Origin of the sequence: Vreelandella hamiltonii, from assembly GCF_014651795.1 — a bacterium.
Classification (GTDB): Bacteria; Pseudomonadota; Gammaproteobacteria; order Pseudomonadales; family Halomonadaceae; genus Vreelandella; species Vreelandella hamiltonii.
The window spans coordinates 1-114023 of the sequence record NZ_BMXO01000011.1 but is presented as its reverse complement, the minus strand read 5'-3'; the positions used below and the strand labels follow the sequence as shown (position 1 = coordinate 114023).

The following is a 114023-nucleotide window of genomic DNA, read 5'->3' as shown; positions in this document are numbered from 1 at the left end:
AAGCGTTAACCTTCGAGCCAAAGGGCTTTGAATTAATGGCTGTCAGCGGTACGCCTGACCTCCAACTTGTTATCTCCAGCCTTGAATCGACGCTCAGCATCGGTGTTTCTGGCAAGCTCGACTTTATTGATGCCTTGGCGATGGCTGTTTCTCCGGTGGCTCCAGCCATCCGTGAGGCGCGTGCACGTATGGCCGCCGGGGAGTATGTCACGGGAACGCTTGATGCTTATCTCGAGATGGCCGCCACGGGCAGTTTGCGGCATTCGATTGATAGTGGAGTACGTGTTGTCATTCCGGCCAACGGCAGCATCGATACCACCTACGCCAGTATTCAGCAGCAGTTTGGTGGTGAGTTCAAGATCAACGGGCAGGCTGAGATTGCCATAGAAATCGAAGCCCAGGTGTGGGTCTTTAGTGCCAGGGCTGGAGCCAGTGGCTCGCTGCATACCGCCTGGATATGGGCTATGCGCATGCAAGAAGGCGAGCGACAGAAGCGCTATGAGTTCGAGGGCGTAATTGTGACGCTAACGGCGTATGCGGAAGTGAGAACACGTAATAATGAGGATGAGAACGTCAGTCAAACCGGCCCCGAGTTAGGCGGTTCGCTTGAGAGGGCTGCTCAGGCCAGTGATTTTTTCACGCAGGTAAGGGGCGATATCGCTTCATCGCAAGCGGCAGCAGAGACGATGGCAAACCAACGCCCAGAGACACCCCCGCAAGGTAGAAATTTTTCAATATGGTCACCCGAGGTAACAGAATGGCAAGCGTACTGAGGTTTCTGGTTTTCGTATTTCTGACAATCATCGTTTGGCAAGGAGCAGTAATGGCTAACAATTTTGAGTATCGCTATAGCGCCTATATCCACACCCGAGAAGTAGCTTGGTCGCTGCGGGTCAATGATATCTTCGTACGCGATAATCATAGAGTGGCCTATGCAGATTATTCGCCCAATATCGGCATGAATCTGCAGCAGGGTGAAAACACCCTTTCCCTGCTGTTTTCACCCATCACTGAACAAGATCCCGAGACAGGTGAGTATCTCTACGCCTTGCATGACGGTGTCGAGATCGATATCGCCGTTGGGCGTAATCAGTGGACCACCCAAGAGCGCGAACGTATTCACCTGGTGCGCATGCGATTCAATGAAGAGGAGGGTAAGTTCGAACACTTGGACACCACCGCAGGTGAAGAAGAACGAGTTGCTCACCAAGCGCACCTGCGCACCGATGCACATCCTCAGCTTTCTGAGATCGATAATATCATCTTCGGCGGTGGCTGGACGGCCGATGGTTATCGGCTGGACATAACTTTTACCGTTGATGACCCCATCCCGCCCTTCCATTGGGAAAGTGACGCGGTGGTGCTAGAGGATTCCCCTGAGCTACGTCGGGAGTTGCGCGAGGCCTACCGCCATCTCCACGGGTTGATAGAGCGTGATAATACTGAGGCTATCTTTGAGGAGCTGGAGCCAGTATGGGCACGTACGGCGTATATGCTTACAACACATGACTCTGCTCGACAGTTTATCGATGATACCCGTCATGGGTTATCTGGATATGAGCGTGTAGGGGCAGAAGGCGAAGTTTTACAGCCGTTGTTTTGGAGCGATGCTCCGCAGGATGATCAGGTCGAGTTTCTTGCCGAGGGACGGCTGGTGCGCATTCAGCCCACTCCAATTCTTTGGGAGCACCCACCGAGCGGTAGTGAGCGCTATGCCAGTTTTCCGGTCGTATTCTATAAATCTCGCGACGGTCAGTGGCGAGTGGCGGATGTGTTGACCGGCATATGAAACCCATTGCCCGCAAAGGCGACCTCCATCGCTGCCCCATCCCCGGCCACGGCACCACGGAAATCGTCTCCGGTTCGCCCTCTCAGGTAGAGGGCCAGCCCGTGGCGCGGGTAGGCGACAAAACCGGCTGCGGGGCTACCATCATCGAAGGCTCCAGCCACTCTAGTCATGATGGAAGGTCCACGGCTTACCTGGGCTGCAAGACCGATCATGGTGGCGAGATTATTACGGCCTCTGCTCAGGCAAAGGTAGAGCCTTGAGCGTCTTTGCAGGTTCATGACCTCCCCAACCTTTAGCGCATGAAGATGCGGTTTCCTTGATATCGAATCCATTGAGCTGGTGCTGAGAGGTGTGCATGATGGATTGTGCTACGGCGCGATCAATGCACCAGTTCTTGCTGAATTTTATATTCAAGGATTACACATGCTTAGCCAGCGTGCGCTGTTATATCTAAACGAGGTGGTACGCCGTGGCTCATTGCGGAGGGCCGCCGCGCATATCAATGTGGATGCCTCTGCACTCAGCCGACAGTTGAAAGCCCTGGAGGAGGAGCTGGGTGTGCAGCTATGCGAGCGTCACGGTGGCGGCATGCGGGCTACCGAGGCAGGGCGGCTGCTCATTCAACACTATCATGCTCAGCGGTTGTCGGAAGAGGCCGTGCTGTCCCAATTGATGGCCATTCAGGAAATGGCTCGAGGTGAGGTGCGCATTGCCGTCGGTGAAGGGTTTATTGCTGACCTGATTGCGGCGCCCCTGGGGGCGTTCATGTCGCGTTTTTCGGGTATCAAGGTGGAAATTCGCATGGCGGGCGTCAATGAAGCCATGACCCTGGTGAAGGAGATGGAGGTCGACCTGGCGTTACTCTATGCGCCCCCCGTAGACCCGCAGATACATTGCCATGTGGAAACGCGGCAACCGCTGGACCTGATCGTGCCACCAGAGCACCCCCTTGGGCGCCTGTCACGGGCTGCCCACTTGAGCGATATCGAGCCTTGGCCGTTGGCCCTGATGGATAACCCGTTTGGTATGCGTCAGATGGTCAACATGGTAGCCCATCAGGAGCGCCGTTATCTGGATGCTCGCCTGCACACCAACTCAGTGTCGGTTCTCAAGAACTTCGTGCGTTCAGGCATCGGGGTGACCTTCATGCCTGAATTGACGGTTGCCGATGAAATAGCCAGAGGCGAGATCACTGCACTGCCCATGGCCTATCCGATCATGAGCGGTGCGCGGGCACAGATCGTGAGTCTGGAAGGCCGCCAGCTGACCGTCGCCGCGACTACCTGTGTCGAGCACCTGCGTCGGGGCATGCGTTTTTTCTCTGCCGATGCCCCTCGCTTGTGTTAACGGATGTGACGTCGCCAGCGGTTTTCGATGGTATCGAGCTCTGCCGGACCGTAACGGGCGTGCGGGTGACCTCCATAATGAGCCCATAGCTGGTCACCCAGATCGAAGTGCCACCATTCGCTGGGCAAATTGGTGAAGCCTTGTTGGCGCATGGCATGGTAAAGCAGCCGACGGTTGTCGCGTACGTGCCTTTGCTCTGTGGATGACGTGTCGAGGTGCTCGTAGTGGTCGGTATGTGACGCGGGCACTGCTTCGTCGAACAGCGTTCCCATGTCCAACGGGATGCCATCGTCATCGCAGAGCGTGACATCCACCGCGCCTCCGGTGAGGTGGGGGCTAGGCGCAGCAGGGTCACGACTGGGCAAGGAAACGAATTCACGTGTTCGGGTCAGTAGCTCTGCCTCTTCTGCCTGAGGGTGCTGATGCCGAATCGCTTCATGCAGCGTATCGAACAGGTATTGCTGAACACGCCAGGGTCGCCATCCATCGAGCACCAGTAGCTTGATGCCCTCAGGGAGAGAGCGCGCCACGGCTAGCAAGGCTCGATATACCCCTTCACGTACGAAGCACTCAGGAATGGCGCCGGGAATGCCCAAACGGGCGTAGGCGGGAAATACCACGATAGGGGAAGGTGCCAGGCTCATGGGAAGCAGCCGTTCGTGACACTCCTGAATAGCAATACGGCTGACGGTGCTCCAGTCGGGTGAGGGCTGACCGGGAATGGCCGTCAAGGCCGTCGAAGCAGTGGCTGAAGCAGTGGGCATCTCGGTTATCCAAGTAGTCTAGGCAGAAGTAACGTCAACGATGGGAAAAAAATCAGTAGCAGCAATACGGCAATGGCAGTGAGCACGAAGGGCCAGATGGTTTTAAACAGCGAGACGATTTCCAGTCGGCTCACGGCGGCTGCCACAAAGACGCAGGCACCCATGGGTGGGGTGATGAGCGCAATCGTGATGTTCAGCGTGATGATGACCCCAAGGTGCACCGGATCGATACCGGCCATCATGGCGACGGGGGCAAAAATGGGTGTCAGCAACATGAGGGCAGACACTTCTTCCATGAACATGCCCGTCATGAAGGTGATGGCGCTGAGCAGCAGCAAGATGATGACTGGGCTCTCCGCATAGGGGGCGAGCAGCATGACGAACTGCTGAGGCACCTGGGCGTAGGACAATAACCAACTGATCGTGGCCGAGGCGGCCATGATCAGGAAAATAGCCGAGGTCAAACGGGCGGTATCCTTGATGGCTTGCCAGCACTGAGTGATGTTCAGCCCGCCTAGCACGACACCGCACAGCGCCACGTAGAGCGCAGTGAGTGCTCCAGACTCCGTTGGAGTGACGATCCCCAGGACGATACCCGCCACAATGATCACCGGTGCGATGAGCGCTGGCAGCGCGACGAGCGTGGCCAGACCAATCGCTTTGACGCTGGGCAGTTTGCCGCTTTTCGGCAGGCCCACTTGCCAGGCGTACCAGGCGTTCATGCCCATGAAGGCGGCGCCGAGCAGCAGGCCTGGAATAATGCCCGCCAGGAATAGATCACCGACAGAAGTATTCGTTAGCGACGCATACAGGATCATGAAAATACTCGGAGGGATGATCGGCCCTATGAGCGAACTACCGGCGGTGAGGCCTGCGGCAAAGGCGCGTGAGTAGCCCTCTTTTTCCATGGCGGGCACCAACAGTGAACCGAGTGCCGAGGTATCCGCGACCGCAGAGCCATTGACGCCTGCAAAAAAGACGCTGGACACCACGTTGACATGCCCCATGCCTCCGCGTAGGTGGCCGACCAGCAAGCGGGCCAGCCCCATCAACCGCTCGGTCAGGCCGCTGGCATTCATCAGGTTGCCGGCCAGGATGAAAAGGGGAATGGCCATGAGAGAAAAGGCATTGATACCGCCAAAGAATTGCTGCGGCATCATGCGCGGGATCATGGTCGGGTCAACGAATAAAAAGCCGACCAGTGCCGTCGTGAGCAGCGCGATGAACAGCGGTAGCCCGAGCAGCACGTGTACCAGAAAGACGCCCAACATGGCCAGAATCATGACGGTTCCCCTGCATCGATTTGCTCTTGGGGAGTGGGCTCCAGAAGGCCTGGCAACGGCGCGGGCCCATACCAAAAGACGTGCCAGGCCAACAGCGAAAACCCAATCGGCATGGACATGAGCGGCAGGGTGCGGCTTACGCCTAACCCTGACGTCGTAAACATGCTGACCGACTGCGCATAGCGATAGCTTACCCAGGCAGCCCCTACGGCCACGCCCAGGGTCAACAGCCATTGATAGAGGTTGAGCAAACGTGCCAGTGGTGCAGGCAGCAGGCGCTCCATCAATGCGACACGCATATGGCTGCCTTCGACCCACACGGCCCCGGCAGCGATTAGTACCGTACCAATGATGAGAAAGCGGGAAAGTTCGTCAGTCCAGATGGGGGCTCCACCGACGAAGTAGCGCATGATAACGCCATAGATGATGACCCCCAGGTTGGTGAGCAGCAGCAGGGCAGCCACCGTCAGGGAAAGCGGGCGGGTCACCGCCAGCATGCGAGTTCGAAGCGCGTGCATGAGAGTCTTGTCCGCAAGGTGAAGTCAGCGAGGACGGCTTGACCATTGTCCCCGCTGAGTGGATGAGCGCAGTACGAGCGGCTAGTCGAGTAGCTCTTCTTGCCCGGCATCTTCCAGAGCCAGTGCTATCCAGTGCTGGTCAATGCCGCGTTCGCGGAGCCATTCGAGGTAAGCGGGCTGACCAATTTCCCGAAAGGCCAGCAGCTCTTCCTCCGAGGGGCGAATGACTTCCATGCCTTGCTCTTCCAGGTAGGCAATGCGTTCTTCGACCTGGGCCTCATTATGCTCGCGAGCCTGCTGGTTGGCTTCCGCGACGGCTTCCAGGAAAGCGTTGCGCGTCTCTTCCTCCCAGCCCTCGATCATCTGACCGTTACCCACCAGAAACTGATTGGAGTACTGGATGTTGGCCAGCGTGAGGTAGGTTTGTACCTCATGCAGGCTGCCCAGAATGATGTACATGGGGGGATTCATTTGGCCATCGGCGACGCCCGTACGCAGCGCCATATACACTTCAGTCCACGGGATGGGGGTGCCGGATGCGCCAAAGGCTTCGTACAGGGCGACCTGGCTGGGGTCCATGGCTCTAAAGCGCAGACCTGCGAAGTCATCAGGGTGAGAGATAGGCGTCTTGTTGTTGGTAAAAGCTAAAAAGCCGCCCTCTTCAACGACCGCCAACATGTCGATGCCTGAACGCTCTTTGACGACTTTCTCGACTTCCTGCCAATAGCTGCCTTCATCGAAGAAGTCGCGTGCAGCATCGAAGTCATCGAATAGAAACGGGATGGCACTGACAAAAATTTCATCGGCAATCGGCGACACGCCTGCAAAGGACGCGATATTCAGCATGGGCGAGCTCATGGTCTGCTCCATGCGCTCCTGCTCTTCACCCAACATGCTATTGGGGTAAAGGCGAAGCTGGATCTCGCCATTGGTTTTCTCTTCGACCAGTGATTGCAGGTTGGTGGCAAACACATGCACCGCATTTTTATCGGGGTCTGGTGCGCCGTTGTAACCCAGGTTGATGGTGGTTTGCGCCATGGCCTGTGTGGCCATCATGGCGCTACCCACCAGGCAGGCAGTGGCTAGTGTTTTGATCGACTTGCGAGATGCATCAAACATCATGTTCGTCTCCTGTGTTCCCGTGCGAGATGACGACGGGAAAGTTGTTGTGACGCTGTTTTTTTAATAAGTCATGAGCCGAGTAAACTGCTGTGAGTTGTCAGTTAAACGAATAGGCTGGCAGTCACGGGCCTCTCAAGCAGCGTAGAGGTTGTCGTGTTGACTATGCAATCCTGAAAGTGTTGTTTTAATTGCAACGAAAGAGTGCCCTTTCCACGCCTGGAGACGATTCTGGTGACGCCTATGACCCTTCTCGATAAACGGGCCTTCTACCTGCTGGAAGTCAGTAGCTGCGGGGGGATTCGCGCGGCGGCCGAGCATCTTCAGCTGAACCCTTCCGTGGTGAGTCGGCAGGTGCGCTCGCTGGAGCAGGCGTTGGGTATGGCGCTGCTAGAGCGCCAGGGACGTCATGTGATGCTTACCGAGGCTGGCCAGTTGGTCGTGGAAGGCTTTCTGGCCCAGCGGCGCTTGAATGCCGAGCTGACCGATACGCTGGCGCGGCTGCGCAATTTGCAGGCGGGCAAGGTCGTGGTGTCGGTGGGGGATGGGTTCGTGGACAGTTTCATCAATCACGTGATGCGGCGCGCTGCCGAGCATTACCCTGAGGTGCTGATCGAGATCAAGACCGGCATCTACTACCCGCGTGAACCCCATGACATGGTGGCGAACGATGAAGTGGACATCGCCATTACCTATGGCCCTATTTCGGACCCTCGGCTGGTGGTGCACTCGTTCGAGCGGGGGCCGCTGTGTGCGCTGGTGGCGCCGTTTCACCCTTTGGCCAGGCAGTCCAGCGTGAGCGTGGCAGAGCTGTTGCAGCAGAAGTTGATCTTCCTGCCGGAGGTGTCCGGGTCGCAGCAGTTCGTGAATGCCCTGTTTGCAGCAGCGGGGCAGCCAGCCACGCCTGCGTATCGCTGCAATTTGCATTCGGTGGCCCGGCGCATGGCCAGTGCGGGGGTGGGTGTCGCGTTCATGACGGCGGCGGCGGCGCGCAGCGAGATCGAGGCAGGGTTGCTGCAGGCGGTGCCCATCGATCACCCCATGGCCGCCCGCAGCCAGGGCAATCTGGTACGTCGCGTCGGCAGAAGGCTGTCGCCCGCTGCCGACTATTTGTGGAAGCTGATGAAAGCGATGCAGTAAGGCTAGTTCGCCATCATGTAGACCCCTGGGCCGATGGGCCAGCCCATCATCAACCAGAACATCAGAAACGCCGACCAGGCTAGCAAAAAGCCCATGGCCAAGGGCAGCATGGTGGCGATCAAGGTGCCTAGCCCCATGTCCGGTTTGTAACGCTGCATGTACACCAGTGCCACCGAAAAGTAGGGGCTCATGGGCGAGATGATGTTGGTGCTGGAGTCGCCGATGCGGAACATCGCCAGCACGAAGGCCGGGTCGAAGTCGATCATCATCAGCATGGGCACGAACACCGGTGCCATCAGCGCCCACTGGGCCGAGCCGCTGGTCATGAAGATGTTGAGGGTGGCGCTCATGACGATGAACGCGCCCACCAGCGGCAGCCCGGTGAAGCCCGTGTTCTGGAGAATGTTGGAGCCCTCGATGGCGATATACTGCCCCAGTGCCGACCAGCCGAAATAGGCGATGAACTGGGAAATGGCAAAGAACAGCACCAGCGTGGGGGCCAGGTCGCTGGCAGATTCGGCCATGCGCTGCGGAACGTCGCGACTGCTGGTGATCTTGCCCGTGGTGATGCCATACACCAGGCCAATCGTCACGAAGTAGAGAAACATCAGCGGAACGAGAGAGCTCAAAAACGGCGAGGGAATCAAACCGCCGTCATCGTTGCGCAGCGGTGAGGCCTCCGGCAACACGGCCAGTAACACCAGCGCGATGTACGCCAGCGTTGCCAGCCCCACGCGCTTGAGGCCCCGGCGTTCCGAAGCGGTCAGCTCAGGGGTTACCACGTCGGTCTTGAAGTCCTTGCTCATGGGCAGCGTGCGCTGCAGACGGGGCTCCACGACCTTGTCGATCAGCAAGGTGCCGACCATCGCCAGCACGAAGACCGAACAGGCAACGAAGTAGTAGTTGTCGACGGGCGAGACATACGCCTCTGGGTCGACCAGCCGCGCTGCTTCCGTGGTGATGCCCGCGAACAGCGCATCCCCGACGGTGATGAACAGGCTGGCATCGAAGCCAGCCCCGGCGGCGGCATAGGCCGCCGCGGCTCCGGCCACCGGGTGGCGGCCAACGGAGTAATAGACCATGGCCGCCAGGGGAATCAAAATCAGGTAGTTGGCATCTGATGCAATGCTGCCGCAAATGCCTGCCATGAAGACGCAAAACGTCAGCAGCGACGGGGGAGCCTTGGCCACGCTGACCTGCATGAGCGTCGACATCAAGCCCACCTTGTCGGCCAGGCCGATACCGAACATCACCACCAGAATCAGCCCCAGCGGCGGAAAGTTCACGAAGTTGCTGACCACGCTGGTCAGCATGAACTCGACCCCCTCGGCCGATAGCAGGCTGCGCACGACGACCTCGTCGCCGGTTTGGGGGTTGATGGCCGAGACGCCCAGTGCCGACAGCAGGGCCGAGACAACGACCACCAGGGCGGCGAGCACAGTAAACAGAATAAAGGGGTGCGGCAGCTTGTTGCCCACCCGTTCAATGGAAGTCAGAACACCTTGCATGAGTGAATCCTTGTTGAGACGTTGTTATTGCAATCGTGTTGGAGGTGTCGCTCAACGGCGCTGGAGCAGTGAACGGGCCAGCGCCACGAACATCCCGGCGGCCACCGGCAAGATGGCATCGTTGAAGTCGTAATGTTCGTTGTGGAGGTACGCGCTGTCGCCATTGCCCACGAAGAAGAAGCAGCCAGGCACCTCTTGCAGGTAGAAGGCAAAATCTTCGGCGCCCATGGTGGGCATGTAATCCAGCTGTTGGATGTCTGGGCTGACCCCCTGCTCGGTAGCGATGGCCAGCACCTGCCGTGACCATTCGGCGTCGTTGACCAGCGGCGGAATCTGGTGCTGATGCTCCATCGAGAAGTGGGCGCCGTGGGCGGCACACACCCCGGCCACCACTTGTTCCAGTTTGCCCACCAGGGCGTTGCGTGAGCTTTCACGGTCGCTGCGAATATTGACCAGCAGCTCTGCCGTGCCCGGAATGACATTGGCGGCATCGCCCGCATGAAAGGCGGCCACGGTGATCACGCCAGCTTCCAACGGTGATTTGTGGCGGCCCACCAGCCCTTGCAACTGCTGCACCAGCGACGCCCCCACATAAATGGGGTCGACCGCCAGATGCGGCATGGCAGCGTGGCCCGATACGCCCGACAAGGTGATCTTGAAGGTATCGTTACCGCCCATGGCCGGGCCGGGTTTGACGAACAGCTGCCCTGCGGGAAAGCCTGGGCGGTTGTGGTAGCCAAAAATGGCCTCTACCTGCGGGTGCTGGAGCACGCCGGCCTTGACCATTTTATCCGCACCGTTGCCGCCCTCTTCACCGGGTTGAAACAGCAGCTTGATGTAGCCGCAAAGCTGGTCGCGCTGGGCGATGATGGCTTCTGCGGCCAGCAGCAGCGTGGCGGTGTGCCCGTCGTGGCCGCAGGCATGCATCAGCCCGTCGCGCTGGGAGCGGTGCTCGAACGCGTTGGCTTCCCTGATGGGCAGGGCATCCATATCGGCCCGAAAGGCGATCACGGGGCCGGGGCGGCCGGTGTCCAGCTCGGCCATGACGCCGGTGGTCGCCAAACCTTCGGTCACGTGATACCCCAGGTCGCGCAAGCGCTGGGCCACGAGGCGGGCGGTCTGCGTCTCCTCGAACTTCAGCTCTGGGTGTTGGTGCAGCTGGTGCCGAATGGCAACCGCTTTTTCGACCTGTGCGTCATTGAAAAAGGGGGTATAAGGCATTTCCTGTCCTCTGGTGCCGTTGTCTGTGTCGTTATGGGGCTTCTATAACGCTAAGCGACTTGATGTGCAGGAACGAGTGCCTGGCAGGGTGAGTTTGTTGCCTTGAAAGCAACACTCGATGATAGCGAGCGGCTGGATGTCTGACTGTCAGTCAGCCGCTCATGTCATGAGGCTGCGGGAGAGGGTCGTTCAGAACGAGTAGTGGAACGAGGCTGTGACGCTGCGCTCGGCACCGAAATAGCAGAAATTCAGGTCGTAGCAGGAGGCCACGTACTCTTTATCCAGCAGGTTGGTGGCATTGAGCCGCGCTGACATGTTGTCGAGGCCCACGCGACCCAGGTCGTAGCCCAAGGTGGCATCGACCAGGGTGTAGTTGGGCACTTTTTCGGTGTTGGCATCATCGGCCTGGATATCTGCGTGGTAGCGAAGGCCAAGACCTGTGTCCACACCCGCCAAGGCACCTGACTGGAAGGTATAGTTGCCCCACACGGCCAACTGGTGTCGGGGAACCTGATTACTGCGGTTGCCTTCATTGGCATCGTCGGTCTTGGCTAACGTGACATCGGTGTGGCTGTAAGCAGCCTGCACGGAGAGGGCGTCGGTGAACCGATGGTGCGCCTCTAGCTCGACGCCACGGGACTCGATTCTGCCGGTGGCGCGATGGAAGGTTTCATTGGGCAGTTTGGTGGCCACATTCTCTTGGGTGATATCAAAGAGGGCAATGCTGTACTGGTCGCGAGTGCCAGGAGGTTGATACTTCACCCCCAGCTCCACCTGCTCGCCTTCGGACGGGGCCAGCAGGTCGCCGTTCTGGTCGGTGGTGCTGTTGGGGCTGAACGATGGGGTATAGCTGAGATAAGGCGCGACCCCGCTGTCGAAGCGATACAGCAGCCCGGCGCGGCCACTCGACTGGGTATCATTCAGTGAACTGGTGTCACCGCTGTCCTGGTCGGTATTGGTGATGTCGACCCAGTCGTGGCGCAGGCCCAGGTTGGCGTGCCAGTGGCCGTAGGACATCTGATCTTGTAGATAAACGCCGGTTTGCTCCAGCGCACGGTGCTGGCGCACCTCTGGGTACATGACGCTGGGGCCTGCGCCGTAGGTTGGGTTGAACGCATCGATGGTCGGGAAGGCGCCTGAGGTCCAGGTCACGTCGTTGTCGCGTTGCTGATAGTCCAGGCCGAACAAGAGCGTATGGTTCAAAGCACCGGTGGACAGCCTGGCTTCCAGCTGGTTGTCGACGGTGAGGGCATCAAGCGACTCGTCGCCACCAGAGTAGTAGCGCGCGAGTTCGGTGGCCGAGGCCCAGCCAAAGGCATATACCTGATCCAGCTCGACATCGGTTTCGGTGTAGCGCAGCCGTTGGCGGGCGCTGAGTGCATCGTTGAAACGGTGCTCGAATTCGTAACCGACCATGGTTTGATCGCGGCGGAATTTTTCAAAGGTATCCTCGCCTTCGAAGAAGGCATTAGAGATACGTCGTCCGTTGCGGTCTACCACCGTGCCTTCGTAAGGAAGCCCAGAGTGATAGCCTCCTTCAGGGTCTCGCTGCAAGTAGGCATGGAGGTTCAGGCTGGTATCGTCGCTGATATCCCAGCTCAACTGCGGAGCAATGGCATAACGCTGCTCTTCGACAGGGCCGAACTGCGTGTCGGAAGCCCCCGCCAACCCCGTCAGGCGGAAAGCGACACGCCGTTCGGCATCCAGTGGGCCAGTCACGTCAAATGCGGCGCTGCGCTGAGCGTTATTGCCCACGCGCAGTCGTAGCTCGCCACCTGGTTCGAATTCGGGTCGACGACTGGTCTGGGCCACCAATCCCCCAGGCGAGGCGCGTCCGTAAAGCACGGAGGCAGGTCCCTTGACGACTTCGATGGCCTCTAGAAACCAAGGGTCGATGGAGAGTGAGCTATAGGAGCCCCCATCGCTCATGACCTTCAATCCATCCAGGAACGTGTTGTTGATACTGCCGTCGGCGAAACCACGCAGCACCAGGTAGTCGTAGCGGTTGGAAGCACCGATCTGGTTGGTGAAGACGCCAGAAGTGTAGTCGGCTGCTCGCTGAACGGTTTCTGCGCCACGGGCCTCCCAATCGTCACGCTCGACCCGCGAAACCGCTTGTGGCGTCTCGATGAAAGGTGTGTCTGTCTTCGTGGCAGCGCTGGCGGTCACGGTGAGGGTTTCCAGCGATGTATCGGCCTGAAGCTGCATGGAAAGTGTGACGGAGGCCATGGCGACGGCTAGGGAAAGGCGATTTGACGGGGGCATGGATAATTCTCGACGTGAATTATTTTGGTAATGAGAATTATTTCATTTAAACGTCCCGTTGGGTTATGCAAGCTGAGCAATTCGTTATGCACAGCCAGCAGGCGGCGCTCAAGGTGAGGGTTTCGTCAGAGCGCTTGGTGAAACGCCAAAAGCGCGCCGAAACGCGGTCGTAAAGTTGCTGGTATGACGATAACCGCTCAAGTGTGCTGCCTGCTGGATGGTGTGCCCATCGAGCAACAGTTTGCGGGCTCGGTTCAGGCGCAATCGGCGCAGGTAGTCGGTGGGTGAACAGCCATAGGCCAGCTTGAAGTGACGCACTAATGTACTGGGGCTCATGGCCGCCCTGGCGGCTAATACCTCTAGTCGATGCTCGTGTTCGGGGGATTCCTCCAGCAGGCGCCGAATAGCCGCTAAGCGGCCAGGAGAAGCCGTGGCCTGAAGCGGCGCTTGGTGGGGGCGGGAGAGCCCCTGAGCCATTAGCTGTAGGGCCAGCCCTTGGAAGAATAGGCGTCGGGCATGGCCCGTCAAGGGCGACTGAACGCCATGCTCCAACGACAGGTGCAGGGCAGGCGGCAGAGACCAGGTGATGGACTGGGTGGGCAGCGGCTCGCCGCACCACTGCTGCAAAGCAGTGGCATCAAGGGAGAGCGAGAGGGTGCGAAGCCTTTGCCCTTCTGGCTGGTAGGCGTCGAGAAAATGTTGGTCGCTCAGGCAGACAGTATGGGCTTGTCCTGCGGTCAGCCAGTGCCGTTCATTGTCGGTTCCCAGGCGTACACGCCCTTCGATCACGACGATGACCAGACATGCAGCCGTGCCCAGAGAGTGAGAGGCATAGGGGTGCACGACCTCGATGTCAGAGAGCACCAGCTTGACGCCAGGAAACAGCAGGCTTTCCTCGACTCGCCCTTGGGCGACAGGCAGCTGGCCGGCTCGCTCCAGTGGGTATGCCAACGCAGGAAAGCGGTATTCGATACAGTAGCGCTGGCCGTAATCGAGAAAATCCGCAACGGTGATCCGATCGATGGCAGCCCGGGTCATCTCGCTGTCTCCTGTCGGGGGCGATGCTTACCTTGGTCGAGAGGGCCAATGACGGCAGTCTGGTCGGCACGTGTCATGGTGGGCAACGGATGAGGGCCACGCCCACGAAGCGATGGGAACGCATCGTCCGTAATGATTCACCGATATTAATATTAATGCCAATCATTAACAATAACGACTGTTTTGCTTGTGCGGTGGGCCGAGGATATTTTCTCGTGGCAGGTGGTGGCTCGTGAGAAACAATCGTTCACGATTTCGGAGTGTCCATCGCCATTTCGTTATGTAACGATGGAACGGACGAGAGTATGAACGATGGCGGGCATGACCGGCTGGAAGGTGGATCAGGCCCTGGAGTGACCTTTGGTATGGCACGGTGTGCCACCAGGTGAGGACCTATGCTGACCAAAGAGCGGGTGGTGTTTCGTAATAACGTCAAGATCCTGGGAAGCGGCGACACCACGCTGATCCTGGCCCATGGGTTTGGCTGCGATCAGAACATGTGGCAGTACCTGGTACCCAGGTTGAAAGATACCTATACCCTGGTGCTGTTCGACTACGTCGGGTCGGGGGATTCGCTGAAATCCGACTTCAACGAGGTACGCTACAGCACGCTGGATGGCTATGCCCGAGATGTCATTGAAGTGTGTGAAGCGCTGGAATTGACCAACACCGTCTTTATTGGCCACTCCGTCAGCAGCAATATCGGTTTGCTGGCCGCCGCGCAGGCGCCTGAACGCATTACCCGGCAAGTGATGGTGTGCCCTTCGCCGTGCTTTTTGAACATGCCCCCCGACTATTTCGGTGGGTTCGAAAAGGCCGACCTGGATGCGCTGATCGACTTGATGGAGAGCAGCCATACCGGCTGGGCCGAGTATTTGGCGCCTATCGTGGTGGGGGAAGAGGGCACTGAAGACCTCGTCGGCGAGCTGTCGGAGAGTTTCTGCTCCACCGATCCGACCGTGGCCAAGACCTTTGCCGTGGCAACGTTCTTTTCCGATTATCGTTACCTGTTGCCCATCTCGGAACACCCGACGCTGATTCTGCAAAGCGAAGATGACAAGCTGGCCAGCGTGGCCGTGGGCGAGTTCGTGCATCAGCTGATGCCCAACAGCCAGCTTTGCGTCATGCCGACCAAAGGGCATTGTATTCACATGACCCACCCGGACGCCGTCGCCGAGCAGGTCATTCGCTGGCTGAACAAAGCTGCCTGAGCGATGGCCCAGGCGGCTTTGCCATCACTTGACGGGCTTGGAAGCCGCCAGCGTGTAGAGGAATTCCAGCCCTAACGTGGCGGCGGCCAGCGAGGTAATGTCGCCGTGATCATAGGCCGGATTGACTTCCACCAGGTCCATGCCCACCAGCTCCATGCCGACCATGCCGCGAACCACCTTGAGCATCAGGTCCGTGGAGAGACCACCGCACACGGGGGTGCCGGTGCCGGGCGCAAAGGCCGGGTCGAGGCCGTCGATATCCAGCGTCACGTAGGCGGGGTGATGACCAACCCGCGCGCGAATGCGCTCCAGCACTGCCGCTGGGCCGTGGTCGTTCACCCAGTCGGCGTCCAGCACCTCGTAAGGGTGGTTGTGGCGGTCATAGCTGGTACGAATACCAATCTGCAGTGAATGCTCCGGGACGACCAGGCCTTCCTTCAGCGCATGATGGAAGATGGTGCCATGATCATAGCGTGTGCCTTGCTCGTAGGTATCGGTGTGAGCATCGAAATGAATCAGCGCCAGCGGGCCGTGTTCACGGGCATGGGCACGCAGCAGCGGCAGGCTGATGTAGTGGTCGCCGCCCAGCGTGAGCATCTTTTTACCCGCTTTCAGCCAGCGCATGGCGTGGCTTTCCAGGTTGTCGATCAGGCTTTCTGGTTCGCCATAGGCGTAGCCCAGGTTGCCGGCATCGCACACCCGCAGGCGCTCTTCCAACGCAAAATCCCACGGCCAGCGCTTGCCTTCCCAAATCAGGTTGGCCGTGCTTTGGCGAATCGCATTAGGCCCCATGCGCGTGCCCGAGCGGCCGGAGCAGGCCAGATCAAACGGCACACCGCTGACCACGACCTCGGCATCGGTAGCGCTTGGATCGGAGGCTTTGGGTACCCCCATGAAGGTGGAGATGACGTCACCAAACAGGCTCGGCATGATCTGCGATGGGTTCACCTAATGTGTTCTCCTATCAGCGTGCAGCGGGGGAAACGTGGGTTCGCGAGGTGAGAAAGCGCGACGATAAGGAATTTTTGGCGATGAATGAAATGAATGTTTAGAATGAAATCATTCATCTTGTGGATGGTGTGCTCTCATGCGCTCATTACGCCATTTTGACCTGAATTTGCTGCTCGTCTTCGAGATGCTGATGCGCGAGCGCCATGTCACCCGTGCGGCGGAAAAGCTCCATTTGAGCCAGCCCGCCCTGAGTCATGCGCTCAAGCGCCTGCGTGAAGCGCTGGATGACCCGCTGCTGGTGCGTTCCGGGCAAGGGCTGCAGCCGACCCCTCGTGCCTTGGCACTGTTGCCGGTCGTGCAGCAATCCCTGGCCGCCCTGCAGGCGGGGCTGGCGCCCCCCGCGACCTTTGCCGCCGCCACCAGTACGCGGCGTTTCACCCTGGCCACCACGGATTATTTCGAGGAGGTCATGTACCCGGCGTTTTTGAGCCAGCTGCTGCGCAGTGCGCCCGGTCTCAGTTTTTCGATAGAGCTGATTACCCCCGACGCGCTGAACGAGGCGCTGGAGCAGCGTCAGGTGGATATGGTGGTGGGGCTGGATCGCCAATCGTCGTTGCCCAGTGGCGTGGTGCAAACCCCCTGGCTGCATGAGGAGTTGGTGTGCCTGGTGGCGCAGCACAACCCCCACGTGGGGGATGCGCTGGCGCTGGAGGCGTTTGCTCAGCTGGCGCACGTCGAGTTGGCCGACATCAGCGGCTTGTTGCCCAGCCCCATCGAGAACTGCCTGGCTCAGCACGGGTTGACGCGCCGTGTCATCTCCAAGAACTTGAACTACATTGCCGCTGCCCGCGTGGTTGCCCTCACCGATGCCGTCATGACCCTGCCACGCCAGATGGCCGAGCGCTTCGTGGCCATGCTGCCGGTACGCATGGTGACGCCGCCCGCCGCGCTGCCCGCCCTGACCATGACGCTGATCCAGCACAGTCTCTACGCCAATGCGCCTGCCAATGTCTGGCTTTACAACGAACTTACGGCGTTTGCGGCGCAGGTCAGTCGGCACCGCAGCGCTGACTAGCGTTTACGCCCTTGGTCGTGTGTGTGATGACGCCGCTTCAATAAACGCTGTGCGCTTAGTAAGGTGCAGGTAAGCGCTCCCTGAATAGGCCAATAACAATGATCGCACGCTATAAACTCCTAATTGCCGATGATCATCCGCTGGTACGTGAGGCGATGGCTCGGGTGATCCGCGAAGCCTACTCCGACGCTGAGGTGATTGAGGTCGAGGATTTCGACGAAGCACTGGCCTATGCCCAGCAGGACCCCGACCTTGATCTGATTTTGTTGGATCTGAACATGCCGGGGATGAACGGATTGACCGGATTGCTGCATCTGCGTAACGAGCAGCCGACGATTCCGGTGGTCATCGTATCCGCCGAAGAGGATAAGCAGATTATTCTGCAGGCGGTTTCCTGCGGTGCGGCGGGGTTTATTACCAAATCATTGCCTCGTGACCAGATGCGCCACGCCATTGCCCAGGTGCTGGAAGGCAATATCTTTCTACCTGCTGATGCCATGCGTGCGCCGGACAGTATTCGTAAACGTCGCCATCAGGATCAAGGCTTTACCGCAGAACAGCTGCGCCTGTTGACCCGCAAGCAGCTGCAAGTGTTAGAGCACATGACCCGCGGTGAATCTAACAAGATGATTGCTTATCATCTCAATATTGCGGAAACCACGGTGAAAGCCCACGTGTCGGCGATTTTACGCAAGCTGGGGGTAACCAGTCGCGTACAAGCGATTTTATCCGCCAACGATATCGATTTTTCCCAGTTCCTCAATCGTTGACTCGTTAAATTGATAGTGACCAGCGCTATCCAGCCAGTGGGTTTGCCAGCGGCCAACGCTGTTTATTTGGGTGAGCAAGTCGCCAAGCGCCTGTGAATGGAGGCTTTGTTGCCCAAGCCGATGCAGTGGCTGACGGGTACCTGCCAAGAGGCTTTGCCACTGGAGAATCAGCGCAGCCAGTGGCGTTTCAGGCGGTGTTAGCGTTGGCAGGTGCGCCTGTAGAACGCCATTCGACGTTTTCCAGAGGGCATCAGTGATTGCTATTAGCTTTTCTTCTATCCGTTTTTCCTCTATCTCCTTTATCAGCTTCCCCCCTGTGGAGACCGCTTCTTTGCTGATTTCCCCCACATTGCTGACTTGCCCCGCATTGCTAGTTTGTACGACATAGCCAAGTGAGCAGGGCGCGCCGTCGCCCCTGCGAACCGCTGCCACATAGCCCAAGTGATGGTCATCACGTGCCTGCTGAAAAAAAGCCGCGCTGTGATGCTGCTCCGCAAGTGCTAATAGTAATCGCTGGCTGGGAGTGCCCGGTAGGCTCAGTGTCCGCATGATGGCGGTGCTGGATGGTAAGTCGGCGAGAGAAGCCTGCACCGTGTGTTTTTCAATGCGACTCGCCAAGTTCGCTAGTGCGTTGCAAACGACTGCGGCTTCTGTGTCATGGGAAACCCATAGCGCAGGTGTGGCAGGCAGCGGCGCTAAGCGCTGAACCAGCTGCTGAGCCAGCAGTCCTTCATGAGCGTTGGGGGCAGCTAATGTGGCTTTTTCTAATAGCGCCACCATAGCGTGATTGGCTTGACTCCCCATCACTATTACCCAACTACCATGGGGCGAGTTCTCTTGCTTGAAGACAATGCCCTGAAGCGCCAGCCGCTGAGCGATGAGCGGGCTGGGGACAATCATTGCTCCCGGCACAAAGCAGGCCGCCCAGGCGTTATCGGCAAGTGCACCGAAATCCTCATCAACAGCGTACTGACCGCACCAACACTGCACGTTGGGGAAAGGCGTTGGGGAAGCATCAACAGCGCGAGGTGAAGCCGATGTAGGCGCGTTACCGATTAGCCAACGGACGTTGTCAGCGGAGAACGGGCTTGGGGCCGGTTGATGTTCAGAAGGCGGCGTAGCGAAACGACGAGCAAGCGTTTGGCGGCGGGCGTGTGCAAACCAAGCAGGGGCTAACTGCACCGTATCAGCGGGTGGCTGCCAAATAGTGTCGTGATCGTTAGGTGTTGTCCCGGGCAGGGGTGTGAAGAAGGTTGCTAAGCGCTCACTTAGAGCAGCCGCAAGGGCTTTCACCTGTTCTTGTGTTGCAGTGCCACTTAACAGTAAGCCAAAGGCGTCTGTCGCCCCGCTAGGTGCCAGAGTTGCGCGGTAGTCGGTAATCGAATCAGGAAATTGTTCTACAAAATAGCCTTGCTGTACCGCATCAGCTAAGCCGCTAAGGGCGATAAGCTGATGACGTGCAATGGCCGATGGCAACGGCCACAGTAGCTCAACGGTATTGCTCGTACTGGCTACCTTCGCGCTGAGCTGGCGGCTCCAACGGGACGCAATAGCAAGCGAAGGCGCGTTGGGTGGTGATGGACTAAACCGCGCTGCCATGTGTTGGGTAAGGCGCGTCATGTCTACTATCTCCCAGGGGCTGATAATGGCGATGTTAACGCGGCCGCCATGGTAATAGGCGCGATGAAACGTGGTGAGCGCTTTAAGTAGCAGCGCCGTGTCACTGCCTAGGGTTTGCGCGTTGCCATGGCGGCAGCCTGCACCAACATGCTGTGGGTCAGCAAGTGCCGCGAGGGCATCCAGACGTTGCATTTGGGCGCTGTTCTGACGGGCATTCCACTCGGCATTGATCGCCGCCACTTCAGCGCGAATAGTCGATAAGGGCAGCGGTGGCTTGGCGAGCTGACGGGCAACGGTGAGCGCCGCTGCTTCTAGTTTGTTTGCTGGTATCGAGAAGTGCACATCAGTGACGTAGTCATCAGTATGGGCATTCAGGCTGCCCTGGTGCTGGGCAAGCCAGGTGAGCAGGCTGGTGTTAGAAGAGGCTTCCAGTGGCGCTGTGGTCAGCACGTGCTCTAACAGGTGGGCCAGCCCAGGTAGGGCGGGTGGCTCATCCAAATAGCCTGCCGCAATGGCGATGCTAACGTGAGCGCGGGTTAACTGGGGCGCCTGGGCCAGCACTCCCTGCACCCCGTTAGGTAGGGAGATACAGGGTTGTTGGAAACTGAGCTTAGCCATTGAGCAGGCTACGCAGCAGCGCGCGCAGTTTGCCGGGTCGTACCGGCTTGTTTAGCTGCGGAACGCCTGCATGACGCAGCCGCCTCTGCCAGTGGTCAGAGCGGTCGGCACTGAGAATAGCTGCTGGCAAGTGCGGGTCGTGCCAGTGCTGGCGAAGTTGGCGAATAGCCTCTAGGCCAGTGACGTTATCATCTAGGTGAAGATCAACTAACAGCATATCCGGTGCCTCCTGGCAGGCTTTAGCGGTATCGACATCCAGGGCGGTATCACAGCTGATCTGCCATTCGCTGAGCAGCAGCGCCATGCCTTCCAGAATCGTCGGCTCGTTATCCAGGATCAGCACGCGCAGCCCTTCGAACTCGGCGCCAGCGGAGGGCGGCGTGCTAGGGGCGGGGGCTTGGCTAAAGGAAATGCCGCTAGCACGGGGTACCTTAACCGCAAAACAGGAGCCTTGGCCGGGTGCTGAGCGCACCGAAAGTGGGTGCTCTAGGCGCTGGCTAATTCGCTCCACAATGGCAAGCCCTAAGCCCACGCCCTGGCGGTCACGCGCGCGGGTGGCGTTGAGTTGGTGAAACTCGCGGAAGATCAGTTGGTAGTCGCTTTCGGGAATGCCAATACCGCTATCAACCACCTGCACGGCAAGGCTGTCGTCACTATGGCGGCGAATGCCTAGGCATATCCCGCCACGCTGGGTGTAGCGACAGGCGTTAGCCAGAAAGTTACGTACAATGCGGCTGAGTAGATAAGGGTCACTGGTCACCGCCTGATGAGAAGGGACGTAGCGCAACGTTAGTCCTTTACGTTGTGCCACCGGGGTAAATTCATCAGCCAAGTTGCTGAGGATATCGTCGAGCTTAAAGTGGCGCAGCTGAGGCTGCACCTGACCATGGTCCAGGCGGGAGATATCAAGCAGATCGGAAAGTATCGCTTCGGCACCTTCCAGCGAGTTTTGAACGCTCTCAACCAGGGCTAAATTATCGCTGTTAATCAGCCGCTCCTGTAGTGACGCTACTAACAAACGTGCTGCATTCATAGGTTGCAGCAGGTCATGGCTAGCGGCGGCTAGATAGCGGTCTTTACTCTGGTTCGCAAACTCAGCGGCATCACGGGCGTTTCTAAGCTCCTCGTTGAGTCGTTCAAGCGCTTGGGTGCGGTCAGCAACCCGCGCTTCCAACTGGGCGTTGAGCGTCTCTAAATGCTGGCGGGCGCGTTCACGCTCGGTAATATCGGCAACAAAACCTTCAATTAGGTCTTCGTCTCCAGCCAGCTCGGCGGGCTTTTTTATCAGCGTAATAGCAACAGGCACTTGGCGGCCAGAGGCTGCCTGCAGCAAGGTGGTATGGCCCGTTACGTGGCCGTGGGAGAGCAGTAGGTCGCGCAGCTGCTGGCCAGTTGTGCGACTGGCAAATAGAGCATCAAAGCGCGCGCAGCGCTCTAACGTATGCGTCACGCAGGGTTCGTCGAGCATGGCGGCAAGCGCCGGGTTGGCGGCGCGCAGCTTGCCGGAAAGCGACGCCTGAAAAATACCGTGTAGTGCGTTTTCAAATAGCCACTTATAGCGGTTGCGCTCAACTTCCAGCTCTTCTAAACGCACGGAAAGCTCGCGATAGTAGCTTTTACGCGCTGACTGCTGACCTAGCCCGAGCAGGTCGCTGACCGAAAAGCCCGAGGGGTCGCTAGCTTTTTTCATAGGGCCTCTTCGTAGACCACCGCCACGTCACGTGAGTTGGAGCGACGAGGGTTAGTCAGAATGCAGGGATCGCCCAGCGCATGGTTGGTGAGAAACGGCACATCGCTGCGTGAGACACCCATTATCCCTAGGGTTCCGCCCAATCCAACCGCATGTTTTAAATCAACCAAGTACGTAAATAGTGCCTGTTTAACCTGCTGCTGTGACAGCCCTCGGCAGTCGATACCAACGGCGTCGGCAACCCGTTTAAAACGATCCGGAGCGGCTTCGTAGTTATAGGCCACCACATGCTCTAACAACATAGCGTTACACAGGCCGTGGGGTAAGTCTAAAAAGCCACCCAAGCTATGGGACATCGCATGTACTGCGCCTAAAATCGCATTAGAAAACGCCAGCCCTGCTTGCATACTACCCAGCATTACTTGGGCACGCAGCTCGCCATCGGTGGGGTTCGCCACCAGTGCTTCGAGATGGCTGCTAATTAAGCGCATGGCCTCTAAGGCGTGGGCATCGGTTAGCGGCCCACTCCCGGTTGAAACAAACGCTTCGATAGCATGCACCAGCGCGTCGATCCCAGTACACGCGGTGAGATAGGGCGACATGGTCATGGTGACCTCAGGATCGATCAGCGATACATCCGGCACCACGGCCTTGCTGATGATTGAGAATTTCATGCGTCGCTGCTGGTCGGAAATAATCGCAAACTGTGAAATATCCGCCGAGGTGCCCGCCGTTGAGGGAATGAAGATCAGCGGCGGAATGGGCACGCGAATCGTATCAACTCCCTCAAAATCAAGAATGTGGCCGCCGTGGGCGGTGACAATGCCAATGCCTTTGGCGCAGTCCATGGGGCTGCCGCCGCCGACCGCCACAATCGCTTTGCAGCCGGTTTCACGGTAAATCTCAGCGCCGGCCATAATCTCATCGACCCGTGGATTGGGCGATACGGCGGTAAAGCGCTCAACGGCAATGTTGGCTTCCAGCAACTTGGCTTCAATATCGGCGACCCAACCCGCCAGCAGCACGCCGGGGTCAGAGACCAGTAGCACCTTTTCTGCGCCGAAGGTGGTGACATAGTTGCCTGCAGCGTGGCGTGCACCGTCGCCAAAAATAATTTCAGGAGCGACAAACTTACGAAGTTGCGTGAGCGGCGATGTCATGGGGCGGTCTCGTTTATAGTTATTAACCATTATCTTAAGCACCTTAGGGGGTTGTTGCGCTACGACCTTGGTGCTGTCGCGGGGTATAAAGCACGCTGTTGATGTACGTGCGATTAGAAATATTGTTAAAACGTGATTAAAAATGCTGATAAAAGGCCAGCTCGCGGGCCAGCATGGTTCTTCGGGCTTTAGGGTGTCGAATACCATGGTATTCGTTATCAAACAGCAGTGTTTGTGCTTCGCCACCATGCTGCTCAATATGTCGCGCCATGGCGTGTGTCTGCTCCGGTACCACCACCGCGTCTTTGCCACCTTGAATAAACAGCGCCTGAATAGGTCTTGTGCACAGGCTGATCTGAGAGGCAGGGCTGCGCTGAGCTAGCAGGGCGTCATCGCCGATTAGCCAGCCCAGATAGCCGGACTCAAAGCGGTGCGTTTGTGCCGCTAGGGTGAGCGCATTGGTGACACCGTACAGGCTGGTGGCCGCAGCAAACAGTGGCGTGGCCGCTAGGGCATTGAGGGCGGTAAATCCACCAGCGCTTTGGCCGCGAATAAAGCAGCGCGCTGTGTCAATCGCAAAGCGTGCGCAGACGGCGTTTACCAGGGCAATCACATCCTCGGTATCGCTGACGCCCCACTGGCCGGCTAACCCTTCACGGTAGCGGCGACCAAAGTTGCCGCTGCCACGGGGGTTGATATCTAAAACGTGAAAGCCCTGCTGCTGCCAATAGGCCACCAGCGGGTCGTAGATGGGATAGGTGGCGGCGGTTGGCCCGCCGTGAACGCGCACAATCATTGGCGCAGCGCGGTTGGCTGAGGCTGAGTAGAAAAAGCCGTGAACCGTTTCGCCTTTATTACCCACCGGCGCTTCAAGCCACTGGGCGGTGGCAGGTGCTTTTGCGATTACGCTACCCGTTGAGTTTGTGCTATCCACTGAGTGTGCGTTACCCACGACGTTACCCACTAAGTATCTGCGTGAGCCATTTTCGTTGAACCGTATAAGCTGGGCGCCGCTGGTAGCGCTTTGTACTATGGCGTAATCGCCGTGTTGTGCCAGCGTGATGCTTGCCACGCGGCCGGGGTCGGGTAGCAGTGCTTCCACCTGCTCGCCGGTACGGCGGTATAGCTGCGCTGCACCCTGGTGTAGTTGGCAGTAAATCTGCAGATTGTCTCGCCAAGCGTGCTGGCGCTCACCCAGTTGCCATGGCGTGGTGATGTGATCAACGGGGGCGCTGCTCAGACACATGGGGGAGGCCAGATTAACCTGCCAGGGTTGCCACCAGCCAGCATGATCGCTCATGCAGATCAGCGCGTTGTGCGGGCCAAACTGTGGCTGGCTAATTGCTGTGCCAAAGTCCCAGCTATCAAAGGCCTGTAGCGCGCCGTTAGCCGCCACCTGTGCGAGGTGCAACTGGCTGCGCTGCCAGGGCATATAAGGCAGTGACCAGCTCACCCACGCTAGATAGTTACCATCGTCGCTTATTATCGGCGCGCCGTAGAAGTCGATGCTTTCTGCCAATACCTGCCGATCGCTATCAGTGACGGCGACCAGCCGCTGACCGCGGGCATCTTCCTCAACCGCTAATACACGGTGGCGCTTAGGGTCAGCGCACAGCCCACCGTAGGCGGTTTGCGGGCGCTGTTGCCAGCAGTAGCTTTTACCGTGGTGGCGGAGCTGCATGATGGCCTGGTCGTGCTGGCGCACCCATACGACGCCCCCTAGCAGTGGCGTGTAGCTGCCGCCGCCGTACTGGTTCACGCGGCTACCCACCGCCTCTTCTATTACACAGTGCGGCGGCTCATTGCTGTTAGCTCGCCACTGCCAAAGCTGCATGTCGCCCGTTTGCGGGCAGCGAGCCAGCCAGTAAACCGTCTCGGTGTCGCTATGCAGTTCGTTCAGGGTGTCGCAGGGCTCGGCGGCATCCGCCAGGGTAAGTCGCATAGGCGTGCTCCTTAGTGTGGGGCGCCCCACAGCAGCCGTGCTTCATAGCGTGGGTAAAGCTGCATCACGCTGCGGGTAAACTCGTATTCGGCGAGTGCGATGGTGCTAAACGTGTCAGGTAATTCACCAGCCAAGGCGTGATTGGCCCCCAACCCTTCGCTAGCCACGTCGCTGAGGCGCTGGTCTAGCCATTCAAGGTAATCAATGGTTTGGTCAATGATCGTTGCGGGGGGAGCGCTGGGGCCATGGCCGGGCACCGCGATTCTGGCGTCGAGCGCGCTGAGGTCGCTCAGTTCTTCCAGCCACTGTTGAAGGCCAGGGGTGTGAGCGGTAGCGGCAGCGCGTTGGTAGAAGCCCATGTCACCCAAAAACAGCACGCCGGTGGCGTGATCCATAATCACCAGATCCCCCCCGCTATGGCCGCTCATGGCATATAGGGTGAGTGGGTAGCTGCCCAGCGTTATGTCACCGGCCTCAATCACCTCGGGTAGGGCAACAGACGAGTGTTCCAAGCTGCGCCCGGTCAGCCGCTCGACGTTGTCGATCAGCGCGTCTGTGTCGCGAGCCATCAGGTCGCGGGTCGTGGCCAGAGTGAGGTGCTGTGCCTTGTCAAAGGCGGCATTGCCGAAAAAGTGATCGGGGTGGTGGTGGGTAGTTAAGACCCACCTTACGGGTTGAGAGGTGTGCTGAGCAATCAGCGCTTTTAGCGCCTCGCCAAAGTGTGGGCTACTGCCGCTATCGATGAGAATGACGCCGTTGGGCGTGGCAATAAACGCCTGGTTGCCGATGTGGCCGCAGTTGCTGGTGGAAAGCTCTTCTGTTAGGCCTTCCACCATCCAGGTGTTTTCCGCAACTGGTTGAGCCACTAGCGGACGTTCGCAGAACATTATCGGCTCGCTGGCCAACAGCGGGGCGGCTAGCAGTGCCGCTAGACTACCTAAGAAGTGCGCTTTCATGGCTGAAGGCCCATGGAAAAACGATTGCCGTTGTTGTCCCGTGCACCAATCACATAGCCACCCGGCGAGGAGCGCATATGCAGCCCTAAGGTAGGGTTGGCGCTTACCGAGGCTTCGATATCCAAGGTGGCCACTTGCTGGCCCTGATGGTCGAGCATTTCAAACGACTGCACGTAAAAGGCCGGTTGACTGGGGATTAAGCCGCTGTCCATGGGGTGAGAAAGGCGCAACCGCAGGCGTTGCTCATCCTCATTGTCGAACAAACGGCCCTGTAGCTCGCCGAAGGTGTTTTCCCAGTCAGTGTCAGCGGTGGCAATACCGGGTGTGGTGCAGCCGCCCCCTTCTGCTTCAATGTAGGTGCCGCCAACATGCCAGGTATCTCCCTGCTTCACCGCGACGCGCACGGCGGAGGCTTGTTCCAAACGAATATTCAGCGAAAGCTTGGCTAAGCCGTGACTCATTGGTGAGTACGTGAATAGGCGGGGAATGGGGTTGAGATCGACCCAGGCGATAATATCGGTGATTGGTTCACCGCTGGCCTCTAGGGCGCTGGCGTCTAGCTCAATGGGGACTTGTCCTGAGTCTTCGGCAAACCTTGGTGCGTTCACGATGACTCGCTCGTCAAATACCACGGAGGCATCGCCCAAGAAGCGTTCGCGGTAAACAGGCCACATAAAGGAATTAAGCGGGTCTTTTTCGGCGGTATTCAGTGTCGCCGCGTGAGAGGCCGGCGGAAACACGCTAATTAAAAGGCAGGCAAGCGCCGCGAGGGTCGCGGCGAGCCGTGGAGGGATGAACGTCTGCGTTAATAAAACCATGATGCCTCCCCGCTATGCGTGTTATTGGCCTTTAGTGGTTTCCATGCTGACGGTTTCCAGCCAAGTGCGGATGGCCCAGAGGCCTTCTTGGCTAACGTAGTCGGACATTCGTGGCATCAGTACGCGGCCGTTGCGTTCAGCACCGTTGGTGACCAGCTCTTTGTACCACTCATCGCCCCATGCGCCGTTTTCAAGCTCACGTAGGTCGGGGGCGATGCCGCCAGATTTTGCCTCTAGGCCGTGGCAGGCTGCGCAGTTACTGTTATAGGCACGGGCACCGATATCCACGGCTAGTTCGTGCTGGGGATGATCTTCACGGTAGGGGTTCTCTTCTAGCCACTCGTCTCCCAGAAGCTCTAACCCCTTAATATCGACTGGCTGAGGGGTGACATCGCCATGTGACCACGCCAGCGGTGACGCCAGCAATGCAACAAGGGCGATGGCACCGGCTTGGCCGTAGAAGCGTAAGGGCGTTTTTGTCGGGGTAGTTTGTGTCAGCTGCGTTTTTGTCAGCACGTTTTTTGTAATGGTCATGGGAATGCTCCTCAAGGGGGGTCGATGTCACGTCACTTGAGTGAGCATAGGCAGGCCAGCGCTTAGTCCCTATAGCACCTTAGGCATCGCTGGACTCCTCCTTTGGAAGTAGTGCTAAATCAGGATGAGAACGCGACTGGAGGGGGAGGTTGGTTTTTTATCCGAGCTTCTAAGCTGAGCTTAGTCTTGCAAACACCACGCAAGCAGCAGCTTGGCCGCTTTGCAGCCATTGCATTGTGATCATTACTCGGATGGAAAACCCATGACATACGCTACCAATAACAACACGTCAGCTCGTAACATTTCGTGGCCCTTTCGCCTGCGTACGCTCACCGCCGCCGTTGCTTATGCCTCTGCGCTAGGCATAGGTGGCGTTGCGATGACAGCTAACGCCAGCCAGGTGACCTGGGATGATATTCTCAATGACCATGACAACACTGAAACCGTGTTGATGTATGGCATGGGTGTGAAAGCACAACGCTACAGCCCGCTCGACCAAATTAATGCTGACAACGTAGAGATGCTTTCCCCCGCGTGGTCGCACTCCTTCGGTGATGAAATGCAGCGTGGTCAAGAGTCCCAAGCACTGATCCATGAAGGGGTAATCTATGTCACCGGCTCTTATTCACGTATTTTCGCCATTGATGCGCGTACCGGCCAGCGTCTGTGGTCCTACAATCATCGCCTGCCCAGCGATATTCGCCCCTGCTGTGACGTAGTCAACCGCGGTGCGGCCATTTACGGCGATAAGGTGTTCTTCGGCACTCTGGATGCGGGCATCGTCGCGCTGAATAAGGATACCGGTGACGTAGTGTGGCGCGAGCGTTTTGGTGACCATCGCTCGGGTTACACCATGACTGGGGCGCCCACCATTGTGAAAGATCAGGAAACGGGCCGTGTCATGCTGATTCATGGCTCTTCAGGCAATGAATTTGGCATTGTCGGTAAGCTCTATGCCCGTGACGTAGAGACCGGCGAAGAGATCTGGATGCGGCCCTTTGTTGAAGGTCATGTGGGCCGCTTGAATGGTGAAGAGAGCACGCCAACAGGCGACGCTAGTGCGCCTTCCTGGCCTGATGACCCCGATAGCGAAACCGGTAAAGTGCAAGCCTGGAGCCAAGGTGGTGGAGCGCCGTGGCAGAGTGCCAGCTTTGATCCCGATACCAATACCATCATCATTGGGGCAGGCAACCCCGCGCCTTGGAACGGCTGGGCACGCACCTCAGAAGATGGCGACCCATCTGACTACGACAGTCTTTATACCTCTGGCCAGCTAGGGGTTGACCCCTCCACCGGTGAAGTGAAGTGGTTCTACCAACACACCCCCAATGATACCTGGGATTACTCAGGCAATAACGAGATCGTGTTGTTCGAGTACGAAGATGAAAATGGCGAAATGGTTAACGCCGGTGCCCACGCCGACCGTAACGGCTTCTTCTATATCACTGATCGTACCAACGGCGAGCTGATTAATGCCTTCCCGTTTGTCGATAACATCACCTGGGCCACCCACATTGACTTGGAAACAGGCCGCCCGGTAGAGGTGGAAGGCCAGCGTCCTGCGCGCTTGAAAGAGGGGGAAACGCGCTCTGAAGCCGTTGAAGTGTCGCCACCCTTCCTTGGCGGTAAAAACTGGAACCCGATGGCGTATAGCCAAGACACGGGGCTGTTCTACGTGCCTGGTAACCATTGGAAGGAAGATTACTGGACAGAAGAAGTCGACTACGTGGAAGGGGCCGCTTATCTAGGCATGGGCTTCCGCATTAAACGCATGTACGACGATCATGTTGGTATTTTACGAGCTGTTGACCCAATCACGGGTGAGTTTGCCTGGGAGCATAAAGAACCAATGCCATTATGGGCAGGTGTCTTGGCGACCCACGGTAATCTGGTGTTTACCGGCACAGGGGATGGCTACTTTAAAGCGTTCCACGCTGAAACTGGTGAAGAGCTTTGGAAATTCCAAGTCGGTACCGGCATCATCTCACCACCGATCACCTGGGAAATGGATGGTGAACAATACATTGGTGTTACCGCAGGCTACGGCGGCGCAGTTCCACTATGGGGTGGTGATATGGCTGAGCTGACGCGACCGATTGCGCAGGGCGGCTCGTTCTGGGTCTTTAAACTGCCTTCCTTCGTACAAGATCTGGCTAATCGTTAAGTTATTCGCGTGTGTTTGGGCGGCATGTGCCGCCCTTTTTTAGATGGAGAGAATAATAATGAAAAATCGTATCGCCCAGCGCTCCTACCGTCGTGTTAACGCCCATCGCAGTGCTCGAAAAATAGTCGGTCTGCTACTCTGCATGGGGGTCGTTGGTACAGCCGCTACTGCCTCGGCAGACAGCAGCTATGATGAATTTGCCCCCCCTGTGTTTAACGGTTGCCAGCTGGTGCCTGGCACCCAGTGCGCGGACATGGATCTATCCGGCGGCGACTTTTCCAACCTTGACCTGCAAGGGGCTAACTTTGCGGGCAGCAATTTAGATAATGCGGACTTTCGTCACAGCAATTTACGTAGCGTTGATTTTGAAGGCGCATCGCTGCGCCATGCCAACCTTAATCGTGCGCGCATGCCCAACACGCATCTGCGAGGCGCAGACCTTTCCCATGCGAGTTTAATTGGGCTAGATAGCTGGAGTATTTACGCCCAAGGCGCGATTTTTGACCACGCTGACTTAACGGGTGCCAACCTTGGGTTTGCTCGTCTATCCGGTGCCAGCATGCAAGCGGCGACGTTGCTGGGTAGTAACCTGGAAATGGCGTGGATGAATAAGGTCAACCTTATCGGTGCCGACCTGCGTGATGCCAACCTGCAGGAAGCTAAAATGAACATTACCCGCCTGAATAATGCCGATATGACCGGTGCGCGCATCCACTACGGTAACTTTCAACTGGCGCAAATGGAGGGGTGTACCGCCTGTCCGTTCGACTGGGAGTAAAGCGTATGGCGACCATCGACTCGGCGCATCCTGTGCGCCGTTGCTGTATGAGGGGGATCTGGATAGGGGGTGTCTGGGCAGGCGGGCTGTTCAGTATGCTAGCCGGGGCTGAACAGCCCTCAGCCCCCTTTCACCAGTCAGCGTCTTTCAACCAAGAAGGCTACCGGTTACCGCCTTTCAAGGCTCCTGTGACGGCTGCGTTACCGGGAGTCACCGTGCTAGATGACCATGCCTTTCAATCCCTGGTGGACGCATCGCCTGTGATACTGGTAGATGTTAATGCACTGCCTTGGCGCGACGGCCTGTTTTTACAGGATAGCCCTCATCTCACCATTCCTGATAGCGTTTGGCTGCCCAACGTTGGCGCTCCTGCGCTGGAAGATGCGTGGGTCGACTATTTCAGCGATGCACTTAATGCGTTTCGCGAGCATCCAGAGGCGGTACCGCTGGTGTTTTTCTGCCGGGCTGACTGCTGGCTTTCCTGGAACGCTGCCCGGCGTGCTGAGGCAATGGGCTATGAAGGGCTGTATTGGTACCCCAATGGGGTGGATGGCTGGCAAGCGAGCGGTCATTCGTTAGCCGCTGTTTGCCCGCAGCTGCCCGCTCATGCTGAGCGAGCTACCTGCGAGCCTTAATAGGTTAACTAGGTTTATTGCCGATAAATCAGCTCGGGTGGTTGGCGGGGCGAAGGCGCTGCCAAGCCACTCTGACTTTCAGCCTGACCCTGCAACTGCTTTGTTTGCAACAGCTTTGACTGGCGAGCATTGCGGGGAATCAGGGTCGCTTGATCAGAAGTGATTGTGGCATTTTCTGTGATCAGGCACTCTAACAACCCATGCTGAGGAGAGTGTTGGCACACGGGGTCAGTGGCGTTCATATCACCGGTTAACAAATAAGCTTGGCAGCGGCAGCCGCCATGGTCTTTATCGCGATCGTCGCACTGTTGGCAAAGCGTCGGCATCCACTGGGTGCCGCGGAAACGGTTGAAGGCATCGCTTTGGTACCAAATGTCCTGCAGTGATGTCTCTTTGACGTTGGGAAACGCCATCGGCAGCTCCCTGGCGCTATGGCAAGGCAATACGGCACCATCTGGAGCAACGGTCATAAAAATACTGCCCCAACCGCCCATGCACGCTTTAGGCGCTTGTTCAAAGTAGTCCGGCACCACAAACAGCAATGACATATCGCGGCCACGCGCCGCGAGTGTTTCACGCCAGCGGTTGGTTTCCGCTTCGGCACGTATCAGCTGTTCACGGGTGGGCATCAGCGCTTGGCGGTTCAAAAACGCCCAGCCGTAATATTGGCAGTTGGCCAGTTCAACCGCATCTGCGCCTAGCTCATCGCAAAGCGCAATCAGGTCGCCAATTTGATCGATATTGTGCCGATGCAGCACCACGTTCAACACCATGGGGTAGCCTGCCGATTTGACGGCTTTGGCCATCGCCAGCTTGTTGGCGTGAGCCTTGGCAGAGCCTGCCAGCGCCTGGGCCAGTTCGGGGTCGGCGGCTTGTAGGCTGATCTGGATATGATCCAGACCTGCTTCTGCCAGGGCGTCTACCCGCTGGGCAGTGAGGCCCACGCCGGAGGTCAGCAGGTTGGTATAAAAGCCAAGCGTGCGTGCTTCACTTACTAGCGCTTCCAGGTCTTGGCGAATCAGCGGCTCGCCGCCGGAAAACCCTAACTGAGCCGCCCCCATGGCCCTGGCTTGGTGCAGTACGCTAAACCACGCATCGGTATCCAGCTCGTTTTGGTAGCGGGTAAAGGCCAGCGGGTTAGAGCAGTAAGCGCACTGCAGCGGGCAGCGGTAGGTGAGTTCCGCCAGCAGCCATAAAGGCGGTGAGGTCGCTTCAGCGGCTGGGTTGGCTGAATGTTGATTGAGCCTGTTTTTATTAGCCACAATGCACCTCCTTCACAGCTAGCCAGCCGTTGCTGCGGGCTTCATCGATAAACTGCACGACGTCGTCTGCTAAGGTCTCTGCGCCTGGGTAGCGCTGCTGTAGGGTGGCGATAATGTCGCCGATAGTTTGCTGGCCGTCGACCTGTTCAAGAATCGCGCCGGCAGTCGCGCTGAGCTTGACCATGCCCTCGGGGTAGAGAATAACGTGGCAGCCCTGAATGGCTTCCCACTGTAAGCGCCAGCCGCGTCGCAGCTGGTAAATATCGTGATGTGACATGGCGAGTTGTTGTGACATGGTGAATTCCCCAACGCTGGTCGATCATGGCCTAGTAATGTGAGTGCTCAAGCCCACGGTGATATACCGCTTCGCGGGTGACGGTGTGATAAGGCGGGCGGTCTAACTGATAGGCCATGGTCATGGCATCCAGCATGCTCCACAGCACATCGAGCTTAAATTGCAGAATGTCCAGCGCGCGCTGCTGCAGCGCCACGGTCGTACATACACCTAAGGCGATTTCCAGGCCATGCTCAACGTCTCGGCGGGCCTCGCTGAGCCGCTTGCGGAAATAGCGATAGCCCTGCTCGTTGATCCATGGGTAGTGCTGGGGCCAAGTATCCAAGCGGTTTTGGTGGGCAAGTGGCGCAAACAGTTCAGTCAGCGATGAGATCGCTGCCTCCTGCCAGGGCGCGCGGGCGACAAAGTGGCGGTAGGCATCAACTGCAAAGCGCACGCCGGGTAACACACGCTCTTGGGAAAGCAGCGTATGACGCGGTAACCCTACGGCTTCACCGAGCGCCAACCAGGCTTCAATTCCGCCTTCATGTTCAGCGTGGCCGTCGTGGTCAAGCAGGCGTTGTACCCATCGCCTGCGGGTAGCGGCATCGGGGCAGTTGGCCAGCAGCGCGGCATCTTTTTGGGGAATCATCAGCTGGTAGTAAAAGCGGTTAGCCACCCAGCCCTGCAGCTGCTCTCGGGTAAGTTCGCCATTGGCCATCGCCTGCTGAAAGGGGTGGTTAAGGTGGTAGTACTGCCCTTTACTCATTAGCGCTTCACGGAACGCCTCCCGGCTGAGCGGGGTGGTAGAAGCGCAGGGCGTTATCGCTGTCAGCGCCATGATCTATCTCCTGATTGTTATTGTTAGTGCTGCTGATGTCAGTGCTCTATAAAGAAACAGGTCGGCTATAGGGTAAGTTTCATACCGTCGTAAGCGGTTTCGACGCCTGCGGCCTGCACCGTTTTCGCTGCATCGCTTGCGCTGTCCAATATCGGATTAGTGTTGTTGATGTGAATCAAAATGCGCCGCGTGCTGCTGGGTAGTTCACTCAACAGTTCAAACATGCCGCCGTTGCCATTGAGCGCGAGATGACCCATTTGTTGGCCTGTAGAGGTGCCAACGCCGAGTGTCTGCATTTCATTGTCTTCCCACAGGGTGCCATCGACCATCACCACATCAGCAGCGTTTAAGAAACGCATCGCCAGCGGTGTTGGGTTGCCAAGCCCAGGGGCATAGCAAAGCGACTTGCCGCTGCGGCGGTCGACTATATACAGCCCTAAATTATCGCCACAGGAGGGTGCGCCGCGCCGTGGTGAGTAGGGCGGGGCATTGCTGTGTAGTGCAAAGGCGGTGAGTGCGATATCGGGCAGAAAGGGAATCGAAAATTCGGTAACTTCCTGCTGATTTTCCAACCCAATCGGCTGCCACTGCAGTCCGCCCCAGTGCTCCAGCATCGGGAAGAGCGGAAAGCCGGTAGATAAATCGCGATGCACATTGGGCGTGCACCATACCTCCAGCGGGCAGCCCTCTCTTAGTGAAAGTAGCCCGGTGACGTGGTCGATCTGGGCATCCACCAGCAGCACGCCGCGAATACCGCTGCCACGCAGCTCGCTTGGCCATAATTCCGGATTAGCATTGAGCTGGGCGCGAATGTCAGGGGATGCATTGCATAGCAACCACTGTTTGCCATCCACGCTTAACGCGATCGATGACTGGGTGCGCGGCTGATGGTCGGCACTGCCCTGGCGAGCGTGATAGCAGTTCGGACAGTTGCAATTCCACTGGGGAAAGCCGCCGCCTGCGGCAGCCCCAAGAACTAAAACCTGCATAGGCTGGCCTCCTACGTTGGTGCTGCGGTGAAAGCCCCTGCCCGGTAAGAATGAGTTGCTAAAGACAGGGGCCGCGGCTCGGTTGCTAGAGATTAGCGGGTAGAGATATACAGCGTTACTTCAAAACCAAGGCGCATATCGTGATAGGTCGGTTTGGTCCACATAAGAGACTCTCCTGCGTTGTTAATCATGTTGTTGTGAGTGTTCATGCGAGTGTTGATATGGGAGTTGGTGGCAGTTCATCGTGTTTGCCCTACCCACTTCTTCAGTTAATCACTGGTAGGGCAAACTGCCTGCGGTACTTTGGGAGTAGTTTTCTCGCCCTTTTGGTGGGGATTGATGCCAATTCAAGTGCATGTTGTAGTTAAACAACGCAGTTGAATCCAAGGTTGAATAGTAACTGGCGGTCGCCGCGTTAGATCCTAGACTGCTATCTGGCGTAATCACTTGCGCTAGCAGTAAGGTTCAGCGCTCAATGGCCAGGGGTGAAAACGTAAGCGTTTTGGTACTGGCGCTGGAAATGGGCTAACCAGGGAGAACGCGTGTGAAAATAGGCGCACCAAAAGAGAGTGCTAAAGGCGAGGCGCGGGTCGCGCTGACGCCGGACAGCGCGCAGCAGCTCCACAAGCTGGGCCATGAGTGCCTGGTAGAAGCGGGTGCGGGGGCCGGGGCCGGGTTCAGTGATGAGGCGTACCGGGCGGCTGGCGTCACCGTGGTCGAACATGCCGAGGCGCTATGGCAAGAAGCCGACGTGGTCGTCAAGGTACGGGAGCCCTCCGAGCAAGAGGCACAGCGGCTGCGCGAAGGCCAAACGCTGATCGCGTTCTTCTGGCCAGCCCAACACGCGGCGCTGCTGGAAACCTGCAAAGCTCAGGGTGCCACCGTGATTGCCATGGACATGGTGCCGCGTATTTCTCGGGCCCAGAAGATGGATGCGCTCTCTTCCATGGCCAACATTGCGGGCTATCGGGCGGTGATCGAGGCGGGCAACAATTTTGGCCGCTTCTTTACTGGCCAGGTGACCGCGGCGGGCAAGGTGCCCCCTGCCAAGGTGTTGGTGATCGGGGCGGGCGTGGCGGGGTTGGCGGCAATCGGTACCGCTACCAGCCTGGGGGCTGTGGTGCGCGCCTTCGATGTACGCCCGGAAGTTTCCGAGCAGATCGAGTCCATGGGCGCCGAGTTTCTGTTCCTCGATTTCGAAGACGCCCAGGACGGCGCGGAAAGCGGTGGCTATGCCTCGCCCTCCAGCCCTGAGTTCCGCGAAAAGCAGCTGGCATGTTTCCGCGCGCAGGCGCCCGAGGTGGACATCGTCATCACCACGGCACTGATTCCTGGCAAACCCGCGCCCAAACTGTGGTTGGACGACATGGTGGCGGCCATGAAACCCGGCTCGGTGATCGTCGACCTGGCCGCCGAAAAGGGCGGCAACTGCGACCTCACCCAGCCCGATGCGCGCGTGGTGAGCGATAACGGCGTAGTGGTGATTGGCTATACCGACTTCCCCTCACGCATGGCCACCCAGGCGTCGTTGCTGTATGCCACCAACATTCGCCATATGCTCAGTGACTTGACGCCGGAGAAGGATGGCGTGCTCCACCACAATATGGATGACGATGTGATTCGTGGGGCCACGGTGACCCACCAGGGGGAAATCACCTTTCCTCCACCTCCGCCCAAGGTCAAAGCCATTGGCGCGGCCAAGCCTAAGAAGAAAGAGAAGCAGCCCTCGCCGGAAGAGAAGAAGGCCACCGAACAGGCGGCTTTCAAAGCACAGACCAAGCGCCAGGTCGGCCTGTTGGCGGCAGGCGGTGCCGTGATGCTGCTGCTGGGGCAAGTCGCGCCAGCGTCGTTCATGCAGCATTTTATCGTCTTCGTGCTGGCCTGCTTCATTGGCTTCCAGGTGATCTGGAACGTGAGCCACTCGCTGCATACGCCTCTCATGGCGGTGACCAATGCCATTTCCGGGATCATCATCCTGGGGGCCATCCTGCAGATGGGGTCGGGGAGCGGTGTGGTGAGCGTACTGGCGGCGATTTCGGTACTGATCGCGTCTATCAATATCGTGGGTGGCTTCCAGGTGACACGCCGGATGCTGGCCATGTTCCAGAAATCCTGAGCGGCGGAGAAACGATATGCTAGGACAAGGGTTCGTATCTGCCGCGGCCATTGCGGCTAGCGTGCTGTTCATTCTTTCGTTGGGTGGGCTGAGCAACCAGGAAAAGGCCAAACGTGCCGTATGGTACGGCATCGTCGGGATGGCGGTGGCGGTGCTGTTCACCGCCTTCGGCCCCGGTATTGGCGGCTATGGGTGGCTGATCCCGATGATGGTGATCGGCGCCGGGATAGGGGTTTACGTGGCGGGCAAGGTCGAGATGACCGAAATGCCTCAACTGGTCGCGGCGCTGCACAGCTTTGTCGGGTTGGCGGCGGTGTTCGTGGCCTGGAGTGCCGACCTGGAGCGTCGCCGAGTGATGGCCGCGCGGGCTGCCGATGGCGTGATGCAGGAGTTTTCTGCGTTTGCTGCGCTGGTGGCCACCAAGGCACCGGACGAGCTGACCTTTCTGCAGATCGAGGTCGTGTTCGCCATCTTCATCGGCGCGGTGACCTTTACCGGCTCCGTGGTGGCCTTTGGCAAACTGGCTGGCAAGGTGGATGGCAAACCTCGCCAACTGCCCGGTGGACATAGGCTCAATGCCGGAGCGGCGGCGCTGTCGCTCTTGCTGGCGATCCTGTACCTCAATGGCGCGGGCTTCTGGACACTGCTCCTGCTGGCGGCACTGGCGTTCTTCATTGGCTACCACCTGATCATGGGCATCGGCGGGGCGGACATGCCCGTGGTGGTGTCGATGCTCAACAGCTACTCCGGCTGGGCGGCGGCGGCAGTGGGCTTCACTCTCTCCAATGACCTGTTGATCGTGACCGGGGCCCTGGTGGGCTCCTCCGGGGCCATTCTTTCCTACATCATGTGCAAGGCGATGAACCGCAACTTCATCAGCGTGATTCTGGGGGGCTTTGGGGGCACTCAGGGGCCTGCCGCCGAGATCGAAGGCGAGCAGGTGGCCATCGATGCCAGCGGCGTTGCCTCGGCCTTGAACGACGCCGACAGTGTCATCATCGTGCCCGGGTACGGTATGGCCGTGGCGCAGGCGCAGGCGGCGGTCAGCGACCTGGTACGCAAGCTGCGCGCTGCGGGTAAAACCGTGCGCTTTGCGATTCATCCGGTGGCTGGGCGTTTGCCGGGGCACATGAACGTGCTGCTGGCGGAAGCCAAGGTGCCCTACGATATCGTGCTGGAAATGGACGAAATCAACGACGACTTCGCCACCACCGACGTGGTCATCGTCATCGGCTCCAACGACATCGTGAACCCCGCCGCCGAAGAGGACCCCAATAGCCCCATCGCGGGCATGCCGATACTCAAGGTGTGGGAAGCCAAGCAGGTGTTCGTCAGCAAGCGTGGCCAGGGCACCGGCTACTCGGGCATCGAGAACCCTCTGTTCTTCAAGGAGAACACGCGAATGTTCTACGGCGATGCACGGGATAGCGTGAATGCCCTGCTACCGCTGGTCGAAGGATGAGTGACGCTGGAAGATGAACTCGGGGAGCCCATGGGCTCCCCGATTTGTTGGCTGGTTGGTCAGCCGTCGGTCTCTTCGTCGGTGAGCTGCCGCCAGGCGCGACGGCCCAGGTGGTCGGCGTTGAAGCCGATGGTGATGGAACCATCGCCATTGGGAGACGCGCTGGGATCGTCGGGGTTACCCACGAACAGGCGCTCTACCTGGCCATCGTTGACTCCGACCAGCCGCTCGCCGGTACCTGCCTGAAGGCCTGTGATGGCATCGCCGTTGATGGTGGCGTCGCTGTCTGGCTGGCCATCGCCGTTGAAGTCGAAGGTGGTCATGCCACCACTGCCGCCGGTATCGGCCAGCAAGGACATGAAGAAGCCTTCCCGGCCGCCGCCGCAGGGGTCGGATTCATCAGGGAGCAGCGTCGAGAAGCGAACACGGCGCGGCAGGCTGCTCGAAATCGAGGGTGCAGCAATCACGCGCTCTCCGGGAGGCAGTTCGATGCGCCAGCCGCGCTGGTTACTGGAAGGCGCAAGGTTGGTGCTCGCCCGCAGGTTGAAACCATCTCGCGACGCATTGCCGCTAATGCGCTGGGTCAACAGGTCCGATGTGCCATAGGTCGTCGTGCGGCCGACACGGTCCTGAATGCCCAGAAACTGCTGCGTGGCATTGTTGCCAATGTCGCCCGAGCGGAAATAGCTGCCGGTGCCGAACATGACCATCAGCGTATCGGGGGAGCCGCTGCTCAGCGTCACCGCTGGGGCAGAGGTAATGGGCTGGCTGGCGCTGTCCTGGTAAAGCCGATTGATGCTGCTGCCTGCCGTGAGCGGGAAGCGCCACATATTGCCTGCCAGGTCGCCAGCGTAAGCAAAGCGCGCACCGTTGTAGCTGGGCCAGGCCGTGACGGTGGGCGTTGCCAAACCGTTGGGGGCCGCTTCGCTACCGGTGTTGGTTTTGAGGTGCGCAATGAGGCGACCGGTCGTGAGGTTGACCACAAACAGCGAGGCCTGATAGCCAACGCTGTTGTAGCCATTGCCGAAGATGGCCGCCCAGGTACCGTCGGTGAGCTGGGTAATGGTGGGTTGGCTGACCCCCGTACCCAGTTCCGGATGGCGGAACTCCCAGAGCACGCTGTTGGCTCCCATGTTGGCGGGGTTGCTTACATCCAGTGCAAACACCGTACGGCCACCCGCACCCATGGTGCCGACGGCAACGGCTGAAGGCCCACCGGAAATGTTGACGTCGCGAACGGCTGGGGTGCCGTCGACGAAGTAGCGGTGGTTATAGTCGGTACGCGTCAGGGAGCGGATGGGCGGCGCTTCCCCTTGTGTCAACTCTGACGGCAGATACGCGAATAGCTCCTGTCCCGTGTTGGCATGAAAACCATGCAGCATGCCGTCGTTGGCGGCCACCATCAGCAGCGGCGGGCGGCTGCCTGCCCCTTGCAGAAGCACCGGATTGGCGTTGATGATATCGCCCAGCAACGACTGCCGGGTGCGTAACCCCTGCACGTTTTCGCCCTGCAGCCAGCGCACCTCGGCGCTGGTCAGGCCACTGGTCTCTGCGCTGAGCAGGGCGCCTGCGCGGCTGCCGTTTTCCAGCCGCCGAGTCGTCAGCAAGCGGCGGTTGCCTGCCTGCTGGGCAAGCTGCGTTTCGGCATTCCAGCGGCTGCTCCTGCTGCCATCTGCTTGAACGGCAAAAGCCGCCAGACGGCCCGACCAGTCCTCGCTTCTAAACCCCGCCGTATAGAGCAGATTGCCGTCTTCCACGCCGAATTCGTCGCTGTTGACTGCCGCCGAGGTGTTGGATTGAGACGCGGCGATGATGCTGCCCAGCACCTGCTGCATCACCTGATTCAACGAGGCTTCGTCGTTGGCAAAGTAGGCACGCTCGGTGCCTCCGGCGCGGGCCAGGTCGCCCAGCGGGTCGTCCGAGACATTGGGGAGGTTGGCGATGTCCGGCGGCAGGTTGAAGCCGACCACGTAGGTGCGCACAGGGTTTGTGAGCCGAGCCCCGGTATCGTCATAAAGCCGTTTGATGGCTGCCTCGGCGCTGGCTAATGCGCCACTGACGTTATTACCCAGCGAGTTGCCAAAGCGGTCCACTGAAGGTAAGCCATCGGTCAGCCAGATATTGGCATTGATCAAGCACTGCTGGGCGTCGGGATTATTGAGGTTGGGAATCGAGATGCCTGCACGGCGCCCCTGGTTGGTGCCAAACGCACTGCCGCTGCCACTGTTGTTCAAGAAGTAATCACGCGCGGTGTACATGGTGCCTTCGATAGGGGTCAAGCCCGTTGCCAACAGCGGCCAACTGGGGTCGGTCATGGGGTTGCCGCTACCGTTCCACTCGTGGCGCTGGGTGCCCAGCTTGGTCTCGATCGCCTCCCAATGGGCTGCGTTTACCGTCCCGTCGTTATTGAGCCCACCAATGGGCACGTGCAGGTAGCCTAGCCCTGGGGACGAGGTCGTCCGCCACTCCCACTGGTTGAGCTGCATGGAGGCCGTGTGTGCCCCCCAGTTGGGGATGCCCCGCTGACGCAGGCTGTCGACCAGCGGCAGGGTGAAATTCGAGTTCACCGGGTTGCTGTAGGAAACGCCGTCACCAATGGAGGGCGAGTTCGAACCGCCCGTGGTCAAGCCTCGGTAGCGCTCGGACAATTGATCGGACGTGGCCGTCGGGTTGGAGATACGCCGCCAATACTCGGTCACATCATTGCGCGGTAGGCCGGTCGAGAAATTTTCCTCGAACATGTAGCCAGGCACGCCCACGTTGAAGAACGCATAGATATTGGTGCCAGGCAGTCTGGCCCGATAGCGCTTGGTCGTGGCATTCCATGCCCCGTCAAAGTTCGGGTCGTACCAGCTGGGGTTGGCATTGCTGGAGTAACGTGCCGCCAGGCCGCGCTCGGTGAGTCGCCATACGACGGTGCTGCCACTAAAGGCTGCGTCGCGCGTACGCGAGGCGGGGTTTTGCTGGTAGGCCATCAGCCCCAGGTTCAAGTCGCCACGGTAACGCTCGATCAGGTCGCGGCCTACGCGCTTCATGATGCTCGACTTGCTCAGCGGCGAGCGTGCGCCAGCGGGGCACGCGGAAGCATTGAACGTATTGGGTTGGCAGGCCGCCAGGTTTTCACGATCGCCAGGCTGGTTGCCCACGGCGACCCGGCCATCCAAGCCCTCCTGGCCACTTTCCGAGTTGTCCAGGATCAGCAGAACGTTGGGGGGAACGCGGCTCACCACGTTCAAAGGTGCCGGAGAAACACCGACCCGGTCATTGGGAATATCGAAATTTTCATCGATAGGGTCGTCGCCACCGCCACCAATGGGAGGCTCTGGTTCCGGTGGTGGGGTTGGCTCAGGTTCAGGTTCAGGCTCAGGCGTTGGTTCGGGCTCGGTGGGGGGCGTCGGCGTTGGGTCGGTGGGCGGAGGAAAGGTACCCGCACCAAAGGCAGGCTGCCCCAGTGCGCCGAAGGTAAGCGCCGTGGTGAGCATGAATACAGCAAAGGATCTTTGGGTCATGGAACTGCCACCTCCACCTGCTGCTGACGAACGAACAAGGATTCCAGCCAGACACTCGTGTCTTCACCACGACCAAACCCCTGTGCCTCGACGCGGTATAGAATTTCGATGATTTCACCACTCTCATTGCTGGAGCGTGAGCCGATGGGTGCGAGCATGCGTACGCGGTAGCGTGGGTTGCGGTTGAGCTCAGCCATGTTCATTGCATGGGTCGTCCATGCTGCCGAAGGATCGTTGCCGTTTTGCAAGCGTGTCTCGGCTTCTCGCAAGGCAGCCTCGGCTGCCTGAAAGGCAATGCTGTGGTCGCGTTGGCTGGAGGCCATGCGGTCCTGTGTCATGGCCCCTTGCATGGACGAAAGGCTCAGTATCGTCACGATGGCCAGGAAAATCAGGCTGAGCACCAGCGCCATGCCTTGCTGTGGGTGGCCTCGCGTCGACATGTCAGCGGTTCCTCAAGGCGATGGTGGTGGTGAACGCCTGATACAGTCGTCCTTCACCGCCGATAAAGGCGTTGGCGCCTCGGAAGTTGCCTACGGCCAGGGTGGTGTCGGCATTGCGCAGGTTGGGCCGGTCGCTTTGCACGATCAGGGTAATGCGTACCGCCCGTACGGCGGGCCATAGGGCATCGTCGATGTCATCCGCTGCGAGATAGTCATCGTCCACCAGAAACGCTGTCCGCATGGCCACCACATGGCTGGCCACGATTTCATTGCGTGGCGTGGCTTGACTGATATCCAGCCGCATCAGTGCTGGAGTGTCATTGTTGTCCGGGTCAAGGCCCAGGTAGTAGATGGCACTGCCCAGCGCGCTCAGCGATACGTCTTGCCCTGACTGATAGCCGAGCCCGCTGGCAGCACCCCAAAGGCTGGTATTGGCCGCTACGTTACTCTGCCAACCCGAGGTGCTGGCTTTTCGCAGTACGCTAGTATCATTAGCATTATTGGAGGTGTTATAGAAAATATCGCAGTTCAACAGGCCCTGCAGCAGCACCAGCCGTTGATTGAACACGGCACCTGTTTGCGCGTTCAAGGTGATCTGTTGATTGCTGTCGACGCTGGCGATCTCCAAGGAGTCATCGGCAAAGCCAGTGCGTGCAATCAGGCCGCCTCGAAACGCCAGCACGTCCTGATTGGCCAGCGGGCTATTCAAGCTGTCGGCAAAATCGGCGTTGGAGATATCCCGCCATGCCTGTAGCGGCAGGGGCGCGCTGCTGGCATCGGCAATGTTGCGTACGTGCACGGTGGTTTGCGGCAAGGCGCAGCCGCCGCTGTAGTCGGTTTGGCGCAATTCGCGTGACAGCGTATCCAGGGCAAATCGGCCTGTGTCCTGCATATCGGCCAGGGCCGTCTGGAAGCGAAAGCTCTGCTGCGACGAAATGAACAGCTGCGTCGCCCCCGCCATGACCAGAAGGCCAATGACCATGGCCACCAGCAGCTCGACCAGCGTAAAACCCGCCTGGGTTTGAGGGGGAGTGACATGGCTCACGCTAGAGCTCCGATACCAGTTGGATTTGCCGAACGTCGTCGGGGGCGGAGGTATCGTCCCAGCGCACCGTGACACTGACGCGCCGATTGGCCACCTCGATGCCGCCTTCGCCACCGGGCAGTGCTGCGGCCAGGTCCTCTACCCACTGTGTCTGGTCACGGCCGGGAAGGCCGCTCCCTCCGGGGGCGCTGCCTAATCCCAGTGTGTAGGAGGCGGCTTGTTCGCGATTGGCACGCACTCTGTCCAGCATGTCTTGTGCCATGTTGGTGGCCTGGGTTTCGAAATAAGCGGCGCGGTTGTGCACCAGGGATTGGGTTTGTAGCCCCAGCACGCCCAGCAGGCCGATCGACAGCACCAGTAGGGCAATCAACGATTCCAGCAGTGAAATACCGCTTTGGGCCTTGGGCATCAGGTCATACTCGACGTTGAGTTAGTCACAGGCTTGCCGCTGGGTCAGCACCCGGGAGATTCCGCTAGGCTCCACACGCACGCAGCGGCCGATATCACCCAGCGTTAGCGAGACATTCTGAGAGGTAAAGTCGGCACCCACCAACCGCCCCAGGCTGTTGAAGCTGAAATTCGCTGGCGCATCTTCGATCGTCAGGTCCGCCGCAGAGGGCTCCCAGCGGCGCAGGCTTTCACCGTTGGCGATCACTTCCCAACCCGTGCTCCACCCTCCGGCGGCAGGCTGCAGGCGAACTGTCTGATTACGTCGTACGGCCTCGCTGCGCGCAAAGCTCAGCGCTATCTTGTAATCATTGGTCGTCGTGATGACCCGATTCTCCTGGATGATTCTGGCGAAGCTGGGAACCGCGATGGTGGCCAGCGTGGCAAACAGGGCAAGCGCGACCAGCAATTCCAGCAAGGTAAAGCCGGTGGAGAGACGTTTTGTCGTCAGCATGCAGTGCTACTCTGATAGTCGAAAGGCCGAGTACCACCTGACCAGATTCATCATATCGTTGTTTGATTTTACGTCATGAAAGTATAGCGTTAATAGGGGGACGGGCACGAACCCTGAACGTGGGTATCGGTCATCCTCGTCAACGCTCGTATAAGGGGTATCGACGTAAAGGCCAAAATATTCAATAGTCGAGAGCTATTGAATTGGTCAGAAAATGCAAATTGTGGCTATCGGCAAGGTGCTATAAAACTGTGACACATCAATAATGCATCCGAGGCGCCAGCAATCATCGTCTTTAGCGTGGATGCACGGCACTTGTTCCCTTGGTCATTCCAAGGCATAGAGCAATAAGGGAGAGAGCTATGAGCGGTAAATGTCCTGTCATGCATGGCGGCAACACATCGACTGGTACTGCCAATAAGGATTGGTGGCCGGAAGGTCTGAATCTGGATATCTTGCATCAGCAAGACCGTAAATCGGACCCGATGGGCGCAGACTTCAACTACCGTGAAGAAGTGCGCAAGCTCGACTTCGACGCACTGAAAAAAGACGTTCATGCGCTGATGACCGATAGCCAGGAGTGGTGGCCCGCTGATTGGGGACACTACGGTGGCTTGATGATTCGTATGGCGTGGCACTCCGCAGGCACCTACCGCATCGCCGATGGCCGTGGGGGCGGTGGCACTGGCAGCCAGCGCTTTGCGCCGCTCAACTCCTGGCCGGACAACGTCAGCCTGGACAAGGCGCGTCGTCTGCTGTGGCCGATCAAGAAAAAGTACGGCAACAAGATCAGCTGGGCCGACCTGATGATCCTGGCAGGTACCGTGGCCTATGAGTCCATGGGTCTGCCCTCCTACGGCTTCTCGTTTGGCCGTGCGGACATCTGGGAGCCGGAAAAAGATATCTATTGGGGCAACGAGAAAGAGTGGCTGGCGCCCTCCGACGAGCGCTACGGCGATGTCGAAAAGCCCGAGACCATGGAAAACCCGCTGGCGGCCGTTCAGATGGGGCTTATCTATGTGAACCCGGAAGGCGTGAATGGCCAGCCCGACCCGCTGAAAACCGCTCAGCAAGTGCGCGAAACCTTTGCTCGCATGGCGATGAACGACGAAGAAACGGCCGCGCTGACGGCGGGTGGTCACACCGTCGGTAAATGTCATGGTAACGGCGATGCCGGTGCCCTGGGTGCCGAGCCAGAAGCGTCCGATGTCGAAAACCAGGGCTTTGGCTGGAACAACCCGCATATGGACGGTAAAGCCAGCAAGGCGGTCACGTCGGGCATCGAAGGGGCGTGGACGACCAACCCGACTAAATTCGACATGGGTTACTTCGACCTGCTGTTCGGCTACGAGTGGGAGCTGAGAAAGAGCCCCGCCGGTGCCCACCAGTGGGAGCCGATCGATATCAAAGAAGAAGACAAGCCGGTCGATGCCACCGACCCCTCCATTCGCCATAACCCGATCATGACCGATGCGGACATGGCGATGAAGGTGGATCCGACGTATCGCGCCATCTGTGAAAAATTCATGGCGGACCCGGAGTACTTCAAGCAGACCTTCGCGAAGGCCTGGTTCAAGCTGACCCACCGCGACCTGGGCCCGAAAGCGCGCTACATCGGCCCGGAAGTACCGGCGGAAGACCTGATCTGGCAGGATCCGGTGCCCGCAGGCAGCACCGACTACTGTGAAGAAGTCGTCAAGCAGAAGATTGCGGCCAGCGGTTTGTCCATCGGCGATATGGTCGCGACGGCCTGGGACAGTGCCCGTACTTACCGTGGTTCCGACATGCGCGGTGGCGCCAACGGCGCGCGTATTCGTCTGGCACCGCAAAAGGATTGGCAGGGTAACGAGCCCGAGCGTTTGGCCAAAGTGCTCAGCGTTTACGAGCAGATTTCAGCCGACACCGGTGCCAGCGTGGCGGATATCATCGTGCTGGCGGGTAGCGTCGGTATCGAGCAAGCTGCCAAGGTAGCGGGCTACGATATCCGTGTGCCCTTCCTGAAAGGCCGTGGCGACGCAACGGATGAGTTGACCGATGCGGACTCTTTCGCACCGCTGGAGCCGCTGGCCGATGGCTTCCGCAACTGGCAGAAGAAAGAGTACATCGTGAAGCCGGAAGAGATGCTGCTCGACCGTGCGCAGCTGATGGGCCTGACAGGCCCGGAAATGACCGTGCTGCTGGGTGGCATGCGTGTGCTGGGCACCAACTACGGTGGCACCAAGCACGGCGTCTTCACGGACCGTGAAGGCCAGTTGACCAACGACTTCTTCGTCAACCTGACCGACATGGCCAACACCTGGAAGCCGGTGGGCAGCAACGCCTACGAAATTCGCGACCGCAAGACCGGTGCCGTGAAATGGACCGCCTCGCGGGTGGATCTGGTGTTTGGCTCCAACTCGCTGCTGCGCTCCTACGCCGAAGTGTATGCCCAGGACGATAACGCCGAGAAATTCGTCAAGGATTTCGTGTCCGCCTGGACGAAGGTGATGAATGCGGATCGCTTTGACGTCGCGTAATCACTATTAGTGCCAGCAAAAACCCCGCATCTCAAGATGCGGGGTTTTTGTATCTGCAGCCCTCGAGTCTTTACGTGCCAAAGTCCTTTCTGAGGTGCTCTGAACATGCTACGGCCAACAGGCATATCAAGAAATCCTCTACAGCGGATAATTGCGAAAAATCCTTTACAGAGGATAAGATGCGCCTTATCCGCTAAAAGGGATAGATCCAAGGGGCCGTCCTGAGGAATCGTTCTGAGACATAGCCATGAAAATTACCTCACCCGATATGCTGGCCAAGGCCTTGAAAGAAGCCCGCTCCCATAATGGCATGAGCCAGAAAGATGCCGCCGAACAGGTCGGCATCAAACAAGCCACCGTCTCCGCTTTCGAGAATCACCCGGAAAAAAGCCGCGTTGAAACGCTCTTCAAACTGATGGCTGCCCTCGGGCTAGAATTACATGTGGCAAAGAGAGAGAGTAAGCAAAGTGAACAGGTGTGGGATGAGGAGTGGTAACCAGTGGCTAACCTGACGGTAGCACTCAACGGTATCGAGGTAGGCCGACTCAGCCTCGGCCGTTCCGGCGCCATGGCTTTCCGCTATCTGCCTGAATGGCTAGACCGCCCCGGCGCACGCGCTATTTCATTATCCATGCCGTTATCTTCGGCAAGCTATCGTGGCGCGGTGGTTTACAACTTCTTCGATAACCTGCTGCCCGACTCCGAGGCGATTCGCGCCAGAATGCAGGCAAAATTTCAGCTGGCGACCGGACACCCCTTTGACCTTCTCGCCGCCGTAGGTCGTGATTGTATCGGCGCTATTCAGCTGTATCCCGAGACAGACACCATACCCAATGTTCGACGGATCACAGCAGAGCCGCTGGATGAGACGGATATCGCGACATTGCTCAGCGGCTACCAAGAGTTGCCGCTTGGCATGCATCGTGATGGAGACTTCAGAATCTCGCTCGCCGGGGCGCAGGAAAAAATGGCTCTGCTTTGGCACCAGGAACGCTGGCATCGGCCATCATTTGCCACGCCCACCAGCCACATCTTCAAGCTGCCCATTGGGTTTCTCAGTCACAGCAATATCGACCTTCGCGATAGCAACGAGAACGAATGGCTATGCCTGAAGATTCTCGAGGCCTTTGGAGTGCCGGTTGCTAACGCCGAGCTGGCGCGCTTCGAACAGCATACCGTGCTGGTGGTAGCGCGATTCGACCGACGCTGGTCGAGCGACGGCAGCTGGTTGATGCGTCTCCCGCAGGAAGACTTTTGCCAGGCACTGGGCATTGCACCGGCACTGAAGTATGAGAACGACGGTGGGCCAGGTATCCGGGCAGGCATGGAATTGCTGATGGGCTCCCAGCAAGCCACGAGCGACCGGGAGAACTTCTTCAAGGCTCAGATCATGTTCTGGCTGTTGGCCGCCATCGATGGGCATGCCAAGAATTTCAGTGTGTTCATCGAGCCACAAACTGCTTACCGAATGACGCCGCTCTATGACGTTATTTCCGCCTATCCCCTCATGGCAAAAGGAAGCCTGCCCGAAGCAAAGGCCAGGATGGCGATGTCGCTGAAAGGAAAGAACCGCCACTATCACTGGTCGCGTTTCTTGCCACGCCACTTTCTCAGTACGGCCCAGCAGGTGGGGTTTTCTCGGCGGCGGACGCTGGAAATCATACAGAGCATACTCGCACAGGCTGACGCAGCCATGAGCCGGGTAGCGGCGCTGCTGCCGGATGATTTTCCTGACACCGTGAGTGCCTCCATCATGGAAGGACTGGGTCGACAGCTCAAGAGACTGGAAAAGGATATAGACCAATGACACCTGCTCCCTGTTCAGGTGCTATTCAGGCTTCGTCAAACCTTCATCCAACTGTCACGAGCATGACATGTTGCGCGCCGATGCTGCTGAGCAAGCCATATTGGCTGTTTCTCATATAAGCAAGCAAATGGGTAAGCCAGCAGTGGGCCGCTCATCAGGGAGATGCATCATGACGAAGAAAACCGTGGCAGGCAGTGTCGATAGCGTAATGGCTCAGGGGGATGAGCCGCTCAGCAACCGTTCCAGCAATGCCTATTTTGGCGACATTCTGGAGCGGCGCTTGAGCCGCCGAGGCGTCCTCAAAGGGGGGCTGGCAACGGTGATCGCGGGCCTGATGGCGACCAGGCTGCCGTTGACGCAAGCGCTGGCCGCCAATGCGGGCGCGGGCTCACCCACCATGGGATTCAACCCGGTAGGTATCAGCGCTGCCGATAACGTCGTGGTGCCTGAGGGCTATCGCGTGCAGAGCTTCATCCCTTGGGGGACGCCCATCACGGGTGACATGCCCGTGTTCAGCCTGGCGGCTTCCGGGGAAGAGCAGGCGCATCAGGTGGGCAGCCATCACGACGGCATGCACTTCTTTGCGCTGAACGGCAGCTCCACCGACGGTCTGCTGGTGCTCAACCATGAATACGTGGAACCACGCTTTTTGCACGCGGGGGCCAGTGGCTTGGCGCTGGACCGGGATGCCTTTCCTCAGCATGAAGATGGCAGCCGCGATGCCGATCAGGTGATCAAAGAGATGAATGCCCATGGTGTGAGTGTCGTGCGCGTTCGTGCCAATGAGCAAGGCGAGTGGGAAGTGGTGCAGGATGCCCTGAATCGCCGCATTACCGCCCAAACGCCCATGCAGCTCTCGGGCCCGGTGGCGGGCACGGAACACCTCGTTACCCAGTACAGCCCGGAAGGTCTGATGACGCGTGGCACCTTGAACAACTGTGCCCACGGGGTCACGCCCTGGAACACCTACCTGGCAGCCGAAGAGAACTGGGCGGGCTATTTTGCCAACACGGATACCGACATCGATCGTCGCCAGTCGCGCTACGGGATCGAAACCCGCGACACCGGTCGTTATCAATGGCACCGCGCCGATCAGCAGAGCGATCAGTTCAGCCGCTTCGATGCCAGTAGCCGGGGAGCCAGCCCGGCAGACGACTTCCGTAACGAACCCCATGCGTTTGGCTGGATGGTCGAAATCGACCCGATGAACCCCGATTCCGTGCCGGTCAAGCGTACCCACCTGGGGCGCTTTGCCCATGAAGGCGTCATCTTTGCCCCTGCGGTGGAAGGGCAGCCCGTGGTAGCGTACTCTGGGGACGACTCCCGTTTCGAGTACATCTACAAGTTCGTTTCACGGCGCCCCTTCGACGCCGCGACGGCGGACGGCAGCCTGTTGGATGAAGGCACGCTTTATGTGGCCAAGTTCAACGATGATGGCAGCGGCGAGTGGTTGGCGCTGGCCCCCGGCCAGAACGGCCTGACGCCCGAGAATGGCTTTGCGGACCTGGCGGATATCCTGGTCAATACGCGCAGTGCCGCCGACCATGTGGGCGCCACCAAGATGGATCGCCCGGAGTGGGGCGCCGTCGACCCGCAAACCGGCGACGTCTACTTCACGCTGACCAACAATACGCGCCGCGCAGAGGGCGACGAGCACCCCGCCAACCCGCGCGCCAACAACAGCTTTGGCCATATCATCCGCTGGCAGGAAGAGGGCACTCACGCAGGCGAGCGCTTTGCCTGGGACCTGTTCGTGCTGGCAGGCGACCAGGACGATAGCCGCGACCTAGCGGGCAATGCGCTGGTAGAAGACAACATCTTTGCCAGCCCCGACGGCCTGTGGATCGATGCCGACCGCCGAGTATGGATACAGACCGACATCAGCGAATCCGAAATGAACACCGGTATCTACGAAGTCTTCGGTAACAACCAGATGCTGGTCGCCAACCCGGAAACCGGCGAGATCAAGCGCTTCCTGACCGGGCCTGTGGGCCAGGAAATCACCGGCGTGGTGACCACTCCAGACCAGCGCACCATGTTCGTCAACGTCCAGCACCCCGGCGCCACCACCACCGAAGAAGCCTTTGCCGAAGGCCGCTTCACCAGCCATTGGCCGCAGGGCGGCAGCGCCATCCCGCGTTCCGCCACGCTGGTCATTACCCGCGAAGATGGCGGCATTATCGGCGCGTGAGTGCGGTTTTCAACGCCCTCACGACCAGGCATCCAGCAGGCGGCGATACGCCGCCTGCGCCTGGGTTGCGCTGATAGGCTGCAAACGCACTTCTGTACCCGGCAGGCACTGCGCCAGCCGGGCGCAGGCCATGGGCGTCAAAGCACCTAAACGCGGGTAGCCCCCAATGGTTTGGCGGTCGTTCATCAGAATGATCGGCTGGCCATCGGGGGGGATCTGCACGGCCCCTAAAGGAATCCCTTCAGAAACGATGCCGCCCAGGCGGCTGTTCAGCGCTTTGCCGGTGAGCCGAATGCCCATGCGGTCGGCGCGCTGGTCGACCGTCCAGGGCTGGTTGAAGGCATCGAACAGGCTGCGCCCGGCAAAGTGGGCGGCCTGGGAGCCCAGAACCATATCGAGTCGTAGTGTTTGCGGCGTGTTGGAAATCGCAGCCGTTGGCAGCTCCGCGTGGGCGGGTAGCGTGCGCACCGACGCCGAAATGCCTTTCCAGGTCAGCGTATCGCCCGCTTTGAGCGGCTGGCCATCTTCATGCAGCCCGCCGATCTGCTCTCGGGCGGTGCATGCTCGGCTGCCCAGCACGGCGGGTGCATCGAGCCCGCCGGGAAAGGCGAGATATGCGCGCAGACCTTGCTTTGGCTGACGAAAAATCAGCGTCTGGCCCGCCTGCATCAGGAAGCTGGCGTTGGGGGCAAGGGGCTGGCCGTCCAGTGTGGTGGCCAAGTCGGCCCCGGTCAGGGCGAGGCGTACGTCGCGGTTGGCCACCAAGGTCAGGTTGCCGCCCATGACGATTTCCAGGGCGGCGCTATGCAGGGGGTTGCCCAACAGCCAGTTGGCCCAGCGGAAGGCGATCCAGTCGGCGGCACCGCCTTGGGTAATGCCCAGGTGGCCAACGCCGAAGCGGCCTGCATCCTGAATCAGCGCCAGCGGCCCGGCTTGCTTGACGGTCAACATGGGCTGGCTCATGGGCGCTCCTCCAGCGGGGTGGTGTCGCCGCCGGCTGCTTCGAACTCGGCTTTAGAGATCGCCTTGAAGCGCACTTTATCGCCGGGGCGCAGCAGCGGTTCGCCGCGCTTGGCGTGTTCGAACAGCGGCACGGCGGTTCTACCCAGAATGTTCCAGCCGCCCGGGGAAAGCAGCGGGTAGATGGCCGTTTGTCGGTCGGCAATGCCGACGCTGCCCGCCGCGACGCGGCGGCGGGGCGTTTTCAATCGTGGCGTGGCAATGGCCTCATCTACCAGGCCCATGAAGCCGTAGCCAGGCGCAAAGCCCAGCGCAAACACGCAGTAATCGTGGCTGCAGTGGCGCTCGATCAAGGCATCGACGCTGAGCCCGGCGCGCGTTGCTACCATGGGCAATTCGGGGCCAACGCTTTCGTCGTACCACACGGGAATCTCGTGCAGCTGCCCCTGCTGGGTGTCGGCAGGGGTGAGATCGTGCAGCGCGCTGCGCACCAGCGTCGTGGCCTGGCTAAAGGTGAGCTTCTGGCAATCGTAGTGCACCAGCAGGGTGGTGTACGAGGGAATCAGGTCGATCAGCGCATCATCAAAGGCGCGGCGTAGCGCCTCGTCGGCGGCCATGATCCAGGCCATATTGCGTTCATCGATGGCGTCGAACAGGCGCACCGTCAAGGCGTCCATGGCGGCGGTTTCCAGGCGGAGTTTCACGCGGACTCCAGCGCCGTAAAGGCCTCGCGAATGGCGCGCACGGCAGCCACGGATTCGGGGTTGTCGCCATGCACGCAGAGTGTGTCGCAGGGCAACTGCAAGGCGCTGCCATCTCGGGCGGTGAGGGCTTCTCCCTTGGCCAGGGCAACTGCCTGGGCGACGATGGTGGTCTGGTCGTGGTGCACGGCCCCCGCCAGGCGGCGAGAGGCTAGATGGCCATTGGCCTCATACGCGCGGTCAGCGAAGGTTTCGAACCACAGCGTGACGCCCATTTTTTCCGCTAGCTGACGGTGCGGTTCTGGGTCGGCAGTAGCCATCACCATCAGCGGCAGGCGGGCATCGAAGGCTTTCACGGCGCGCATGGCGCCTTCCAGCAGCGCCAGATTGGCGGCCATGTCGTTGTACATGGCCCCGTGGGGTTTGACGTAGCTCAGCGCGGTGCCTTCTGCCTGGCAAATACCCGCCAGCGCGCCGATCTGGTAGAGCATCATGTCTTCTACTTCGGCAGGAGAGCAGGCCATGGAGCGGCGGCCAAAGCCCATGAGATCCGGATAGCCCGGGTGCGCACCGATCTTCACGCCGTGCTGGACCGCCAGCGCCACCGTCTTGCGCATCACATGGGGGTCGGAGGCGTGGTAGCCGCAGGCAATGTTGGCGCAGTCGACGTAGGGCATGACCTCCGCATCCAGGCCAATCGACCAGTTGCCGAAACTTTCGCCCATGTCGCAGTTGAGAAGGGGAGTGGCCATAGCACCTCCAGCAGATGGATTATGTTTTTGATTGTGCAAATCAATATATGGAGACGCGATATCAAGTGCCAATCGTTTTTAGCGATACTTAATATCGGCCCTTCCTATCATGCTGTTATTTAGTGGAAAAATGGTTGACGCTAGGGCGCGATACGATTATCAACTAAATAAAGCACCTCAAAAAAGAGCATAAGAGAAACGCTCAGGCAGGGTTCGGCAACACGTCATCGCGACGCATAACAATGGCCGCCCACGAGTGATTTCCAAGGAGTGCATCATGCGGTCGTCGCCAGCCCCGCGACAGCGCATCCGGCATTGCCCGGACGCGTTGAAAATACATGCTTCATACAGCCCCCTGTGCCTGCCCTGCGGCGTGGCATTCTGTGGCTGTCTCGATATGGCTGGTTAGGCATCATGCTCGATTTCAAGGAACTGGACGCCTTCGTCTGGGCGGTCAAGCTGGGGTCCTTTCGCAAGGCGGCCTTGCGCTTGCACATCACTCAGCCGTCGGTGTCCGAACGTATCTCGCGGTTGGAAAACAGCGTGGGCGATATCCTGCTGGAGCGCTCGGCGCGCCCCATTCAGCCCACCATGCGCGGCCGCGAGTTCTACCTCCATGCAGAGCGCTTGCTGGCCCAGCGCGAGGAAGCCCTCAAACTCTTCGACAACGACGAAACGTTTTCGGCGCCACTGAGGCTGGGCACCATCGAAACCATTGCCCACAGCTGGTTCCCTACGTTCATGCAGCAGCTCACGGCGCGTTACCCTGCGCTGATCATCGAGCTGACCGTGGATTACTCCCCGGCACTCAACGAGCGGCTGCTCTCCAATGAGCTCGATGTGCTGCTGGCCATGAACGGCTACCTGCCCACCGAACAAATCGAGTACGACACCCTCAGCCCCTATGAAATGGGCATGTTCGTGTCGCCTCGTCATGCACGGCTGTTGGGCGAGCACCCCGATGCTTGGGCAAGTAGCCTGCCATTCATCTCGTTTGGCAAGTTGGCGCGCCCTTATGAAGAGCTGCTGCGTTACTTGAGCGACCAGGGCGTTCGTCAACCGCGTATTCACAGTGTCAGCACGCTGATGACCATCGTGCGACTCACCGTGGAAGGGCTGGGCATCGGTGCCCTGCCGGTGGCCACGGTGCTGGAGGAGTGGCGGCGGGGAGAGCTGTATCGGCTGGCGCTGCCTGCGCCGCTGCCTGCCATGCACTACGACGTCATCTGGCGCACGGCCAACCACTCCCGGTTTTGCCGCAGCGTGGGCTGTCTGGCCCAGGAGTGCGCACGGGGCTATGCCCATGACAAGCAGAGCGAGATTTGTCATACCGCTTCTATCGGCCGCTGGGTGACCCCTGGCGTGCTTCCTTCCCACCCCGTTGCATCATCGCTATCAAAATGAACAAGAGGATCACTCCCATGCGTACACGTTTTGCGACTCCGCTGTTACTGGCCACTGCCTGTAGTCTTGCCGCCGCTGCCACGGCGCAAGCCGCCCAGTGGACCATGGCCACGCCCTATGGCGATGCCAGTTTCCATACTCAAAACACCAAGCAGTTCGCCGAAGACGTGGCCGAGGCCACCGGCGGTGAGCTGACCATCACGGTACACAGCGGCGGCTCGCTGGTATCGCATGGTGAGATCAAGCCGTCAGTGCGCCGCGGTACCATCGATGCCGGTGAAGTATTCCTGTCGGTACTCTCCAACGATGATCCGATTTTCGAGGTCGACACTCTGCCAGGCGTCGCCGGTAGTTACGACGATGCCTACGCCCTGTGGGAAGCGACCAAACCGATGATCACGGAGCTGTTCGCTTACGAAGGATTGATTCCGCTCTACGCCGTGGCATGGCCCGCCCAAGGGATCTATACCGCCAAACCGCTGACCGACCCAGCACAGTTCGAAGGGCTGCGCGTGCGTGCGCCCAATATCAACACCCAGCGCTTCGTCAACAACCTGGGCGGCAGCCCCACCGAAACCGAAGAGTCGGACATCCCCACGGCGTTCAGCACCGGCCGCGTGGATGCCATGATCACCTCCAGCTCGACCGGTAACTCCATGGCTGCCTGGGACTATGTGTCGGACTATACCGATGCCAACCTGTGGCTACCGAAGAACATCGTGTTCATCAGCCAGCGCAGCTTTGATCGCCTGGACGAGGCCACCCAGGAGGCGCTGATGGAAGCGGCAGCTCGTGCCGAAGAGCGTGGCTGGCAGATGAGCCGCGATAACAACGAGGCCAGCCTGGCGGCGCTCGAAGCCAACGGCATTAGCGTTTCCGAACCCAATGAGGCCGTGGCTGCGGCGTTGCAGGCAGCAGGCGATGCGCTGTTTGTCGACTGGTTGGCCCGTGCCGATGATGAAGCCGAACAAGCGCTGGAAACCTATCACGCCCAGCGCGGCGAATAATCTGGTTCCACGTGGGGCGGTGTGACCGCCCCTTCTTCTCTGCGCACTGTGCGAGACTGCGAACATGACGTTTAAATTCGACAAACTCTACCGCCTGGGTGCCTGGGGAGCCGCCGCGTGCATGGTGGCAATTTGTGCCCTGATCGCCCTGCAGGTCACCTTCCGGCTGGTGGATGCACTGCTGGTGCTGGTGGGCCTGGGGCGGCTGGGCATCAGCATTACCGGGGTCTCGGAAATGGCCTCTTACCTGCTGGTCGGCGCCACGTTTCTGGGGCTGGCCTACACCTTCGTTCACCATGCACACATACGTGTCACCCTGCTGATTTCGCGACTGCCTTCCGCCATTCGCGTCTGGTTTGAAGTCTTCGGTCTCATCGTCGCGCTGGCCATCAGCCTGCTGCTGGGGTACGGGCTGATCGAACTGGCCAGGGAAAGCCTGCAATACAACGATGTCTCGTCGGGGTTCATGGCCATTCCGCTGTGGATTCCGCAAACCGTGTTAGCCACGGGGGTGGGATTACTGTGCCTGGCGCTGCTGGAAGCGCTGATCACGGCGCTGCGTATTGCCGCCCGCGACCCGTCCAGCTTCCGCGAAGCGACGGCCACCGATGACAGCGAGATGCCCTAGCTCGGCTACTCTGGAGAATTCCTGTGCTACTACTTAGCTTGGTGACGATGTTTACCCTGGTGCTGCTGCTGGGCAGTGGGGTGTGGATCGCGTTTGCGCTGATCGGAACGGCGTGGATCGCGTTGGAGTTTTTTAGCCCGTTTTCACCGGGGCCGATTCTGGCCTCCGATTTCTGGGGGGCCAGCTATGGCTGGGATTTGACGGCGCTGCCCATGTTCATCTGGATGGGCGAGATTCTGTTTCGTTCTGGGCTGGCCGACAACATGTTTCGTGGCCTGTCGCCCTGGTTGAACCGCCTGCCGGGCCGTCTGCTGCATACCAATATCATCGGCAGCGGCATGTTCGCGGCGGTGTGCGGTTCGTCGGCAGCCACCTGCGCCACGGTGGGTAAAATGACCCTGCCGGAGCTTGAGCGCCGAGGCTACGACAGCAATATGGCCATTGGTACGTTGGCCAGTGCGTCCACCCTGGGCCTACTCATTCCTCCTTCCATCGTGCTGATCGTGTATGGCGTAGTGACGGAGCAGTCGATCTCACGGCTGTTCATGGCCGGTATCGGGCCGGGCCTGATGATTCTGGCACTGTTCATGACCTATCTGGTGCTTTGGGCGCTGCTCAAGGGCAACCGGGAGCAGCTGACCGGTGCCGACGAATCGAGCATGAGCCTGGCGGAAAAGCTGCGCAATACCTGGGCACTCATGCCGATACTGCTGCTGATCGGCGGCATTATCGTGTCCATTTACGGTGGTTTGGCGTCGCCGACGGAAGCCGCCGCCGTGGGGGTCGTGCTGTCGATGGTGATTGCATACTTCAATGGCCACTTCAACCGAGCCATTTTCACCAGCTCACTGTTTGCGGCGGTGCGGACGGCGTGCATGATCGCCTTCATCATTGCCGGGGCCTCGTTCCTGACCTCGGCCATGGGCTTTACTCAGGTGCCCATGCAGCTGGCCCGCGCGATTGGGGAAATGGGGCTGTCGCCCACCATGCTGCTGATTGCGTTGACGGTACTGCTGCTACTGATGGGCTGTTTCCTGGACGGCATTTCCCTGATTCTGCTGGTGACTGCGATCATCATGCCCGTCATCAGCGCGGCAGGCTTCGACCTGATCTGGTTCGGCATCTATCTGGTGATCGTGGTGGAGATGTCGCAAATCACGCCGCCCGTCGGGTTCAACCTGTTCGTGATCCAGGGTCTTACCGGCAAGGATATCCTGACCATCACCAAGGCAACGCTACCGTTCTTTCTACTGATGATGCTATCCATTGCCTTGATGCATATCTTCCCTGAGATTGCGCTGTACCTGCCGCAGGCGATGAATCGTTAACGAGAGGGAAGATCACGCCCGTAGACGGCAATACCGCCCCGACCAGCGCGTTTGATGGCATACATGCTCTGGTCGGCGGCGTTGATGATCTCTCGTTCGTTATCAAACTCGCCATCGTCGAGGCACGCGATGCCGATCGAGACAGAGATGTACAGAGACTCATGGCCCACCTGAACCATGGGGGACGCCTGCAAACGTTGAGCTATCCGTTCGGCAAAGTGTTCGGCTGTCCTGGCCGTTTCGTCGGGGAGGAGGACCAGGAACTCTTCACCGCCATAGCGGCCCGCCAGGTCACCCGCCCGAGTCAAGGCAGACAGCGTACTGCCGAACTGGGCAAGCACCTGGTCGCCGGCCTGGTGGCCGTAGCGGTCATTCAGCGCCTTGAAGTGATCCAGATCGATGAATACGACCGAGAGCGTGCGTTGTTGGGCACGGCATAGCGCGAAGCGCTCACGCAGTTGTTCTTCCAGCCAGGCGCGGTTGGCAAGTTGAGTCAGCGGATCGATGCGGCTGCGCTGTTCGAGCTGAGTGTAATCGTTGAGTAGCGCTTCACTGCTTTTTTGCTGTGCTTCCAAACGGGTACTGAGCATCAGCGTGTGCTCGAACAAGCGCTGCTGAGCTTGCTCGAGCAACGAGAAACTATCCACGGCCAGGGCCAGCGGAATGCCTAGCGATTGAGACAGCGGTGGTAACGTTTGCTGTAGGTAGGTGAGCAGTGTATCAAGGGCCAACGGCTCAGGTAGCTTCATCAGGTTTGACTGGCGTATCAGCAGCGCCAACGCCTGAGAGGGGTCGGGGGATAGCCAGGCATCGGCGACCAGACCCGACAAACGGATGCACAGATCCGCCAGGTTGTCGGTATCCAGCGGACCATGGCTTTCATACACGCTACGCGCCAGTGTCTCGTGTACGCCCCACTTCAACAGTAGCCATGCACCCACCAGCGCGTGATCGCAGCCAAACAGGCATTGCTCGGCCTGTATGACCTGTTGATGTGTCACGTCTTCATGACCATAAAGAGGCTCCGCATCTGCCGGGAAGGCTTTCTGCAAGGCAAGCATGCCAATGTCCTGCAACAGCGCGGCTGTGAACACCCGTCCTGCCTGTTCGGGGCAGTGCTGTTGGGCGAAGTAGCTGGCCGTAACGGCCGCCGTAAAGGCGCGCTGCCAATAAAGACCCTGACTGGGCCTACCACTGTGCTGCTCAAACAGCTTGAAACTGAGCACCGTGGCCAGGGTGGCATCGGTGCCTAGCCGTTGGGTCGCTTCGAAACAGGTCAAGGGCGGCTGGCTGGCGCGCAGGTAGTGCGCGCTGTTGGCCACGCTCAGCACTCTGGCCGTCAGGGCAGGGTCATGTTCGATGGTCGTGGCATAGTCCGTCAGGGTCGCCTCAGCCGTGCTGGCAACTTCCAGGACACGCATGGCGACCATGGGCAGTGAAGGAAGGCCCTGACACTGTAGCAGCGCGCCTCCCAAGGCAGGGGGCATCTGATCGGCAAGCTGGCGGTAAAACGTTTCGCTGATGGCGGCTGAGCCCGTCATGTGATCTCCTCGTACGCCGAACAGCGGAGTGGGCGACTTATCGTATAGGGAAAGCTATTGTTTACCATAGTGTACGCCGCACCGATATGGCGGTGGTACCGCCTCTATCCCTAAGACCCTGGTTTATGCTGTAAATGTCACTGTGTTTTTTTACCTGAATTCAGGTTAAAAAGAGTCAAAGCCGAGCTGCTTAAAAATGACACAAGCGAGTGCCGTGATGCACACCAGACAAGAAGCAGCAGAGATGTTTCGCCAACTGGCAGAGGGGCTTGGGCATAGCCATCGGCCCTCCTTCTTCGACGCGCTGGTGGAACAGCTGGCGCGCCTGCTGGCAGTGGAGCATGCCCTGATTGCTGTGATCCGAGAGCCTAATATAGCGGAAACCTTGTCCGTGTGGTCAAGCGGCGCGCTCGCAGGCAATATCCGTTACTCGTTGACGGGGACACCCTGCGAAACCGTCGTGGGCCACCAACCCTGTCTCTACCCCTGCAACGTGCAGGCGCTTTTTCCAGAGGATGAGCTGCTGGTACAGTTGGGCGCCGAGAGCTACATGGGCTTGCCGCTCTTTGCTGCCGATGGCGCGGCCATAGGCATCATGGCGGTATTGAGCAATCGGCCACGGGCATTCGATGGGCTCGAGAACGAAATCCTGCGTATTGCGGCAGCTCAGGCGGGGGCCGAGCTGGGCCGTCGCCAGACCGAAAGCGCCTTGCAGGCAAGCGAGCTGGCAGCCAAAGAGAGCGAGCGGCGTCTGGATACCCTGCTCAATCACCTGCCCGGCATGGCGTATCGGTGCCAAAACGATCGCGACTGGACCATGCTGCTGGCGAGTCATGGCGCCACCGCCCTGACGGGATATCACCCGGATGAGTTAGTGGGGAGCCGTGTCATTAGCTTTGCTGAGCTGGTGCAGCCAGACGACTTTCCGCGTCTGGTGGCTGCCTCGCAGAAAGCCATCGAAGAGCGTTGCCCTTTTCGGGTGACCTATCGGCTGCGGCATCGTGATGGCCGCGAACGCTGGGTCTGGGAGCAGGGCCAGGCCATTTATACGCAGAGCGGCGAGCCGCTCTGCTTTGAAGGCTTCATCACCGATGTGACCGATCAGCAAGTGTCACAGCGGGTACAGCAAGCCGTGGTGGAGGTGGCGTCCACGGTGACCTCGCGGATCGGGGATGACTACTTCCTTGAGCTGATCACGACCCTGACGCGCCTGCTGGAGGCAGATGCAGGCTTGATTGCCCTGCTGGAGCCCCCTCTGCCTGGCGAAGGCTTGCCTGATGCAACCGATGCCATGCCGGTACGCACCGCCAGTCTGGTCAGTCTGGTCGTGGACGGCCAGGCCCAAGCGAGCGAGCACTTTGCCTTGCCTGGCACGCCCGCAGAACGAGTGGTCCTCGAACAGGAAAGTACCGAACTGCACGGCGCTGACTACTGGCTGCCGGGTAATGCCCTGAGGGCCGAGGCCTGGATCGGGAGGCGGCTGGATAATGCCCAGGGCGATGCCATTGGGGTCATGATGGTGTTCTACCGACAGCCGCTGTCCACCAATGCCTTCGCCACATCGGTACTGCAAATACTCTCGACCGGTGCGGCGGCCGAGCTGGAGCGGCGTCGAGATCATCGTCGCATTCACCAGTTGGCCTATACGGATACCATCACCGAGCTGCCCAATCGCGCCTATTTCATGGAGCTGTTGGCGACGCTGGGCGCCCAGGCCCAGCGCGAGCGTAAGTCGCTGACGCTAGTGCTGCTGGACCTGCGTCGCTTCAAGGAGATCAATGACCTGCATGGCCATCAGGTGGGCGACGTATTGTTGGCCACGGTCGCCAAGCGCCTCCAGCACCTGCATGACCTGAGCGGCCACTGCGCGCGGCTCTCCAGCGATGAGTTCGCACTACTTCTGCCGCAGCATCAGGGAGTCGCACTGGAAGCCTTCATCAGGCAAGTGATCGAGGCCATCAGGCACCCGATTCATCTGGAGCACCGTGAGTTTCAGTTGGATGCCAGCATCGGTTTTGCGCGCTACCCCAGCGACGTGGCCGCCCCCGCCGAGCTGTTCAACGCCGCCAGCATTGCGCTGCACGATGCCAAACAGCGCGATGCGGGCATATCTCCCTATACGCAGACCATGCGCCGCACGTTGGAGCGCCAGCAGTGGATGACCGAACGCCTGCACCGCGCCATCATCGAGCGTCGTCTGGAACTCTACTTTCAGCCGCAGGTAGACCTTGAGACCTATGCACTGACCGGTGCCGAAGTGCTATGCCGCTGGCATGACCCGGAGTGGGGCTGGGTCAGCCCCGGTGAGTTTATCCCCCTTGCCGAACAGCGTGGGTTGATACGCCTGCTGAGCGATTGGGTATTGGAAGCATCGGCGCGTCAATGGTCGGCTTGGCAGGCGTCGGGCACCCCCTTGCCTGGGCGGCTGTCGATCAACATGGCCGCCCAGCAGTTTGCCGACCCACGGCTGACCGAGCACGTCGCGCGGCTCACCCAAGGAGTGCCGCCGCAAGCGCTGGCCCTGGAGCTGACCGAAAGCGACTTCATGCGAGACCCGGACCAGGCGGTCATGATTACCCAGGCCATGCGTCAGGCGGGGTATGCGTTGTTGATCGATGACTTTGGCACCGGGTATTCGTCGCTCTCCTACTTGCGCCGATTCGAGGCGGATGCCTTGAAAATCGATATCTCTTTCGTGCGCGACATGCTGGACAACCCCCATGATCGTGCCATCGTGCAGACCATCATCGCCATGGCCAACGCGCTGGGCATGAAAACCCTGGCCGAGGGCGTCGAGCAACAGGCTCAAGCAGAACTGCTGGCCCAGCTGGGCTGCCACCAGGCACAAGGGTTCTGGTTTGGCAGGCCATTACCCGCTGCGGAGTTTGCGGCGACCTGGCTAAGCCGCTAGAACACGCGGCACGTCATCTTGCTGTCATCATCCATGACATACCCTACGCGCGCCATACCGCGACGAGAGGAGTTTGCCATGCGCCTGGCCCTGTTCGACCTTGATGACACCCTCCTGGATGGAGACTGCAGCGACCGCTGGAATTTATGGATGATAGAGCAAGGCTGGGTCAGCGATGCCGAAGGGTTCATGGCCCGCGCGGAAGTGATGCAGCAGGCTTATCATGCGGGCAAGCTGAAACTGGAAGAGTACCTGGCGATGACGCTGGCGCCGTTGCGTGGCCGTCGGGTCGATGACGTTCAAAAAGAAGTCGAGCGCTTCGTGGCCACCCACCTGCAGCCACGCATCTTCGAGCAGGCATGGCGCTGTCTCGATGCGCATCGGCAAGCGGGTGATACGCTGGTCTTGATCTCGGCGTCGGCCTGCCATCTGGTCGCGCCCATAGCGGCCATGCTGGGGATCGACCACGTGCTGGCGGTGGAGCTGGAGCAGGACTGCTTGCCAAGCAGCGCCGTGTACACCGGGCGCAGCGTGGGGGTGCTTTCCTACCGTGGCGGCAAGGTCACGCGGCTACAGCAATGGCTGGCGGAGCAGGGCGTCGAGGCGTGCCATACCACGTTCTATTCCGATTCCCGTAACGACCTGCCGCTGCTGCAATATGTCGATTGTGCGATTGCCGTCAACCCGGACCCGGTGCTGGCGGAGGTGGCTGGCGTCGAAGGCTGGCGACGCTTAGACTGGCGAGCCGATACCGAGCAGAGCATTTAGCTTTGTGAACTGCCAACCCACCACGCATTTGCCAGCCCATGACGCACGACCTACCTGATTACCGTTTCATCGAACACCCCGCTGATCCTGCCCTGGTGGCTTCCGTATGAGTCCCACCGCGCTCGCGCTGGTGCTGGTCTCGGTGTGCATGCACGCAGGGTGGAACGTGCTGGGCAAGCGCAACGCGCCCTCGCTTGGGTCGTTTGCGCTGGCTTATGGCGCTGGGGGTGTGGCGCTGTTGCCGTTGCTGGTGCTGGGCCCCTCCTTGACGGCGCTGCCGGGTGCCTTCTGGGGCTGGCTGGTGCTGTCCGGGTTTTGCCAGATGCTCTATATGGGAGGGCTCGCCTGGGCCTACGCCCGGGGAGAGGTGAGCGTCCTCTATCCCATTGCCCGTGCCTTGCCGGTGGTGATGGTGCCACTGGTATCGATTGCCTGGCTGGGCAATCGTGGCCTTGGCCTCTGGGATGGCGTCGGCATGCTGCTGATCATGCTAGGGGCGCTGGGCTTGCCGCTCAGCCGACCCGAGGCCCGCCGTCTCGCTTCGTACCTGTCCCCCGCCATGGGCTTTGCGCTGCTGGCGGCGGTGGGCACCGTGGGGTACTCGCTGATTGACAATCAGGCCCTGGGCGTCATGCAAGGCGCTGGCCATAGCAGCCTGACGGCAGGGGTGGTCTTCATGGTTCTGCAGGCATTGATGACGCTGCTGTGGGCGCTCCCGCTGTTGGCCGTGTTGCCAGCAGAGCGCCGCCGATTACCTGCGCTGCGACAGCAGGGGCTGACGATGCTGGTGGCCACGGGCTTGATGATGACCTGCACCTATGGGCTGGTGCTCATGGCCATGGCGCTGACTGACGAGGTCAGCTACGTGGTGGCGCTGCGCCAGCTCTCGATTCCGGTTGGCGTGCTGATGGGGGTGCTGTGGCTCAAGGAGCCTGCCTCCAGCGCCAAGACGCTGAGCACGCTGGTGATGCTGCTGGGCCTGTTGATCGTGGCGCTGTAATGCTTGCTGCTAGCGCAGCGCCTGCCAGACCAGGTTGAGGCCCACCACGAACATGGCCATGATCACCAGACGATAAAACAGCTTTTCATTGACGCGTCTTTGCAGCCAGAGGCCGTTGCGCACCCCTATCCAGGCAACCGGTACCAGCAGCAGTGACGCCCAGGCGCTGGTCATGTTGACCTCGCCAAGCCATACGTAAGGGCCCAGCTTGATGCTGTTGACCACGGCGTAGGTCACCGTGCAGGTGGCAATGAACGTCTCCTTGGAGAGCTGGCGAGGCATGAGGTACATGTTCATGGGCGGTGCGCCCGCGTGGGCGATGAAACTGGTAAACCCGCAAACGCTGGAGGCGGGCAGTGCCCAGCGGGTGGAAATGGGCTTCTTCGCCACGGGCTTGAGCAGCATGTAGGCCGCAAAGGCCACGGAGAGAATGCCCAGCACCAAGCGCACACCCTCTTCGCTGAGGCTGCCAAACAGCAGCGTGCCGACGGACACCCCGATGAACAGGCCCGGCACGAAACGCCATACCTCCGCACGGGAGTGCTTGCCCCACCATGCCTTGACGGCAAAGGCATCCATGACCAGCAGCAGCGGCAGCAGCAGCCCCGCCGCCTGGGTAGGGCTGATCGCCAAGGCCATCAAGGGCACCGACAGCGTGCCGAACCCGCCTGCGAATCCACCCTTGGACACCCCGGTCAAATAGACAGAAAAGATGATCAACAGCCAGGCGATGACGGAGTAATCAGGAAGCATGGGCGCCTCGAATGCTTGGGTCGGTTAAATGTTAGCGGGCGAAGGACATCTTACCCGATAGACCGCTTGGCTGATCACAAAATGATCAGCGTCGCGAGTCCCAGAAACGAGAGGAATCCCACTACATCCGTGACGGTGGTCAGAATGACCGCGCCAGACAGCGCCGGGTCGATCTGCAGGCGCTTCAGCACCAGCGGGATCAGTACGCCCGAGAGGTTGGCGAGGCTCATGTTGATGAAGATGGCGAGGGTAATGACCAGCGTGATCAGGGTCTGGCCAAACCACAGGTAGGAAATGCCGCCCACCACCAGGGCCCATACCAGGCCGTTGCTCATGCCGACCCAAAGCTCTTTGTTATAGAGCCAGCGTTTGTTGTTGCCGGCAATTTGCCCCAGGGCCAAACCGCGTATGACCACGGTCAGGGTCTGGCTTCCGGCAATCCCTCCCATGCTGGCCACGACCGGCATGAGAATGGCGAGTGCCACGATCTGGTCCAGCACCGCCTCGAACTGGCCAATGACGAAGGCTGCCAGAAAAGCCGTCAGCAAATTGATGCCCAGCCAGATACCCCGGCTTTTCGCGCTGCGTACGATGGGGGTGAACACTTCTTCTTCATCGCTGACGCCGGACATGTGTTTCAGCGTCAGGTCTGCGTCATCCTGGGTGATTTCGAGTATGTCGGCGGCATTCAATTGGCCCACCAACTGCCCTTCGCTGTTGCACACGGGCACGAAGTGAAGCTCTTTCGAGCGCAGCAGGCTGGCAGCGTCGCTGACCTTCATCTGGTCATGCAAGGTATAAGGCGCGCTATCCATGAATTCGTCGACGGAGCACTCCTGCGACTGCTTGACCAGGTCGATCAGCGTCAGCGTACCGAGCAGGCGTTTATCCTTGTCGGTCACCATGACCTGCTGAGAGTCGACATCCAGCAGCCGGTGTATACGAATGTAGCGCTGAACGGCCTCCAGGGAGACGCCTTGTTTTACATTGACCGTTTCCGGGTCCATGTAACGGCCCACCATGTCCTCTTCATAGGTGTAGAGGTTTTCGACCTGGGCGCGAATCTCCTGGTCCAGGCTGGCATAAACGGACGTTTTGATCTCTTCGTCCGCAACATCGAGAACCTCGGCGACTTCCTGAGCGTCCAGGCCTTTGACGATCTGCTCGACATCGCTGGCGGTCAGGTCTTCGATGTAGTCGGCGCGGATGTCTTCGTCGACTTCCGCCAGCACCTCACCAATGATGGTTTCGGGAATGTAGTCCCATAGCTGGTCTCGGGTCTTGGCAGGGAACGACTCGAGGGTGCGCGCGATGGCCAGAAAATCGAGTTCATTGAACAGTTCGTGCAGGGCTAGGGTGTCTTCGTCATCCAACAACTTTTGCAGGTACAGCAGTTGCTCTTCGGTATTGGTGTACTTCTCTTCGTCACGCATAGAGCCCATCCTCTGGGAAAACTTTTTGAAACAACTGCTTGGAAGCCCATGATGGCTCATTGACCATCTTATCGGCAGGTCAGGTTGAAAGCCACGAGGGGATTGCCCCTTGGGCAGGGTTGACCTCGATGGCCGCAACGGCCGCGACGGGTGATACCTCAATGCCGCGTGGCAAAGGCCACGCGGACGCCCTGCTGAAGGCGCTGTTGGTCAGAGACGGGGGGCGTGGGGTGGCCAATCATTTCATCGGCAGCCTCTGCCCAGGTCAGCGTGCCATGGGTAAAGCCCAGGGGCGCCAGGGCGCGGCTGACCCACTGGGTGCCGCTGAAGCGCTGAGTGTCGCCTTGGGCCGTGCTGAGCAGGCTGACGGAGTCGTCACGATGGAGCCGGACGATATACCAGCCCATGTCGAGCCCGTGCAGTTCGACCTCGGGCCGCGGTTCGGCAAGATGGGCCAGTTCGTCCAGGGTCAGGCGAAGGGGGAGTGGCGATGGCATGGTGTCACCTCATTGGCTTGCAGGCATGCCAGATGAGTCTAATAGATGTGACATATTTGTATAGCTTTTGTTGGGTTGGCCACCCCTCGCCAAAAAGCCCGAGCAGTTGCCCGCTCGGGCTTGGGCATGGCCCAACCACACTCGGTCTGGTCAGCCGTTGCGGAACAGGAAGCTGTAGGCATTGAGCGCGGGTACGCCGCCCAGGTGGGCATACAGCACCTTGGAGCCCGCCGGAAACTCGCCGTTGCGCACCCTATCGATCATGCCGTGCATGGACTTGCCTTCGTACACCGGGTCGGTGAGCACGCCTTCCAGGCGGGCACAGAGGCGAATGGCCTCTAGGGTGCCTTCATTGGGCAGGCCGTATTCGGGGCCGCCGTAGCGGGTGTCCAGGATCACGTCGTCATCGGCAATGCCGCCTTCCAGTTCGACCAGCTCGGCGGTATGGCGGGCAATGCGCAGAATCTGCGCCCGGGTTTGCTCGGGCTTGGCCGAGGCGTCGATGCCGATCACCCGCTGGGCGCGGCCATCGGCGGCAAAGCCCACCACCATCCCGGCCTGGGTGCTGCCGGTCACCGAGCACACCACGATGTAGTCGAAGGTGAAGCCCAGCTCTTTCTCCTGCTGGCGCACCTCTTCGGCAAAGCCGACGAAGCCCAAACCGCCGTAGGGGTGTTCGGAACAGCCCGCGGGAATGGGGAACGGCTTGCCGCCCTGCTGGCGCACATCCTCCATGGCCTGCTCCCAGCTAGGGCGAATGCCGATATCGAAACCGGCGGCGTCCAGGCGAACGTCGGCCCCCATGATGCGCGACATCTCGATATTGCCGACCCGGTCATAGACCGCATCGGAGTAGTTCACCCAGTTCTCCTGCACGAGGACGCACTTCATGCCCAGGTGCGCCGCGACGGCAGCCACCTGACGCGTCTGGTTGGACTGGATCCCGCCAATCGACACCAGCGTATCGCAGCCCTGCTCCAGTGCTTCGGGAATGAGGTACTCCAGTTTGCGGGTCTTGTTGCCGCCGAAGGCCAGGCCGCTGTTGCAGTCCTCGCGCTTGGCATACAGCTCGACCTCGCCGCCCAGATGGGCACTCAGCCGTTTGAGAGGTGTGATCGGGGAGGGGCCGAACGTCAGTGGATAACGGGGGTAGCGTTCAAGGTTCATGGCAAGCTCCTGGGTTGGCAATAAACGCGATAGACAAGGATCGCTGGGTAACGGTGGTCGGAACGTTGGCGTGCTCCCTGAGATTTATAGTAAGTGGTTGCGTGTCCAGGTGGGTTGCGAAATGAGGGGTTTATAAACAACAATGAATTGTTCAGTTGTGTTTATAGGTTTAATTAATTCGTCATTTTATCTTTTGAGTAAATAATAATGTGTGCCAAGCGAGCAGGAGTGGCCTCGGAGCCCCATGCCATGGGCGGTGAGCTGGATCGTATCGACAAGCGTATTCTCAAGCTGCTTCAGGAGGATGCAACGCTTTCCAATGTGGCGCTGGCCGAGCAGGTGAATCTCAGCCCTGCGGCCTGTTTGCGGCGTGTCGAAAAGCTGAAGCGGGAAGGGGTGATCAGCCGAATCGTGGCCCACCTGAACCCGGAACCCCTGCAGGCAGGCATGGTGGTGTTGATTGGCGTGGTGCTGGACCGCTCGACGCCAGAATCTTTCGCGGCGTTCGAGGCGGCGGCTCAAAAAGTGTCGGGCTGCATGGAGTGCCACGTGGTCACCGGGGAGTTCGACTACTTCATGCTGGTACGCACCAGAGACAGCCAAAGCTTCAACCGGCTACACGCCGAGCAGTTGCTCTACCTGCCAGGCGTGCGTCAGATTCGTTCGTTTATGGGGCTGCGGGAAGTAGTGTCGACCCACAAGGTACCTGTTTAGTCTCTGGGAAAACGCGCTTCCAGCTCGGCGACCTGCTCGGGGGTCAGCCCCCGCGGGTTCTCGCCTCGCAGCAGCAGGTACAGCTTGGCGGTCTCTTCCAGCTCTTCGGTGGCATACACCGCCGCTTCGAGGGTCTTGCCCGCCACCACCGGGCCGTGGTTGGCCAGCAGCACCGCGCTGTGCTTGCCTGCCAGGCCCCGCACCGCTTCGCCCAACTGGGGGTCGCCCGGGATGTGATAAGGCACCAGCGGCAGCTTGCCCACCCGCATCACGTAGTAGGCGGTGAGCGGTGGAATACAGTCGCAGGGGTCTACTCCCGGCAGGCACGACACCGCCACCGAGTGGGTGGAGTGCAGGTGCACGATGGCGCCAGACTGCGGGCGCTCGTCGTACATGGCCATGTGCAGGAATTGCTCCTTGGTGGGCGCATCGCCGCTGAGCAGCTGGCCTTGGGGGGCCAGGTGCGAAATACGGGCCGGGTCCAGCCGCCCCAGACAGGAGTTGGTGGGGGTCATCAGCCAGCCGCCATCGTCCAGCCGCACGCTGATGTTGCCGCTGGAGCCCATGGTCAGGCCGCGGTCGAACAAGGATTTACCGAGCGTGCTGATCTGCTCGCGTAGGGCGTTCTGATGTCGGTGGCAAAGGGGCGTGCTCATGCCAGCACCTCGAAGGCCCGGGTGAAGAAGTCCACGCCGCCAAAGTTACCGGACTTCAGCGCCAGCGAGAGCGGCGCCTTGCGGCCTGGCCACGGGGTCTGGGTCCAGGGTACGCCGGGGTCGATCTGCTCACCGATGCGTAGCGTGGTAATGCCCAGCGCCGAAACCACCGCGCCGGAGGTTTCGCCCCCCGCCACCAGCAAGCGGCCCACGCCTTCATTGACCAGCGTGACCGCCAGGTGGCTCAGTGCGGTTTCCACCAGGTGCCCGGCCTGGGCAACGCCCAACGCCGCCTGGGCCGCTTTCACCTTGTCCGGGTCGGCCGAGGCGTAGATCAGGGTGGGGGCCTGCAACGGCAAGCGCTCCAGGGCGAAGGCCAGCGCCTGCTCCCACTGCTTGTCGCCTTCGCTCAGCGATAGAGGGTCCAGCGCAAAGCCGCCGTCCGGGTGCTTGGCCAGGAAGTCGGCCACTTGCGCCAGGGTGGCCCGTGAACAGCTGCCGGAGAGCACCAGCGCCCCGCCCGCCGCAGGCGCTAAACGCCCCGGTTCGGGGATCGTCTCCAGCCAGCCCTGGGCCCGGTATTGCGCAGGCAGCGCCTGGCCCAGGCCGGAGCCTCCGGTGACCAACGCCATCGAGACGGTGGCTTCGGCCAGCACGTCCAAATCCTGCTCATCCAGGGTGTCACAGATCACATGGCGTACGCCCTGTTCGGCGAGCGTCGACAAATGAGAGCGGGTTGCCTCTGCCCCTTTGGCGATTACGGCCCGGTTGGCCAAGCCCACTGGGTGTGGCGTTTGGCGGGAGAGCACGCGAACCAGATCGGCATCCTGCATGGGCGTGAGCGGGTGGTGCTGCATGCCGCTGTCGTTGAGCAAACGGTCACCGACGAACAGGTGCCCCTGGTATACCGTGCGGCCATTGACCGGAAACGCAGGCACCATCACGGTGTGAGCGGCGCCCAAGGCCTCCAGCAGGGCATCGGCCACGGGGCCGATGTTGCCCTCGTCGGTGGAGTCGAAGGTGGAGCAGTACTTGAAGAACAGCTGGCGAGCGCCTTGGGCGCGCAGCCAATCGAGGGCGGCCAGGGAGTCGGCCACGGCCTCTTCCACCGGGCAGGAGCGCGACTTGAGCGCCACCACAACCGCATCGATGTCGCGAAGGTCCACCGCTTCTTGCGGCACGCCGATCACCTGCAGGCAGCGCATGCCGCCGCGCACCAGGTTATTGGCCAGATCGGTGGCGCCGGTGAAGTCATCGGCGATGGCACCAAGGAGAAGAGTCATGGGTCGCTTCCGTGGTCAGAGGTTAAGAAGTCGCTTTATTCAGGCGCGCACGCTTGATGAGTGGCATGACAATGGTGATGGTCAGCAGCAGCGCTGCCACGGCCAGTAACGAAGCGCTGATGGGTCGCGTGAAGAAAATCGACAGATCCCCCTGCGACATGGAAAGCGCACGGCGAAGCTCGCTCTCGGCGATGGGCCCCAGTACCAAGCCAAGAATGATGGACACCAGCGGGAATTTGAGTTTCTCAAGCAGGAACCCCAGCACACCGAAGCCAAGCATCAGCCACACATCGAACATCGAGTTGCGCACCGAGTAGGTGCCCACGATGCAGCACATGATGATGATGGGCCCAAGGGCGGAATACGGAACGTTCAGCAGCTTGGTAAACAGGGTGATGAAGGGCTTGGAGAACAGCAGGATCATGAAGTTGACGATGAACAGGCCCGCAAACACGGCATAGATCAGGCTACTGTGCGTCATCATGAACATGGGCCCCGGCTGCAGGCCGTGCATGATGAACGCCCCCAGAATCACGGCCGTCGTGCCACTACCGGGAATGCCCAGAGCAAACAGCGGCACCAAGGCGCCCATGGCGGCGGCATTGTTGGCCGACTCAGGCGCCGCAATGCCCTCGGGTGCCCCTTTGCCAAATTTTTCAGGATGTTTGGACCAGCGCACCGTCTCGCTATAGCTGACCATGGCGGCGGTGCTGGCACCGATGCCCGGCAGAATGCCGATGATGACGCCAATCAAGGAAGAGCGCGTCAGCGTCGGGCCGATCTTGCGCAGGATGGGCAGATCGAAGATCTTGACCTTCACCTTCTTGAGCGGCTGATGGGTATCTTGATCCAGCGCGCGCTTCATGACCTCCGAGACGGCAAACAGGCCCACGATCATGGGAATCAGCCCGACACCTTCCATCAGGTTCAGGTTGTCGAAGGTGTAGCGGCTGGTGCCGGTGAGCGGGTCGATCCCGATGGTGGCGATGAATAGCCCCAAGGTCGCGCCGATCAGGCCATATATCAAGCGTCCGCCGAGTGACGCCACCACCGTCAGCCCTAAAACCGCCAGAGCAAAATACTCCGGGGAGGAAAAGCGCAGCGCCATGGTGGCCAGCATCGGTGTGAAAATGATCAAGGCAATGGTGCCGACCAGCCCGCCAATGGCCGAACTGAGCACGCCGATGCCCAGCGCTTTGCCAGCCTGGCCTTGCTGCGTCATGGGGTAGCCATCGAACGCGGTCATGACTGCTTCCGGGGTGCCCGGCGCACGGTAGAGAATGGCTGTGATCAGCCCCGAGAAAACCGTGGCTCCATAAATGGCCGTCAGCACCATGAAGGCCGTGGTGGAGTCCATGCCGTACGTGATGGGCAGCAGAATCACGACCAGAATCACACCGCTGATGCCCGGCAGGGCGCCACCGATGAAGCCGATGAACACGGCAGAGGTCAGCAGCAGCAGGTTCAGGGGCTGCATCACGACGGCTAGCCCGCCAAGAAAATTCTCAAGCATGGGTAGCTCCTTGACAGAAAACAGTGATGACAAGGGAGAGCATCAGGCGTAACGCGCTCATAGCGGTATCCCCAGCAGCATGACGAAGACGCCTTGCATCAGCAGCGCGGCGATGACCACCGTGGCCGCGATGACCCGCCAGGAGCGTGCGCCCAGCAACAGCGTACATACCAGCGTGAACGCCACGCTGGCCGCCAGAAAACCGATCAGGCCAATCAGCCAGGTGTAGACGAGCGTGGCAGCGATCAGCCACCAATGGCGCGTCGATGCCAGCGTAAAGCGCCACGGCGGTGTGGTTTCGTCAACGGGGTCGTCGTCATAGCGCTTGCCTTGCTTGGCATCCCGCCAGGTGATCAGCAAAAGCGCCGCGCCTAATCCGATGAGCGCCAGCAAGAGGGTCAGCGGCCAGACACGCGGGCCGATGAAGGTCGACACTTGCTCCGAACTGGGAAACTGCAAGGTAGGCACGAGGCTGGCAAGGCCGAGCACTACGATGGCTATCGCAAAGAAAGAAATCCTGGCGTACATGATCAACCCCGAAGGGAGCATGGCGCGAACAACCCGCAACGCATTGCTCGTGCCGATGAATATCGAAAGGCAAGCAGCGGAGGCTGCCTGCCTTGCCCTGGTACGAGTGGCTTACTGCTCGTTGCTGAGCAGCCGCGAGTAAAGCTCGTAGTTGTGCTCGAGGCGCTCGCGGTAAGCGTCGCCTGCCATCCAGCCGTCGCGGTAGGTCAGGTTCACGCGCTCGGCATAGGCCTGGTAGTCCTCCGAATCGAAAATGCCCTTCAGCACTTCTTCCAGCCGTTGAACGAGCGGGGCCGGGGTATCCGCATGGACGAACACGGCCCGGTCGTTGCCATCGGTCAGGTCCCAGTCATGCTCCACGGTAGTGGGGACATCGGGAAAATCTGCCAGGCGCTCATCGCTGAACACGAGAATCGGCATCATTTGACCCGCTTCGATGTAGCTCAGCAGCGGGCTCAGCGAGGTCGTGGTGGCATCGATATTGTTGCCCAGGACATTGGCCGTGGCGTTGCCGGTGCTGTCGTAGGGAATGAAGCTCATGTCCAGGCCAGACGCGTCACGCAAGGAGAGAAAAGCCACGTGGTCGGGGCTCGCCGTGTGCGTGCCGCCCACGGTGACCTTGCCGGGGTTGGCTTGGGCATACTCCAGGAACGACTCGAAATCCGGGTAACGCTGCGGATTGACGAACAGCGCCATGACGTCTGATTGCATGCGGGCCACGGGGGTGATCTGATCCAGGCCCACCGGGTTCTGCCCTGCCGCCAACGAAGTCACGTAAGTGGTCGAGGCAAAGTCCAGCGTATGGCCATCCGGAGCGCCATTGGCCGTGCGCTGGTGGGCCAGTGCGCCAGAGGCCGCGGGCAGGTTGACCACCGTGATGCGCGCGCCTCCCAGGGCCTCTTCGAACATGGGGCGAACCACGCGGGCGAAGTTATCCACGCCGCCTCCGGCACCCGCGGCCACCAGGAACTGGATCGGCTTGGTCGGGTAGTCGGCGGCTTCATCGGCCTGGGCGACCATGGCGGTGCTGATCAGGGCAACGCCCAGGGTCGTCATTTTCAGTGCGTGCGGTGTGAGCAAGAGCTTGGTAAGCATGGTGTTTCTCCTGACGGATTATTGTTGCTTTATTGTTTTGCGCTAGGTGCGCAATGGGCCCGTGGCACCAGCGACCCTCAGGCCAGCGTGCTGGCGTGTTCGGCGTTATCGACAGCGTATTGTTGCTTGAACAGCTCATCCTGCTGGTATCGCAGCTGCCTGAGTGTAGAGTCCGGGAGGGCGACATCGGCCAGCGTGATGGGCTGCTGGGGTGCGATATCACGAATGACCTCGGCACCGGGTAGTAGGTAAAAGGGCACCTTGGCGCTGGGTGAGAGCGGCTCGGCGGGATGAATTTCAGGGCGCAGGCCTTCGATGTGGCGATGATGCCCGCGCATCTCCAGGCGCTGGCCAGCTGCGATGGGCTGGGTAGCCCGTGCGGTCAGGTCGAAGCTCGGTGTGGTGGCGTGGCCGCCGCCGGAGGTCTGTTGATTGAGCACCACATCCAGCAGCGAGATGGGTGCTTCCAGCCCCAGCAGGTGGCGCGGCAGGTAGATCATGGCGCTACGCTCGCTGCGGCTCAGCACATGCCCCTTGTCGCGCAGCAGTGTCCAGACATGCGGGTCTTCACAGCGCACCACCACGAATACCCCACCGGCAAAGCTCAGTTCATCCGGGCGGCGCAGGCAGTTGAACACCTCAAGGCGCTTCAGCCCTTGCAGCATACCCCCTTCCGCCTGCAGGTCGAGCAACGTAGGGACTTCGGCGGTCCGCAAGACCATGGCGTGAAACTCAGGCCGATCCGGGCACAGCCCGGTGGCGTTGGCCACGTTGACCATTTCGCACAGGTCCGGCACGGAAATTTGCGGAATGTCGGCCAGCAGGCGGCTGCGTGCCTCGACCACCTCGCGTTCGCCCCCTGGAGGCAATTCCCACAGGTCGCTCAGGCCCGCGGCAGGGTAGCGCACGCCATTGCACTCGACCGTGGCGTTGGCCTCATCCCAGATGAAGTCGTACTCGCTGCTCTTGCCCGCCGCAATGATCTCGAAACCCAGTGTCTTGGCCCAGGTGAGCAGGCCAATCAGCAGGCTGGGCTGGTCGCCATCCATCGGGGTAAACAAGCGGCCCTGCTGATAGGCCAGTCGGGTCAGGTAAGGGCCCACCACGGACTCGGTCTCCTTGGTGGCAATGCCGACGTGTTTGCCGGCCAGCAAGGCCGCTTCGGCGTAGCGTGCCCCAACGTCGGGAATGCCCGTGGACTCGACCAGGATATCGAACGGCAGCGCCTTGATGGTTTCAAACGAAGCGGTCGCGATAAAAAAGCCGCTTTCCCAGGCCTGTTCGGCGTCGCTGGCAGAATGGCATACCATTATTTGAGCTTCTGGAACCCCCGCATGGCGAAGCGCCTCGACCGCTTTATCGGCATGGATATCGATGGCGATACGCGCCGATAGGCCACGCATCTGGCGTGCCTGACGTAATACGCCACGACCAAAATCCCCTGCGCCTGCGATGCAGGCTTCTACCACCTTGTCGGTATCGAAATGTTGTAAATAGTTCATGAGGTGTGGGTCTTCCTGTGTCGGGACGCTCAGCCGAGGCCATCGCTTGGCTTGGAGTGGCGTTGTGTGGCGGCAAGGCCAGGGTTGTCATTTGCATGAAATGTAGTGGTATACCATTTTGAGGGTCAAATGCTGAAGGGTTATACTTTGGTATCTGTTGGTCTGTTTTTGGCTCTATATGGCTGAAAATAATGATTTTTAATTTTCACCTAAATAGCCTTTAGCTATTTGAAAGCCAAGTTATGGTATGCCATTCTTGTGGCTCGCACATCACATGAAGACAGCCATGGAAGACATCACCCCGCCGAGCCAGCCGGGCCTGGTCGAAAAAGTCGCTCATTACCTGCGTGAACACATCGTGATGGATCATTTTCAGCCAGGGCAGCGGCTGCCTGAACGCACCCTGGCAGACGAGCTCCAGGTATCGCGCACGCCCATGCGCGAGGCCTTCAAGATCCTCGCTGCCGAAGGGTTGGTGGTGCTGTCGCCCAATCGTGGAGCCGTCGTGGCCGAGGTGAGCCCCGCAGACATGCAGGAGAAGCTGTATGTCTTGAGTGTGCTGGAGCAGGCGGCGGCAGAACTCACCTGTTCCCACGCCAGCGATGACGAGCTGGCAGAGCTTCAGGCGCTGCATTTCGAGATGAAAGCGGCCTTTCTACGCCGCGACCGACAGAACTACTTCCGCCTGAACCAGGCCATCCATCGCCGTATCGTCGAGCTGGCCCGCAACCCGACGTTGACGGACATGCACGCCACCCTGAGTCGGCAGCTTTACCGCGTCCGCTACCTCTCCAACGACAAGAACGAAAAGTGGGCCAAAGCCATGGAGGAGCACGAAGCCATCATGGCAGCACTGGAATCGCGCGACGCAGAGCGAGTAGGCCAAGAGCTGCGCCGCCACCTGGCCAAGACATGGGTGAAATATACCGATGACGATGTAACGGCATCGGGGTGAGCGAGTGGGATGCAACTACCTCATGCCTTGAGCGTTTTGCTGACAAAGTCCAAAAAACGATGGTCGTTGGCATGCGCAATATTGATGCGCATGGAGTTGGCGTCAGTACTGTCGGGGCGCAGCGAGAAAATGGCACCAGGGGCAATAAAAATGCCTTGTTCGGAGGCCCGTTTGGCCAGCTCGGTGGTATTGATGTGAGGAGGGAGTCTGGCCCATAGGTAGTAGCCCCCACCGGGCCCCGTTACATCGCTGACTCCGATCTGGCTGAGTACTCTGATGGCAGTTGCGCTTGCCTTGGCTACGCGTTCGCGAAGCTGTGCCAGATGGCGCCGATAGCGCCCTCTTGCCAGCAGGTCATGAATGACCATCTCATTGAACGTCGAGGTGTTGACGACGGTCAGCATCTTGATATCGACCAGTGCTCGGATCACCGAGCGGCTGCCCGCTACATACCCGCAGCGCAAGCCCGTAGAGAGCGTTTTCGAGAAGGTACCCACATAGATGACTCTTTCCAAGCCATCGAGAGCGGCAAGGTGAGGGGTGCCTTTGGGTAAAATATCTGCGAATACATCGTCTTCCACCAACGTGACTCCGTAGTGGTCCGCGAGCTTCAAGAGTTGATGCATGCTCTTCAGTGACATGGAGCTGCCGGTAGGGTTATGAGCGTTTGGCTGCAAGAAAAATAGCCTGGGCCGATACTGCCTGGCTTTTCTCTCGAACTCTTCCAGGTCGGGACCACTTGCGGTACGTGGCACGCCCACCAATTTGGCTTTTGCGAGCCGTAGCTTTCCAAAAAGAGGGTAATAGCCTGGTGTTTCGACCAGCACGTTCTCGCCGGGTGCAATGAAGTGGCGGATAATCAGATCAAAAGCGTGGTTCGCTCCGAAGGTCATCATGATTTGATCATGTGAGGCGTGAATCGATCGTCCCGCCAGTGACATTGCCAGGCTCTCTCGTAAAGGGGAGTAGCCCTGAGGCATACCGTATTCGACATCACTCATTTCATCGGACAAGCCGGTGCGGCGTCTTATCAAACGCGTCAACTCGGTGCCGCCCATCCAACTGGCTGGTGCGCGTCCATCCCCCACACGTACTGCAAAGTTGCCGACTAGCTGTTCTCGCAGTAGTGAGACGCTGTCGACTGCCTCGGAAAGGTCGTGCGTGGACTCATCCATGGGAGAGGGGCGTGGGCGCGTGACAAAAAATCCTGCCCCCTGGCGAGCGCTCAAGTGCCCCTGTGCCACTAACTGATCATAAGCATCTATTACTGTGTTTTTAGATACGCCAAATTGTTGGGCTGCTTCTCGGATGGAGGCTACTCGTGTGCCTGGAGAAAGCCGCCCATCGTCGATGGCTTTCAAAAGAGCAGTGGCGACTTGGCGAGACTTTGACATGGATGCTCTCAGTTAAGGTGAAACTGTACCATTCATTGAATGGGTACAGTACTTCGCACAATTCCAGTCTTTGTACCTTACTCAGCGCCTTGTCTTTCCACAAGCTAGGGTCAGCCTAATTGGGTATACAACACTAATAATGATCTCCGCGGAGAATAGGCATGTCTGATAAAACAACGAACTACCTTACCGTTTGGGACGATACGGTGACAGGTAAAGACCTGATCATTGCGCTATCGATCTCTACCCCACTGACACTGGGTGGGTTCATTTTTACTCCGTGGCCAGCGCCTATGCCGTTAATTATCGGCCTGTGTGGAGCGCTGCTGGGATTTTCCATCAATGCGATCTGCCTGCGTCCTAAGCGCCAGCTGGATATCGAAGGTGAGGTGTAGTCATGGATGCACTCATCCTTCTGCAGATGTTGATCGCCGCGTTGATAGGCGTGGTTGTCTATACCGCTATTGGGGTGGCGCCGGGTACCGATGAAACGGCAGTCCTTGCCCCCGTCACACTGGCATTAGTCGTCGCAGGCATCCCTTTGCCTGTCGTACTGGCTTTTTTCATGGCGGCGATTGTGGCGAAAAAATTGACGGATTCGATCCCCGTATCGGTCGCGGGTATACCTGGTGGGGTCATGTCGGCTCCCATGGTCGAGCATGCCATGATTTTGAAACGCGAAGGGCATGCTACCTTGGCGATTCGCAAGATGGCCTCGGGGTCGGTCATCGGAACGCTCGTAGCGATTCCGGTTAGCTTGTTGCTGGCTTTCCTGCTGACACCCTTGGCGGATGTATTGAGCCAATATGCCAGCCAGATATTCTTCGTAGGCGCCGTTTTCCTGGCACTGATGAGTCGCGAGAAAGTCATCAGTCTGATCAGCATTGTCATACTGGCTGCGCTGATTCAGGCGTTGCGTCATTTCTACTGGGGAATGGGTGTCATCCCTGAAGGGCAGGTCGTCTTTATCTCTTTCTTCCTGGGCATCACGATCGGCCCGATGATTTTCAATCTGGCCCAGCTAACCGTTCGTGAAGAGCGGCGCAAAATGTCGGTACCCGAGCCCAAGACCATCAAGATTTATGCGGCAAATGATGGCAGTGACGACCAACGAATTCCCAATCCATTTCGGATTCTGACGCGGCAGGAAGCCGTATCCGCAACGGCTAGCTCGGTGCTTGGCTCGGTTACTTTCTTCATGAGCCCAGTCGGGATCACCATTTTTCTGGGCGAAGTGGTGTCGAGCTGGGTGAAAGGTACGGTGGAAAAGGCGAGTCGTGCGCTCTCGTCAATGGATGCGGTCACCAATGCTGCCTATATCGCGGGCATTTTGATACCGCTGGCGGCCTTGGGTATTCCGATGAGCCCCATGGCTATCGGTCCTGGTAATGCGTTCTTTAATGCTCCTCCCGTGCTCACTCTGGAGCAGAATGCCCACCATCTCATGAGCTTTGGAGAGATCGCCATCGCCAGCATTCTGGGTGCTGGGGTCGCTCTGTTGATTACCTATCCCATTGCCGTTCGCTATGCACGGCATATATGTGTCTTCGTGTTCCAACGTATCCCCCATGAGGCATTTCTGGCGATGTTCTTCTCGCTGGTGATGCTGCTGGCTTATATGGATGCCGGGGTGATGGGCATTCTGGGGGTGGGCGTGCTCGCTCTGGTGGCTGGGCTTTTGAACCGCTGGGGCGTGAACTACGGCGTACAGTTCATGACCCTCTACGCAGCTCCTTGGCTAATGGGCTGGATGGCTTGAAAGCACGACAGAGTACGGCAACGAAATTTTATCCACATGTAGGTACCGATGATGACAACAACGACTTCACGCATACCGGGCTTTTATCAACTTTCTCCACGCGAGCGGCTGCGCAAAGTGGCTGCCATGAGTGGGCTGGATGCCGACGGCGAGGCACATCTGGCAGACACCGGTAATCTCCCAGCCGAGATCGCTGATAGCATGATCGAAAATGTGATTGGTACCTTGAATCTGCCGATTGGGGTGGCCACTAATTTATTGATCGATGGTGAAGAGCCTCTTGTACCCATGGCAACGGAAGAGTCATCGGTGGTGGCAGCCGTATGTAATGCGGCGCGGCAGTGTCGCGCGTCAGGCGGTTTTCACACCGATACCTCCTCTCCTGTCATGATCGCTCAAGTGCAATTGATTGGCGTGCCTAACCCCGTTTTTGCTCGCCTGCGGCTGCTGGAGGCGCGCGCTGAAATCAAGCGAATCTGTGACGCTACAGACCCCGTACTGTTAAAGCACGGAGGGGGCTTTCGTGATCTGGAAGTGCGTGTCCTGGAGGATATGGTGATCGTACATCTACTGGTGGATGTGCGTGATGCCATGGGTGCCAATGCCGTGAACTCAATGGCTGAAGCGGTGGCACCCTCACTGGCAGAATGGTCGGGGGGTGAAAGCCGTTTGCGAATCCTTTCCAACTTGGCGGACCGCCGTATAGCCAGGGCACGAGCCACGTGGCGCCTGGATGAAATCGGGGGTGAGTCGGTGCGCGATGGCATGCTGCAGGCATTTCGCTTCGCCGACTTAGATCCTTACCGGGCGGCGACCCATAATAAAGGGATCATGAATGGGGTCAGCGCGGTGGTGCTGGCAACCGGCAACGATACTCGGGCAGTGGAAGCTGGCGCGCATGCCTATGCTGCACGTACAGGGCGTTATCGCTCGTTGACTCACTGGGAAGCGGATGGCGATGGCAACTTGACCGGCACCTTGGAAATGCCCATGCCCGTAGGGTTGATCGGCGGAGCCACCCGTGCGCACCCAACCGCTCGCCGCTGTCTCGATATCCTGGGTGTCAGTAGTGCGGATAGATTGGCACGTATCATCGTTGCGGTAGGGCTGGCGCAGAATTTTGCAGCGATGAAAGCGCTGGCGACGACCGGAATCCAAAAAGGGCATATGGCGCTGCATGCTAAAAACATCGCTTTGATGGCCGGGGCCGAAGGGGAGGAGGTGTCTCAAGTCGCCGATGCGCTGGTGCGCCGGGGCAGTGTGCGAGTCGACGTTGCCCAGGATGAGTTGGCTCTGTTGCGCAAACAACGTGCCTCCACGTGAAATGACGTCGCCTTTCAGGAGGATAAAACCAGTACGTGCTGCCCCTTGGGGCCTCGCGGCGTCTGCTGCAGTTCGGCATCATAGATCTCAGCGATAGTGGAAGGTGTGAGTACGGAGTGTGGTAAGCCACTCGCCACCCGCTGCCCGCGATGCATCAGCCATACGTGGTCCGCGAAGGTGCTGGCCAGGTTCAGGTCGTGCAGGACGCAGGCGATGGCCATCTGGTGTTGGCTGGCCCAGCGGCGTAGCTGGCGCATGAGGCGCTGCTGTTGGCCAATGTCCAGTGCGCTGGTGGGTTCGTCCAGCAGCAGCAGGCCGCCGTCGGTGGCGTCGGGCAAGCGGCGTGACAGCAGTTGGCAGGCTCCCCGGGCAATCATCACGCGCTGGCGTTCGCCGCCGGATAGCGAGAGGACGCTGCGGCGAGCCAGGTGCGTCAGGTCCAGCTCGTCCAGCAGTTGCGCTACCAGTGCCTTCGATGGCTGGCTGCCCAGGCTCACCAGCTCTTCGGTGTGCCAGTCAAAGCCGGGGGGCTCCTGCTGGGCGACCAGCGCGCGACGGTTGGCCAGTGCCGCGATGGGCCACGTAGGCAGGGGGTGGCCATCGAGCAACAGCTGCCCGGTTTCGCAGGGACGAAAACCCGAGAGCAGGCTGAGTAGCGTACTTTTGCCTGCGCCGTTGGGGCCGACGATGGCCAGCAGTTCTCCCGGCAGCAGCGTGCCGCTGAGCGGTGTAAGGGCGGGGGCACGCAGCAGGCCTGCGTCGCAAAGCGTCAGCATGGTCGGTTCCGGCGCATCAGCAAATAGAGAAAGTAGGGGCCGCCCAACAGGCTGGTGAGCAGCCCCACGGGCATTTCGGCCGGTGCCCCCAGCGTGCGTGCCAGGGCGTCGGCCGCGACCAGCAGAATCGCCCCGCCCAGCATGGAAGCCGGTAACAGCAGGCGATGCCCTGGGCCTAGCCATAGGCGCAAGCAGTGGGGCACCAGCAAGCCAAGAAAACCGATGACCCCGGTCAAGGCCACGCATAGGCCGACCCCAAGCGAGGTGGCGATCACGACCCGGCGCTTCAGATGTGCGATTTCCAGCCCGGCGGCGTGGGCGGTGGCTTCGCCCAGCTGGAGCAGGTCGAGCTGCGTCGCGCTGCGCAGCAGTAGCCAGAGTGCGAAGGCCACCACTCCCAGGGCAACGGCGGTAGTACGCCATAACGCATTGGTCAGTGTGCCCATGCCCCACAGGCTAAGCTGGCGCAGCTGCTCGTCGCTGGCCAGAAAGGCCAACACCCCGCCGCCAGCGCCTGCCAGGGTATTGATGGCCAGCCCCGCCAGCAGCAGCGACATCACCGCCGCGCTGCCGCCACCTTGACGGTTGGCGATACCAAAAATCAGCAGGCAAACGCACAGCGCCCCCAGAAACCCTGCGACAAACTGGCCATACAAACTGCTGGCGGCGCTGCCCTGTACCAGCACAATCCAGAGCGCCACGAACAGCCCGGCTCCGCTGGCCAAGCCCAGTAGCGTGGGGTCGGCCAGCGGGTTGCGAAATAGCCCCTGCATGGCGGTCCCGCTGCCTGCCAGCATGGCCCCCACGGCCATGCCCAGCAGGAGCCTGGGCAGGCGAAGTTGCCACCATACTTGCAGGCTCAAAGGGTCTGCTGTGCCGCTCAGCGCTGCCCACGGGGAGATGCCGAGCACGCCGGTACTGGCGCTGATGGCCAGCGTGGCTACCAATGCCAACGCCAGGCCGCTCAGAACCCGAGTGGAGCGGGTCATGGTCGGTCGGCCCAGGCGCACGGAGATATAAGCGGGTTGCCGTGGGTTCATCGGCGGGCCTGTGCAGCGTGGTGACTGAGCAGGGCTTCCACCTGCTGGCGCAGTGTCAACAGGGCTTCGGGCGTGCGTGGGCCAAACCCCAGCAGTGCTTGATCATCCACCACGATCAGGCGCTGGTCGCTTCCCGCCGGGGTCATGGCCATGCCGGGCAGGCTCCAGAGTGCCGCCTCTCCGCCGAGTGCCTCCAGGCCTCGTGTGGACATGACGACGACCTCAGGAGAGCGCTGCACCAAGGCTTCTGCCGACACGTTGTGGTAGCCCGTCATTTCCGCAAAAGCATTGTGCAATCCCACGGCTTCCAGAGCGGTATGGGCGGCTGTCTCGCGTCCGGCAGCCCTCGGGGTCAGGCCGCTGTGTTGCAGGATGAACATGGCTTGAATGTCGGGCAGTGGGGGCAGGGCGGCCAATCGCTCAAGGTCGCTGGTCAGCGACTCAGCCAGCGCTGAGCCGGCCTGCGGTTCGCCGATGTATTCACTGATATGGCGCACCTTGTGGGCAATGGCCTCCAGTGAAGCCGGGGCACTGACGACCTCTACCGCCACGCCCACAGCAGCCAGCTGCTCCAATACTTCGCGGGGGCCCGCCTGCTCGGCGGCCAGAATGCGTGTAGGCGAGACGGAGAGCACGCTCTCGGCCGAGAGCTGACGCAAATAGCCCACGGAGGGCAAGGCCGCCATCTCGGGAGGGTAGACCACCGTATCGTCTCGGGCGACGACGTGCTGTTCGGCGCCCAGGGCGCTCAGGGTTTCGGCGATATCGCCTCCCAGCACCAGCCAGCGCTCGCTGGCCAGTGCGGAGGCGCTCAGCGCCAACCCCAGCAGAGCGACTCCCAGGGCTCGAAACGGCCTGAGTGCAAAGGCGTGGCCTACGAGTCTCATGCCACGGCCTCACGCTGGCTCAAGGTGTTCAAGAGTTGCCGCCACTCCCGCCGTTCGCTGCGCCCTTCCTGACGCTCTGCGTAGAGCTGCAGCACCAGCGAGCCCTGCGCATCGAAGGCCTCGACACTGGTCACACCGCCATCGCGGTTGGGTTTGTTGACCACCCATAGCTGCTCGATGGCCGTGTCGTTGAGGTGCAGCGTGAACTGTTCGCCAAACAGGTTCAGCAAGCCTCTGGCGCGCACGGCTGCGGGCAGCGTGCCCGTTCGGATCTGCACGCAGCCGGGGCTGGCCACAAACAGCATCAGCGGCAGCGCTTGCCGGTGCGCCTTCTGGAACAGAGCCTCCAAGGCATGCACGGGGAGCGGATTGGTGTAGTGGCCTTCCATGAGCTGGTTGGCTTCCAGCCGCTCCAGGTGATGGCGCTGTAACAGGGCAAAGAACTGGTGTACGTCGCTCATGGCCGCCCACTCCTGGGCCAGGGTGGGGGCGCTGGGGAGCGGCCGCTTTATGCGCGGCATGCTGTGAGTAAAGGCCGGTGTATCCAGTGTGCCCAGAGCGGCCAGCGCCTCCCAGGCCTCGGTGCGCGGTTCGTCCAGTGCGAAGCACTTGTGAATGGCGCAGCCGTGCTGATCGAATACCTGCAGGCTCCAGCGGTGCGTGATGGTGCCTGTGTCGGTAGGCATGGGGTCGTGTATCAGGCAGGCCCAATGCCAGTGGCTGTACAGCAGGCGCAAATCCAGCCCGCCGGGGTCGAGCATCAAGCCGGTGTGGGAGCCTCCCGCCAAGCTTGGGTAGGTGCCGTGCTGCTCCAGTACGGCCAGTCGCGAGCGGGTCAGTGCCTTCACGTGGCCCAACTGATGCCACCAGGCTGCCAGCGCCCTGGGGGCGAGTGGCAGTGTCCATACTTCCCTGCCCAGCCGGGCGGCCTGAAGCTCGCCCTCACTGATGCCAAGCCGTTCGGCGATCTCGATGGCCGTTAGGCGGGGTTGGGCAGCCCGTGCGCTGCTGAAAGCTTCCAGAATCGCGATTTGTTGGGGGTGTGTCATGTGTCGGTCTCCTGATTACCACTGCCAGTTCAGTGTGGCGAACAGGCTGCGGCCATCGCCCAGACTGCCATCCGGGCGGTACCACTCCTTGTCGCCCACGTTGGCCAGGCGCAGCGATGTGTCGAGGGCAGGGGTGACTTGCCAGGCCAGATGCAGATCGTTCAGGCCATATCCTGGCAGCCGTTCGTCGCTGCTCTGTTTGTCGAAGTCGCGGGCGAACCGGCCCTGCCAGCCCACGCGCAACGCGCGGTTGTAAAGGGCCAGCTCGCTGCCCAGGGTCATTTCCAGAGGCGTCTGGCTGCCCAGCGCTTCACCGCTGTCGCGGTCCTTGCCCGAGACCTCGGAAAGGCCTGCAAAGCTGGTGAGTAGCGGGAAGGCGCTGGGCTGCCAGGCAAGGCGAGCGTCGTATCCCCATAGTTGGGCACGCTGCACGTTGACCGCCTGGGTGGTGCCCGCCATGATATCGACCTGGGTATCGATGAAGTCGTCTGCCCGCGTATCGAAATAGCTGGCGCGCGCTTGCCAGTCCCCCTGGTGCCATACCACACCGCTCTCCCAGGTATGGCTGGTTTCCGGGGCCAGCTCCGGGTTGGGGATCCAGAAATTATCCGGGGCGCAGAAGAACGGGCCTGCACAGAAGCCCGCAAAGTGCCGCTCACTGGCGTACAGTTCGGACAGGCTTGGTGCGCGGAAGGCCTCGGCATAACCCGAGAACAGCATCACGCCTTGCTGTGGGCGCCAGGCCACTCGGAAACGTGGCGATACTCGGTCGTGGACGCTGGCATCGCTGGCTTGGCCTGAGGCGTCGTAGCGGTCATAGCGTGCGCCCACGCCCAGGTCCCACTGCCCGGCGCCGCCCTCCGCCAGATAACGCCCCGCCGTGAGGGTGGTATCCAGATAGGCCGCTTGCGTGTCGATGTCGGCATGCGGGAAGCCGTTGGCACCGCCTTCCGGACGCTGGCGTGCCTGTTCCAGTTCGGCCCCGAAAACCAGCGTTTGTGATAACCAGCCATGCTCCAGGCGGTGATAGCCGTCGCTTTGCAGGCCTATGCGCTCCAGCGTGCGGCTTGCCTGAGGCTCGCTAATCTCCTGCTGGCTGAAACTGAGGCGTGAGGTGATGTCGGTTACCGGGCTGGGCTGCCAGCGATGACCCAGCTGCAGGTTATGGCTCTCCACCTCGCGATCACGCAGCGGATTGCTGGTGGTGACATCGCGCTGCTGAGGGTTGGCGGGCTGGGTAGTGTCCTCATCGTAATACTGCCAGCCGATGAACAGCCGGTGCTCGTCGTTGGGTTCCCAGCCACCTTTGACGAGCAGGCTGTTGAGGCTGGCATCCTCCTCGGCCTTATCGCCCCCCGCCCGACGTATATCTCCCGACTCGCTGCGCCCCACGGAGAACAGTCCATCTACCTGTCCTCTCGATGTGTCCTGTCGGCCAAAGGCGCTCAGGTTGCCGCGCAGTTCACCGCTGGCGGTCGCCCCGCCCACTGACAGCCGAGCCCCGCTGTTTTCCCCAGCGGCCAGTAAGTCGCTGGCTTCCACCGTGGTGAAGCTCACCACGCCTCCCATGGCATTGCTGCCGTACAGGCTGGAGAGCGCCCCCCGCGCCACCTGCACCTCCTGAACAAGGGCCGGGTCAAGGAAGAAGTTGCCAATGTGGCCTGTGGTAATGTCCTGGCGCACGCCATCCAGCCGCACCAGCACGCCATTGCGCCCAAAGCCGCGCATGCTCAGGGTCTGGCCGTTGCGACGCCCCTGGCCTGCCACATGCAGGCCAGGCTGACGGCTGAGAATGTCCTCCACGCGGCTGGCGGTGGCGAGTTCCGTATCCGTGCGGTCAATGATGTCGATGATCAGCGGGGCGGAGGAGAGGTCTGTCGGTGCCCGTGTACCGGTGACCGTCACCGGATGAAGCGACGAGTCGTCAGCCTGTACCGAAAGCAGCGGCAATAGGGTGAGGCAAATGCCCAGAGAGTAGGATGGTTTCATGAGCCAGCAATATCCAACGTAGCGTGATGGAGTAATTCGCTGGCTGGGTACGCAGGTTACCTGGCTGGCTGAAGCAAAAGGAAAATCAAGCGGTCAGGATCAATTTGCCGCTTTTCGTACGACGAAGCACATAGCGCCGCTGTTCGTGATGAATTACCAGTTGGCCATCCTGATCGAGTAGCGCCTGACTGGTAACCTCACGGGGCGAGCCAGATGAGCCTTCTGTCGGGGCATCTTTTTTATCGGGCTGCATGAGAGGATATTCCCTGTGTTAATGATAACTATTGTTATTAAGTTAACAGGGTTTGGCCATCGGCTCAAGTGCTCCCGCCTACCTGCAGCGTGAACCCTACATCGTGTTGGCGGCGGTAGACGTTTTTACCGCTTAGCCTGCGGATCAGCTCTTTGGCGGCCAGCCGCCCCATCTCTTCTCTGGGCGACAGAATGGTGGTGAGCGGTGGGGTCACGTGTTGGCCAAGGGGCAGGCCGTTGAAGCCAGCAATGGCGATGTCGCCCGGCACATCGAGCCCCTGGCGCTGCGCAGCCAGCAGCGCACCGGCGGCCAGGTCGTCGTTGGCGAAATGGATGGCCTGGGTGCGCGGGTAATGCGCCAGTACCTGGGCCAGGCTGTCTGCGCCCGCTTGCAGGCTGCCCAGCGTGTCCAGCTCCACCAGCGAGGCGTCCAGGCCGTGGGCCGTCAACACCGCCTTGTGCCCTTCGTAGCGCATGCCCGCTCGGTAATCCTGAGACAAGCGTGCGCCGACATAGACAATATGGCGATAGCCTCTGTCGATCAGGTGGGTAGCCATGCAGCGCCCCGCCGCCACGTGGTCCAGCCCGACGTTCAAGTCCATGCCCTTGCCCAGCTCCATCACCTCCATGATGGGATGATCCCAGTTGTTCAGCAGGGTCTGGCAGGCGTGGTTATGGCGCAGCCCTGCGGTAATCAGGGCCGAGCATGACCAGCCCAGAAAAGTGCGCACTAACTGATATTCGCGGTCCAGGTCGTAGTCGGTGTTGCCCAGCAGTATCTGATACCCCTCGGCCTCCAGGGTGTCTTGCAGTCCCTTGATCACTTCCACGAACACGGTGTTGATCAGGGAAGGCACGATGACGGCGATCAGCCTGGAGCGTGAGGAAGCGAGACTGCCCGCCACCAGGTTGGGCACATAGCCCAACTGCTCCACGGCATCGAGCACGCGCTCTCGGGTCTGGTCGCTGACTTTCTCGGGCGTGTTCAGCGCCCGTGATGCGGTAATCGGCGAAACACTGGCCAATTCAGCCACCTGGCTGAGGGTGATCTGGTCCGTGCGGCGGCGTGCTCTCGCTGGGCTGGAAGCATCTTTAGACATTGGTCGCACGTCCCTATCGTTCAGCTTGTGATGAGAGAAAGAATAATCTAAAACGAATGTTAGCGCTATCATGACAGCGCTAACATATGCCGCCGTGAGCATGCCCTTGCGACCACGGCGCGCGGTATTCAGAACGATGCTGCAGTCAAAACAATATTTAAAATAACAACAGTGAGGTAGCCGCCGGTGAGTCACGATACACAGCAATCCCCGTCAGTCGGTGTGATCGGGTTAGGTGCCATGGGAATGGGCACCGCTACGGCGCTGCTGGAGCGCGGCTTCAAGGTCATCGGGTGCGATATTTCAGCGGCTGCCCGCGAAGCCTTCATCGCGGCCGGTGGGCACAGCGTGGCCACGCCGCAAGCACTGTCGGGGTGCGAGGTGGTGCTGGTCATCGTGGTCAATGGCCAGCAGGTGGAAGACGTGCTGTTTGGCGAGCAGGGCGTAGTGCCCCACCTTGCGCCCGGGAGTGTGATCGTGCAGTGCGCCACGGTAGCGCCCAGCCAGGCCAGGCAACTGGGTGAGCGCCTGGCTGCAGCGGGCATGGCGATGCTGGATGCCCCTATCAGTGGCGGTGCCGCCAAGGCCAGAAGCGGTGATTTATCAGTGATGGCCTCCGGCCAGCCGGATGTGTTCAAGAAAGCCCAGCTGATACTGGATGCCATGGCCGCCAAAGTGTATCGCCTGGGCGACGCGCCAGGGGTGGGGTCCAGCATGAAGCTGGTCAATCAGCTGCTGGCCGGGGTGCATATCGCCACTGCCGCCGAAGCCATGGCGCTGGGCATCCGTATGGGCCTCGACCCCGAGGTGATCTATGAGGTGATCACCCACTCGGCGGGCAACTCCTGGATGTTCGAGAACCGCGTACCGCACATCTTGAGCGGCGACTACACGCCGCTGTCTGCCGTCGATATCTTTGTCAAGGACCTCAATATCGTCCACCAGACGGGCCGTGAGCTGTCACTGGCCACGCCGGTGGCCGCCAGCGCATTGCAGCAATTTACCGCGGCCAGCGGCGCAGGCTTCGGGCGCGAAGATGACTCGGCGGTGATCAAGGTCTATCAACGCCTGTCAGGCATCGCCTTGCCAGACGCCGCCAACGATGCCGAGGGGGCAGCGTCATGAACCACCCACGGGTCGTGCTGGGCGCCATCGCCGACGACTTCACTGGCGCCACCGATTTGGCCAATAACCTGGTGCGCGGCGGCATGCGCTGCCTGCAGGTGATCGGCGTGCCGCAAGAAGCGGTGGACCTTCGTGACATCGATGCGGTTGTGGTCGCGCTCAAGTCGCGCTCCTGCCCGGTGGAAGAGGCCGTGGCCGACTCCCTGGCCGCCCTCGATTGGCTGCGCGCCCAAGGCGCTCGCCAGCTGTTCTTCAAGTACTGCTCTACTTTCGACTCCACCGACGAGGGCAACATCGGCCCCGTGGCCGATGCCCTGCTGGAGGCATTGGGCGCCGCTCAAACCGTGATGGTGCCTGCGTTTCCGGTCAATGGCCGTACGGTGTACCAGGGGCACCTGTTCGTCGGTGACCGCTTGCTCAACGACAGCGGCATGCAGCACCACCCGCTCAACCCTATGCAGGATGCCGATCTGGTCCGCGTGCTCTCCCGCCAAACGCCTCACGCCGTGGGGCTGGCCAGCCGTCAGGTGCTGGCAAAGGGCGCTGAGTCAACCCGCTCTCATCTGTCGACGCTCGCCGAGCAAGGCGTACGCCATGTGATCTGCGACACCCTGGATGAGCAGGATTTGGACGTGCTGGCCGAAGCCACCGTCTCGATGGCGCTGGTCACCGGCGGCTCCGGCCTGGGCCAGGCGCTGCCCGCGCAGTACCGAGCCCAGGGCTGGCTGGAGACGATCCCCGAACCGGGGCGTTTAGCGCCTGCGGCGGGCGGGGCGCTGGTACTGTCGGGTAGCTGCTCACGGGCCACGCTGGCGCAAGTGGCGGATTTCATTGCCAAGCATCCCGACGGCGGTTTCGCGCTTGACCCGCTGGCGCTGGTAGAGGGCGAGCAGCAACGCCAGCAGGCGCTTGCGTTTGCGCGGCAACGGCTATCCGACAACGCGCCGGTCTTGATTTACGCCTCCGCCGATCCAGAAAAAGTGAAAAACGCGCAAGCCTCGCTCGGCGTGGAGCGAGCAGGGCACCTTGTTGAAGAGGCATTAGGCCAGTTGGCGGTAACGCTGGTGCAGGAAGGTGTGGGCCGGTTATTGGTAGCGGGCGGCGAAACCTCCGGTGCCGTGGTCTCCGCGTTAGGCGTGACGACCCTGCGCATCGGTGAGCAGATCGACCCCGGCGTGCCTTGGACTCAAGCCTCGCTGCCAGGCCGCGAGGCGCCGCTCTCGCTGGCGCTGAAGTCCGGCAACTTTGGCGGCGTGGACTTCTTCACCCGGGCCCTCGAGGTGCTGGCATGAGCACGCCCCTTTGCCACCGACATCAGAACGCCCTGCGCGAGCAGATCAGCACGCTCGGTAAATCCTTGTTCGACCGCGGCCTGACCATGGGCTCCAGCGGCAACATCAGCGTGCGGCTGGACGATGGCGGCTGGCTGATGACCCCCACCAACGCCTGTCTGGGGCGGCTGGACCCGGCACGTATCTCGCACCTGGACCCGCAGGGCCAGCTGCTCAGCGGCGATGCGCCCACCAAGGAGCAGTTCCTGCACATGGCCATGTACGACGAGCGCCCGCAGTCTGGCGCCATCGTGCACCTGCACTCCACCCACTCGGTGGCGGTGTCGTGCCTGCCGGGAGTAGACCCCTGCGACTGTATTCCACCGCTCACCGCCTACTACGTGATGCGGGTGGGCAAGCTGCCGCTGGTGCCTTATCACATCCCGGGCGACCCCCAGTTGGGCGAGGCGGTACGGGGCCTGGCAGGCAAGCACAGCGCGGTGCTGCTGGCCAACCACGGCCCAGTGGTGGCGGGCAAGACCCTCGAAGCGGCGGTGTATGCCACCGAAGAGCTGGAAGAGACCGCCAAGCTGTACCTGCTGCTGCGAGGCGAGAACCCGCGCGGGCTGACCCCAGAGCAGGTCGCCGAGCTGGAAGCGCGCTTTCCCAGGGATTAATGACCCACTTGAACCCCTTTCACCAGGTACTGGATAACAACAAGAGCACGCCATGATTCGATTAGCCGCCAACCTCAGCATGCTGTTCAACGAACACGCCTTTCTCGACCGCTTTGCTGCTGCCGCCGAGTCGGGTTTCAAAGGGGTCGAGTATCTATTCCCCTATGCGTTTGCCGCGCGTGATGTGCAGCACGCGCTCAAGGATGCCCAGTTGGAGCAGGTGCTGTTCAATATGCCGCCGGGCGATTGGGACGCCGGTGAGCGCGGCCTGGCCAGCCTGCCGGGCCGGGAAGCCGAGTTTCGCGATTCGGTCACGGCGGCGCTGAGCTACGCCGAGGCGCTCGGCTGCCCGCGGGTTCATGCCATGGCGGGGCTGTTACCGGACAACGCCGATGCCGCGACCCAGGCAGAGCACCACGCCACGTATATCCGCAATCTGCGTTTTGCGGCGAACGAGGCGGCCAAAGTGGGCCGCGACATTCTCATCGAGCCGATCAATACGCGTGACATGCCGGGCTTTTTTCTCTCCCGCCAGGCCCAGGCCATGGCGGTACTGGAAGAGGTCGGTGCCAAGAATCTCAAGCTGCAGTTCGACCTTTACCACTGCCAAATCATGGAAGGCGACCTGATTCGCCATCTCGAACGCCAGTTCAGCGCCATTGGCCATGTCCAGATTGCCGGGGTGCCTGATCGTCACGAGCCCAATGTGGGCGAGGTGCACTACCCCGCCATTTTCGAACGCTTGAGCGCGCTGGGGTATCGCGGCTGGGTTGGCTGTGAATACCGCCCACAAGCCGCCACCCGAGCGGGGCTGTGGTGGGGAGCACCCTGGGGGTTGACCCCACGCTGAGCCCCCGGCCACCAACAATAACAACGCCATATCAGGAATCACATCATGCATATTGCCATCACCGGCGCAGCGGGTTTTCTAGGTCAGCGTCTTGCCCATCAACTGATCCAGCGGGGCGAGCTTCGCCAGCAGCCGATCACCCAGCTCACGCTGATCGATCAAGTGGAAGCCCCCGCGCCCGATGCAGGTAGCATCACCGTATCCTCGCGCGCCGTGGACATTACCCAGCCCAAGGCCCTCGACGACGTGCTGGATCAGCGCCCTGACGTGATCTACCACCTGGCGGCCGTGGTGAGCTCCGCCGCCGAAGCCGATCTGGAGCTGGGCATGCGGGTCAACTTCGATGCCACCCGTGCCTTGCTGGAAGGCTGCCGCCTGCGCGGCCTGCACACAACGCGCTTGATCATGGCCAGCTCCGTGGCGGCCTACGGCGGGGCGCTGCCGGACGTGCTCGATGACATGACGGCCTTGCACCCGCAGAACTCCTACGGTGCCCAAAAGGCCATGTGCGAGCTGCTCATCAATGACTACAGCCGTCGTGGCGAGATCGATGGCCTGGTGCTGCGCCTGCCCACCATCGTGATCCGCCCTGGCCGCCCCAATGCAGCAGCCTCCAGCTTTGCCTCCAGCATCTTGCGGGAGCCGCTCAATGGCGAAACGGCCATTTGCCCGGTGCCCACCACCCTTGAGATGTTCGTGATGTCGCCGGGCAAGGTGGTCGACGCGCTGGTGCATGGCGCCCAGGTGCCCAGCACAGAGCTGGCACCGTTCCGTGCTTTCATGCTGCCCGGCATCACGGTGAGCGTGGCCGAGATGCTCGATGCCCTGCGCAGCGCCGCAGGCGAAGACGCGCTCTCGCTCGTTCAGCATGCGCCCGACCCGCGCATCGAAGCGATTGTGGCCAGTTGGCCCGCACGCTTCGAAACCGCCAAGGCGCGCCAGCTCGGCTTTGTCGGTGACGACGACTTCACCCAGATCATCGAACGCTTCATGGCCGAGCAGCACCATGAACGCGCCTGATGTGGCTGCTTTTCCATCTGCCTGGCAAGGCAGGTAACCCATAGGAAGGCCCTGCGCCTTCTTGAAACACCCACCCTCACAACAACACCAAGAGGGATACATCATGACCAAGCGCTTCACCCGACATGCTCTCGTGACCGCCATGAGTGCCGTGGCCACCGCCAGCATTGCCCTGCACGCCCAGGCCGCCACCGATATCAGCCTGGGGCATACGCTCTCTTCTACCTCCCACTACTCGGTGGGCGCCAAGGCGTTCAAGGAGACACTCGAACGTTTATCCGACGGTGCCTTTACCGTCACCGAACACGCCTCCGGCTCCCTCGGCGGTGAGCGTGAAATGATCGAAGGCCTGCAGATCGGCACCGTGGATGTGGTGATCACCTCCAGCGGCCCACTGGGTAACTTCGTCCCCGAAACCTACGTGCTGGACCTGCCGTTCCTGTTCGAAAACTACGACCAGGCCCGCTGCGTGCTGGATAGCGAGATCGGTGACGAGCTGCTCGAGAAGATGAGCGACCATGACCTGGTGGGCATGGCCTGGTCGGAGAACGGTTTCCGCCATCTCACCAATAGCCAGCGTGAAGTCGCCAGCCCCGAGGATGCCAGTGGCTTGCGGGTACGCACCATGGAAAACGCGGTGCACCAGGAAGCCTTCCGGCAGTTGGGCGCACGGCCCACTCCCATGGCCTTCCCTGAACTCTTCACGGCGCTGCAGCAGGGTACCGTCGACGGCCAGGAAAACCCGATCACCGTCATCGTGGCCACCAATTTCTGGGAAGTGCAGGACTACCTCTCCCTGACCGGACACGTCTACTCCCCGGCCATCGTGCTGGGATCGCCGATCCTGCTGGATGGCTTGAGCGATGAAGAGCGTGACTGGTTCATGCAGGCGGCAGCGGCATCGGTGGACGCCACCCGTGAAGAGGTCTCGCGCCTGGAGCGTGAAGGGGTAGCGCTGCTGGAAGCCAATGGCATGCAGGTGAAAACCGATATCGACCCGGCACCTTTCCAGGCAGCCGTAGAGCCCGCCTACGAGATCTTCACGTCGCAGTACGGCAGCGAGATGCTCGAACGCATTCGTGAGAAAGCGGGCAGCTGCTGAGCGCTGTCTTCACGCGCTTTCTCGACGAACTGTCTTGACGAGCTTTCTTGACGCACTTTCTCAACGTCGGCCTCTGGCAGTGCCAGAGGCCATTCAAGCAGGGTGATCCTTTATGCTATCGGTCTTGCTCCGTATCGAGCATCAGTTAACCCGGCTGGCCCTGATGGTGGCGGTGCTGATGTTGGTGATCTCGGTCACGCTGAGCTTCTATCAGGTGTTGACCCGGTTCGTGTTCAATGCGCCTTCCACCTGGACGGAAGTGGCGTCCCGCGCCTCCATGATCTGGTGCGTGTTCATGGCCGCAGCGGCCACCTTTAGAGGCGGCTACATGATGGCGGTAGAAGTGATCTATAAATGGCTGCCGCGCCGAGGGCTGCTGTTGCTCGAAGTGGCCATCGTCGCCTGCTGCCTGCTGGTGCTGGGGGTGATGTGCTATTACGGCATCCTCATGACCCTGCGGGTCAGTAACCAGGTGATGTCGGGCATGAATATCTCCATGTCCTGGGCCTACGCGGCCATCCCGACCGGCGCCGCTTTTGCCATCGTGTCGGTGATCGCCAGGCTGGCCGCGCAGCTCAGTGGACGTGAGCCCGTGGGGCCGGAAAACAGTGAGGTGTTGCCCGAAGAGGCCATGCTGCAGCAGGTCGAGCAGCCCAGCGCTGAACAGACCAACAAAGGGACGCCCCTATGAACATGGTGATTGGCCTGTCGCTGCTTATTCTCTTCACCTTCGGCGTGCCCATTGCGATCTCCATCGTGCTGGCCTCGATCATCGGCATCGAATTCTTCACCCGGCTGCCGCTGTTGCTGGTGCCGCAGCAGATGTTCATCGGGATCGACAAATTCCCGCTGATGGCGATTCCGTTTTTTATCCTGGCGGGTAACTTGATGGCCGCCGGGGGCATTTCCCAGCGGCTGGTGGACCTGGCCAAATCCATCGTCGGGCGGGTGCAAGGCGGTCTGGCCATGTCCTGCGTACTGACCTGCATGATGTTTGCAGCGGTGTCGGGCTCCAGCGTGGCCACTACTTTTGCCATTGGGGCCATCCTGATTCCGGCGATGGTCAAGCATGGCTATCCCAAACCGCTGGCCGCTTCCATTCAAGCGTCATCGGCGGAGCTGGGCGTGCTGATTCCCCCTTCCATTCCGCTGATTCTGTACGGCGTGAGTACCGATACCTCCATCGGACAGCTGTTCCTGGCGGGGATTGGGCCAGGCCTGCTGATTGGCTGTGCGCTGATCATCTTCCTCTACCTGTTCTGCAAAGTGCGTGGCTACGGCAAGGACGATTACAAGGACAGCACGGGCTTCATGACGTCGCTGAAGCGTGCCTGGGTGGCGCTGCTGATGCCGGTGGTCGTGATTGGCGGTATCTACGGCGGGGTGTTTACGCCCACGGAAGCCTCGGCGGTGGCAGTGTTTTTCGCCCTCATCGTGGGGGCATTCTACTACCGTGAATTAACGCTGGCGGATATGGGGCCTATCCTGCGCCAAAGCGTGATTTCCACGGCGGCCGTCATGTTGATCATTGCCGCTGCCGCGCTTTTCAGCTTTTTATTGAGCCGTACCGGGTTGCCCGCCCACATTGCCACGCTGGTGACCAACACCATTGAAAGCCCGATGATGTTCTTGCTGGTGGTCAACGCGCTGCTGCTGATCGTCGGCATGTTCATCGAAACCTCGGCGGCCATCCTGGTGCTGGCACCCATCCTCACCCCCATCGCCATGCAGTTTGGCATCCACCCCGTGCACTTTGGCCTGGTCATGGTGGTCAACCTGGCGCTGGGCATGATCACCCCGCCGTTGGGCGTCAACCTGTTTGCCGCCTGCGCCGTGGCCAAAATCTCTATCGATCAGATGCTGCCGTGGCTGGTGCGTTTCGTGCTGGTGGTGCTGGCATGTCTGATGGCGATTACCTACATGCCATGGATTTCCATGGGACTGGTCAATCTCTTCTATGGTTAAAAGACGTATGAGGTTAAAAACGTGCGGGGTTAAAAAACGTTCGGGATCAAAGAGCCGTCTGTGTTAACCGTAATGACCACAATGACAATAAAAGGAGCTCCTGATGTCGCATACCATCGGTCTGCTGTCGCAGCAGGCGCTGATTGGAGGAGAGTGGGTCGATACCGCGCAGACCCTCCAGGTAGACGCCCCCGCCACGGGCGAACCGTTGACCCGCATCGCGCGGTGCCAGGCCGAAGAGGTAGATGCCGCCGTGCAGGCGGCCCGCAAGGCCTTCGCTGGGCAGCTCGGGGAGTGGGCGCGCTGGTCGGCGCGCCAGCGCGGTGAGTGGCTGCTGCGCTTTGCCGACGTGATCGAATCACAGCATGAGCAGCTGGCGGCGCTGGAGTGCGCGGATACCGGCAAGCCCATGACGCAGGCCAAGGGAGACATTGCCGCCTGTGCCCGCTATTTCCGCTTTTATGGCGGTGCCGCCGACAAGCTGCACGGTGAGACGATCCCCTTTGAGACGGACTTTGCCGTGATGACGCTGCGCGAGCCCTACGGTGTCTGCGCCCAGATCATCCCCTGGAACTACCCGTCCCAGATCTTTGGGCGCTGTGTCGCAGCGGCGCTGGCGGCGGGCAACACGGTGGTGCTCAAACCTGCCGAAGATGCCTGCCTGAGCGTCATGCGCCTGGCGGCGCTCGCGGTGAACCATGGGCTGCCCGAAGGCGCTCTGAACGTGGTGCCGGGGTTGGGTGTGGAAGCGGGTGCTGCGCTGGCTTCGCACCCCTGGATCGACCATCTCTCGTTTACCGGATCGCCTGAAACCGGCACCCGCGTGGCGCAATTCGCCGCCCAGCACCATGTCCCGATTACCCTGGAGCTGGGTGGCAAGTCGCCGCAGCTGGTGTTTGCCGATGCCGACCTGGAAGCCGCGCTGCCTGCCGTGGTGCGGGGCATCGTGCAGAATGCCGGACAGACGTGCTCGGCGGGTAGCCGACTGCTGGTGCAGCGTGAGATCGCCGATCAGGTCGTCACGGCCCTCGCCCAGCGTTTTGCCGAACTGCGCTGCGATGCGGGGGAAGCCGATGCCGACTGCGGCCCGCTGATCAACGAGCGCCAAAAACTCAAGCTGGAAGCCCGCCTGGCCGCCGCCGAAGCCGATGGCATTCAGGTGGCGGGGCAGGGGCAGTTGGCGCCGAGTGCGCCTGCAGGCGGACATTTTGTGCTGCCACGGGTGCTGACGAACATTCCGGAGGGCCATGACGTACTGCGTGAGGAGCTGTTTGGGCCGGTGCTGGTGGTACAGGTGTTCGATGACGAGGCGCAGGCCTTGGCGCTGGCCAACGCCACCGACTTTGGCCTGTGTGCCGGGGTATGGACCCGTGACGGAGGGCGCCAGCTGCGCCTGGCCAAGGGCATTCGCAGCGGCCAGGTCTTCATCAATAACTATGGCGCGGCAGGCGGTGTCGAGCTGCCGTTTGGCGGGGTCGGGCGCTCGGGCCACGGGCGTGAAAAAGGCTTCGAAGGGCTGCGCAGTTATACCCGCATCAAGACCGTGGCCATCAAACATTGAGCGCTATCAACCAGGAGAGCACTATGACGACCGTTTATCGGGTAGGGCTTGTCGGCGTTGGCTTGATGGGCCACGGCATTGCCAGCAGCTTGCTGCGCGCGGGGCATTCGCTGTGTTTTCTGGAGCACGCGGGCAACCAGCCCGTGGAGGACTTGGTGGCGGCAGGGGCCGTGCCGCTGGCCAGTGGGCGGGAGGTTGCCCAGCAGGCCGACATCGTCATTCTGTGTGTGACCGGCTCACCGCAGGTGGAGGCCGTCCTGTTCGAACCCGACGGAGTGCTGGACGGGCTGCGCCCCGGCAGCGTGGTGGTGGACTGCTCCACCGCCTTGCCCAGCTCGACGGCCCAGGTGGCGGCCCGTGTCACGGCGGCAGGCGGGCGTTTCATGGATGCCGCCATGACGCGCACGCCCAAGGAGGCGGCCGAAGGGCGTCTCAACCTGATCGTCGGCGCGCCCACGCCGCTGTTCGAGGAGCTGCGGCCGTTACTGGCAGCCTTCGCCGAAAACATCGCTCATGCCGGTGACGTCGGGGCGGGCCACACGCTGAAGCTGCTGCACAACTTCGTCTCGCTGGGCTTCTCGGCGGTGCTGGCGGAAGCCACGGCAGCATCGCGCAAGGCAGGCATCAGCGCCGATGCCCTGCTGGAGGTGCTGGGCGCGGGCGGCGGTGGCGGCGTGGTGCTGGAGCGCCTGCGCCCCTACATCGCCCACGACGACCCCTCCGGCTTTCGGTTTTCGGTCGCCAACGCCAGCAAGGACCTGGGCTACTACCACACCATGACCCACGAGCTGGGCGTGACCGGCGACATGGCTGGCGCCGTGCACGCACTATACCGCTCGGTGCCGGACCAGCAGCTGTCGATTCCTGAAGTCATCGGGGTGCTGGAGCAGCGCTGACCCCGCCTATGGCGAGTCTCACCGCTTGCCATAGGCGGCCAGAAACACGTCCACTGCCCCGGTGATCTGCCGCTTCAGCTCATCCTCCGAGGGCGGCAGGCGAACCCCCATGCGGACTTCCTTGATCAGCATTCCCTGCCACATGCTGCATAGCTGGTCGGCGGCCTGGGAAGGGGCTGGCAGCGAAAGGTGCCCTGCGCTGGCCAGGCCCTCCAGCTTTTCCTGAAGCCATTGGCTCATGGCCCAGGGGCCTGCTTCGAAAAAGGCCTGCAGCAGCCTGGGGTGCTGCTCGCCCTGATTGCTCATGACCCGCTCCACGGCCAACACGTGGGGTTCCATCAGAAACCGCACCATGCTGATGCCCACCTGAATCAACGACTGGCGCACGCCATCATGGGTGTCCGGCAATTGCTCCAGCCCCTGGCGAATCGACGCGGTTTCCCGACGAATGACGCTGCCGAACAGTGCTTCTTTCGTATCGAAGTGCCCGTATACCGTCACTTTGGAGACCCCGGCTTCCTTGGCCACGGCTTCCATGGTGACGGCATCCGGGCCGTTGCGCAGAAACAGGCAGGCGGCGGCATCCAGCATGGCATCGCGTTTGGCCAAGTCCTTGGGGCGGCCCGCGCTGCGTTTCTGGCCAGCCGGAGAGGGGGGAGAAGCACTGGTCATGCCATTCATCCATGGGTTGAAAAAAGTGAAAAATAATTATTGAACGTTGCCGTACACATATTATAGTTGAACGCCAACGTTCAATAATATACCCGTCGAGGCCAGCATGGGCACGCACAACTTGGGTACGCACCACCTGGGCAGGCACACTAAAACAAGGCGATATTGGCTGGGCAGCGTGCTGGCGGCCCTGCTGACCGTGGGCGCCACCGCCGCCGTGGTCGTCGTGCTCACCAGTCAACACACCAGCGCCCAGCAGCTGCGCCAGCAAGGGGCCGACAACGCCTTGCTCCAGGTGGCTACCCAGCCCCTGCAGCTGGCCACTGAAATGCGCCGCGAGGTGAAGCTGACCGGGCGAGTAGTGGCGCGCCAGTCGGTGTCACTGGCCTTCGAACCTGCCGGGCGGGTCATCGACATCCGCGTCGATCGCGGTGACCGAGTGGAACAGGGCGAGGTGCTGGCTCGCCTGGACACCCGCCGCCTGGAAAGCCGCCTGGCCGAAGTGGCGGCGCGCAGCGAAGAGGCGCGTGCAGCGCTGGCGCTGGCCCAGCGCCAGGAAGAGCGCGAGTCGCAGCTGAATCAGAGCAACTTCGCCAGCCGCACGGCCTTGGACCAGGCGAGAACCGAGCGTCTCAGTCAGCAGGCGCGGCTGGCGGCTCTGGCCGCCGAACAGGAAAGCCTGTCGGCGGATCTGGCGGACAGCACGCTGACGGCGCCGTTTGCGGGGCAAATCGTGGCTCGGCAGGTGGACGTGGGCAGCCTGGTCAGTAGCGGCACGGCGGCCTTCGATCTCGTCGATACCCGCCAGTTGGAGGCGCACATTGGCCTGCCCGCCAGGCTGGCGGGCACCCTGGCGGCGGGGGACACGGTGACGATCACGGTGCATGGTCAAGCCTTCGAAGGTGACGTGCGCGCCCGGCTGGCCCAGGTGGACAACGACAGCCGGACGCAAACGCTGGTCGTGGCACTGGCGAACCCCGAGAACGTGGTGCCCGGCGATTTGGCGACGCTGACCTACACGCTGGCCGAGCCTGCCGAAGGGTACTGGGTGCCGCTGTCGGCCCTGCGTGCCAGCGACCGAGGCCTGTGGAACGTACTGATTGCCGAACCGCTGGAAGACGAGCGTTACCGTGTCGCCACCGCCAGCGTCGAGCTGCTGCATACCGAAGGCGACCGCGCCTTCGTGCGTGGTACGCTGCTGCCGGGCATGCAGCTGATCACCCTGGGGGCTCACCGTATCGTGCCCGGCCAGCAGGTGACGTTAGCCAGAGGCATTGCCCATGCCGCGTCTTGAGTGGCTGTTCAACCGGCGCTTGCTGGCGCTGACGCTGGGCCTGCTGGTGGTGGCGGGCCTCTCGGCGATCAATACCCTGCCCCGCGCAGAAGACCCCCACCTGGTGGCGCGCATGGCGACCGTACTGGCGCCGTTTCCGGGCGCCACGCCCGAGCAGATCGAAGCGCTGGTGGCGCGCCCCATCGAAGACGAGCTGCGCACCATTGCCGAGATCAAGGTGCTGGAGTCGACCTCGCGGCCGGGCATCGCGGTGATCAGCCTGGAGCTGGAGGATAGCGTCACCCAGGTGGTGCCGATATGGAGCCGGGTGCGCGACAAGCTCAGCGATATCGCCCCCTCCCTGCCCAGCGGTGTGCAAACCCCCGAGCTGCTGGATGATCGTGGCTACGCCTTCAGCCTCGTGGCCGCGCTGCGCTGGACACAGGACACGCCCCCCAACGCCCAACTGATGGAGCGTTACGCCGAGCGGCTGGAAGACCAGTTTCGCCGCGTGGCAGGCACCGAATATACCCATCGGTTTGGCGTGGCGGGCGAGCAGGTCGACGTGCTGGTCGACCCGCTGGAGCTGAATGCGCTGGGGCTTTCGGTGAGCCAACTGGCATCGGCCATCGACGCCAGCGACGGGCGCCGCACGGCGGGCCAGGTCATCACCCAGCAAAACCGCCTCACCGTGGGCATGAGCGGCGAGTTCGATGCGCTGGACCGCCTGCGTGACGTCAGCATCACGACCCGCCAAGGGCAAAGTGTCCGGCTGGCGAAATCGCCGAGCTGCGCCGTGGTGTCCAGGACCCGCCCGCTGCCGTCGCACTGTTGAACGGTGAGCGAGCCGTCTTCGTTGGCGCACGCATGGCGCCCGGCCAGCGTATCGATGCCTGGGTCGAGCGCGCTCAGCAACGACTCGGTGATGTGGCGCTGAGCCTGCTGATGGGGCTGGTTCTGGTGGTGGCCATCCTGTTTCTCAGCATGGGCTGGCGCTCGGCGCTGACCGTCGGGCTGGCCATCCCGGCCACGGCGTTGCTGACCCTGGCGTTCTTCCGCCCGCTGGGCATGGAAATTCACCAGATGAGCATCACCGGTATTATCGTGGCGCTGGGGCTGATGGTGGATAACGCCATTGTCATGACCAGCGCCCTGCGCGAGCGCTTCCTGAAGGGTGACTCGGTGCTGGCGGCCACCCGCGATACGCTGCGTCACCTTGCCGTGCCGCTGCTGGCCAGTACGCTGACCACCATTCTGGCCTTCATGCCCATCGTGCTCATGCCCGGCCCTGCCGGGGAGTTCGTGGGGCCGCTGGCCATGGCCGTCATGGTCGCGCTGGTCAGTTCGTATCTGGTGTCGCTGCTGCTGGTGCCGGCGCTCTTGCCGCTGCTGCTGGCCAAAGTGGCCGATAGCGCCCGTGTGCCCCGTGACAATGCCATCAAACGTGCCTTTCGCGGGACGGTCGCCAGCGCGCTGCGCCACCCGGTCGCCGCCATGGTGATGACCCTGTGTGTGCCGCTTGGCGGGATGGCGCTGATGCCGACCCTCGACGTGGCGTTTTTCCCGCCCGCCGACCGCGACCAGTTCCATATCGAGGTGAGGCTACCGGCGGCCAGCAGCATGGCCAATGCCCAGGCGCTGGCCCAGGAGGTGGAGCACCAGGTTCGCGAGGTTCCCGGCGTCGTATGAGTATCGGCCTTCATCGGCGAAAGCGCGCCAATGATGTACTACAACGTGATGACCCAGGAGGACAATAACCCGGCGTTCGTTCACCTGATCGTGGATACCACGTCGCTGGACGTGACCAACCGCGAAGTGCCGGGCCTGCAGCAGGCGCTCGACCAGCACTTTCCCCAGGCCCAGATCGTGGTGCGAAAATATGAACAAGGCCCGCCGTTCAAGGCACCCATCGAGCTGCGGGTGTATGGAAATGACCTGGAGGTGCTGTCGCAGCTGGGACAGGAGCTGGCCGGGTTGATGCACCCGTTGCCTCAGGTGACCCACGTCCGTGCCGGGATGCAGCGCGACTTGCCCAGGCTGACGCTGCAAGTAGATCAGGCGGCCCTGGGGGATGTGGGGCTGACGTATCAAAACCTGGCCGATCAGGTCAGCGCAGCGCTCTCCGGCCAGCCCGCAGGCCAGGTGCTGGAAGACACGCAGCAGCTTCCCGTGCGGGTACGCTACGCGGCGGAGTGGCGCAGCGATGCCCAGCAGCTGGCGGCGCTGCGTCTGATCAGCGACCAGGCCAGTGAGGGGCTGCCCCTGGCAGCCGTTGCCGATACCGCCCTGACGCCTGCCTGGAGCGTGATTACCCGGCGAAATGCCGAACGTGTGCAGCTGGTGCAAGGCTTCCTCGTGGCCGATGCGCTGCCAGCGGTGTCCATGGCACAGCTGGATGCCAAACTGCAGGCCGCCCAGGCGGATGGTACGTTGGTGCTGCCCCCCGGGTACCGTATCGAGACCGGCGGTGAAGCTGCCGAGCGTGACGAGGCGGTGGGCCAGCTGCTGGCCTCGGTAGTCTTGCTGGTGATCGCCATGGTGGCCACCGTGGTGCTGGCCTTCAACTCCTTCCGTCGCGCGGCCATCGTGTTCATTGCCGGGGCCCAGGCCACCGGCATGGGAATCGTGGCCCTGTTGCTGAGCGGCCACGCGTTTGGCTTCGTGATCATCGTGGGCATCATGGGGTTGGTGGGGGTGGCTATCAACGCGGCCATCATCCTGATGGCTGCCCTGGATGACGACCCGGCCGCTCGCCAGGGTGACCTGTCGGCCATGCTGGCGGTGATCAGCGGCCCGACCAGTCGGCACATCGTATCGACCACCATCACCACCTTTGCCGGGTTGATCCCGCTCATGTTGGCGGCTGGGAGGCTATGGCCCCCCTTCGCGCAAACCGTCGGGTTTGGGCTGTTGCTCGCCACCCTGGTGTCGTTCTTCTTCACGCCCGCGCTGTATCGCTTGTGGGTGGCGAGGGCGGCCTGAATAGCGTTACTTTCCGCTTCCTGGCCCCTGAAACCTCGCTGCAGCAGGCCACCAGGCTCGCCGAAAAGATTCGTCGAGGTATCGCCAGTACTGCTTTCCAGAAAGCCGGACGCGTCACTGTCAGTCTTGGGGGTGCTGAAGCCACGTTGAATGACACGCCCAAGAGCATGATCAAATTGCGCGTCAAACCTCGGCCTTTTAGGCCGGGGAAGGATAGCGCGGCATCCCCAGGATGCCTTTGCTGACGTTTTGTACAGTGCTATACTACCCATGTCGACACGACCTACCGAGGGGCACTCGGAAAGTTACGTCTGTGGAGACGGCGTGAGACCTGGGGGATAGGCGTTGGTTCGTCACCGTAAAAATCCCCACCGGGACGTTACGGCGATAACCAAGCCATTCCCTCGGGCAGCTGTCCTTGAAGCAGAAACCAGGAAGGTAACAACCTGGGAATCCCCTTCCTTTCCGCCGTAGGCAGCAGCGCAAGCTGAGGGAGGGGAGGATGTCAAGAAACGAGTCGATAACGCGCTGTATCAGGCAAAAGAGAGCGGACGAGACCAGGTTGCATATTAATCCAAAGGGGCCATGTGTCCCCTTTCGTCATGCGGGGTAAGGGGGTCGTCTAGCGTGTGACGGCCAAGGAAGTGGCGGTGGCGTTGTCCACCGCATCCGCCAGCATCTCGGCGGTGATGGCCGAGAGTGTCCAGCCCAGGTGGCCGTGGCCCGTGTTGTAGAACACCGTCGGCAAGCGGCCCGGGCCCACTTTGGGCAGCATGTTCGGCATCATCGGGCGCAGGCCCGCCCAAGGCACCACTCGCTGGGTGCTGACGCCTGGGAAGCACTGCTCTACCCAGCGCACCAGCGGCTGGATGCGGTCGTTACGGATGTCGCGGTTTGCGCCGTTGAACTCAGCGGTACCGGCCACGCGGAAGCGGTCGTTCCCTAGGCGGCTGGTCACCAGCTTGGTTTCGTCATCCAATAGGCTCACCGTGGGAGCGGCCTGCTGTGAGGCTTCGTCGTCCAGCTGTACGGTGATGGAGTAGCCTTTGACCGGGTAGATGTTGACGCGGTCGCCCAACTTGGCGGCGATGGCACGACTGCCAACGCCCGCACACACCACCACGCTATCAAAGCTTTGGCGTACCTCTTCACCGTCGATTGAAGCGCTGACCCAGGCACTGTTTTCATCCGCACCCAGGTCGGTCACCTGGTGGCCGTAGTTCAGGCGCACGCCGCGTTTCGCGGCGGCTTTCGCCAACCCATTGGTGTACTTGTGAATATCCCCGGTGGCGTCACTCTCGGTAAAGAAGCCGCCGTAGTAGCTGCCGGCCAGCGTGGGTTCGATGGCGCGCATTTCATCCGGAGTCACCGCGCGGCGTTCTAGCCCGCCCTGGTGCAATAGCTGCGATACCCTGGCGGCATGCTCATAGCCTGCCTTGTCGCGATAGATATGCAGGATGCCTTTCTGCTTCACGTCGAAATCGATCTGCTCGTCACGAGCCCACTGGAACAGGTGTTCTCGGGCGGCGATGGCCAGGCGGGTCGTTTCGGTGGTGTTGTCGGCATAGCGGGGAATGGCGGCGATGAATTCTGCAAACCAGCTCAACTTGTGCCAGCTCGGGCGCGGGTTCACCAGCAGCGGGGCGTCGTTCTTGAGCATCCAGCGCAGGCCCTTGATGACCGTGGGCCAGTGGTTCCACACCTCTGCGTTGGAGGCAGACAGCTGCCCACCGTTGGCAAACGAGGTTTCCATGGCGGCGTAGCGATGCTTTTCGAAGACGGTGACGTCGAAACCGCGCTTTACGAGGGCGTAGGCACTGGTGATGCCAGTGATCCCACCGCCAATGATGGCAATGCGTTGCATGAGTCTCTCCACAGATTGTATGAGCGTCGGGCGATACCCCCGGCAGCCTATTGGCCGGGCGTACCCCTTCCGTCATGGAACCTGAGAGATTCACGCCGCTGGAATGGCGCTTGCTCCTTCGGTGGGCTGAGTGACGCAGTCATCAACCGCTCTTCGGAACGTCATGGATGGCCGTCGCGGTCCGTTGGCCTGAGAGTTTCCGGGGTCGTTGCTCCTTCGGCGCTGGTGTCAGGCACCAGTCTCTCCCGCGATGGCATACTGACGTTGTAACGCGACGGTGCTAAAAAGGGAATAGGCGAAAGGTGGAAACATGAGCAGCGGCTGCTTTGCCAGCCTCCGTGTTTTCGCTGACAATAGCGAATCCCTTCGAGCAATGGAAAAAGCGCATGCAGGCAAACGGATTTTTTGAGGGCATTGGCGAGGCGATTGGCGATGCGATCCGCATCGTGGTCGAGTTCTTGCTGGGTATCTTCACCAACTTTTTCGGTGCCTTCGACGATTTCATCGGCGGGCTGACGCGCTCGCTGGGCATCAACGACTCGTTCTTGAGCCTGGCGATTCTGCTGATTGGTCTGCTGGTACTGTGGGGTGGGCTGCGTGCGTTTTTGCGTGGCTCCATTATTGGCGGCATTTTCCGCACGCTGATTGGGCTGTTTATCCTGTCGTGGCTAATGATGTAGCGCCCCGGCCTCCGACCCACGCCTGCGCGACGCCGCAGGCGATCACCAGCCCACAGCCGCTTAACTGCAAAGGCGAAAGCGCTTCGCCAAACAGGCTCCAGCCAAAAATCACTACCGCCACCGGCTCACAGTAAGCCAGCGTACCGTATAGCGCGGTGGGCAGGCGGTTAATCGCCATCACCGCGCACAGCAGCGCCAAAAAACCGGGCACCAGGCCTGCAGCCAACAACCACGGCACTTGCCACGTGCTGGCCGCAAGCCCTGCTGGCTGCCATAGCGCAAACGGCAAGATCATCAGCGCCCCGACCGCCAACTGCCAGAAGGCGCAGGTGCGGTCATCCAGGTGGCGCGGCAAGCGGCGGTTCGCCAAGATAAAACCGCTGTAGGCTAGCATGGCCACTAAGCCAAAACCCATGCCAATCACGTCCTGCTGATCGTCCAGGTTGAGTCGAAACTCCTGCATCATCGCGAACCCAAACAGCGCCAAGCCAATGAGCGAAACCTGCGCCGCTGCAAGCCGTTCGTTAAACAGCGCATGGGCCGCGATAGCCGCCACAATCGGCGCGAGATACACCATCAAAATGGCGTTGGCCATTTGGGTGTAGTTCATCGCCTGCACGTAAAACAGGATGAACGCCGCCAGCAAACTACCGCTAATCACCACCTGCCGCCCTGGCAGTGTGGTGAGTCCTGCATGGCGTTTTGTCAGCAGTAAATAGCCGAGCAAAAACAGCGCCCCTAACCCCAACCGGTAGAAGGTAATGCTCTCTGCATTCAGCCCGGTGATGCGTGAGATCACGCCGATGGTGGCCATGCCCACCGCCGCCACCACCGCAAGCAATAGGCTGGAAGGAGCAACGGTGAGCGAGGGAGTCGGTAGTGGCATGCTGGTCGTCCTTGAGCGAGTTTCATGAGCATATGACGCATCGTCATTTGCTTCTTTGGTGCATTTTGTCATCATCTGCACTCTTTTTGTGCAAAGGCGAGTGCGATGAAAACGTATCTTGGCAAGATGCGCGGAGAACGAACGCCGCGCCCCCGGGTAGGCTGGCAGGATGCCTGCTGGTCATGGCTGGGTGCCTTTACTGGCATGGCGCTGATTTGCTGGCTAAGCGCCGAGTGGCTCTCCCAGCAGCTGTTGATCGTGGGCTCGTTCGGAGCAACCTCGGTGCTGATTTACGCCGCCCCGGAAAGCCCTTTTGCCCAGCCCAGCCATGTGCTGTTTGGCAGCGTGCTCTCTGCCTGTGTGGGCGTGGGCTGCTATCAACTGTTGGGGGCCACGCCGCTTTCGATGGCGTTGGCGGTGTCGCTCTCCATTTTGGTCATGCAGCTTACCCATACCGTTCACCCGCCAGGGGCTGCCGCTGCGCTGATTGCCGTGGCAGGCGGTGCCAGCGTGCATCAGTTGGGCTGGTGGTATCCGCTGATCCCCATTGGCGCAGGCTGCATCGTCATGCTGGTGGTGGCGATTCTGGTCAATAACCTGGCGCGCCACCGCCGCTATCCGCGCTACTGGTAACGCTGTAGCTGCGCTTCCAGGGCAAAAATATGCGCATCTTCGGTGCCCAACTCGCGCAGCGCTTGGGCTAGGTTCAGCAAGTAAGCACTGTTGGGGCCGCTAGGGCCGTGGGCTTGGGCAATTTGCTGGGCGATGTCGGCCAGCGGGGCATCGCCTAAAAACGCCGGGTTGTCTTCGCTGGCCAGATAAATCAGCCCCTCGCTAGGCGCTTGGTCGGCGTCAGGGTTACCCGCTTCATCCAAAAACGTCAGCGTGACTTTTTCCCGCAGGTAGCCGTTTTTCTCCCGCACATCCAGCGGTGCCAGGACCTCCGGCGTAATGCGGTAAGCCATGCCGTGGCACACCGCGCCTTCGGCTCGAATCAACGTCGCCACACGCCCCGGCGCGTCCGGCGTGCCGCGATGGTCGTGGGAGCCCTGCCAGAAGCGCCGCACCCAGCCGGTAATCGACGCAGGCCGACGCTCTAAATAGTCAAAATCCGCCTTCCAAATCAACGAACCGTAGCCAAAAAGCCAGATATCCGCATGGCCGTCGAAGAAGTTTCTTTGCTGGTTTAACGTCGTGGTATCAAGCAACATAAGCGATCTACATTTGTGACCAAAGTGGCTGCACGTGCATGGCGTTAACGGTGGTTCATCATCCGGGTTATCAGTTAGCGCGGAAAACCTCGTACTTTTAGTGCGAGGATGGATAGCGCGGCGTCCGCCAGGACGCCTTGTGTTTTGCATCCTTACAATATTTCGTCTAAAGTGTAAAGCATGAAAGCCGAACGCGCCTACCAATACCGCTTCTATCCCACGCCTGAGCAAGCAGCCTTGCTGGCGCGGACGTTTGGGTGCGTGCGGTTTGTCTGGAACGCGGTGCTGCGCTATCGCACCGACGCGTTTTATCAGCGTCAGGAAAAGATCGGCTATAACGATGCCAGTGCGTTCCTAACACAGTTAAAGAAGCAGCCGGACACCGCCTTTCTAGCCGAGGTTAGTTCGGTGCCACTGCAACAATGCTTGCGCCATCAACAAAGTGCGTTCAAGCATTTCTTTGCCAAGCGGGCGCGGTACCCCAGCTTTAAATCGAAGAAGCACCGGCAGTCAGCCACCTTTGCCAGTTCGGCATTTTCGTACCGTGACGGGCAGATCACGCTCGCCAAGTGCCGTGAACCGCTAAACATCCGCTGGAGCCGCGACCTGCCTGCGGCACCGAGCACAGTGACGGTATCCAAGGATGCAGCAGGCCGTTACTTCATTAGCTGTCTGTGCAAGGTAGACACTGAGGCGCTGCCAATTACGTTCAAGATGGTCGGTATCGACCTGGGGATCAAAGACCTGTTCGTGACCAGTGACGGCCATCGGGTGAATAATCCCCGCCACACTGCCCGCTATGCCCGAAAGCTAGCGAAGGCGCAGCGGCGCCTCAGCCGTAAGCAAAAAGGCTCGAACAACCGAGCCAAGGCACGGTTAAAGGTCGCTCGCTGTCACGCCAAGATCGCTGACACGCGACGTGACCACCTGCATAAACTCACCCGCCAGATCGTTAACGAGAACCAAGTGATTGCAGCGGAGAGTTTGCAGGTGAAGAACATGGTCAAAAACCGCCATCTCTCTAACGCCATCAGTGATGTTGGCTGGGGGGAGTTAGTGCGCCAGCTTGACTACAAGGCGGCCTGGGCGGGAAGGCAGTTTGTCCAGATTGATCGCTGGTACCCAAGCTCAAAACGCTGCCATAGCTGCGGCTTTGTGCTGGAATCACTACCGCTGAATGTTCGCACCTGGGACTGCCCAGATTGCGGTACTCAGGGCATCGACCGCGACGTGAATGCGGCCCGCAACATTCTGCAAGCAGGCACCGCGCTATTAGCCGGTGCAGATGGTTGAAAGATCATACCGAGGGGCACTCGGGAATGTACGCCTGTGGAGTTTGTGTAAGACCAGCAGTGCCAAGGCATTGAAGGCAACGAACATCGAAGCAGGAACCAGGAAGGTAACGACCTGGGAATCCCCTTCCTTTCCGCCGCAAGGCGGCAGCGCAAGCTGAGGGAGGGGAGGATGTCAAACGATTGATTTACCAGCCAGACGTAGTGCTCTATGACGCGGGCGTGGATGTGCATCACGACGACCGTCTAGGCTACCTCTCACTGAGCAGCGATGGCCTCTACGCCCGCGACCGCTATGTGCTCGACCTGTGTCGCCACGCGGCCATTCCCGTGACGGCGGCAGACGTACTGGCGGCTCATTAACGCTCCGATTGAAAAGGATGAACCCGATGCGCGCTATTTTTCTGGTCGATAACGGCTCTCTGCGGCCTCAGGCAACCCACAGCCTGCGCCGCGTGGCGGCAGCGCTGAGCGAGCAGGTGGGCGACACCGTTCAAGCGGCTTCGCTGCTGCACTCCAACAAGATCCCCGCTGAAGCGGTCGATGGTGTTCCGGCCATTACCCTGGGCCCCGCCGCTGAGCGCAGCGCCGAAGCGGGGGCCACCGAGATCATCGTGTTGCCGTACTTCTTTGGCCCCAGCCAGGCACTGACCGGCTACTTGCCCGAGCGGATGGCGGCCCTGCAGGCCCGTTTCCCCCAGGTGAAAGTACGCGTTGCCCAGCCGCTGGTGGACGAACGGGGCGGTAACGACCTACGCCTGGCCGCACTGCTGGCCGATCACGTGCGCGCGCAGTTGCCCGATCGGCAGGCGGCCAGGGTGGCGCTGGTAGACCACGGCAGCCCGCTGCCGGAAGTCACCGCCGTACGCAACCGCTTGGCGGGGCAGCTCAGCGCGCTGCTGGCCGATGACGTGCACTGCGTGGCGGCAGCCTCCATGGAGCGCCGAGAAGGTGACGTATACCGCTTCAACGAGCCGCTGCTGGAGCATCTGCTGGATACGCCCGAGTTCAGCGCCTGCGGCGACGTGGTGCTGGCCATGCTGTTTCTCTCGCCTGGCCGCCACGCCGGGGAAGGTGGCGACATCGCCGAGATTTGTGCCGCCGCCGAACAGCGCCACCCAGGCCTGCGGGTGCGGCCGACGGCGCTGGTGGGCGAGCATCCCGCGATTATCGATATCCTGGCCACGCGACTTCGCCAAGCACTTGATGGCGAACGCTTTCTACTGGAAATGCCCGCCTAGCCGTCAAACGCCTGATGAGCGGAAACGCGCCAGGGAGATGTAACGTCGCCCAAAGGCGCGTAGAATCGCGTGCTTTTGCACGCGTGCCGCTCTTCCACCAGGGCTATTTCGCCAACCAGGGTTTCTATCTTGATCGCAACCGCCAATATCACCATGCAGTTCGGGGCCAAGCCCCTGTTCGAAAACGTCTCCGTCAAGTTCAATAACGGCAATCGCTACGGCTTGATTGGCGCCAACGGCTGCGGCAAGTCTACCTTCATGAAAATCCTCGGCGGCGAGCTGGAGCCCTCTTCAGGGCAGGTGATGCTGGACAGCAGCACGCGGCTGGGCAAGCTGCGTCAGGACCAGTTTGCCTATGAGAACGAGCGGGTGATCGACACCGTCATCATGGGCAACGCGGAGCTGTGGAAAGTGGCCGCCGAGCGGGAGCGGATCTACTCGCTGGCCGAGATGAGTGAAGAAGACGGCATGGCCGTGGCCGATCTGGAAGTGCAGTACGCCGAGCTGGATGGCTACACCGCCGAGTCCCGCGCGGGCGAGCTGCTGCTGGGGCTGGGCATTCCGCTGGAGCAACACACCGGCCCCATGAGCGAAGTCGCCCCCGGCTGGAAACTGCGCGTGCTGCTGGCCCAGGCGCTGTTCTCCGACCCGGACGTACTGCTGCTCGACGAGCCCACCAACCACCTGGATATCAACACCATCCGCTGGCTGGAAGAGATTCTGAAAGCGCGCAGCAGCACCATGGTGATCATTTCCCACGACCGCCACTTCCTGAACAGCGTCTGCACCCACATGGCCGACCTGGATTACGGCGAAATCACCCTGTTCCCCGGTAACTACGACGACTACATGACGGCGGCCACCGCTGCGCGTGAGCGTCAGTATGCCGACAACGCCAAGAAAAAAGCGCAAATTGCCGAGCTTCAGCAGTTCGTCAGCCGCTTCTCGGCGAACGCTTCCAAGGCCAAGCAGGCCACCTCGCGGGCGCGCCAGATCGACAAGATCAAGCTGGAAGACATCAAACCCTCCAGCCGCGTCAGTCCGTTCATTCGTTTCGACCAGAACAAGAAGATTCACCGCAACGCGGTGAACGTCGATGCCATCACCAAAGGCTACGACGGCGAACCGCTGTTCAAGCGTTTTTCCATGACCGTGGAAGCGGGTGAGCGCATTGCCATTATCGGCCCCAACGGCATTGGTAAAACCACCCTGCTGAAAACCCTGGCCGGTGACCTGCGCCCCGATGCTGGCGAAGTGAAGTGGACCGACGCCGCCGAGCTGGGCATCTTCGCCCAGGACCATGCCGACGACTTCGCCAATGACGCCACCCTGTTCGAGTGGATGAGCCAGTGGACCAAAGGAGGCGAGCAGGTGGTGCGCGGCGCGCTGGGCCGCATGCTGTTTTCCAGCGACGATATCGGCAAATCGGTGAAGGTGATTTCTGGCGGTGAGCAGGGGCGGATGCTGTTCGGTAAGTTAACGCTCACCAATCCCAACGTGCTGCTGATGGACGAGCCCACCAACCACCTGGACATGGAGTCCATCGAAGCGCTCAACCTGGCGCTGGAGAACTACCCTGGCACGCTGCTGTTCGTCAGCCACGACCGTGAGTTCGTCTCCAGCCTGGCCACACGCATCATCGACATGCAGCCGGAGGGCATCGTCGACTTCAGCGGCAGCTATGACGACTACCTGCGCAGCCAGGGCGTGATCTGAGTCAGCCGATGATCTGCGCGTAGGTGGATTCGCTGGCCGGCTCTCGGTCAGCGTCCAGCATGTCGCCGCTGAAGGTCTCGTTCATCTCCTTGGCGAGTTCCACATACACGTGCATCTGCTGATTGCGGCGTTTATGCAGCGGCGGCTTCACCAGCAGGCTCACACCACGGATCGGCTCGTGGGTTTCGCCCCTCAGCAGGTCGGGCATTTCCCCCGGCGGAAAGGCATTGGCCACGGTGACGGGGTTGGAGGGCTGCTGGCCGTCGATCAGAAAGACTTTCTTGATGGCATCGTAATGGGCGCCTTTTTCCCTCAGCCACTCGGTCAGTCGGGCATCGGTGGACGCATCCGGCTGATTGAAGATGACGAACAGCGAATGCTGTTTTAGCTTGCCGGTTCGTTTGGTGGACGGCGGCGGCGGAGGCTCTTCAGCGGGCGGGGGCGTGGTGTCCTTGGCCACGGCGGGGGTGGGCTCTACGGCCTTTTCCCTGGCACGCCGCCGCTTGGGCATGACGACGTAGATGAAGATCAACGCGGCCACCACGCCCAGTAACAAGGAGGCGAAAGCCAGCAATACGGGAAGAGAAGTCATATCCATGGAGTGAATCCCTGTTGTCCGTTAACGCCTAGGCGCTATTCAACCGCCAGATGGAAGCATTGAGCGCCAGAGCCAGCGCGACCCATAGCCAGTAAGGCACTATCAGCCACGCGGCGAGGGCATTGACCTGGGCAAACAGCCCGATGGTGAGCGTAATCAACCCTAACAGCAGCACGATATCCGCCAGCGCTGCCGCAATACGCTTGCGCCCAAAGAAAAGCCAGGACCACGCCGCATTGGCCAGCAATTGCGCGCCATACACGGCCAGGCTGGCGTTGCGCAGAGGCGCCTCTTCGGTCATGTAGACCCGCCATGCCGCGATGGCCATCAGCAGGTACAGAATACCCCAGGCAATGGGAAAAGCGAGGTCGGGCGGTGTCCAGCGGGGCTTGCGCAGTGCCCGGTACCAGCCGTCGGGGTATCGCGTTAAAACGATAGAATCAACAGATTAACAGCGTTTCACGCGTTCAAGGCATAAAAAAGCACCACCGGAGTGATGCTTTTCATGCTTAAGGGTTCCCCCAAGTGGGGAAACCCTGAACACGCGTTGACCTGAAATGCTTAGCCGATACGGTCGTAACCGTTATCCAGGAAGGGATAGTCGGTGTAGCCCTTTTCGTCGCCGCCATAGAAGGTTTCGTGGTTCGGCTCGGTCAGCGGAGCGTTGATGCGGAAACGCTCCGGCAGGTCCGGGTTGGCGATGTAAGGGCGGCCAAAGGCCACGGCATCGGCGGTGTTTTCCTTGATGCGCGCTTCGGCACGCTCGGCGTCGTAGTTGCCGCAATAGATCAGGCTGCCGCTGAAGCGCTCGCGCATCTGCTCGCGGAAACCATCGGGGAAGGTGATATCGCCACCTGCCCAGTTGGGCTCGTTCAGGTGCAGGTAGGCCAAGCCGCGCTTGGAAAGCTCTTCGGCCATGTAGAACGCCATGGCTTCCGGCTCGTCGTCGGTCAAGCCAAACAGCTCGATGAACGGCGTCATGCGGATACCGACACGCTCGGCGCCAAACACCTCCACCACGGCATCGACCACTTCCAGCGGGAAGCGGGCACGGTTTTCCAGCGAGCCGCCGTACTGGTCGGTACGCTGGTTGGTGCCGGTGGCCAGGAACTGGTTCAGCAGGTAAGCATTGGCAGCGTGTACTTCGACCATGTCGAACCCTGCCCGCTTGGCGCGAATGGCCGCCTGACGGTAATCCTCCACGATGCCAGGAATCTCGTCGGTTTCCAGGGCCCGGGGCGTGCTGGTGGGGTGCTGGCCAGCGGTGCCGTCTTCGAACTCGACGAAACACTGGGCACCTTCCCCTTTCAGGGCGCTGGGGGCAACCGGCTGCTGGCCATCGGGCTGCACCATCTCATGGGAAACACGGCCCACGTGCCACAGCTGAAGGGCAATCCGGCCACCCTTGGCATGCACGGCATTCACGACACCTTTCCAGCCCGCTTCCTGCTCATCGGTCCAGATGCCGGGCGTATAGACATAGCCACGAGCCGTAGGGGAGATATTGGTGGCTTCGCTGATGATCAAGCCCGCGCCTGCACGCTGGCCGTAATAAGCTTCCTGCATCTTGCCCGGCACGCTATCCGGCGTGCGCGAACGGGTCAGCGGCGCCATGATGACGCGGTTAGGAAGGTTCAGGCTACCCAGCGTGGTGGGGGACAGCAGCGTTTCGTACGCCATGAGGCAAACTCCTTGTAACGCGGTGAGAGTGACAGTGGCAAAAGAATAGACCAGTTTACTACTTGATGCCAACGATTGAGCCAGTGCCAACGATTAACCTATGGACGTATTAGTGGGGACGCTTCAGCAAAACAAAACCCCTCCGGAGGAAATTAAGCGGGGAAGCGGGATCATGACGAATCCTGCACCAGGCGACCTTGGCTGAAGCTCGGCACGGGTTGCTTTCAGGGGTACCGTTCTACATCATGAGGTCAACTGAACAGTGAGGAGGGTTTAGCGTGTGTCATATGATGCCAATCAAGTGTCTGGGAAAACGGCATGACACCTAAACTCCCCATCAATATCAATGACCTGCTCCATCACCGCACGATAGAAAGTGAGCGCATTGAATATAAGGCGGGGTGGAATCCTGAAGCCATCCTGCTGTAGTGGTTCAATAAAACCGGGCACCAACGTAGGTGGTAATATTGCCACCAGAAGCGAGGTGTCTGATGACCAAGAAACGACGTACTTTTTCTCCTGAATTCAA

104 protein-coding genes and 2 riboswitches (1 of these 106 running past the window's edge) are annotated in these 114023 nt (G+C 60.5%); of the genes, 49 read left to right on the top strand and 55 right to left on the bottom strand.

The features are described 5' to 3' along the window. The 4 genes from IE061_RS12165 to IE061_RS12150 form a co-directional block, all read left to right on the top strand. Positions 1-773 carry the end of a hypothetical protein gene (locus tag IE061_RS12165; protein WP_193461712.1) on the top strand. 1093 nt of this gene lie to the left of the window's left edge, so the window shows 773 of its 1866 coding nt (coding positions 1094-1866); its start codon lies beyond the left edge, outside the window; it ends in the stop codon at positions 771-773. Positions 774-823: 50 nt separating this feature from the next. Continuing rightward, positions 824-1789, top strand: a complete 966-nt coding sequence (locus IE061_RS12160) for a hypothetical protein (protein ID WP_193461711.1) — start codon at positions 824-826, stop codon at positions 1787-1789. Next, positions 1786-2049: a PAAR domain-containing protein gene (locus IE061_RS12155; RefSeq protein WP_193461710.1), complete on the top strand. Its 264-nt coding sequence runs from the start codon at positions 1786-1788 to the stop codon at positions 2047-2049. The genes IE061_RS12160 and IE061_RS12155 overlap by 4 nt, the downstream gene beginning before the upstream one ends. A gap of 163 nt (positions 2050-2212) precedes the next feature. After that, positions 2213-3136: a LysR family transcriptional regulator gene (locus tag IE061_RS12150; protein WP_189464127.1), complete on the top strand. Its 924-nt coding sequence runs from the start codon at positions 2213-2215 to the stop codon at positions 3134-3136. On the opposite strand, the gene IE061_RS12145 is transcribed toward IE061_RS12150, so the two are convergent. The 4 genes from IE061_RS12145 to dctP form a co-directional block, all read right to left on the bottom strand. After that, on the bottom strand, positions 3133-3900 hold the full coding sequence (locus tag IE061_RS12145; protein ID WP_186299096.1) for a M15 family metallopeptidase: 768 nt from the start codon (positions 3898-3900) through the stop codon (positions 3133-3135). The two genes, IE061_RS12150 and IE061_RS12145, sit on opposite strands and share 4 nt — an antisense overlap. Before the next feature lie 5 nt (positions 3901-3905). Further along, positions 3906-5183 carry a TRAP transporter large permease gene (locus IE061_RS12140; RefSeq protein ID WP_193461709.1) on the bottom strand — a complete coding sequence of 426 codons (1278 nt, stop codon included), beginning with the start codon at positions 5181-5183 and terminating at the stop codon, positions 3906-3908. Further along, on the bottom strand, positions 5180-5701 hold the full coding sequence (locus IE061_RS12135; RefSeq protein ID WP_193461708.1) for a TRAP transporter small permease: 522 nt from the start codon (positions 5699-5701) through the stop codon (positions 5180-5182). Before IE061_RS12135 ends, IE061_RS12140 begins: the two co-directional genes overlap by 4 nt. An 81-nt stretch (positions 5702-5782) precedes the next feature. Further along, positions 5783-6823 carry a TRAP transporter substrate-binding protein DctP gene (gene dctP / locus IE061_RS12130; RefSeq protein WP_230478456.1) on the bottom strand — a complete coding sequence of 347 codons (1041 nt, stop codon included), beginning with the start codon at positions 6821-6823 and terminating at the stop codon, positions 5783-5785. A 240-nt stretch (positions 6824-7063) separates the two neighbouring features. Between dctP and IE061_RS12125 the strand changes: the two genes are divergently transcribed. Further along, entirely contained in the window at positions 7064-7960 is an 897-nt protein-coding gene (locus IE061_RS12125) for a LysR family transcriptional regulator (protein ID WP_189464124.1), read from the top strand. A 2-nt stretch (positions 7961-7962) separates the two neighbouring features. Here the strand turns inward: IE061_RS12125 and IE061_RS12120 are convergent, their stop codons facing one another. The 4 genes from IE061_RS12120 to IE061_RS12105 all read right to left on the bottom strand — a co-directional run bounded on the left by IE061_RS12120 (position 7963) and on the right by IE061_RS12105 (position 13992). After that, positions 7963-9468, bottom strand: coding sequence for an AbgT family transporter (locus tag IE061_RS12120; RefSeq protein WP_039174934.1), 1506 nt, complete (start codon positions 9466-9468; stop codon positions 7963-7965). 51 nt (positions 9469-9519) lie between these two features. Next, entirely contained in the window at positions 9520-10689 is a 1170-nt protein-coding gene (locus IE061_RS12115) for a M20 metallopeptidase family protein (RefSeq protein ID WP_193461707.1), read from the bottom strand. 189 nt (positions 10690-10878) lie between these two features. Further along, positions 10879-12954: a TonB-dependent siderophore receptor gene (locus tag IE061_RS12110; RefSeq protein WP_193461706.1), complete on the bottom strand. Its 2076-nt coding sequence runs from the start codon at positions 12952-12954 to the stop codon at positions 10879-10881. Positions 12955-13062: 108 nt separating this feature from the next. After that, the gene (locus IE061_RS12105) at positions 13063-13992 is read right to left on the bottom strand and encodes a helix-turn-helix transcriptional regulator (RefSeq protein ID WP_193461705.1); all 930 of its coding nucleotides are present in this window, start codon (positions 13990-13992) and stop codon (positions 13063-13065) included. 395 nt (positions 13993-14387) lie between these two features. On the opposite strand from IE061_RS12105, the gene IE061_RS12100 reads away from it, so the two are divergent. After that, complete coding sequence (locus tag IE061_RS12100; protein WP_193461704.1) at positions 14388-15203, top strand: alpha/beta fold hydrolase; 816 nt, start codon at positions 14388-14390, stop codon at positions 15201-15203. A gap of 24 nt (positions 15204-15227) precedes the next feature. Here IE061_RS12100 and speB read toward each other — a convergent pair whose 3' ends face one another. Then, complete coding sequence (gene speB / locus IE061_RS12095; protein ID WP_193461724.1) at positions 15228-16133, bottom strand: agmatinase; 906 nt, start codon at positions 16131-16133, stop codon at positions 15228-15230. 157 nt (positions 16134-16290) lie between these two features. Here speB and IE061_RS12090 point away from each other — a divergent pair, with 157 nt between their 5' ends. Continuing rightward, positions 16291-17229, top strand: a complete 939-nt coding sequence (locus IE061_RS12090; protein ID WP_193461703.1) for a LysR family transcriptional regulator — start codon at positions 16291-16293, stop codon at positions 17227-17229. A gap of 98 nt (positions 17230-17327) precedes the next feature. Then, complete coding sequence (locus IE061_RS12085) at positions 17328-17999, top strand: response regulator (RefSeq protein ID WP_081135980.1); 672 nt, start codon at positions 17328-17330, stop codon at positions 17997-17999. Here the strand turns inward: IE061_RS12085 and IE061_RS12080 are convergent. The 7 genes from IE061_RS12080 to pedF all read right to left on the bottom strand — a co-directional run bounded on the left by IE061_RS12080 (position 17955) and on the right by pedF (position 27337). Next, positions 17955-20180: an insulinase family protein gene (locus IE061_RS12080; RefSeq protein ID WP_230478455.1), complete on the bottom strand. Its 2226-nt coding sequence runs from the start codon at positions 20178-20180 to the stop codon at positions 17955-17957. The two genes, IE061_RS12085 and IE061_RS12080, sit on opposite strands and share 45 nt — an antisense overlap. Positions 20181-20229: 49 nt before the next feature. Next, positions 20230-21927 carry a PAS domain-containing hybrid sensor histidine kinase/response regulator gene (locus IE061_RS12075; protein ID WP_193461701.1) on the bottom strand — a complete coding sequence of 566 codons (1698 nt, stop codon included), beginning with the start codon at positions 21925-21927 and terminating at the stop codon, positions 20230-20232. Beyond that, a complete protein-coding gene (ercA, locus tag IE061_RS12070; RefSeq protein WP_193461700.1) occupies positions 21924-23087 on the bottom strand; it encodes an alcohol dehydrogenase-like regulatory protein ErcA in 1164 nt (387 codons plus the stop codon). The genes IE061_RS12075 and ercA overlap by 4 nt, the downstream gene beginning before the upstream one ends. Positions 23088-23223: 136 nt before the next feature. Next, positions 23224-25029: an alpha/beta hydrolase family protein gene (locus IE061_RS12065; RefSeq protein WP_081135986.1), complete on the bottom strand. Its 1806-nt coding sequence runs from the start codon at positions 25027-25029 to the stop codon at positions 23224-23226. 11 nt (positions 25030-25040) lie between these two features. Continuing rightward, positions 25041-25985, bottom strand: coding sequence for a quinoprotein relay system zinc metallohydrolase 1 (locus IE061_RS12060; protein WP_193461699.1), 945 nt, complete (start codon positions 25983-25985; stop codon positions 25041-25043). Further along, positions 25982-26803 carry a quinoprotein dehydrogenase-associated SoxYZ-like carrier gene (locus tag IE061_RS12055; RefSeq protein WP_081135990.1) on the bottom strand — a complete coding sequence of 274 codons (822 nt, stop codon included), beginning with the start codon at positions 26801-26803 and terminating at the stop codon, positions 25982-25984. Before IE061_RS12055 ends, IE061_RS12060 begins: the two co-directional genes overlap by 4 nt. A gap of 21 nt (positions 26804-26824) precedes the next feature. Continuing rightward, positions 26825-27337 carry a cytochrome c-550 PedF gene (pedF, locus tag IE061_RS12050; RefSeq protein WP_081135992.1) on the bottom strand — a complete coding sequence of 171 codons (513 nt, stop codon included), beginning with the start codon at positions 27335-27337 and terminating at the stop codon, positions 26825-26827. A 379-nt stretch (positions 27338-27716) separates the two neighbouring features. On the opposite strand from pedF, the gene IE061_RS12045 reads away from it, so the two are divergent. Genes IE061_RS12045 through IE061_RS12035 form a run of 3 tightly spaced genes read left to right on the top strand, consistent with a single transcriptional unit; the run spans position 27717 to position 30914 of the window. Continuing rightward, positions 27717-29501 carry a PQQ-dependent methanol/ethanol family dehydrogenase gene (locus IE061_RS12045; RefSeq protein WP_230478460.1) on the top strand — a complete coding sequence of 595 codons (1785 nt, stop codon included), beginning with the start codon at positions 27717-27719 and terminating at the stop codon, positions 29499-29501. A 58-nt stretch (positions 29502-29559) separates the two neighbouring features. Beyond that, positions 29560-30279 (top strand): pentapeptide repeat-containing protein, encoded by a 720-nt coding sequence (locus IE061_RS12040; protein ID WP_081135994.1) that lies wholly within the window; start codon positions 29560-29562, stop codon positions 30277-30279. 5 nt (positions 30280-30284) lie between these two features. Continuing rightward, positions 30285-30914, top strand: coding sequence for a rhodanese-like domain-containing protein (locus IE061_RS12035; protein WP_081135998.1), 630 nt, complete (start codon positions 30285-30287; stop codon positions 30912-30914). Between the two features lie 14 nt (positions 30915-30928). Here the strand turns inward: IE061_RS12035 and pqqE are convergent, their stop codons facing one another. The 5 genes from pqqE to pqqA all read right to left on the bottom strand — a co-directional run bounded on the left by pqqE (position 30929) and on the right by pqqA (position 34444). Further along, positions 30929-32176, bottom strand: coding sequence for a pyrroloquinoline quinone biosynthesis protein PqqE (gene pqqE / locus IE061_RS12030; protein ID WP_193461697.1), 1248 nt, complete (start codon positions 32174-32176; stop codon positions 30929-30931). Continuing rightward, positions 32169-32471 carry a pyrroloquinoline quinone biosynthesis peptide chaperone PqqD gene (gene pqqD / locus IE061_RS12025; protein WP_212636725.1) on the bottom strand — a complete coding sequence of 101 codons (303 nt, stop codon included), beginning with the start codon at positions 32469-32471 and terminating at the stop codon, positions 32169-32171. The genes pqqE and pqqD overlap by 8 nt, the downstream gene beginning before the upstream one ends. Positions 32472-32502: 31 nt before the next feature. Beyond that, entirely contained in the window at positions 32503-33291 is a 789-nt protein-coding gene (gene pqqC / locus IE061_RS12020) for a pyrroloquinoline-quinone synthase PqqC (RefSeq protein WP_193461696.1), read from the bottom strand. A 65-nt stretch (positions 33292-33356) separates the two neighbouring features. Next, complete coding sequence (gene pqqB / locus IE061_RS12015) at positions 33357-34280, bottom strand: pyrroloquinoline quinone biosynthesis protein PqqB (RefSeq protein ID WP_193461695.1); 924 nt, start codon at positions 34278-34280, stop codon at positions 33357-33359. Between the two features lie 92 nt (positions 34281-34372). Further along, the gene (gene pqqA / locus IE061_RS12010; protein ID WP_081136035.1) at positions 34373-34444 is read right to left on the bottom strand and encodes a pyrroloquinoline quinone precursor peptide PqqA; all 72 of its coding nucleotides are present in this window, start codon (positions 34442-34444) and stop codon (positions 34373-34375) included. Positions 34445-34824: 380 nt separating this feature from the next. Between pqqA and IE061_RS12005 the strand changes: the two genes are divergently transcribed. Continuing rightward, positions 34825-36396, top strand: a complete 1572-nt coding sequence (locus tag IE061_RS12005) for a Re/Si-specific NAD(P)(+) transhydrogenase subunit alpha (RefSeq protein ID WP_096921937.1) — start codon at positions 34825-34827, stop codon at positions 36394-36396. A 16-nt stretch (positions 36397-36412) separates the two neighbouring features. Then, positions 36413-37858, top strand: coding sequence for an NAD(P)(+) transhydrogenase (Re/Si-specific) subunit beta (locus IE061_RS12000; protein ID WP_193461694.1), 1446 nt, complete (start codon positions 36413-36415; stop codon positions 37856-37858). Positions 37859-37917: 59 nt separating this feature from the next. Here the strand turns inward: IE061_RS12000 and IE061_RS11995 are convergent, their stop codons facing one another. The 5 genes from IE061_RS11995 to IE061_RS11975 are packed head-to-tail and all read right to left on the bottom strand — an operon-like array spanning position 37918 to position 43753. Next, complete coding sequence (locus tag IE061_RS11995) at positions 37918-41367, bottom strand: pilus assembly protein (protein WP_230478454.1); 3450 nt, start codon at positions 41365-41367, stop codon at positions 37918-37920. Further along, positions 41364-41807, bottom strand: coding sequence for a pilus assembly PilX family protein (locus IE061_RS11990; protein WP_144980986.1), 444 nt, complete (start codon positions 41805-41807; stop codon positions 41364-41366). The genes IE061_RS11995 and IE061_RS11990 overlap by 4 nt, the downstream gene beginning before the upstream one ends. Before the next feature lies 1 nt (position 41808). Next, entirely contained in the window at positions 41809-42852 is a 1044-nt protein-coding gene (locus IE061_RS11985; RefSeq protein ID WP_193461693.1) for a PilW family protein, read from the bottom strand. Between the two features lies 1 nt (position 42853). Then, positions 42854-43261, bottom strand: coding sequence for a type IV pilus modification protein PilV (pilV, locus tag IE061_RS11980; protein WP_039174951.1), 408 nt, complete (start codon positions 43259-43261; stop codon positions 42854-42856). 21 nt (positions 43262-43282) lie between these two features. Next, a complete protein-coding gene (locus tag IE061_RS11975) occupies positions 43283-43753 on the bottom strand; it encodes a GspH/FimT family pseudopilin (protein ID WP_193461692.1) in 471 nt (156 codons plus the stop codon). A 362-nt stretch (positions 43754-44115) separates the two neighbouring features. Between IE061_RS11975 and katG the strand changes: the two genes are divergently transcribed. The 4 genes from katG (at position 44116) to IE061_RS11955 (ending at position 50267) form a co-directional block, all read left to right on the top strand. Beyond that, positions 44116-46269, top strand: coding sequence for a catalase/peroxidase HPI (gene katG / locus IE061_RS11970; RefSeq protein WP_193461691.1), 2154 nt, complete (start codon positions 44116-44118; stop codon positions 46267-46269). Between the two features lie 247 nt (positions 46270-46516). Next, positions 46517-46765, top strand: a complete 249-nt coding sequence (locus tag IE061_RS11965; RefSeq protein ID WP_016915307.1) for a helix-turn-helix domain-containing protein — start codon at positions 46517-46519, stop codon at positions 46763-46765. Positions 46766-46768: 3 nt separating this feature from the next. Then, positions 46769-48076, top strand: coding sequence for a type II toxin-antitoxin system HipA family toxin (locus tag IE061_RS11960; RefSeq protein WP_193461690.1), 1308 nt, complete (start codon positions 46769-46771; stop codon positions 48074-48076). 169 nt (positions 48077-48245) lie between these two features. Further along, complete coding sequence (locus IE061_RS11955) at positions 48246-50267, top strand: PhoX family protein (protein ID WP_193461689.1); 2022 nt, start codon at positions 48246-48248, stop codon at positions 50265-50267. A gap of 18 nt (positions 50268-50285) precedes the next feature. Here IE061_RS11955 and IE061_RS11950 read toward each other — a convergent pair whose 3' ends face one another. Genes IE061_RS11950 through IE061_RS11940 form a run of 3 tightly spaced genes read right to left on the bottom strand, consistent with a single transcriptional unit; the run spans position 50286 to position 52680 of the window. Beyond that, entirely contained in the window at positions 50286-51230 is a 945-nt protein-coding gene (locus tag IE061_RS11950; RefSeq protein ID WP_193461688.1) for a 5-oxoprolinase subunit C family protein, read from the bottom strand. Beyond that, positions 51227-51931 carry a 5-oxoprolinase subunit PxpB gene (gene pxpB, locus IE061_RS11945; protein WP_193461687.1) on the bottom strand — a complete coding sequence of 235 codons (705 nt, stop codon included), beginning with the start codon at positions 51929-51931 and terminating at the stop codon, positions 51227-51229. Before pxpB ends, IE061_RS11950 begins: the two co-directional genes overlap by 4 nt. Continuing rightward, the gene (locus IE061_RS11940; protein WP_193461686.1) at positions 51928-52680 is read right to left on the bottom strand and encodes a 5-oxoprolinase subunit PxpA; all 753 of its coding nucleotides are present in this window, start codon (positions 52678-52680) and stop codon (positions 51928-51930) included. The genes pxpB and IE061_RS11940 overlap by 4 nt, the downstream gene beginning before the upstream one ends. A gap of 414 nt (positions 52681-53094) precedes the next feature. Here IE061_RS11940 and IE061_RS11935 point away from each other — a divergent pair, with 414 nt between their 5' ends. The 4 genes from IE061_RS11935 (at position 53095) to IE061_RS11920 (ending at position 57047) form a co-directional block, all read left to right on the top strand. Beyond that, a complete protein-coding gene (locus IE061_RS11935) occupies positions 53095-54084 on the top strand; it encodes a LysR family transcriptional regulator (RefSeq protein ID WP_193461685.1) in 990 nt (329 codons plus the stop codon). Between the two features lie 17 nt (positions 54085-54101). After that, complete coding sequence (locus IE061_RS11930; RefSeq protein WP_193461684.1) at positions 54102-55091, top strand: TRAP transporter substrate-binding protein; 990 nt, start codon at positions 54102-54104, stop codon at positions 55089-55091. A gap of 64 nt (positions 55092-55155) precedes the next feature. After that, positions 55156-55719, top strand: a complete 564-nt coding sequence (locus IE061_RS11925) for a TRAP transporter small permease (RefSeq protein WP_039174996.1) — start codon at positions 55156-55158, stop codon at positions 55717-55719. A 23-nt stretch (positions 55720-55742) separates the two neighbouring features. Then, a complete protein-coding gene (locus tag IE061_RS11920; RefSeq protein WP_193461683.1) occupies positions 55743-57047 on the top strand; it encodes a TRAP transporter large permease in 1305 nt (434 codons plus the stop codon). Here IE061_RS11920 and IE061_RS11915 read toward each other — a convergent pair. Further along, entirely contained in the window at positions 57044-58588 is a 1545-nt protein-coding gene (locus IE061_RS11915) for a sensor domain-containing diguanylate cyclase (RefSeq protein ID WP_193461682.1), read from the bottom strand. The genes IE061_RS11920 and IE061_RS11915 overlap by 4 nt on opposite strands. 217 nt (positions 58589-58805) lie before the next feature. On the opposite strand from IE061_RS11915, the gene IE061_RS11910 reads away from it, so the two are divergent. The 3 genes from IE061_RS11910 to IE061_RS11900 all read left to right on the top strand — a co-directional run bounded on the left by IE061_RS11910 (position 58806) and on the right by IE061_RS11900 (position 63267). Then, the gene (locus tag IE061_RS11910; protein WP_193461681.1) at positions 58806-61499 is read left to right on the top strand and encodes a bifunctional diguanylate cyclase/phosphodiesterase; all 2694 of its coding nucleotides are present in this window, start codon (positions 58806-58808) and stop codon (positions 61497-61499) included. A gap of 78 nt (positions 61500-61577) precedes the next feature. Further along, positions 61578-62267, top strand: a complete 690-nt coding sequence (locus IE061_RS11905) for an HAD family hydrolase (protein WP_193461680.1) — start codon at positions 61578-61580, stop codon at positions 62265-62267. Between the two features lie 106 nt (positions 62268-62373). Beyond that, positions 62374-63267 (top strand): EamA family transporter, encoded by an 894-nt coding sequence (locus IE061_RS11900; RefSeq protein ID WP_193461679.1) that lies wholly within the window; start codon positions 62374-62376, stop codon positions 63265-63267. 9 nt (positions 63268-63276) lie between these two features. Here the strand turns inward: IE061_RS11900 and IE061_RS11895 are convergent, their stop codons facing one another. From IE061_RS11895 to IE061_RS11880, 4 genes are all read right to left on the bottom strand, one after another. Then, positions 63277-64020 carry a sulfite exporter TauE/SafE family protein gene (locus IE061_RS11895; RefSeq protein WP_193461678.1) on the bottom strand — a complete coding sequence of 248 codons (744 nt, stop codon included), beginning with the start codon at positions 64018-64020 and terminating at the stop codon, positions 63277-63279. 74 nt (positions 64021-64094) lie between these two features. Continuing rightward, positions 64095-65453 carry a magnesium transporter gene (gene mgtE, locus IE061_RS11890; RefSeq protein ID WP_039175018.1) on the bottom strand — a complete coding sequence of 453 codons (1359 nt, stop codon included), beginning with the start codon at positions 65451-65453 and terminating at the stop codon, positions 64095-64097. A gap of 158 nt (positions 65454-65611) precedes the next feature. Further along, positions 65612-65950 (bottom strand): DUF6482 family protein, encoded by a 339-nt coding sequence (locus tag IE061_RS11885; RefSeq protein WP_189464077.1) that lies wholly within the window; start codon positions 65948-65950, stop codon positions 65612-65614. 150 nt (positions 65951-66100) lie between these two features. Then, positions 66101-67117 carry a 1-aminocyclopropane-1-carboxylate deaminase gene (locus tag IE061_RS11880; RefSeq protein WP_016915254.1) on the bottom strand — a complete coding sequence of 339 codons (1017 nt, stop codon included), beginning with the start codon at positions 67115-67117 and terminating at the stop codon, positions 66101-66103. Between the two features lie 228 nt (positions 67118-67345). Here IE061_RS11880 and IE061_RS11875 point away from each other — a divergent pair, with 228 nt between their 5' ends. Beyond that, the gene (locus IE061_RS11875) at positions 67346-67831 is read left to right on the top strand and encodes an Lrp/AsnC family transcriptional regulator (RefSeq protein ID WP_230478453.1); all 486 of its coding nucleotides are present in this window, start codon (positions 67346-67348) and stop codon (positions 67829-67831) included. Here IE061_RS11875 and otnC (IE061_RS11870) read toward each other — a convergent pair. From otnC (IE061_RS11870) to IE061_RS11845, 6 genes are all read right to left on the bottom strand, one after another. After that, positions 67828-68487, bottom strand: coding sequence for a 3-oxo-tetronate 4-phosphate decarboxylase (gene otnC / locus IE061_RS11870; RefSeq protein WP_193461677.1), 660 nt, complete (start codon positions 68485-68487; stop codon positions 67828-67830). The two genes, IE061_RS11875 and otnC (IE061_RS11870), sit on opposite strands and share 4 nt — an antisense overlap. After that, positions 68484-69770 carry a 3-oxo-tetronate kinase gene (gene otnK, locus IE061_RS11865; RefSeq protein ID WP_193461676.1) on the bottom strand — a complete coding sequence of 429 codons (1287 nt, stop codon included), beginning with the start codon at positions 69768-69770 and terminating at the stop codon, positions 68484-68486. Before otnK (IE061_RS11865) ends, otnC (IE061_RS11870) begins: the two co-directional genes overlap by 4 nt. A 22-nt stretch (positions 69771-69792) precedes the next feature. Beyond that, a complete protein-coding gene (locus IE061_RS11860) occupies positions 69793-71283 on the bottom strand; it encodes a tripartite tricarboxylate transporter permease (protein WP_016915250.1) in 1491 nt (496 codons plus the stop codon). 57 nt (positions 71284-71340) lie between these two features. Beyond that, positions 71341-71811 carry a tripartite tricarboxylate transporter TctB family protein gene (locus IE061_RS11855; protein WP_230478452.1) on the bottom strand — a complete coding sequence of 157 codons (471 nt, stop codon included), beginning with the start codon at positions 71809-71811 and terminating at the stop codon, positions 71341-71343. Between the two features lie 111 nt (positions 71812-71922). Then, positions 71923-72906, bottom strand: coding sequence for a Bug family tripartite tricarboxylate transporter substrate binding protein (locus IE061_RS11850; protein ID WP_193461675.1), 984 nt, complete (start codon positions 72904-72906; stop codon positions 71923-71925). A 77-nt stretch (positions 72907-72983) separates the two neighbouring features. Next, a complete protein-coding gene (locus IE061_RS11845) occupies positions 72984-74408 on the bottom strand; it encodes a hypothetical protein (RefSeq protein ID WP_016915247.1) in 1425 nt (474 codons plus the stop codon). Between the two features lie 286 nt (positions 74409-74694). Here IE061_RS11845 and IE061_RS11840 point away from each other — a divergent pair, with 286 nt between their 5' ends. After that, complete coding sequence (locus IE061_RS11840; RefSeq protein WP_039175033.1) at positions 74695-75363, top strand: GntR family transcriptional regulator; 669 nt, start codon at positions 74695-74697, stop codon at positions 75361-75363. Between the two features lie 20 nt (positions 75364-75383). Here IE061_RS11840 and IE061_RS11835 read toward each other — a convergent pair whose 3' ends face one another. Then, a complete protein-coding gene (locus IE061_RS11835; RefSeq protein WP_039175034.1) occupies positions 75384-76757 on the bottom strand; it encodes an aminotransferase-like domain-containing protein in 1374 nt (457 codons plus the stop codon). Between the two features lie 161 nt (positions 76758-76918). On the opposite strand from IE061_RS11835, the gene IE061_RS11830 reads away from it, so the two are divergent. Genes IE061_RS11830 through IE061_RS11820 form a run of 3 tightly spaced genes read left to right on the top strand, consistent with a single transcriptional unit; the run spans position 76919 to position 79839 of the window. Then, a complete protein-coding gene (locus tag IE061_RS11830) occupies positions 76919-77152 on the top strand; it encodes a hypothetical protein (RefSeq protein WP_039175037.1) in 234 nt (77 codons plus the stop codon). 2 nt (positions 77153-77154) lie between these two features. After that, positions 77155-78516 carry a tripartite tricarboxylate transporter permease gene (locus IE061_RS11825; RefSeq protein ID WP_193461674.1) on the top strand — a complete coding sequence of 454 codons (1362 nt, stop codon included), beginning with the start codon at positions 77155-77157 and terminating at the stop codon, positions 78514-78516. 51 nt (positions 78517-78567) lie between these two features. After that, complete coding sequence (locus tag IE061_RS11820) at positions 78568-79839, top strand: hydroxymethylglutaryl-CoA reductase, degradative (protein WP_193461673.1); 1272 nt, start codon at positions 78568-78570, stop codon at positions 79837-79839. A gap of 14 nt (positions 79840-79853) precedes the next feature. Here the strand turns inward: IE061_RS11820 and IE061_RS11815 are convergent, their stop codons facing one another. From IE061_RS11815 to IE061_RS11785, 7 genes are all read right to left on the bottom strand, one after another. Then, positions 79854-80615 (bottom strand): ATP-binding cassette domain-containing protein, encoded by a 762-nt coding sequence (locus IE061_RS11815; protein ID WP_193461672.1) that lies wholly within the window; start codon positions 80613-80615, stop codon positions 79854-79856. Further along, positions 80609-81655 (bottom strand): FecCD family ABC transporter permease, encoded by a 1047-nt coding sequence (locus IE061_RS11810; RefSeq protein WP_230478450.1) that lies wholly within the window; start codon positions 81653-81655, stop codon positions 80609-80611. Before IE061_RS11810 ends, IE061_RS11815 begins: the two co-directional genes overlap by 7 nt. Beyond that, positions 81652-82542: a heme/hemin ABC transporter substrate-binding protein gene (locus tag IE061_RS11805; protein WP_193461671.1), complete on the bottom strand. Its 891-nt coding sequence runs from the start codon at positions 82540-82542 to the stop codon at positions 81652-81654. The genes IE061_RS11810 and IE061_RS11805 overlap by 4 nt, the downstream gene beginning before the upstream one ends. Further along, positions 82539-83591, bottom strand: a complete 1053-nt coding sequence (locus IE061_RS11800) for a ChuX/HutX family heme-like substrate-binding protein (RefSeq protein WP_193461670.1) — start codon at positions 83589-83591, stop codon at positions 82539-82541. Before IE061_RS11800 ends, IE061_RS11805 begins: the two co-directional genes overlap by 4 nt. A gap of 15 nt (positions 83592-83606) precedes the next feature. Then, positions 83607-85580 (bottom strand): TonB-dependent receptor domain-containing protein, encoded by a 1974-nt coding sequence (locus IE061_RS11795; protein ID WP_193461669.1) that lies wholly within the window; start codon positions 85578-85580, stop codon positions 83607-83609. Positions 85581-85665: 85 nt separating this feature from the next. Then, entirely contained in the window at positions 85666-85833 is a 168-nt protein-coding gene (gene hemP / locus IE061_RS11790) for a hemin uptake protein HemP (RefSeq protein ID WP_016915235.1), read from the bottom strand. Positions 85834-85897: 64 nt separating this feature from the next. Continuing rightward, a complete protein-coding gene (locus IE061_RS11785) occupies positions 85898-86932 on the bottom strand; it encodes a LacI family DNA-binding transcriptional regulator (protein ID WP_193461668.1) in 1035 nt (344 codons plus the stop codon). A 186-nt stretch (positions 86933-87118) separates the two neighbouring features. Between IE061_RS11785 and ltnD the strand changes: the two genes are divergently transcribed. The 10 genes from ltnD (at position 87119) to IE061_RS11735 (ending at position 97399) form a co-directional block, all read left to right on the top strand. After that, positions 87119-88057 carry an L-threonate dehydrogenase gene (gene ltnD / locus IE061_RS11780; protein WP_039175060.1) on the top strand — a complete coding sequence of 313 codons (939 nt, stop codon included), beginning with the start codon at positions 87119-87121 and terminating at the stop codon, positions 88055-88057. Further along, positions 88054-89349, top strand: coding sequence for a 3-oxo-tetronate kinase (gene otnK / locus IE061_RS11775; RefSeq protein ID WP_193461667.1), 1296 nt, complete (start codon positions 88054-88056; stop codon positions 89347-89349). The genes ltnD and otnK (IE061_RS11775) overlap by 4 nt, the downstream gene beginning before the upstream one ends. Next, positions 89346-90005: a 3-oxo-tetronate 4-phosphate decarboxylase gene (gene otnC / locus IE061_RS11770; RefSeq protein WP_144980895.1), complete on the top strand. Its 660-nt coding sequence runs from the start codon at positions 89346-89348 to the stop codon at positions 90003-90005. The genes otnK (IE061_RS11775) and otnC (IE061_RS11770) overlap by 4 nt, the downstream gene beginning before the upstream one ends. A 52-nt stretch (positions 90006-90057) precedes the next feature. After that, a complete protein-coding gene (gene otnI, locus IE061_RS11765) occupies positions 90058-90855 on the top strand; it encodes a 2-oxo-tetronate isomerase (protein WP_096921969.1) in 798 nt (265 codons plus the stop codon). Between the two features lie 45 nt (positions 90856-90900). After that, on the top strand, positions 90901-91875 hold the full coding sequence (gene denD, locus IE061_RS11760) for a D-erythronate dehydrogenase (protein WP_193461666.1): 975 nt from the start codon (positions 90901-90903) through the stop codon (positions 91873-91875). A 103-nt stretch (positions 91876-91978) separates the two neighbouring features. After that, complete coding sequence (locus IE061_RS11755; RefSeq protein ID WP_052196285.1) at positions 91979-92977, top strand: TRAP transporter substrate-binding protein; 999 nt, start codon at positions 91979-91981, stop codon at positions 92975-92977. Positions 92978-93089: 112 nt separating this feature from the next. Next, entirely contained in the window at positions 93090-93668 is a 579-nt protein-coding gene (locus IE061_RS11750; RefSeq protein ID WP_193461665.1) for a TRAP transporter small permease, read from the top strand. Next, positions 93665-94942, top strand: a complete 1278-nt coding sequence (locus tag IE061_RS11745; RefSeq protein WP_016915223.1) for a TRAP transporter large permease — start codon at positions 93665-93667, stop codon at positions 94940-94942. Before IE061_RS11750 ends, IE061_RS11745 begins: the two co-directional genes overlap by 4 nt. A gap of 103 nt (positions 94943-95045) precedes the next feature. After that, positions 95046-96503, top strand: coding sequence for an aldehyde dehydrogenase family protein (locus tag IE061_RS11740; RefSeq protein ID WP_193461664.1), 1458 nt, complete (start codon positions 95046-95048; stop codon positions 96501-96503). Between the two features lie 23 nt (positions 96504-96526). Next, positions 96527-97399 (top strand): NAD(P)-dependent oxidoreductase, encoded by an 873-nt coding sequence (locus tag IE061_RS11735; RefSeq protein ID WP_081194516.1) that lies wholly within the window; start codon positions 96527-96529, stop codon positions 97397-97399. Between the two features lie 18 nt (positions 97400-97417). On the opposite strand, the gene IE061_RS11730 is transcribed toward IE061_RS11735, so the two are convergent. After that, positions 97418-98071: a TetR/AcrR family transcriptional regulator gene (locus IE061_RS11730; RefSeq protein WP_081194518.1), complete on the bottom strand. Its 654-nt coding sequence runs from the start codon at positions 98069-98071 to the stop codon at positions 97418-97420. Positions 98072-98177: 106 nt separating this feature from the next. On the opposite strand from IE061_RS11730, the gene IE061_RS11725 reads away from it, so the two are divergent. The 4 genes from IE061_RS11725 to IE061_RS18100 are packed head-to-tail and all read left to right on the top strand — an operon-like array spanning position 98178 to position 102326. Continuing rightward, a complete protein-coding gene (locus IE061_RS11725) occupies positions 98178-99365 on the top strand; it encodes an efflux RND transporter periplasmic adaptor subunit (protein ID WP_230478449.1) in 1188 nt (395 codons plus the stop codon). After that, positions 99352-100179 carry an efflux RND transporter permease subunit gene (locus tag IE061_RS18110; protein WP_230478448.1) on the top strand — a complete coding sequence of 276 codons (828 nt, stop codon included), beginning with the start codon at positions 99352-99354 and terminating at the stop codon, positions 100177-100179. The genes IE061_RS11725 and IE061_RS18110 overlap by 14 nt, the downstream gene beginning before the upstream one ends. Before the next feature lie 32 nt (positions 100180-100211). Beyond that, on the top strand, positions 100212-101033 hold the full coding sequence (locus tag IE061_RS18105; protein WP_230478447.1) for an efflux RND transporter permease subunit: 822 nt from the start codon (positions 100212-100214) through the stop codon (positions 101031-101033). Between the two features lie 30 nt (positions 101034-101063). Further along, positions 101064-102326: an efflux RND transporter permease subunit gene (locus tag IE061_RS18100; protein ID WP_230478446.1), complete on the top strand. Its 1263-nt coding sequence runs from the start codon at positions 101064-101066 to the stop codon at positions 102324-102326. A gap of 622 nt (positions 102327-102948) precedes the next feature. On the opposite strand, the gene IE061_RS11715 is transcribed toward IE061_RS18100, so the two are convergent. Next, entirely contained in the window at positions 102949-104190 is a 1242-nt protein-coding gene (locus IE061_RS11715) for a D-amino acid dehydrogenase (RefSeq protein ID WP_193461663.1), read from the bottom strand. 59 nt (positions 104191-104249) lie between these two features. Then, a riboswitch (glycine riboswitch) is annotated at positions 104250-104357 on the bottom strand. Continuing rightward, positions 104358-104448: riboswitch (glycine riboswitch) on the bottom strand. 128 nt (positions 104449-104576) lie between these two features. On the opposite strand from IE061_RS11715, the gene IE061_RS11710 reads away from it, so the two are divergent. Next, positions 104577-104870, top strand: a complete 294-nt coding sequence (locus IE061_RS11710; RefSeq protein WP_016915216.1) for a hypothetical protein — start codon at positions 104577-104579, stop codon at positions 104868-104870. Here IE061_RS11710 and IE061_RS11705 read toward each other — a convergent pair. Further along, positions 104845-105756, bottom strand: coding sequence for a DMT family transporter (locus tag IE061_RS11705; protein ID WP_016915215.1), 912 nt, complete (start codon positions 105754-105756; stop codon positions 104845-104847). The genes IE061_RS11710 and IE061_RS11705 overlap by 26 nt on opposite strands. Before the next feature lie 105 nt (positions 105757-105861). Here IE061_RS11705 and IE061_RS11700 point away from each other — a divergent pair, with 105 nt between their 5' ends. Beyond that, positions 105862-106389, top strand: a complete 528-nt coding sequence (locus tag IE061_RS11700) for an HPP family protein (RefSeq protein WP_016915214.1) — start codon at positions 105862-105864, stop codon at positions 106387-106389. Here IE061_RS11700 and IE061_RS11695 read toward each other — a convergent pair. Next, complete coding sequence (locus IE061_RS11695) at positions 106380-106967, bottom strand: gamma-glutamylcyclotransferase (RefSeq protein ID WP_193461662.1); 588 nt, start codon at positions 106965-106967, stop codon at positions 106380-106382. The two genes, IE061_RS11700 and IE061_RS11695, sit on opposite strands and share 10 nt — an antisense overlap. Positions 106968-107147: 180 nt before the next feature. Between IE061_RS11695 and IE061_RS11690 the strand changes: the two genes are divergently transcribed. The 4 genes from IE061_RS11690 to IE061_RS11675 all read left to right on the top strand — a co-directional run bounded on the left by IE061_RS11690 (position 107148) and on the right by IE061_RS11675 (position 111216). Continuing rightward, a complete protein-coding gene (locus IE061_RS11690) occupies positions 107148-108260 on the top strand; it encodes an RNA-guided endonuclease InsQ/TnpB family protein (RefSeq protein WP_074211468.1) in 1113 nt (370 codons plus the stop codon). A gap of 182 nt (positions 108261-108442) precedes the next feature. Then, positions 108443-108622 carry a hypothetical protein gene (locus IE061_RS11685; protein WP_193461661.1) on the top strand — a complete coding sequence of 60 codons (180 nt, stop codon included), beginning with the start codon at positions 108443-108445 and terminating at the stop codon, positions 108620-108622. A gap of 26 nt (positions 108623-108648) precedes the next feature. Next, on the top strand, positions 108649-109500 hold the full coding sequence (locus IE061_RS11680; protein WP_193461660.1) for a sirohydrochlorin chelatase: 852 nt from the start codon (positions 108649-108651) through the stop codon (positions 109498-109500). 129 nt (positions 109501-109629) lie between these two features. Next, the gene (locus tag IE061_RS11675) at positions 109630-111216 is read left to right on the top strand and encodes an ABC-F family ATPase (RefSeq protein ID WP_081194528.1); all 1587 of its coding nucleotides are present in this window, start codon (positions 109630-109632) and stop codon (positions 111214-111216) included. Position 111217: 1 nt separating this feature from the next. On the opposite strand, the gene IE061_RS11670 is transcribed toward IE061_RS11675, so the two are convergent. The 3 genes from IE061_RS11670 to IE061_RS11660 all read right to left on the bottom strand — a co-directional run bounded on the left by IE061_RS11670 (position 111218) and on the right by IE061_RS11660 (position 113494). Continuing rightward, entirely contained in the window at positions 111218-111814 is a 597-nt protein-coding gene (locus IE061_RS11670) for a cell division protein ZipA C-terminal FtsZ-binding domain-containing protein (protein WP_081194530.1), read from the bottom strand. A gap of 28 nt (positions 111815-111842) precedes the next feature. Beyond that, positions 111843-112250 (bottom strand): TspO/MBR family protein, encoded by a 408-nt coding sequence (locus IE061_RS11665; protein WP_081194532.1) that lies wholly within the window; start codon positions 112248-112250, stop codon positions 111843-111845. Between the two features lie 125 nt (positions 112251-112375). Beyond that, positions 112376-113494, bottom strand: a complete 1119-nt coding sequence (locus IE061_RS11660) for an alkene reductase (RefSeq protein ID WP_081194534.1) — start codon at positions 113492-113494, stop codon at positions 112376-112378. Between the last annotated feature and the right edge of the window lie 529 nt (positions 113495-114023).

Coding starts and splice junctions, on each gene's coding strand:
- IE061_RS12160 (WP_193461711.1), top strand. CDS start 824: ATGGCTAACAATTTTGAGTATCGCTATAGCGCCTATATCCACACCCGA.
- IE061_RS12155 (WP_193461710.1), top strand. CDS start 1,786: ATGAAACCCATTGCCCGCAAAGGCGACCTCCATCGCTGCCCCATCCCC.
- IE061_RS12150 (WP_189464127.1), top strand. CDS start 2,213: ATGCTTAGCCAGCGTGCGCTGTTATATCTAAACGAGGTGGTACGCCGT.
- IE061_RS12145 (WP_186299096.1), bottom strand. CDS start 3,900: ATGCCCACTGCTTCAGCCACTGCTTCGACGGCCTTGACGGCCATTCCC.
- IE061_RS12140 (WP_193461709.1), bottom strand. CDS start 5,183: ATGATTCTGGCCATGTTGGGCGTCTTTCTGGTACACGTGCTGCTCGGG.
- IE061_RS12135 (WP_193461708.1), bottom strand. CDS start 5,701: ATGCACGCGCTTCGAACTCGCATGCTGGCGGTGACCCGCCCGCTTTCC.
- dctP (WP_230478456.1), bottom strand. CDS start 6,823: ATGATGTTTGATGCATCTCGCAAGTCGATCAAAACACTAGCCACTGCC.
- IE061_RS12125 (WP_189464124.1), top strand. CDS start 7,064: ATGACCCTTCTCGATAAACGGGCCTTCTACCTGCTGGAAGTCAGTAGC.
- IE061_RS12120 (WP_039174934.1), bottom strand. CDS start 9,468: ATGCAAGGTGTTCTGACTTCCATTGAACGGGTGGGCAACAAGCTGCCG.
- IE061_RS12115 (WP_193461707.1), bottom strand. CDS start 10,689: ATGCCTTATACCCCCTTTTTCAATGACGCACAGGTCGAAAAAGCGGTT.
- IE061_RS12110 (WP_193461706.1), bottom strand. CDS start 12,954: ATGCCCCCGTCAAATCGCCTTTCCCTAGCCGTCGCCATGGCCTCCGTC.
- IE061_RS12105 (WP_193461705.1), bottom strand. CDS start 13,992: ATGACCCGGGCTGCCATCGATCGGATCACCGTTGCGGATTTTCTCGAT.
- IE061_RS12100 (WP_193461704.1), top strand. CDS start 14,388: ATGCTGACCAAAGAGCGGGTGGTGTTTCGTAATAACGTCAAGATCCTG.
- speB (WP_193461724.1), bottom strand. CDS start 16,133: ATGCCGAGCCTGTTTGGTGACGTCATCTCCACCTTCATGGGGGTACCC.
- IE061_RS12090 (WP_193461703.1), top strand. CDS start 16,291: ATGCGCTCATTACGCCATTTTGACCTGAATTTGCTGCTCGTCTTCGAG.
- IE061_RS12085 (WP_081135980.1), top strand. CDS start 17,328: ATGATCGCACGCTATAAACTCCTAATTGCCGATGATCATCCGCTGGTA.
- IE061_RS12075 (WP_193461701.1), bottom strand. CDS start 21,927: ATGAAAAAAGCTAGCGACCCCTCGGGCTTTTCGGTCAGCGACCTGCTC.
- ercA (WP_193461700.1), bottom strand. CDS start 23,087: ATGACATCGCCGCTCACGCAACTTCGTAAGTTTGTCGCTCCTGAAATT.
- IE061_RS12065 (WP_081135986.1), bottom strand. CDS start 25,029: ATGCGACTTACCCTGGCGGATGCCGCCGAGCCCTGCGACACCCTGAAC.
- IE061_RS12060 (WP_193461699.1), bottom strand. CDS start 25,985: ATGAAAGCGCACTTCTTAGGTAGTCTAGCGGCACTGCTAGCCGCCCCG.
- IE061_RS12055 (WP_081135990.1), bottom strand. CDS start 26,803: ATGGTTTTATTAACGCAGACGTTCATCCCTCCACGGCTCGCCGCGACC.
- pedF (WP_081135992.1), bottom strand. CDS start 27,337: ATGACCATTACAAAAAACGTGCTGACAAAAACGCAGCTGACACAAACT.
- IE061_RS12045 (WP_230478460.1), top strand. CDS start 27,717: ATGACAGCTAACGCCAGCCAGGTGACCTGGGATGATATTCTCAATGAC.
- IE061_RS12040 (WP_081135994.1), top strand. CDS start 29,560: ATGAAAAATCGTATCGCCCAGCGCTCCTACCGTCGTGTTAACGCCCAT.
- IE061_RS12035 (WP_081135998.1), top strand. CDS start 30,285: ATGGCGACCATCGACTCGGCGCATCCTGTGCGCCGTTGCTGTATGAGG.
- pqqD (WP_212636725.1), bottom strand. CDS start 32,471: ATGTCACAACAACTCGCCATGTCACATCACGATATTTACCAGCTGCGA.
- pqqC (WP_193461696.1), bottom strand. CDS start 33,291: ATGGCGCTGACAGCGATAACGCCCTGCGCTTCTACCACCCCGCTCAGC.
- pqqB (WP_193461695.1), bottom strand. CDS start 34,280: ATGCAGGTTTTAGTTCTTGGGGCTGCCGCAGGCGGCGGCTTTCCCCAG.
- IE061_RS12000 (WP_193461694.1), top strand. CDS start 36,413: ATGCTAGGACAAGGGTTCGTATCTGCCGCGGCCATTGCGGCTAGCGTG.
- IE061_RS11995 (WP_230478454.1), bottom strand. CDS start 41,367: ATGACCCAAAGATCCTTTGCTGTATTCATGCTCACCACGGCGCTTACC.
- IE061_RS11990 (WP_144980986.1), bottom strand. CDS start 41,807: ATGTCGACGCGAGGCCACCCACAGCAAGGCATGGCGCTGGTGCTCAGC.
- pilV (WP_039174951.1), bottom strand. CDS start 43,261: ATGCCCAAGGCCCAAAGCGGTATTTCACTGCTGGAATCGTTGATTGCC.
- IE061_RS11975 (WP_193461692.1), bottom strand. CDS start 43,753: ATGCTGACGACAAAACGTCTCTCCACCGGCTTTACCTTGCTGGAATTG.
- katG (WP_193461691.1), top strand. CDS start 44,116: ATGAGCGGTAAATGTCCTGTCATGCATGGCGGCAACACATCGACTGGT.
- IE061_RS11965 (WP_016915307.1), top strand. CDS start 46,517: ATGAAAATTACCTCACCCGATATGCTGGCCAAGGCCTTGAAAGAAGCC.
- IE061_RS11955 (WP_193461689.1), top strand. CDS start 48,246: ATGACGAAGAAAACCGTGGCAGGCAGTGTCGATAGCGTAATGGCTCAG.
- IE061_RS11950 (WP_193461688.1), bottom strand. CDS start 51,230: ATGAGCCAGCCCATGTTGACCGTCAAGCAAGCCGGGCCGCTGGCGCTG.
- IE061_RS11940 (WP_193461686.1), bottom strand. CDS start 52,680: ATGGCCACTCCCCTTCTCAACTGCGACATGGGCGAAAGTTTCGGCAAC.
- IE061_RS11935 (WP_193461685.1), top strand. CDS start 53,095: ATGCTCGATTTCAAGGAACTGGACGCCTTCGTCTGGGCGGTCAAGCTG.
- IE061_RS11930 (WP_193461684.1), top strand. CDS start 54,102: ATGCGTACACGTTTTGCGACTCCGCTGTTACTGGCCACTGCCTGTAGT.
- IE061_RS11925 (WP_039174996.1), top strand. CDS start 55,156: ATGACGTTTAAATTCGACAAACTCTACCGCCTGGGTGCCTGGGGAGCC.
- IE061_RS11915 (WP_193461682.1), bottom strand. CDS start 58,588: ATGACGGGCTCAGCCGCCATCAGCGAAACGTTTTACCGCCAGCTTGCC.
- IE061_RS11910 (WP_193461681.1), top strand. CDS start 58,806: ATGCACACCAGACAAGAAGCAGCAGAGATGTTTCGCCAACTGGCAGAG.
- IE061_RS11905 (WP_193461680.1), top strand. CDS start 61,578: ATGCGCCTGGCCCTGTTCGACCTTGATGACACCCTCCTGGATGGAGAC.
- IE061_RS11900 (WP_193461679.1), top strand. CDS start 62,374: ATGAGTCCCACCGCGCTCGCGCTGGTGCTGGTCTCGGTGTGCATGCAC.
- IE061_RS11895 (WP_193461678.1), bottom strand. CDS start 64,020: ATGCTTCCTGATTACTCCGTCATCGCCTGGCTGTTGATCATCTTTTCT.
- mgtE (WP_039175018.1), bottom strand. CDS start 65,453: ATGCGTGACGAAGAGAAGTACACCAATACCGAAGAGCAACTGCTGTAC.
- IE061_RS11885 (WP_189464077.1), bottom strand. CDS start 65,950: ATGCCATCGCCACTCCCCCTTCGCCTGACCCTGGACGAACTGGCCCAT.
- IE061_RS11880 (WP_016915254.1), bottom strand. CDS start 67,117: ATGAACCTTGAACGCTACCCCCGTTATCCACTGACGTTCGGCCCCTCC.
- otnC (WP_193461677.1), bottom strand. CDS start 68,487: ATGAGCACGCCCCTTTGCCACCGACATCAGAACGCCCTACGCGAGCAG.
- otnK (WP_193461676.1), bottom strand. CDS start 69,770: ATGACTCTTCTCCTTGGTGCCATCGCCGATGACTTCACCGGCGCCACC.
- IE061_RS11860 (WP_016915250.1), bottom strand. CDS start 71,283: ATGCTTGAGAATTTTCTTGGCGGGCTAGCCGTCGTGATGCAGCCCCTG.
- IE061_RS11855 (WP_230478452.1), bottom strand. CDS start 71,811: ATGTACGCCAGGATTTCTTTCTTTGCGATAGCCATCGTAGTGCTCGGC.
- IE061_RS11850 (WP_193461675.1), bottom strand. CDS start 72,906: ATGCTTACCAAGCTCTTGCTCACACCGCACGCACTGAAAATGACGACC.
- IE061_RS11845 (WP_016915247.1), bottom strand. CDS start 74,408: ATGAACTATTTACAACATTTCGATACCGACAAGGTGGTAGAAGCCTGC.
- IE061_RS11840 (WP_039175033.1), top strand. CDS start 74,695: ATGGAAGACATCACCCCGCCGAGCCAGCCGGGCCTGGTCGAAAAAGTC.
- IE061_RS11835 (WP_039175034.1), bottom strand. CDS start 76,757: ATGTCAAAGTCTCGCCAAGTCGCCACTGCTCTTTTGAAAGCCATCGAC.
- IE061_RS11830 (WP_039175037.1), top strand. CDS start 76,919: ATGTCTGATAAAACAACGAACTACCTTACCGTTTGGGACGATACGGTG.
- IE061_RS11825 (WP_193461674.1), top strand. CDS start 77,155: ATGGATGCACTCATCCTTCTGCAGATGTTGATCGCCGCGTTGATAGGC.
- IE061_RS11820 (WP_193461673.1), top strand. CDS start 78,568: ATGACAACAACGACTTCACGCATACCGGGCTTTTATCAACTTTCTCCA.
- IE061_RS11815 (WP_193461672.1), bottom strand. CDS start 80,615: ATGCTGACGCTTTGCGACGCAGGCCTGCTGCGTGCCCCCGCCCTTACA.
- IE061_RS11810 (WP_230478450.1), bottom strand. CDS start 81,655: ATGAACCCACGGCAACCCGCTTATATCTCCGTGCGCCTGGGCCGACCG.
- IE061_RS11805 (WP_193461671.1), bottom strand. CDS start 82,542: ATGAGACTCGTAGGCCACGCCTTTGCACTCAGGCCGTTTCGAGCCCTG.
- IE061_RS11800 (WP_193461670.1), bottom strand. CDS start 83,591: ATGACACACCCCCAACAAATCGCGATTCTGGAAGCTTTCAGCAGCGCA.
- IE061_RS11795 (WP_193461669.1), bottom strand. CDS start 85,580: ATGAAACCATCCTACTCTCTGGGCATTTGCCTCACCCTATTGCCGCTG.
- hemP (WP_016915235.1), bottom strand. CDS start 85,833: ATGCAGCCCGATAAAAAAGATGCCCCGACAGAAGGCTCATCTGGCTCG.
- IE061_RS11785 (WP_193461668.1), bottom strand. CDS start 86,932: ATGTCTAAAGATGCTTCCAGCCCAGCGAGAGCACGCCGCCGCACGGAC.
- otnK (WP_193461667.1), top strand. CDS start 88,054: ATGAACCACCCACGGGTCGTGCTGGGCGCCATCGCCGACGACTTCACT.
- otnC (WP_144980895.1), top strand. CDS start 89,346: ATGAGCACGCCCCTTTGCCACCGACATCAGAACGCCCTGCGCGAGCAG.
- otnI (WP_096921969.1), top strand. CDS start 90,058: ATGATTCGATTAGCCGCCAACCTCAGCATGCTGTTCAACGAACACGCC.
- denD (WP_193461666.1), top strand. CDS start 90,901: ATGCATATTGCCATCACCGGCGCAGCGGGTTTTCTAGGTCAGCGTCTT.
- IE061_RS11755 (WP_052196285.1), top strand. CDS start 91,979: ATGACCAAGCGCTTCACCCGACATGCTCTCGTGACCGCCATGAGTGCC.
- IE061_RS11750 (WP_193461665.1), top strand. CDS start 93,090: ATGCTATCGGTCTTGCTCCGTATCGAGCATCAGTTAACCCGGCTGGCC.
- IE061_RS11745 (WP_016915223.1), top strand. CDS start 93,665: ATGAACATGGTGATTGGCCTGTCGCTGCTTATTCTCTTCACCTTCGGC.
- IE061_RS11740 (WP_193461664.1), top strand. CDS start 95,046: ATGTCGCATACCATCGGTCTGCTGTCGCAGCAGGCGCTGATTGGAGGA.
- IE061_RS11735 (WP_081194516.1), top strand. CDS start 96,527: ATGACGACCGTTTATCGGGTAGGGCTTGTCGGCGTTGGCTTGATGGGC.
- IE061_RS11730 (WP_081194518.1), bottom strand. CDS start 98,071: ATGACCAGTGCTTCTCCCCCCTCTCCGGCTGGCCAGAAACGCAGCGCG.
- IE061_RS11725 (WP_230478449.1), top strand. CDS start 98,178: ATGGGCACGCACAACTTGGGTACGCACCACCTGGGCAGGCACACTAAA.
- IE061_RS18110 (WP_230478448.1), top strand. CDS start 99,352: ATGCCGCGTCTTGAGTGGCTGTTCAACCGGCGCTTGCTGGCGCTGACG.
- IE061_RS18105 (WP_230478447.1), top strand. CDS start 100,212: ATGGCGCCCGGCCAGCGTATCGATGCCTGGGTCGAGCGCGCTCAGCAA.
- IE061_RS18100 (WP_230478446.1), top strand. CDS start 101,064: ATGATGTACTACAACGTGATGACCCAGGAGGACAATAACCCGGCGTTC.
- IE061_RS11715 (WP_193461663.1), bottom strand. CDS start 104,190: ATGCAACGCATTGCCATCATTGGCGGTGGGATCACTGGCATCACCAGT.
- IE061_RS11710 (WP_016915216.1), top strand. CDS start 104,577: ATGCAGGCAAACGGATTTTTTGAGGGCATTGGCGAGGCGATTGGCGAT.
- IE061_RS11705 (WP_016915215.1), bottom strand. CDS start 105,756: ATGCCACTACCGACTCCCTCGCTCACCGTTGCTCCTTCCAGCCTATTG.
- IE061_RS11700 (WP_016915214.1), top strand. CDS start 105,862: ATGAAAACGTATCTTGGCAAGATGCGCGGAGAACGAACGCCGCGCCCC.
- IE061_RS11695 (WP_193461662.1), bottom strand. CDS start 106,967: ATGTTGCTTGATACCACGACGTTAAACCAGCAAAGAAACTTCTTCGAC.
- IE061_RS11690 (WP_074211468.1), top strand. CDS start 107,148: ATGAAAGCCGAACGCGCCTACCAATACCGCTTCTATCCCACGCCTGAG.
- IE061_RS11680 (WP_193461660.1), top strand. CDS start 108,649: ATGCGCGCTATTTTTCTGGTCGATAACGGCTCTCTGCGGCCTCAGGCA.
- IE061_RS11670 (WP_081194530.1), bottom strand. CDS start 111,814: ATGGATATGACTTCTCTTCCCGTATTGCTGGCTTTCGCCTCCTTGTTA.
- IE061_RS11660 (WP_081194534.1), bottom strand. CDS start 113,494: ATGGCGTACGAAACGCTGCTGTCCCCCACCACGCTGGGTAGCCTGAAC.